This window comes from Pseudoalteromonas prydzensis (assembly GCF_001661495.1).
GTDB lineage: Bacteria > Pseudomonadota > Gammaproteobacteria > Enterobacterales > Alteromonadaceae > Pseudoalteromonas > Pseudoalteromonas prydzensis.
In genome coordinates this window covers 1-96,962 of the sequence record NZ_BDDT01000017.1, presented here as the reverse complement: position 1 = coordinate 96,962, position 96,962 = coordinate 1, and the positions used below count along the sequence as shown (strand labels likewise).

The 96,962-nt window shown below is 41.5% G+C and carries 86 protein-coding genes and 16 tRNA genes; 72 read left to right on the top strand and 30 right to left on the bottom strand.

The window, feature by feature from the left end; all coding sequences use genetic code 11:
* The first annotated feature begins 168 nt into the window (after nt 1-168).
* From A7968_RS20435 to ihfA, 6 genes are all read left to right on the top strand, one after another.
* Nucleotides 169-3,246, top strand: a complete 3,078-nt coding sequence (locus A7968_RS20435; protein WP_064668373.1) for a TonB-dependent receptor — start codon at nt 169-171, stop codon at nt 3,244-3,246.
* Between the two features lie 306 nt (nt 3,247-3,552).
* Nucleotides 3,553-4,608: a DUF2066 domain-containing protein gene (locus A7968_RS20430; protein ID WP_064668372.1), complete on the top strand. Its 1,056-nt coding sequence runs from the start codon at nt 3,553-3,555 to the stop codon at nt 4,606-4,608.
* A complete protein-coding gene (gene hda, locus A7968_RS20425; RefSeq protein ID WP_192541624.1) occupies nt 4,608-5,318 on the top strand; it encodes a DnaA regulatory inactivator Hda in 711 nt (236 codons plus the stop codon). Before A7968_RS20430 ends, hda begins: the two co-directional genes overlap by 1 nt.
* A gap of 154 nt (nt 5,319-5,472) precedes the next feature.
* Nucleotides 5,473-6,453, top strand: a complete 981-nt coding sequence (gene pheS, locus A7968_RS20420) for a phenylalanine--tRNA ligase subunit alpha (protein WP_064668371.1) — start codon at nt 5,473-5,475, stop codon at nt 6,451-6,453.
* 15 nt (nt 6,454-6,468) lie between these two features.
* Nucleotides 6,469-8,856 carry a phenylalanine--tRNA ligase subunit beta gene (gene pheT / locus A7968_RS20415; RefSeq protein WP_064668370.1) on the top strand — a complete coding sequence of 796 codons (2,388 nt, stop codon included), beginning with the start codon at nt 6,469-6,471 and terminating at the stop codon, nt 8,854-8,856.
* 2 nt (nt 8,857-8,858) lie between these two features.
* The gene (ihfA, locus tag A7968_RS20410) at nt 8,859-9,152 is read left to right on the top strand and encodes an integration host factor subunit alpha (protein WP_016707763.1); all 294 of its coding nucleotides are present in this window, start codon (nt 8,859-8,861) and stop codon (nt 9,150-9,152) included.
* Nucleotides 9,153-9,228: 76 nt separating this feature from the next.
* Here the strand turns inward: ihfA and A7968_RS20405 are convergent, their stop codons facing one another.
* Entirely contained in the window at nt 9,229-10,029 is an 801-nt protein-coding gene (locus A7968_RS20405; protein ID WP_064668369.1) for a DUF2989 domain-containing protein, read from the bottom strand.
* Nucleotides 10,030-10,205: 176 nt separating this feature from the next.
* Between A7968_RS20405 and A7968_RS20400 the strand changes: the two genes are divergently transcribed.
* From A7968_RS20400 to radD, 10 genes are all read left to right on the top strand, one after another.
* On the top strand, nt 10,206-11,648 hold the full coding sequence (locus tag A7968_RS20400) for a glyceraldehyde-3-phosphate dehydrogenase (RefSeq protein WP_064668368.1): 1,443 nt from the start codon (nt 10,206-10,208) through the stop codon (nt 11,646-11,648).
* Nucleotides 11,649-11,843: 195 nt separating this feature from the next.
* Nucleotides 11,844-12,974, top strand: coding sequence for a M14 family metallopeptidase (locus tag A7968_RS20395; RefSeq protein ID WP_064668367.1), 1,131 nt, complete (start codon nt 11,844-11,846; stop codon nt 12,972-12,974).
* A 326-nt stretch (nt 12,975-13,300) separates the two neighbouring features.
* Complete coding sequence (locus A7968_RS20390) at nt 13,301-14,812, top strand: alanine/glycine:cation symporter family protein (protein WP_064668366.1); 1,512 nt, start codon at nt 13,301-13,303, stop codon at nt 14,810-14,812.
* Between the two features lie 143 nt (nt 14,813-14,955).
* Nucleotides 14,956-15,282 (top strand): hypothetical protein, encoded by a 327-nt coding sequence (locus A7968_RS20385; protein ID WP_064668365.1) that lies wholly within the window; start codon nt 14,956-14,958, stop codon nt 15,280-15,282.
* 1 nt (nt 15,283) lies between these two features.
* Nucleotides 15,284-15,565 carry a YeaC family protein gene (locus A7968_RS20380; protein WP_016707757.1) on the top strand — a complete coding sequence of 94 codons (282 nt, stop codon included), beginning with the start codon at nt 15,284-15,286 and terminating at the stop codon, nt 15,563-15,565.
* Complete coding sequence (locus A7968_RS20375) at nt 15,555-18,239, top strand: DUF349 domain-containing protein (protein WP_064668364.1); 2,685 nt, start codon at nt 15,555-15,557, stop codon at nt 18,237-18,239. The genes A7968_RS20380 and A7968_RS20375 overlap by 11 nt, the downstream gene beginning before the upstream one ends.
* Before the next feature lie 101 nt (nt 18,240-18,340).
* Nucleotides 18,341-18,895: a YceB family lipoprotein gene (locus A7968_RS20370; protein ID WP_064668363.1), complete on the top strand. Its 555-nt coding sequence runs from the start codon at nt 18,341-18,343 to the stop codon at nt 18,893-18,895.
* Nucleotides 18,896-19,124: 229 nt separating this feature from the next.
* Nucleotides 19,125-19,895: a hypothetical protein gene (locus A7968_RS20365; protein WP_208855852.1), complete on the top strand. Its 771-nt coding sequence runs from the start codon at nt 19,125-19,127 to the stop codon at nt 19,893-19,895.
* A gap of 244 nt (nt 19,896-20,139) precedes the next feature.
* Nucleotides 20,140-20,442, top strand: a complete 303-nt coding sequence (locus A7968_RS20360; RefSeq protein ID WP_064668361.1) for an H-NS family nucleoid-associated regulatory protein — start codon at nt 20,140-20,142, stop codon at nt 20,440-20,442.
* 71 nt (nt 20,443-20,513) lie between these two features.
* The gene (radD, locus tag A7968_RS20355) at nt 20,514-22,271 is read left to right on the top strand and encodes a DNA repair helicase RadD (RefSeq protein WP_064668360.1); all 1,758 of its coding nucleotides are present in this window, start codon (nt 20,514-20,516) and stop codon (nt 22,269-22,271) included.
* Between the two features lie 30 nt (nt 22,272-22,301).
* Here radD and A7968_RS20350 read toward each other — a convergent pair whose 3' ends face one another.
* Nucleotides 22,302-22,637, bottom strand: a complete 336-nt coding sequence (locus tag A7968_RS20350; RefSeq protein WP_064668359.1) for a ribonuclease E inhibitor RraB — start codon at nt 22,635-22,637, stop codon at nt 22,302-22,304.
* A gap of 163 nt (nt 22,638-22,800) precedes the next feature.
* On the opposite strand from A7968_RS20350, the gene A7968_RS20345 reads away from it, so the two are divergent.
* The 4 genes from A7968_RS20345 to A7968_RS20330 all read left to right on the top strand — a co-directional run bounded on the left by A7968_RS20345 (nt 22,801) and on the right by A7968_RS20330 (nt 29,960).
* Nucleotides 22,801-24,528 carry an autotransporter assembly complex protein TamA gene (locus tag A7968_RS20345; RefSeq protein ID WP_064668358.1) on the top strand — a complete coding sequence of 576 codons (1,728 nt, stop codon included), beginning with the start codon at nt 22,801-22,803 and terminating at the stop codon, nt 24,526-24,528.
* Complete coding sequence (gene tamB / locus A7968_RS20340) at nt 24,528-28,214, top strand: autotransporter assembly complex protein TamB (protein ID WP_064668357.1); 3,687 nt, start codon at nt 24,528-24,530, stop codon at nt 28,212-28,214. The genes A7968_RS20345 and tamB overlap by 1 nt, the downstream gene beginning before the upstream one ends.
* Nucleotides 28,215-28,227: 13 nt before the next feature.
* Nucleotides 28,228-29,055, top strand: a complete 828-nt coding sequence (locus A7968_RS20335) for a transporter substrate-binding domain-containing protein (protein WP_064668356.1) — start codon at nt 28,228-28,230, stop codon at nt 29,053-29,055.
* A gap of 80 nt (nt 29,056-29,135) precedes the next feature.
* Nucleotides 29,136-29,960: a peptidylprolyl isomerase gene (locus A7968_RS20330; RefSeq protein WP_227008910.1), complete on the top strand. Its 825-nt coding sequence runs from the start codon at nt 29,136-29,138 to the stop codon at nt 29,958-29,960.
* A 43-nt stretch (nt 29,961-30,003) separates the two neighbouring features.
* On the opposite strand, the gene queF is transcribed toward A7968_RS20330, so the two are convergent.
* Entirely contained in the window at nt 30,004-30,849 is an 846-nt protein-coding gene (gene queF, locus A7968_RS20325; protein ID WP_064668355.1) for an NADPH-dependent 7-cyano-7-deazaguanine reductase QueF, read from the bottom strand.
* A 59-nt stretch (nt 30,850-30,908) separates the two neighbouring features.
* Between queF and syd the strand changes: the two genes are divergently transcribed.
* Nucleotides 30,909-31,448, top strand: a complete 540-nt coding sequence (syd, locus tag A7968_RS20320) for a SecY-interacting protein (protein WP_064668354.1) — start codon at nt 30,909-30,911, stop codon at nt 31,446-31,448.
* A 55-nt stretch (nt 31,449-31,503) separates the two neighbouring features.
* Here syd and A7968_RS20315 read toward each other — a convergent pair whose 3' ends face one another.
* The 3 genes from A7968_RS20315 to A7968_RS20305 form a co-directional block, all read right to left on the bottom strand.
* Nucleotides 31,504-32,277: a Zn-ribbon-containing protein gene (locus tag A7968_RS20315; protein WP_064668353.1), complete on the bottom strand. Its 774-nt coding sequence runs from the start codon at nt 32,275-32,277 to the stop codon at nt 31,504-31,506.
* A gap of 9 nt (nt 32,278-32,286) precedes the next feature.
* Nucleotides 32,287-32,556 (bottom strand): hypothetical protein, encoded by a 270-nt coding sequence (locus A7968_RS20310; RefSeq protein WP_064668352.1) that lies wholly within the window; start codon nt 32,554-32,556, stop codon nt 32,287-32,289.
* An 89-nt stretch (nt 32,557-32,645) separates the two neighbouring features.
* Nucleotides 32,646-32,879 carry a DUF2789 domain-containing protein gene (locus A7968_RS20305; protein WP_064668351.1) on the bottom strand — a complete coding sequence of 78 codons (234 nt, stop codon included), beginning with the start codon at nt 32,877-32,879 and terminating at the stop codon, nt 32,646-32,648.
* Between the two features lie 153 nt (nt 32,880-33,032).
* Here A7968_RS20305 and A7968_RS20300 point away from each other — a divergent pair, with 153 nt between their 5' ends.
* The gene (locus A7968_RS20300) at nt 33,033-33,674 is read left to right on the top strand and encodes a GNAT family N-acetyltransferase (RefSeq protein WP_064668350.1); all 642 of its coding nucleotides are present in this window, start codon (nt 33,033-33,035) and stop codon (nt 33,672-33,674) included.
* Between the two features lie 662 nt (nt 33,675-34,336).
* Here the strand turns inward: A7968_RS20300 and A7968_RS20295 are convergent.
* Entirely contained in the window at nt 34,337-34,636 is a 300-nt protein-coding gene (locus A7968_RS20295) for a DUF3301 domain-containing protein (protein ID WP_064668349.1), read from the bottom strand.
* A complete protein-coding gene (locus A7968_RS20290) occupies nt 34,637-35,665 on the bottom strand; it encodes a DUF3549 family protein (protein WP_064668348.1) in 1,029 nt (342 codons plus the stop codon).
* A 103-nt stretch (nt 35,666-35,768) separates the two neighbouring features.
* Between A7968_RS20290 and A7968_RS20285 the strand changes: the two genes are divergently transcribed.
* From A7968_RS20285 to A7968_RS20275, 3 genes are read left to right on the top strand one after another with little or no spacing between them, the layout of a single operon-like run.
* Nucleotides 35,769-36,089, top strand: a complete 321-nt coding sequence (locus A7968_RS20285; protein WP_064668347.1) for a YqcC family protein — start codon at nt 35,769-35,771, stop codon at nt 36,087-36,089.
* Nucleotides 36,082-36,846, top strand: a complete 765-nt coding sequence (truC, locus tag A7968_RS20280; RefSeq protein WP_064668346.1) for a tRNA pseudouridine(65) synthase TruC — start codon at nt 36,082-36,084, stop codon at nt 36,844-36,846. Before A7968_RS20285 ends, truC begins: the two co-directional genes overlap by 8 nt.
* The gene (locus A7968_RS20275; RefSeq protein WP_064668345.1) at nt 36,846-37,295 is read left to right on the top strand and encodes a flavodoxin; all 450 of its coding nucleotides are present in this window, start codon (nt 36,846-36,848) and stop codon (nt 37,293-37,295) included. The genes truC and A7968_RS20275 overlap by 1 nt, the downstream gene beginning before the upstream one ends.
* Before the next feature lie 51 nt (nt 37,296-37,346).
* On the opposite strand, the gene A7968_RS20270 is transcribed toward A7968_RS20275, so the two are convergent.
* A complete protein-coding gene (locus A7968_RS20270) occupies nt 37,347-38,933 on the bottom strand; it encodes a LysM peptidoglycan-binding domain-containing protein (protein ID WP_064668344.1) in 1,587 nt (528 codons plus the stop codon).
* A gap of 137 nt (nt 38,934-39,070) precedes the next feature.
* Nucleotides 39,071-39,856 carry a hydroxyacylglutathione hydrolase gene (gene gloB / locus A7968_RS20265; protein ID WP_064668343.1) on the bottom strand — a complete coding sequence of 262 codons (786 nt, stop codon included), beginning with the start codon at nt 39,854-39,856 and terminating at the stop codon, nt 39,071-39,073.
* Between the two features lie 52 nt (nt 39,857-39,908).
* On the opposite strand from gloB, the gene A7968_RS20260 reads away from it, so the two are divergent.
* On the top strand, nt 39,909-40,667 hold the full coding sequence (locus tag A7968_RS20260; protein ID WP_064668342.1) for a class I SAM-dependent methyltransferase: 759 nt from the start codon (nt 39,909-39,911) through the stop codon (nt 40,665-40,667).
* Here A7968_RS20260 and A7968_RS20255 read toward each other — a convergent pair.
* Nucleotides 40,638-41,501: an MBL fold metallo-hydrolase gene (locus A7968_RS20255; protein ID WP_064668341.1), complete on the bottom strand. Its 864-nt coding sequence runs from the start codon at nt 41,499-41,501 to the stop codon at nt 40,638-40,640. The genes A7968_RS20260 and A7968_RS20255 overlap by 30 nt on opposite strands.
* A gap of 86 nt (nt 41,502-41,587) precedes the next feature.
* The gene (gene rnhA / locus A7968_RS20250; RefSeq protein WP_064668340.1) at nt 41,588-42,055 is read right to left on the bottom strand and encodes a ribonuclease HI; all 468 of its coding nucleotides are present in this window, start codon (nt 42,053-42,055) and stop codon (nt 41,588-41,590) included.
* Between the two features lie 68 nt (nt 42,056-42,123).
* On the opposite strand from rnhA, the gene dnaQ reads away from it, so the two are divergent.
* From dnaQ to A7968_RS20200, 10 genes are all read left to right on the top strand, one after another.
* Nucleotides 42,124-42,828, top strand: a complete 705-nt coding sequence (gene dnaQ / locus A7968_RS20245; protein WP_064668339.1) for a DNA polymerase III subunit epsilon — start codon at nt 42,124-42,126, stop codon at nt 42,826-42,828.
* 8 nt (nt 42,829-42,836) lie between these two features.
* The gene (locus A7968_RS20240; RefSeq protein ID WP_064668338.1) at nt 42,837-44,213 is read left to right on the top strand and encodes a TIGR03503 family protein; all 1,377 of its coding nucleotides are present in this window, start codon (nt 42,837-42,839) and stop codon (nt 44,211-44,213) included.
* Between the two features lie 98 nt (nt 44,214-44,311).
* Nucleotides 44,312-44,388: transfer RNA gene (locus A7968_RS20235), tRNA-Asp, on the top strand.
* A 27-nt stretch (nt 44,389-44,415) separates the two neighbouring features.
* Nucleotides 44,416-44,492 (top strand) — tRNA-Asp (locus A7968_RS20230).
* A 41-nt stretch (nt 44,493-44,533) separates the two neighbouring features.
* Nucleotides 44,534-44,610, top strand: a tRNA-Asp gene (locus A7968_RS20225).
* Between the two features lie 31 nt (nt 44,611-44,641).
* Nucleotides 44,642-44,718, top strand: a tRNA-Asp gene (locus tag A7968_RS20220).
* Between the two features lie 38 nt (nt 44,719-44,756).
* A tRNA-Asp gene (locus A7968_RS20215) sits at nt 44,757-44,833 on the top strand.
* A gap of 38 nt (nt 44,834-44,871) precedes the next feature.
* Nucleotides 44,872-44,948: transfer RNA gene (locus A7968_RS20210), tRNA-Asp, on the top strand.
* Between the two features lie 37 nt (nt 44,949-44,985).
* Nucleotides 44,986-45,062 (top strand) — tRNA-Asp (locus A7968_RS20205).
* Between the two features lie 54 nt (nt 45,063-45,116).
* A tRNA-Asp gene (locus tag A7968_RS20200) sits at nt 45,117-45,193 on the top strand.
* A 164-nt stretch (nt 45,194-45,357) separates the two neighbouring features.
* Here the strand turns inward: A7968_RS20200 and A7968_RS20195 are convergent.
* A complete protein-coding gene (locus A7968_RS20195) occupies nt 45,358-47,313 on the bottom strand; it encodes a S9 family peptidase (RefSeq protein WP_064668337.1) in 1,956 nt (651 codons plus the stop codon).
* 293 nt (nt 47,314-47,606) lie between these two features.
* The gene (gene fadE, locus A7968_RS20190) at nt 47,607-50,063 is read right to left on the bottom strand and encodes an acyl-CoA dehydrogenase FadE (RefSeq protein WP_064668336.1); all 2,457 of its coding nucleotides are present in this window, start codon (nt 50,061-50,063) and stop codon (nt 47,607-47,609) included.
* A 230-nt stretch (nt 50,064-50,293) separates the two neighbouring features.
* Here fadE and A7968_RS20185 point away from each other — a divergent pair, with 230 nt between their 5' ends.
* The gene (locus A7968_RS20185; RefSeq protein ID WP_064668335.1) at nt 50,294-51,058 is read left to right on the top strand and encodes a class II glutamine amidotransferase; all 765 of its coding nucleotides are present in this window, start codon (nt 50,294-50,296) and stop codon (nt 51,056-51,058) included.
* A gap of 99 nt (nt 51,059-51,157) precedes the next feature.
* Here A7968_RS20185 and A7968_RS20180 read toward each other — a convergent pair whose 3' ends face one another.
* The 5 genes from A7968_RS20180 to cmoA form a co-directional block, all read right to left on the bottom strand.
* On the bottom strand, nt 51,158-51,853 hold the full coding sequence (locus A7968_RS20180) for a DUF3108 domain-containing protein (protein ID WP_064668376.1): 696 nt from the start codon (nt 51,851-51,853) through the stop codon (nt 51,158-51,160).
* 55 nt (nt 51,854-51,908) lie between these two features.
* Complete coding sequence (purN, locus tag A7968_RS20175) at nt 51,909-52,556, bottom strand: phosphoribosylglycinamide formyltransferase (protein WP_064668334.1); 648 nt, start codon at nt 52,554-52,556, stop codon at nt 51,909-51,911.
* Nucleotides 52,556-53,608, bottom strand: a complete 1,053-nt coding sequence (gene purM, locus A7968_RS20170; protein ID WP_064668333.1) for a phosphoribosylformylglycinamidine cyclo-ligase — start codon at nt 53,606-53,608, stop codon at nt 52,556-52,558. The genes purN and purM overlap by 1 nt, the downstream gene beginning before the upstream one ends.
* A gap of 228 nt (nt 53,609-53,836) precedes the next feature.
* A complete protein-coding gene (cmoB, locus tag A7968_RS20165; RefSeq protein WP_064668332.1) occupies nt 53,837-54,805 on the bottom strand; it encodes a tRNA 5-methoxyuridine(34)/uridine 5-oxyacetic acid(34) synthase CmoB in 969 nt (322 codons plus the stop codon).
* 15 nt (nt 54,806-54,820) lie between these two features.
* Nucleotides 54,821-55,546, bottom strand: a complete 726-nt coding sequence (gene cmoA, locus A7968_RS20160) for a carboxy-S-adenosyl-L-methionine synthase CmoA (RefSeq protein WP_064668331.1) — start codon at nt 55,544-55,546, stop codon at nt 54,821-54,823.
* A gap of 117 nt (nt 55,547-55,663) precedes the next feature.
* Between cmoA and A7968_RS20155 the strand changes: the two genes are divergently transcribed.
* Nucleotides 55,664-56,350 carry a DUF3334 family protein gene (locus A7968_RS20155; protein ID WP_064668330.1) on the top strand — a complete coding sequence of 229 codons (687 nt, stop codon included), beginning with the start codon at nt 55,664-55,666 and terminating at the stop codon, nt 56,348-56,350.
* Between the two features lie 197 nt (nt 56,351-56,547).
* Here A7968_RS20155 and A7968_RS20150 read toward each other — a convergent pair whose 3' ends face one another.
* Complete coding sequence (locus A7968_RS20150; RefSeq protein WP_064668329.1) at nt 56,548-57,804, bottom strand: adenylosuccinate synthase; 1,257 nt, start codon at nt 57,802-57,804, stop codon at nt 56,548-56,550.
* Between the two features lie 122 nt (nt 57,805-57,926).
* On the opposite strand from A7968_RS20150, the gene A7968_RS20145 reads away from it, so the two are divergent.
* Nucleotides 57,927-58,817, top strand: coding sequence for a LysR family transcriptional regulator (locus A7968_RS20145; protein WP_064668328.1), 891 nt, complete (start codon nt 57,927-57,929; stop codon nt 58,815-58,817).
* Nucleotides 58,818-58,943: 126 nt separating this feature from the next.
* The gene (locus A7968_RS20140; protein ID WP_064668327.1) at nt 58,944-59,957 is read left to right on the top strand and encodes a DUF5924 family protein; all 1,014 of its coding nucleotides are present in this window, start codon (nt 58,944-58,946) and stop codon (nt 59,955-59,957) included.
* 58 nt (nt 59,958-60,015) lie between these two features.
* On the opposite strand, the gene A7968_RS20135 is transcribed toward A7968_RS20140, so the two are convergent.
* The gene (locus A7968_RS20135) at nt 60,016-60,516 is read right to left on the bottom strand and encodes a M48 metallopeptidase family protein (RefSeq protein ID WP_064668326.1); all 501 of its coding nucleotides are present in this window, start codon (nt 60,514-60,516) and stop codon (nt 60,016-60,018) included.
* A gap of 38 nt (nt 60,517-60,554) precedes the next feature.
* Entirely contained in the window at nt 60,555-61,403 is an 849-nt protein-coding gene (locus tag A7968_RS20130; protein ID WP_064668375.1) for a DUF72 domain-containing protein, read from the bottom strand.
* A 214-nt stretch (nt 61,404-61,617) separates the two neighbouring features.
* Between A7968_RS20130 and aspS the strand changes: the two genes are divergently transcribed.
* Nucleotides 61,618-63,387 (top strand): aspartate--tRNA ligase, encoded by a 1,770-nt coding sequence (aspS, locus tag A7968_RS20125; RefSeq protein ID WP_064668325.1) that lies wholly within the window; start codon nt 61,618-61,620, stop codon nt 63,385-63,387.
* Between the two features lie 91 nt (nt 63,388-63,478).
* The gene (locus A7968_RS20120) at nt 63,479-64,084 is read left to right on the top strand and encodes a pentapeptide repeat-containing protein (RefSeq protein ID WP_064668324.1); all 606 of its coding nucleotides are present in this window, start codon (nt 63,479-63,481) and stop codon (nt 64,082-64,084) included.
* A 40-nt stretch (nt 64,085-64,124) separates the two neighbouring features.
* On the opposite strand, the gene A7968_RS20115 is transcribed toward A7968_RS20120, so the two are convergent.
* Nucleotides 64,125-64,448 carry a hypothetical protein gene (locus tag A7968_RS20115; RefSeq protein WP_064668323.1) on the bottom strand — a complete coding sequence of 108 codons (324 nt, stop codon included), beginning with the start codon at nt 64,446-64,448 and terminating at the stop codon, nt 64,125-64,127.
* Nucleotides 64,449-64,625: 177 nt separating this feature from the next.
* Here A7968_RS20115 and A7968_RS20110 point away from each other — a divergent pair, with 177 nt between their 5' ends.
* Nucleotides 64,626-65,351 carry an alpha/beta fold hydrolase gene (locus A7968_RS20110; RefSeq protein WP_227008907.1) on the top strand — a complete coding sequence of 242 codons (726 nt, stop codon included), beginning with the start codon at nt 64,626-64,628 and terminating at the stop codon, nt 65,349-65,351.
* A gap of 55 nt (nt 65,352-65,406) precedes the next feature.
* Here the strand turns inward: A7968_RS20110 and A7968_RS20105 are convergent, their stop codons facing one another.
* The gene (locus A7968_RS20105) at nt 65,407-66,609 is read right to left on the bottom strand and encodes a bifunctional alpha/beta hydrolase/OsmC family protein (protein ID WP_064668321.1); all 1,203 of its coding nucleotides are present in this window, start codon (nt 66,607-66,609) and stop codon (nt 65,407-65,409) included.
* 242 nt (nt 66,610-66,851) lie between these two features.
* On the opposite strand from A7968_RS20105, the gene A7968_RS20100 reads away from it, so the two are divergent.
* Together A7968_RS20100 and A7968_RS20095 are read left to right on the top strand one after the other, a co-directional pair.
* Nucleotides 66,852-67,691, top strand: a complete 840-nt coding sequence (locus A7968_RS20100; RefSeq protein WP_064668320.1) for an isopenicillin N synthase family dioxygenase — start codon at nt 66,852-66,854, stop codon at nt 67,689-67,691.
* 198 nt (nt 67,692-67,889) lie between these two features.
* Complete coding sequence (locus tag A7968_RS20095; protein WP_064668319.1) at nt 67,890-69,296, top strand: DEAD/DEAH box helicase; 1,407 nt, start codon at nt 67,890-67,892, stop codon at nt 69,294-69,296.
* Nucleotides 69,297-69,357: 61 nt separating this feature from the next.
* Here the strand turns inward: A7968_RS20095 and A7968_RS20090 are convergent, their stop codons facing one another.
* On the bottom strand, nt 69,358-70,104 hold the full coding sequence (locus tag A7968_RS20090; RefSeq protein ID WP_064668318.1) for a DUF3307 domain-containing protein: 747 nt from the start codon (nt 70,102-70,104) through the stop codon (nt 69,358-69,360).
* Nucleotides 70,101-70,730, bottom strand: coding sequence for a hypothetical protein (locus tag A7968_RS20085; RefSeq protein WP_064668317.1), 630 nt, complete (start codon nt 70,728-70,730; stop codon nt 70,101-70,103). The genes A7968_RS20090 and A7968_RS20085 overlap by 4 nt, the downstream gene beginning before the upstream one ends.
* A 146-nt stretch (nt 70,731-70,876) precedes the next feature.
* Between A7968_RS20085 and A7968_RS20080 the strand changes: the two genes are divergently transcribed.
* The 13 genes from A7968_RS20080 to A7968_RS20020 all read left to right on the top strand — a co-directional run bounded on the left by A7968_RS20080 (nt 70,877) and on the right by A7968_RS20020 (nt 82,285).
* Nucleotides 70,877-71,383 (top strand): LabA-like NYN domain-containing protein, encoded by a 507-nt coding sequence (locus tag A7968_RS20080; RefSeq protein ID WP_064668316.1) that lies wholly within the window; start codon nt 70,877-70,879, stop codon nt 71,381-71,383.
* A gap of 125 nt (nt 71,384-71,508) precedes the next feature.
* Entirely contained in the window at nt 71,509-71,937 is a 429-nt protein-coding gene (locus A7968_RS20075) for a hypothetical protein (RefSeq protein WP_157586800.1), read from the top strand.
* A 1-nt stretch (nt 71,938) separates the two neighbouring features.
* Nucleotides 71,939-72,151: a helix-turn-helix transcriptional regulator gene (locus A7968_RS20070; protein WP_064668314.1), complete on the top strand. Its 213-nt coding sequence runs from the start codon at nt 71,939-71,941 to the stop codon at nt 72,149-72,151.
* 377 nt (nt 72,152-72,528) lie between these two features.
* Nucleotides 72,529-73,443: an N-acetylglucosamine kinase gene (gene nagK / locus A7968_RS20065; protein ID WP_064668313.1), complete on the top strand. Its 915-nt coding sequence runs from the start codon at nt 72,529-72,531 to the stop codon at nt 73,441-73,443.
* Entirely contained in the window at nt 73,443-74,561 is a 1,119-nt protein-coding gene (gene nagA, locus A7968_RS20060; RefSeq protein ID WP_064668312.1) for an N-acetylglucosamine-6-phosphate deacetylase, read from the top strand. Before nagK ends, nagA begins: the two co-directional genes overlap by 1 nt.
* Nucleotides 74,562-74,624: 63 nt before the next feature.
* The gene (gene nagX, locus A7968_RS20055) at nt 74,625-75,767 is read left to right on the top strand and encodes a transmembrane glucosamine N-acetyltransferase NagX (protein WP_064668311.1); all 1,143 of its coding nucleotides are present in this window, start codon (nt 74,625-74,627) and stop codon (nt 75,765-75,767) included.
* Between the two features lie 216 nt (nt 75,768-75,983).
* The gene (gene nagB / locus A7968_RS20050) at nt 75,984-76,778 is read left to right on the top strand and encodes a glucosamine-6-phosphate deaminase (protein ID WP_064668374.1); all 795 of its coding nucleotides are present in this window, start codon (nt 75,984-75,986) and stop codon (nt 76,776-76,778) included.
* Nucleotides 76,779-76,912: 134 nt separating this feature from the next.
* Nucleotides 76,913-77,836 (top strand): NAD(+) diphosphatase, encoded by a 924-nt coding sequence (gene nudC / locus A7968_RS20045; RefSeq protein WP_064668310.1) that lies wholly within the window; start codon nt 76,913-76,915, stop codon nt 77,834-77,836.
* Between the two features lie 40 nt (nt 77,837-77,876).
* The gene (locus A7968_RS20040; protein ID WP_064668309.1) at nt 77,877-79,055 is read left to right on the top strand and encodes a cystathionine beta-lyase; all 1,179 of its coding nucleotides are present in this window, start codon (nt 77,877-77,879) and stop codon (nt 79,053-79,055) included.
* Nucleotides 79,056-79,178: 123 nt separating this feature from the next.
* Complete coding sequence (locus A7968_RS20035) at nt 79,179-79,997, top strand: DUF2705 family protein (RefSeq protein WP_084448249.1); 819 nt, start codon at nt 79,179-79,181, stop codon at nt 79,995-79,997.
* A complete protein-coding gene (locus tag A7968_RS20030) occupies nt 79,994-80,908 on the top strand; it encodes an ABC transporter ATP-binding protein (protein ID WP_064668307.1) in 915 nt (304 codons plus the stop codon). Before A7968_RS20035 ends, A7968_RS20030 begins: the two co-directional genes overlap by 4 nt.
* On the top strand, nt 80,908-81,282 hold the full coding sequence (locus tag A7968_RS20025; protein WP_064668306.1) for a PH domain-containing protein: 375 nt from the start codon (nt 80,908-80,910) through the stop codon (nt 81,280-81,282). Before A7968_RS20030 ends, A7968_RS20025 begins: the two co-directional genes overlap by 1 nt.
* Nucleotides 81,283-81,490: 208 nt before the next feature.
* Nucleotides 81,491-82,285 carry a putative porin gene (locus tag A7968_RS20020; protein WP_064668305.1) on the top strand — a complete coding sequence of 265 codons (795 nt, stop codon included), beginning with the start codon at nt 81,491-81,493 and terminating at the stop codon, nt 82,283-82,285.
* A gap of 85 nt (nt 82,286-82,370) precedes the next feature.
* On the opposite strand, the gene A7968_RS20015 is transcribed toward A7968_RS20020, so the two are convergent.
* Nucleotides 82,371-84,215 carry a M2 family metallopeptidase gene (locus tag A7968_RS20015; protein WP_064668304.1) on the bottom strand — a complete coding sequence of 615 codons (1,845 nt, stop codon included), beginning with the start codon at nt 84,213-84,215 and terminating at the stop codon, nt 82,371-82,373.
* A gap of 180 nt (nt 84,216-84,395) precedes the next feature.
* Here A7968_RS20015 and A7968_RS20010 point away from each other — a divergent pair, with 180 nt between their 5' ends.
* Nucleotides 84,396-86,672 (top strand): acyl-CoA dehydrogenase, encoded by a 2,277-nt coding sequence (locus A7968_RS20010; protein ID WP_064668303.1) that lies wholly within the window; start codon nt 84,396-84,398, stop codon nt 86,670-86,672.
* Nucleotides 86,673-86,774: 102 nt separating this feature from the next.
* Here A7968_RS20010 and A7968_RS20005 read toward each other — a convergent pair whose 3' ends face one another.
* Nucleotides 86,775-87,215 (bottom strand): hypothetical protein, encoded by a 441-nt coding sequence (locus tag A7968_RS20005; RefSeq protein WP_064668302.1) that lies wholly within the window; start codon nt 87,213-87,215, stop codon nt 86,775-86,777.
* Nucleotides 87,216-87,355: 140 nt separating this feature from the next.
* Entirely contained in the window at nt 87,356-88,324 is a 969-nt protein-coding gene (gene cysK / locus A7968_RS20000) for a cysteine synthase A (RefSeq protein WP_064668301.1), read from the bottom strand.
* Between the two features lie 344 nt (nt 88,325-88,668).
* On the opposite strand from cysK, the gene A7968_RS19995 reads away from it, so the two are divergent.
* From A7968_RS19995 to A7968_RS19935, 13 genes are all read left to right on the top strand, one after another.
* On the top strand, nt 88,669-89,820 hold the full coding sequence (locus tag A7968_RS19995; protein WP_064668300.1) for a dicarboxylate/amino acid:cation symporter: 1,152 nt from the start codon (nt 88,669-88,671) through the stop codon (nt 89,818-89,820).
* A 109-nt stretch (nt 89,821-89,929) separates the two neighbouring features.
* Nucleotides 89,930-90,580 (top strand): UvrY/SirA/GacA family response regulator transcription factor, encoded by a 651-nt coding sequence (uvrY, locus tag A7968_RS19990; protein WP_016707677.1) that lies wholly within the window; start codon nt 89,930-89,932, stop codon nt 90,578-90,580.
* 9 nt (nt 90,581-90,589) lie between these two features.
* Complete coding sequence (uvrC, locus tag A7968_RS19985) at nt 90,590-92,413, top strand: excinuclease ABC subunit UvrC (RefSeq protein WP_064668299.1); 1,824 nt, start codon at nt 90,590-90,592, stop codon at nt 92,411-92,413.
* A 42-nt stretch (nt 92,414-92,455) separates the two neighbouring features.
* Nucleotides 92,456-93,001, top strand: coding sequence for a CDP-diacylglycerol--glycerol-3-phosphate 3-phosphatidyltransferase (gene pgsA, locus A7968_RS19980; protein WP_064668298.1), 546 nt, complete (start codon nt 92,456-92,458; stop codon nt 92,999-93,001).
* Nucleotides 93,002-93,218: 217 nt separating this feature from the next.
* A tRNA-Gly gene (locus A7968_RS19975) sits at nt 93,219-93,294 on the top strand.
* 30 nt (nt 93,295-93,324) lie between these two features.
* Nucleotides 93,325-93,398, top strand: a tRNA-Cys gene (locus A7968_RS19970).
* Between the two features lie 37 nt (nt 93,399-93,435).
* Nucleotides 93,436-93,522: transfer RNA gene (locus A7968_RS19965), tRNA-Leu, on the top strand.
* Between the two features lie 90 nt (nt 93,523-93,612).
* Nucleotides 93,613-93,688, top strand: a tRNA-Gly gene (locus A7968_RS19960).
* A gap of 39 nt (nt 93,689-93,727) precedes the next feature.
* Nucleotides 93,728-93,814: transfer RNA gene (locus A7968_RS19955), tRNA-Leu, on the top strand.
* Between the two features lie 129 nt (nt 93,815-93,943).
* Nucleotides 93,944-94,019: transfer RNA gene (locus A7968_RS19950), tRNA-Gly, on the top strand.
* A gap of 18 nt (nt 94,020-94,037) precedes the next feature.
* A tRNA-Cys gene (locus A7968_RS19945) sits at nt 94,038-94,111 on the top strand.
* Nucleotides 94,112-94,148: 37 nt separating this feature from the next.
* Nucleotides 94,149-94,235 (top strand) — tRNA-Leu (locus A7968_RS19940).
* Between the two features lie 134 nt (nt 94,236-94,369).
* Nucleotides 94,370-94,819: a hypothetical protein gene (locus A7968_RS19935; protein ID WP_064668297.1), complete on the top strand. Its 450-nt coding sequence runs from the start codon at nt 94,370-94,372 to the stop codon at nt 94,817-94,819.
* 60 nt (nt 94,820-94,879) lie between these two features.
* Here the strand turns inward: A7968_RS19935 and A7968_RS19930 are convergent, their stop codons facing one another.
* Nucleotides 94,880-96,301 carry an alanine/glycine:cation symporter family protein gene (locus A7968_RS19930; RefSeq protein ID WP_064668296.1) on the bottom strand — a complete coding sequence of 474 codons (1,422 nt, stop codon included), beginning with the start codon at nt 96,299-96,301 and terminating at the stop codon, nt 94,880-94,882.
* Nucleotides 96,302-96,962 lie beyond the last annotated feature (661 nt).

Here is a 96,962-nt window from a genome sequence, read left to right as displayed (position 1 = left end):
TGTGTTGTGGATAAGTGACTGTTCTTTGTCTGTTAATCTTTTATTCATTGTTTCATTATTTGTTGATTTTTGGTGTTTTTTTATTCACCGCTTGCGCTGATTGATTTATTAAAAGAAGCATTCAAATGTTCCTCAGTCTTGATAGATAAATTATGTTTTGGAGTTTTGATGAAACAAAAAACGGTTAAAAAAACTACAATAGCGACGCAGGTGGCTTTATTATTGGGGTCTTCTTTTTCTTTTACTGCCTTTGCGAATGAGCTTGAACAAGTTACAAGAAAACCAGCAGCCGAACAGGCTAAGCAAAGTAAAATTGATGATGTCGAAGTGATCCAAGTGACAGGTATCCGTGGCTCACTGCGTGATAACTTAAACAATAAGCGCTTTTCTGATGCGATTGTTGACTCAATAAACACTGAAGATATTGCCAAAAACCCAGACCGTAATATGGCCGAGGCTCTTCAGCGTGTGCCTGGGGTGCAAATTACTAATGAGTTTGGCGAAGGTTCACAAGTGTCAATCCGTGGTACAGCGCCGCAGTTTACCAATACTTTACTAAACGGCCAATCGCTTGAATCTGCAGCTTCATTACCGCTCAGAGAAGAAACTTCTTCGTTTGATTTCTCATCGATGTCCGCAGATCAAATCTCTAAAATTGAAGTATTTAAATCTCCACAAGCAAACTTGCCTGCAGGTGGTATTGGCGGAACGGTTATTTTACACACCAAAAAACCGTTAGAGCGTGAAAATCATTCTGGTTATCTTAAAGCTGAAGCAAATTATAACGATGCCTATGATAAAACCTCGCCACAATTGAGTGGTTTGTATAATTGGATAAATGAAGAAGGCTCATTTGGTACATCGCTAAACTTAAGCTATCAAGAAGTAAATACACAACGAGATGGCAATGAAGCAATAGGTGGTTGGTACGGTTACTATCGCAATGATAAACCAAATCAAATTAGCAATTCCCTCGATAACAATAACGTGTATAACACCAGCAGTGACAGTTACGAAAAGCCGGGAGCCTATTGGGGAATTCCTAATTCAGCCCGATTCTTCCGCGAAAAGAAACGCTTAAACGGTACAATTGCTTTTCAGTATCAGCCAACAGATGAGTTAAACTTTAATTTAGATTATACCTATAACTATAACGACAATGACAATGAATCGCATGCGATGCTAATGCGTAATTATTATTTAGCGCGCTGGGCTTATTCGACGGGTGAGGCGAATTCTGCACCTGGATACGATGTTGATCGTATTCAAGACCTGTTATTGCGTGCCGAAGCTAATGTGAATGATATTACCGCTGTTAATTCACAAGGGGTTCGTTATGGCGGTCCAATTAATAATTTACTTGCGATGGAGTTTCAGGACCGTGATGGCAGCGATGCCAGCAATGATCAATTAAATTTTACTGTCGATTATCAGTTTGATGACGTGTTTGTGAAGTTTCAAGTTGGCCGCTCTACCTCTGAATCTTACGTATCAGACTTTGGTACTGAGTTTAATTTAAACTTCCAAGAAGGTGTAGATACCGGTCTTGCTGATGTGGGGGTATATTACGACTATGATGCGGATGCAAATACGCCGGGCTGGGGTGTAACCGGTGGTGCTGAAAATTGGCTAGCAAACCCAACCTCTGAAATGTACCTCAATGGCTTTTTTAAACGTGAGCAATTTAGAGAAAATAATGAAAATTATTTTCAAGGTGATGTCACTTGGTCTTTAGATAACGATTTCTATATTACGTCTATTGAATCAGGATTTAAAATTCGTAAAAAATCATCAAAAAATTCACGCTATCTTGCAAACTCAAAACGTGCCGAAGGGCAGCGAATTATTGCCGGTGAGCTTGCCAGCGGCACTATTTCTGGGGTGCGTGATGGTGTAGGTACCTTCCCACAAGCATTTTTTGATGTGGATAAAAACCTGCGTGATGACATTTGGCAAAATGATCACCTCGTTGTTGATAATCTAGATAATTGTGCGAGTGCATTAGCTGCCGATGGCACGGGTTATCGAGGCTGTCGCACTGGCTTTCAACAGGAGCAGGCACAATTTTACGATCAAGGCAGTGATATCAATGAAGCCTATATTATGGCGAACATTGGTGGCGGTAAATGGCGCGGTAACATTGGTGTGCGTTTTGTTGATACTGAACGCTCATCACTTAACTATCAAAGTGTGGGAGTTGATGAGCTTGGTAATACTATTTGGCAGCCAGTATCTACGCAATCAGATACGCAAGACGTGTTACCAAGTATAAACTTAAGCTACAACTTAACAGGCGAATTAGTTATCCGAACTGCGGCCTCTAAAGTTATTGATCACCCAAGCTTGGCACAGTTGCGTGATGGTTATGATATTAGTGGTACCTATGATGATCAAGGTGCCGTTCAAGAAGAAGATTCGCAACGAGTAGGTGTTGTAGGTAATCCAGATTTAGCATCATACCAAGCAAATCAATTTGAACTTGGTTTAGAATGGTATTTTACTGATTCGTCATTAGTTGGCATTACTGCTTTTTATAAAGACTTAAAAAATATCATCCGCAGCCAAACTTCAATTCGTGATTTAACAGGAGCTGGTTTATATACTAACGACGGTCAGTTAGCTGAAGGTGAATACGCAATTACCTCTAACTATAATGTTGGTGAGCAGCAAATTAATGGCTACGAAGTGCAGCTACAACATGATTTTGGTAATGGTTTTGGTGTGCAAGGAAACTACACCTTCATCAATGTACCAGATGAAGAGTTTACTTCGCAGGATTTCACACCAATCACAGAAACCGATGAGAATGGCGATGTCATTGTAACTGGTTTTGAAACTGATACACCTTACACTGAAAACGTTCGTTCAGAGGGGAATTCGAAACACACAGGCAATGCGCAAGTGTATTTTGAAAATGAGTCATTCTCAGCACGACTTTCTTATAATTATCGTTCGCAGTATTTTGTGGGGCCTAATTCGCAATCAGATCTTGTGGTTGATGATAGGCAGTCAATTGATATGAAAATGACCTATCAAATCACAGAAAATATTATGTCGACCTTCTCAATTACCAATTTACTGGATGAAGCACAAGAATATTACTTCATCCGTAAACAAATTGAAGTGCCAGAAGGTGGTATTCCACAAGGACAAGAAGCTTATTACACGCAGCGCAAAGAAAAGGTTGCAGGTAATAACTACACCACCGGGCGTAACTTTTATGTTGGCTTGAACTGGAATTTTTAATTTTCACTCATTTCAGCATGTAAAAACCACTTATTCGTAAGTGGTTTTTACAAGGGTCTGGTTATCTTTCGAGGTTAATTTTTCAGTAGCGTATTTGTGTTGAGCCTAGGTAAAGCCTCTGTTGTGTGGTTGTTCCTCATAAATAGGCGCTACTCTAGCAGCAATGCGAACACGCGCTGCCTGTTGGGTTCTGCCTAGCTTGAACAACTTTTAATCCTGAAAAGTTAATAGACCCTAATATATTTTTGCTTTGTTGAGTGCTTTGAATTAGGATCAAATCAGTTTAAAACCAAGAACTAATGTCCTGTGCCTAGATTACTTATTGTTATTGCTTCCATTTTCCTAACTTTTACTGCAGCAGCAGTTGAAGTGACTGATCTATATCAAGATGTCTTAAAAGTATCTGACAAATCCCGCGATGCGAGACTAAATGCCAGCCGCGAGGCGTTGCTCAATGTACTGGTTAAGGTCAGTGGTGATCCGAATGCGGATCAGAACCCAATTGCTCAACAACGCAGTAAAGATATTTCAGAATACATGCTTAAATTTGAATACGACGAAAAAGCCGATGGTCAGCTTAATCTCGTGGTTAAATTTGAAGCCAACAAAATTAATGCACTTGTAAAAGAACTTAACTTGCCGTTGTGGGGGACGCGTCGTCCACTCGTGGCGATTTGGCTCGCCATCGAAGATAACTGGCGTCGTGAACTGGTAACCCAAGAAAGTTACCCGCAGTTAGAGCAACTTATTTACAGCACCGCAGCTCGTCGAGGTTTACCCGTCGTGGTGCCATTGCTTGACTTAGAAGACCGTGCACTGGTGGGTATACCTGAAGTATGGGGTAACTTTTCTTCGCCGGTAGAGCAGGCATCGAGCCGTTACAGCGCTGAGCGCAGTATTACCGCACGATTATATAAACAGCCAGACAGTGAGATATGGTTACTTGATTGGCGTTTTACTAACGACGACCTGTTTGAAGCAAACAGAGTGACAGGTGATAAACAACAAGCAATTGCTTTAATGATTGACAGCTTAGCGGCTGGCTTGGCCAATGAATATGCCGTTGACCCAAATTCTACTACACAGCTTGCCCATGCAGTGTTTAAATTAAAAGGGACTGATAATTTTGTTGATATTGAATTAGCAAAGCGTCAGTTACAAAGTTTAAGTGTGGTGACCCAAGTAACCATCGTTTCGCGTACACCTGAGGTGGTCAGTTTTGCTTTAAATCACACCGGTAGTATGCATGACTTACAAAAAGCGTTAGAGCTGGACCGTGCGTTTAAGCCATTTGTTGACCCTCGTGCTTTTTATCCTGTGGCAGCTCAAAACGACTTAGAGTATCAGTGGGTTGGTTTGTAATGCAGGTAATGGAACCGGTGCAAATGGCATTGCCGGTAACATTACCAGATGATGAAACCTTCGCCTCTTATTTTGGCGGTGAAAACTCTCTGGAAGTGAGCCATTTAAAAAGTGCGTTTGACAGTTTAGCGACCACATTTCAGTATACTTATTTGTGTGGTTTAGGGGATTCTGGTAAATCACATTTACTGTATGCAACCTGTATTCATGCCCAAGAACGTGGTTTATCGACTATGTTACTATCCATGCGTGAAGTGATTGATTTTGGTCCTATGGTACTCGATGGCTTAGATGCGCTTGATGTATTATGTATTGATGATGTCCACTTAGTGGCTGGTAATGACGCTTGGGAAAAAGCCTTATTTAATTTTTTTAATCGTTTTAATGAACCAGGAAAGTGCCTCGTGGTTACCGCGGATCTACTCCCTGATATGCTCAATATTAGCCTGCCTGATCTCGAATCAAGGTTAAAATGGGGCACGACATTTCAAATTCGCTCTATGAGTGATGATGATAAAGCCGAAGCATTAGTAAAACGTGCCAATATGCGCGGATTAGAGCTCAGTGATGAATGCGCACGATTTTTATTAACCCGCTTAAGTCGCGATATGCGCGCACTGCTTGATGTGCTTGATAAGCTCGATCATGCATCGATGGCTGCACAACGAAAATTAACCATTCCCTTTATAAAATCCACTCTACAGCTCTAATTCTTCCAAAAAGTAGCTCAAGTTCCCATTTTGCTGAACCAGAATGGGAAAGAATTCAATAAGATTGGTATAAGGTCTAGAATCTAGCCTGTGCTTTCAGTTATCATTAGCTATTACTTAAATGCAATCACCTCTGTGAAAGATCAGGTATCGAATGAACTTAGAAAATATATTAGCGCAAGCACTTGAGGCGGTCGCCAGTGCCAGTGAAATCGCGCAGCTTGAAGATATCAGGGTTAACTACCTTGGTAAAAAAGGCGAAATCACTAACCTATTAAAAACCCTTGGTAAAATTGCACCTGAAGAACGCAAAGAAGCAGGCCAAGTTATTAACCAAGCGAAGCAAGATGTGCAAGCTGCAATTAATGAAAAGCGCGAGTTACTGGCAAGCAAAGCCCTTGAAGAAAAACTCGCGGCTGAGACCATTGATGTAACCTTGCCTGGCCGTGTTATGCCAACGGGTGGCTTGCATCCGGTAACACGCACAATCGAACGCATTGAAAGCTTTTTTGGTGAATTAGGTTTTGCTGTTAAATCTGGCCCTGAAGTAGAAGATGACTTTCATAACTTCGACGCGCTAAATATTCCTGAGCATCACCCAGCTCGCGCTGATCACGATACCTTTTATTTTAATCCAAAACTGGTTTTACGTACGCAAACCAGTGGTGTGCAAATTCGCACTATGGAAACTGAGCAGCCGCCACTGCGCATTATTTCGCCTGGGCGTGTATACCGTAATGATTACGACCAAACGCATACGCCAATGTTTCATCAGGTGGAAGGCTTAATGGTTGATACTGATGTAAGCTTCACAGAGCTTAAAGGTATTTTGCATGATTTTTTACGTAACTTTTTTGAAGAAGACATGGAAGTTCGTTTCCGTCCTTCATTCTTCCCATTCACAGAGCCTTCAGCGGAAGTAGACGTAATGGGCAAAGATGGCAAATGGTTAGAAGTACTAGGTTGCGGAATGGTGCACCCGAATGTACTTAAATCAGTAGGCATCGACCCTGAAAAGTACACCGGTTTTGCCTTTGGTATGGGCGTAGAGCGTTTAACCATGCTGCGTTATGGTGTAAATGACTTACGTGCGTTTTTCGAAAACGATTTAAAATTCCTTAATCAGTTCCGTTAAGAGTGAAGAAATAACATGAAATTTAGTGAAAAGTGGTTAAGAGAGTGGGTTAATCCTGCAATTGACACGCAGGCTCTTTCGGAACAGTTATCAATGGCTGGCCTTGAAGTCGATGATGTAGAGCCTGCGGCTGCCCAGTTTAATGGCGTTGTTGTAGGTGAAGTGGTTGAATGTGGCCAACACCCAGATGCAGATAAACTGCGGGTAACAAAAATTAATGTTGGTGGCGATGAGCTACTTGATATTGTTTGTGGTGCACCAAACTGCCGTCAAGGCATTAAAGTGGCTGTAGCCACTGTTGGCGCTGTATTACCTGGCGATTTTAAGATTAAAAAAGCCAAATTACGCGGTCAGCCGTCTCACGGTATGCTATGTGCGTTCGTGGAGCTGGGTATCAGCGAAGAAGGCGATGGCATCATGGAGTTACCACTAGATGCACCAGTTGGCACTGACTTACGTGAATACTTAAGCCTTGATGACAACATTATTGATGTAGATCTAACCCCTAACCGTGGCGATTGCCTTGGCATTAAAGGTATTGCTCGTGAAGTAGGTGTACTGAACAGTATTGATGTGAAAGCATTAGAAATTCCTGCGGTTACGCCAACTATAGATGACAAAGTATCGATTGAATTGGTCAATGAAGATGCGTGTCCGCGTTATTTAGGTCGTGTGATCAAAGGCATTAACCTAGACGCAGAAACGCCGTTGTGGATGGTTGAAAAGCTTCGTCGTAGTGGCGTGCGCGCCATTGACCCTGTAGTTGATGTAACTAACTACGTATTACTTGAACTTGGCCACCCAATGCATGCATTTGATTTAAGTGCCATTGAAGGCGGCATTAAAGTACGTAGTGCTAATGCTGGTGAAGAGTTGGTATTGCTAGATGGCAACACTGCAAAGTTAAATGAATCAACGTTAGTTATTGCCGATCACAACAAAGCATTGGCGATTGCCGGTATTTTTGGTGGTGAGCAATCAGGTGTTACTGAACAAACCACTGATATCTTATTAGAAAGTGCGTTTTTCAACCCAGTGGCGATTGCAGGTCAAGCCCGTAGTTACGGTTTACACACTGATGCATCGCATCGTTATGAGCGCGGTGTTGATTTTGCATTGCAACATGATGCAATGGAACGTGCAACAGCCTTATTGCTTGACATCGTAGGCGGTCAAGCCGGTCCTGTGGTTGAAGCAGTTGCCGCAGATAAGCTACCTAAGGTTACTGAAGTACGCCTTCGTCGTGCCCGTTTAGACCGTGTTATCGGTCATCATATCGATGATGCGAAAGTAACCGATATACTGACTCGTTTAGGCCTTGATGTTAAAATCGTTGATGGTGTGTGGAGCGCAGATGTACCAAGCTACCGTTTTGATATTCGCATCGAAGAAGATTTAATCGAAGAAGTTGCACGTGTATATGGTTACAACAGTATTCCAAACGTTGCACCAACAGCTAAATTAAAAATGACTACTCACAATGAAGCGAATATCGCACTAAGCAAATTCCGCAATACATTAGTGGCACGTGGTTATCAAGAAGCGATCACTTACAGTTTTGTTGACCCTAAAGCGCAAGCTATTTTGCACCCTGACAGTGATGCGCTGGTTTTACCGCACCCAATTTCAATTGAAATGTCGGCAATGCGCGTCAGCTTAATGCCGGGTTTACTTGCATCAGTAATGTATAACCAAAACCGCCAACAACCACGTATTCGCTTATTTGAGCATGGTCTTAAATTTTTACGTGATGAAAACGCAGAAAATGGCGTGAATCAAGTTGCGGTTATCGGTGGTGCTATTACAGGCCTTGCCCATGGCGAACATTGGGTTGAAGAAAAGCGTGCTGTTGATTTTTATGACTTAAAAGGTGATGTTGAAGCATTACTTTCATTAACCAATGATATAACTCGTTTTGAGATCAAAGCAGAACAATCGGATGGTTTACACCCAGGTCAATCTGCAGTGATTTATGTTGCTGGTAAAAAGGTCGGATTCTTTGGTGCTATTCATCCTCAAGTACAAAAATCGTTAGATATCAATAATGCGACTTATGTATTTGAAATTGAAATGTCAGCCATTGAAAAAAGAAATTTACCAGAGGCAGTAGGGGTTTCGAAGTTCCCTTCAAACCGCCGCGACATCGCTATTTTAGTGGAAAATCAGGTGAAATCTGGCGACATTTTATCAGTGATAGAAAAAGTTGGCGGAAATCAATTGGTTGACCTAAACTTATTCGATGTGTATAAGGGCAAAGGTATTGAGCCAAATTATAAGAGTTTGGCGATTGCTCTAACACTGCAAGCGGTTGATAGAACGCTCGAAGAGAAAGATATCAATCTAGTAGTTGATAACGTGGTGGCCGCACTGGCCGAACAGTTTAATGCATCGTTGAGGGACTAGATATGGCGCTTACTAAAGCCGACATAGCTGAACACCTATTTGAAAAATTGGGGATCAATAAAAAGGATGCCAAAGATTTAGTTGAAGCGTTTTTTGAAGAAATCCGCTCAGCGCTTGAAAAAGGCGAGCAGGTCAAGCTCTCTGGATTTGGTAACTTTGATCTTCGTGACAAGAAAGAAAGGCCTGGCCGTAACCCGAAAACAGGAGAAGATATTCCTATTTCGGCGCGACGTGTTGTGACCTTTCGACCGGGTCAAAAGCTCAAAACTCGTGTTGAAGTTGGCACGAGCAAATAAATTAAAAAAGGCAGCGTAAGCTGCCTTTTTCTTTTCTACTGCGTAAATTTGAATTTATCAGGATTAATTGTTGAGCCTAAAACTCTCGTGGTGAGACAAACTGCCCTGCATTAATACTGTCATAGGTTTGCTGCGCCAAGGTATCTAAACTGTCGAGACTTTTCCCTGATGCAGTTAATTGTTGTTCAATAGGAAAAATTTCAACATTGGTTATACCAGAAAGCTGTGCAACCTTGGCAAAAGTATAAGCGTGTTTATATTTCTCATGCTTGTAGAATAAACTTACCAAGGTGGTGTAAATTTCAGGATTTGGGATTTGATCTGCTTTGTTTAACTCTAAGGTTTTATAGAGTAAATCAATGGTTTTCTCTTCATCAAACTTAATAAAGTAGCTTGCTAAGAAAAATTGGATTTCCGCATCTTGCGTTACACTCGGGTCGTTTTCAAGCGCGAGTAATTTAGTCAGTGCCGATTGGTTATTATTGCGCGACCATTGATAATACAATAGGCCTGGATGATTGGTATTTTTGGTATCTTGATAAAGGCGCGTCATTTCCTTAATACTGGTTAAATGAGCTTCCACGCGAGAGGTGGTTTTTTCTTTTAATTTTATATGCTCAATTTTTGCTGCCAGCGAAACACATTGATCGTACTTTTCAAAACCTTTTAATAGCAAGTATTTATTGTCATCAGTAGGGTGTTTGTATTCATGGTAACGCGCCATGATCACCTCAGCACGCTGTGCCTTACAGTGACTGTCTTTATTTAAGTCATTACATAACCCAGGTGTCTCTTCACATATTTTCGTTAGTGTTAAAGGCTCTTCACACCCAGTTAACGCCAATAAACTCAGTACAACACTTGCTCTTAGCAACATCCCTTAACCCTAGCTTAATTATTTCTTTACTATTCTAGCCTAATGAATTGCTCTCTAACAGTGGAGAATAAAGTTAGTTTAAATTAGAATAGCGCTGCCCACTGAGGCGTATTGCTCTCAAAACACAATATGTCTTAAGGCTATCCGTTCAAAAATTGTTTAATTAGGTAAATATAATGACCTCATCTCACGAGTTAGAATACACAAATAGTTGGCAAGAACGCCAAGATTACGCTGAAAGCATGCAACCTATCATTGGTAAGCTATATCGTAATCGCGGTATTGAAATCGCTGTATATGGCCGTCCTCTCGTTAATGCCAGTACAATTGATATCATCAAGTCTCACAAAACAGTTGCCCAATTTGAAGGCACTAAATTACGTTTACGTGAAAGCTTCCCATTTTTAGAAGCTATCAGCAAAATGGATTTAAACTCTGCACGTATTGATATCGGTAAACTTGCTTATGGTTATTTATTTAACGATGCTGCAAACGGTCGTTCTATCGAAGAATATTTAAACGACGAGCTAGCTGAAATTGTTAACTCGCAAGCGAAAGAGCCACGTGATGTGGTGTTATACGGTTTTGGCCGTATTGGTCGTTTATTAGCGCGTTTGCTAATTGAAAAATCAGGCCCTTATGCTGACTTACGCTTACGTGCCATTGTTGTTCGTGGTGGTAAAGATGGCGATCTTGAAAAGCGTGCGAGTTTATTACGTCGTGATTCGATTCACGGTCCATTCAATGGCTCAATCACCATTGATAAAGAACGCAATGCAATTAAAGCAAACGGTAGCTACATCCAAGTTATTTATGCTAATTCACCAGATGAAATCGATTACACATCGTATGGTATTGACAATGCACTGATCGTTGATAACACCGGGATCTGGAAAGACGAAGCTGGCCTTGGTCTACATTTAAAATCAAGAGGTGCTGCTAAAGTACTATTAACAGCTCCTGCTAAAGGGAATATCAAAAACATCGTATATGGTGTAAATAACCAAGATATTCTGCCTGAAGATAAAATTGTGTGTGCAGCAAGCTGTACTACCAATGCAATCACGCCGACATTAAAAGCACTAAATGATAAATTTGGCATTAACAATGGTCACGTAGAAACAGTACACTCGTACACTAATGACCAAAACTTAATTGATAACTATCATAAAGCGGAGCGTCGTGGTCGTGCTGCAGCACTTAATATGGTGATCACTGAAACTGGTGCAGCGAAAGCCGTTTCAAAAGCATTACCAGAGCTTGAAGGCAAATTAACGGGTAACGCAATCCGTGTTCCTACCCCTAATGTGTCTTTGGCTATTTTGAACCTGAATCTTGCAACCAGTACTACGGTTGAAGAGTTAAACTCGTTCTTACGCCATGCAGCACTGCATTCAGATTTACGGGATCAGATTGATTACACTGCATCGACTGAAATTGTATCTACAGATTTAGTCGGCAGTCGTTATGCGGGTGTGGTTGATTCAACTGCAACAATCGTTGATGACAACCGTATCGTACTATACGTTTGGTACGATAATGAATTTGGTTACAGCTGCCAAGTTGTGCGTTGCATGCGCGATATGGCTGAAGTTTCATTCCCAAGCTTGCCGCGTTAATAGGCAATAGCTTAAAAATATTTATAAAAAGCCAGCATTCGCTGGCTTTTTTAGTCGTGAATGTTTTTTCAAAACTAAAGCCATGTGGTAGGCTACATTTTAATAACAATGCGTCCTTTAAATTGGGGCGTTGTTTGATTTCTCACTAACAAGCGAAAGGTGAGCGATTAACTTTTCATATATAGGTTTAATAAAATGAAAATCACCAGTAATTTTGACAGTGGCAATATCAAGGTCATTGCCGCGACCGATCCACTAAATATTCAACTTGAGATCAATAAAGATCATTTATCTGATTTTTTTCAGTGGTTTCATTTTCGTCTAGAAACCACCCCTTTTCAAAGTCACAAACTACATATTAATAATCTTGAAAATTCTGCTTACCCAGATGGTTGGGATGGCTATCAGGCGGTTGCCTCGTATGATCGCCAAACATGGTTTCGCGTTCCTTCAAACTATAATGATGGCACGTTATCATTTGAGATTGAGCCAGAGTGCGGCACCGTTTATTTTGCTTACTTTGCTCCATACAGTTATGAGCGCCACTTAGATTTGATCACTTGGGCACAAAGCCAAGAGGCTTGTCAGCTTGAAACACTCGGTGAAACCCTTGATGGCCGTGATATGAGCGTATTGCGCATTGGTGGCGAAAGCGATGAAAACAAGAAAACTATTTGGATCACAGCCCGTCAGCACCCAGGCGAGACAATGGCTGAATGGTTTGTTGAAGGCGTATTGCATAAGTTATTAGATGATGAAGACCCGCATGCAGCGGCATTACTGTCAAAAGCAGTTTTCTACATAGTACCAAATATGAACCCTGATGGCAGTGTACGCGGTCATTTACGTACTAACGCCAAAGGCGTGAATTTAAACCGTGAATGGCAAACCCCGAGCATGGAAAATAGTCCTGAAGTGTATTTAGTACTAAACAAAATGCGTGAGACGGGTGTTGATATGCACTTAGATATTCACGGTGATGAAGCTATTCCCTATAACTTTGTTGCAGGCAGTGAAGGTATTCCAAGCTATGATGCGCGCCTAAAAGACTTAGAAGACAGTTTTAAAGCCGCTTTACATGTCGTTACGCCTGAGTTCCAAGATGTGCATGGCTACCCGAAAGACGAGCCAGGTCAAGCAAATCTAACCGTTGGTTCATCTGCTGTTGCAGAAGAGTTTAAGGCACTGGCTTATACCGTTGAAATGCCATTTAAAGATAACGATGGCTTACCTGATCCAGATTATGGCTGGTCAGATCGCCGCTCGTATCAATTTGGTCAAGATACACTGGCCGCCATCGTCAACGTTGTTGACAAGCTACGCTAATAGAAAAGGGCATCATTTAATGATGCCCTTTTCTTTTTTTAGTATGTAATGGTGAATATCTTTCGAACACAGTAGTAACGATTATCGATAGATATTCACCTAATTGCTTACATCTGAGTTAGTGCAGCATAATTCGCTATTTTGATAATTAACTGTTAACAAGGTTGGGTTGTTTAAGTTAATATTCAATAAATTAAAAAGAGAAGTAGGCGCTGGTGTCTTTTGCCAATGACATATTACTTCTTAGCAATCAGTCGCGCATTCTGAGTTGCTCAAGCACAGTATCGTAACTATATAAATAATAAATATAACTATAGAGGATATCCATGGAAGCTTTTGTAAGCACCGTTAATGACATTGTTTGGAGTAATGCACTCATTTATTTATGTCTAGGCGCAGGTCTTTTTTATTCCGTATTAACCCGTTTTGCTCAAATTAGACATTTCAAGGAAATGTGTAAACTCCTATTTAGTCCAAATACTTCAGATACCGGTATTTCGTCTTTTCAGGCGTTAGCGGTTTCATTATCTGGACGAGTAGGTGTAGGTAATATTGCGGGTGTGGCAGCTGCCATTGGCTTTGGTGGCCCAGGGGCTATTTTTTGGATGTGGGTCGTGGCTTTTTTAGGTTCAAGTACCGCGTATGCAGAATCAACCTTAGGGCAAATTTATAAAACCGAAGAAGACGGCCAATATCGTGGTGGCCCAGCTTATTATTTTGACCGTTGTTTAGAACAAAAATGGTTAGCTGTTTTATTTGCCATCGCTGCAATTATTGCATGTGGGGTGTTCTTACCGGGCGTACAAGCGAATGCCGTTGGTAACGCTTTTACGCAAGTTTTTGGTGATGGCACTATGGTAACGACCAGTTTTGGTGATGTAGGCAGTTTTAAACTGGTTGCATTGGCAATCATCCTGATTGTGTTAGCGTTTATTATATTTGGCGGTATTAAACGTATTGCCAACTTTACCCAAATCGTCGTGCCATTTATGGCGTTAGGTTACATTGTACTTGCTTTAATCGTGGTATTTTTAAATATCGATAAAGTACCGGGAATTTTCTCGTTGATTATCAGCGATGCATTTACCGCTCAGGCTGGCTTTGGTGCGGCTATTGGTTGGGGTGTAAAACGCGGTATTTATTCTAACGAAGCAGGTCAAGGTACTGGGCCGCACGCAGCGGCTGCAGCAGAGGTTGATCATCCAGCTCAACAGGGCTTAGTGCAGGCATTTTCTGTGTATGTTGATACAATTTTTGTTTGTACAGCGACCGCGCTAATGATTTTAATTACCCAACAATACAATGTGGTTGGTGAATTACCAGCCGGGCAATTTATTGTACAAAACGTTGATGCTGCAACGGAGGTTGGCTCAGCCGCCTTTACGCAAATGGCTTTATTTAGCGTGTTCGGTGGTTTTGGCGAAGCGTTTGTTGGAATTGCATTATTTTTCTTCGCGTTCACTACAATCCTTGCTTATTACTATATTGCAGAAACCAATGTTGCCTATTTAAATCGTTACTTTAAAGGCAGTATCCCACTGGTAATTGTGAAGTTAGTGATTATGTTTATGGTCTCATACGGCATGGTTAACAGCTCTGGCTATATCTGGAATATTGGTGATATTGGCGTAGGGTTGATGGCGTGGATCAATATTGTCGGGATCTTAGCGATATTTTTTGTCGCAAGACCAGCACTACTCTGTTTGCGTGACTATGAAGACCAAAAGAAAAGTGGCGGTCCAATTACATTTGATCCGGTTAAGTTAGGTATCAAAAATGCGACTTTCTGGGAAAAGCGTCTAGCAAAACACGCTAAAGATGCCGAGTCTAAAGATTAATCAACGTAATTAAAGTTGTTTTTTGATCCACACCGATTGGGTGTAATTGAAAAAAGACAACGACAAATAAAACACGTACAATAAAGGGCGCCGCAGGGCGCCTTTTTTATGCGTAGATTTTTATGCAAAGTATGGAGAGAGAGATGGCGATTGTTAGTTGTCCTAGTTGTAATAAGTCAATATCCGATAAACATAAACAGTGCCCACACTGTGATAGTAATGTAGCGCAGCTTGATGACGAGCAACGTCAACAGCTAGCACGCGAAAAACGTATTCAAAAACAACAAATGTTTATGAATCATTCTTTTTTTGCGCTAATCATATTTTTAGCTGGCTTCTTTAGCTTGTACTTTTTGCACCCAGAACCTGAAACGCCAACGTGGTACGCATGCGCTGCAGCCATCGCTATTGGCTGTATTTGGTATTTAATAAATCGCGTTATTTTAGTGATGCTGAAAAAGAAAAAATGACATGAATATCGATAATCTTGTAAAAACAATTACCCCAGAATTATTTGAACGCTTACAGTATGGTGCGGCAACAGGAAAATGGCCTGATGGCACTGTGTTAAGTGATGAGCAAAAACAGCAGACAGTGCAATTAGTGATGCTTTACCAAGCTAAAGTTGCGCAAACAAATGAGCAATTTACCATTGGTTCTAATGGTGAAATGGTGCAAAAAACTAAAGCACAATTGCAAAAAGAATTCACCGCAGATAACGAAATAGCAAGGTTTAGTGAACATGATCTTTAAACACCTTTTTACCCCGAAGTGGAAGCACCCAAAGCAACAAGTACGTTTAGAGGCCATTGAGAATCTCGATGTAGAGCGTGATGCGACTATTTTAAATACATTAGCACTTGAAGATAGTTCTGCAGAAATTCGTAAAAAAGCACTGACTAAAATAAACGATTTAGTGCTGTGGTGGCAGGCGTATAAACAAGATCAAAGCTTAAAAGAACTGGCAGAGCAACATATATCTAGCGCAGTGTTAAGTGATGAAAGTAAATTGTCTAGCCAAATTAAAAACGAATATATAGAGCGTTTTGCACCAGTTAAAACCCTTGAGAAGTTAGCATTTGCAGAAAAAGAACTGCAAGTAAGAGCAAAACTTTTAAAACGTTTAGCTAACCCAAAACTAGTTGAAAAAGCGTTTAAAGAAGGCTCAACTGAACTACAAATGTATCTTGTAGAGCAAGTGATCACGCATCAATTAGTCAAAAACTTAGTAAAGCATGCACAAGGGGATGCAAAAGTCGCCCTTGAAACGCATATTGAAAATGAACGCTTAGCAATTGAAATGCCATTACAAGTGCAAAATGACACCCGTGTTATTTTGGCAAAACTCAATGCATTACGTGAAAAGCAAGATTTTGCCGTGGTGACTCAACAATACGGTGAGTTAACGAATCAATGGCAAGCGCTAGAACTGACTTGGTTAAGTCCTGAACAACGTGACACAGTTGCAGCCAAATACACTGTGTTGACCGACAAGCTAAATGAGTTAGTGCATCAACTACAGGCTGAACATGAACAGCAGCAGCAACGTTTGGCGTTACAACAACGTCAGCTTTTAGCACTGGCAAATTTAGAAGCACTCAGCGATGAAATTGAAAATGCATTGCAACTGGGCTTAGAAACACCAGAACAAATACAACAAGATTGGTTAGAAGCTAAAGTGGCGCAAGCGCAAGACAGCTTGGCGCAAAGTGAATTAGCAGATAATGCCCAGAAGCTACACATTACCACGCGATTAACGAGTTTGTTTAAACAAGTCGCTAAATTACCAGAACTTAGTGAAGCGATCAGTGCATTTAAAGCCGCATTAACAGAACTGACTAACATCAGTACCGATGATATTGAGCAAACAAATTACGATGACGCTGAACGTGATTTTAATCAAGCGTATAAAGCTGCTAAAGCACCGTTGGCACAGTTACCAAAGACTTTGCAAGGGCCTTTTAAAGCGCAACTTGCACAGCAGCAACAGCGCTGGAAAATAGCCGTTGCGCCTATTAGTGATAAGTTAACTAAAAACCAACAGCTTGCTGCTCGTAAAGGACGCGATGTAAAGCGCTTAATTGAACAAGGGCGTTTTAATATTGCGTTTGGTGTTTTTAAAGGCTTTATTGAGTTATATGAGAGTCTTACACCGAATAGCCAACAAAGCCTTGAGAAACTGAAAGTAGATCTTGAACAGCAACTAGATAATGCCCGTGATTGGCAAAAATATGCATCTGCACCGAAACGCGAAGAATTACTGAGTGAGATCACGGTATTACTTGAACAACCGTGTACGGATGCGAAATCGCGCGCAAGTGAAGTGAAAACATTACGCCGTCGTTGGAATGAGCTGGGTCGTTTAGATACTGAGCAAGAGCAGGCACAAGGCAAAGAATTTGATGACAAGATAGAACAATTATTTGCTCCTTGTCGAGACTATTTTGCTGAGCTTGAACAGCAACGCGAAGCAACCAAGCTTGAGCGTGAAGCTATTATTCAGCAAATGACGTTATTGCATGAAAGTGACACCACAATCGATGCTTTTGATTGGAAAGAGTTCGAAAGCCAATACAATCGTATCAATAAAGCGTGGCGTAATGCAGGCAATGTAGAACCTAAAGTATACCGTGCATTACAAACACAATATAAGGCGCAGCAGCAACACGTATTTAATACTCTAAATACTTTTCACAAAGGCAATGCGGCGGCAAAGAATGCACTTGTAGAGCAAGCGCAACAGTTAGCGCAAAGTGATGATTTAGCGAACGCATGTCAGCAGCTAAAAGAGTTACAACAGCAGTGGCAGAACATCGGTTTTGCGGGGGTCAAAGCTGAAAATGCGTTATGGCAAAAATTCCGCCAATTTAACGATGTCACCTTTGCGAAACGCAGTGAGGAGTTTGCCCAATACAAAGAGCAACAAGCTGCCGACAATGCGGTAATAACCAGTCAGTTAATTGAACTTGAAGACGCGTTAGCAGCGGTTAATCAAAAAGCCCAATTACTGGATTTACGCACTAAGGTAGTGGCACTTGAAAGTAGCAAAGAATTAAATAATCGTATTCAAAAGTTATTGGCTAATATTGACGATAAACTCACTGTTGTTACTGAGCAAGCAGCGCTAGCTGATTTCGCAGCCTTGTTTACTGCACTACAAAATCAACAGGCTATTCCTGCACAGTGGCAAAGCAATGCCGATACGAAGTTAAGCGTTGCACAACTCTTAGTGAGAATGGAAATTCTTGCTAATGTTAGCAGCCCTGAAGGTGTATCACGCATGGCTGAGCAAGTTGCAATGCTTGATGATAAACATCGTGGTGAACAAGCAGATTTACAGTATTACTTAAAACAACTATTGGCACTCAGCCAAGGTTCAGTTGATGCTGACACACTGGCTCGTTTAAAAGTAATTTTTAACGCTTAACGGGTGTTGGCTCAAGTAAATTGAATGATAAAGCCGCCATTGTGCGGCTTTATTTTTATTAAGTTTAAACGTTAATATTTGAATACAGTAAAGGAAAAATAATGAAGTATATTTTATTGGTAGGCTGTTTATTACTTTCAGCATGTAATACTACAAATGGTGTATCTGTTTACTCGTTCACAAGCAGTGAAATAGAAACAGTGCTTAACCAACAATTACCTAAGTTCAGTGAAAAAGTGAGCTTGATGGGATTACCAGTGCAATTTGATGTGAATGATTTAAGTGTTAATGTTGGCCCTGATAATCGAGATGTTGTGGTACTTGGTGCCGATTCAAGTGCTGTTGTAAATGCCTTCGCACTTAAATACCCAGTGCGTTTAAAGTTGCAAATAGAAGGTGCGCCTTTTTATGATAGTGAAAAGAAAGCGGTATTTTTACGCAATGTAAAACTGCTTGATTCAACAATAGACGCTGGTGGCTTTAAAGGCAATTTAGCGGTACTTGATGATGAAGCAATGAAAGTAATTAACGGGTTTTTAGCTGTGAATCCGGTTTACAAATTAAATATGAATGATCCTAAAGTTGCGTTATTAAGTAAGCTGCCTTTAAATATGAAAGTAGAGCAGGGCGCAATTAAATTAGTACCTAGTATTTAAACTATATTATTTAGATGCAGAAAAGCCCTATACGTATAGGGCTTTTTTGTACCTGTAAGGTATTTTATAACGGAGACACATACTTTAAAGGCTGCTGTTTATAACTGAGCATCATGATGTAAAGTAAAAATAAATTTATCATTATCGGTACAAGCTGGGTGTTTAATCGACTATACTGGTTGTTAGTTAATCACCCTTAATTGCCTACTTTATGGATAAAGAGCCTATTATGAAAAAATGTAACGTGATCTTCAGTGCAACTATGACAGCTGCATTCTCAGTTGTAGCTTTTGCTAATGAACCCGATTTAAATTCTAATCCATTTCTTGCAGAGCAATCAACGCAACAGCAGGGCGCTCAGGTGTTCTCTTTTAAAGAAACACCAATTGTCCTGCACGAACATGATAAAGTTAATGCAGCTCAAGATACAGACTATGTACGGCTTGCTTTAGAGACGAAAACGAATGGTTTTGCGTTAGTAGACTCTTCTCAGATCAAAGATATTGATAAAGTAATTGCAGAGCACAAATATGGCCACGAACTATTTCTGCACAGCTTAAAACCTGAAATTATGGCTGCGCAATCAACCGCAGACCAAACTAATTTGTCGCAGCAATTTGCAGGCGACACAGTTGCTTTAGATAATACATTGTTGCAACAAGAATTTACTGTTATGAGTAAAACAGTTGGCGGAAATTTTATTGCTGGTAGCGGTTGGGATCAGTTAACTCAGGTTGTCAGAAATGATACGTTTGGTATTGTGATTATAGAAATATTTAGTTTTAGCCAAAACAGTGCCGTATATATTGATTCGGACGCGGTGAATTATCATGTGAATAGCAATCCTGGCATCCTTTACGTACTTAAAGACAATAGCGATAATGTGTACACGAGTTTATCTTGGGCTGACGAAAAACAATCCTATTTTATTGGTCTTGAAAAAAATATTAATGATATTGGTTTAGTTGGGAAATTTAAAACGCTAATAACGTCGATGTAGTTGTATTATAAAACGCTCACACCTCTTTATGTAAAGTACGCGTGTTAAATATATTTCTCAGCACTGATAAAGTGAATAATAAACTATTTAACTTTAATAAATGACTATAGTAATCTGATTATTAATCTTAGTTTAAATAAAATCCTTAAAAACTGATTAATCGACTTGGCCTATTTTAAAAAATAGGCTTATAATTTACTTGAATCAAATCTAATTTATAACTTTACAATGTAGTGAGTCGAAAATGAAAGAAATTAAAGCGTTTATAAAATCAGCAAGTCTTGCAGACTTAGAAAAAGCACAAGCATTATTAGCTGACGCTATCGAAAAGTATACGCAGCAGCAGCAAGCAAAACAGGAAGTATTAGAGCTATTAAAAGAAAAAGGCTTAACTCTTGAAGATCTTCAAGAGGGTGCAAATGATAAGCGCACTAAAGTAATGCCAAAATACCGTATTGAATTTGAAGGTAAAATTGTTGAATGGACAGGCCGTGGGAAGCGCCCTAAAGCATTCCAAGGCGTTGAACTTACCAAACACCTGGCTTAATTATTGAGGGGCTTAAGCCCCTTAATTTGCAGAAAATTCTCCTCTTTGTTATTGCTCCTTAAGTTGCCACCATGACGTATGTATTACGCCCTTATCAACAAGAAGCGGTTGATCGCACCGTTGCTTATTTCCGTAAAACCTCAGAGCCTGCCTTAATCGTATTGCCTACCGGTGCAGGGAAAAGCGTAGTGATTGCTGAGTTGGCGCGCATTGCCAGACAAAAAATCTTAGTACTTGCCCACGTTAAAGAATTGGTTGAACAAAACGCCGAAAAATATAAAAGTTTTGGTCTTGAAGCGAGTATTTTTTCTGCGGGTTTAAAACAGAAGTCGTTAGCGCATCAGGTTACGTTTGCTAGCATCCAATCGTTGTCACGAAATATCGATCAGCTGAATCAACACTATTCGCTAGTGATCATTGATGAGTGTCATCGTGTCAGTGGTGATAAAGATAGCCAATATGAGAAAGTGATTTTGGCACTAAAGGCCTATAGCCCCAAGTTAAAAGTGCTGGGGTTAACCGCTACACCGTATCGTATGGGAATAGGTTGGGTGTATCATCGTCATTACCATGGCTTTGTTCGCGGTGATAAACTCAGTCCATTTCAAGAGTGCATTTTTGAGCTACCACTGCGCTACATGATCAAACATCACTACCTGACACCGCCACGAGAAGTCGATGCCGCTATCAGTCACTATGATTTTTCGTCTTTACAAAGTGATTCATTTGGGCGCTATAGCAGCGATGATATGAACCAATTACTCGCAAAAAATAGCCGCGCGACCAAAGCTATTATGCAGCAAGTAATTGAATATAGTGAGCACCGGAAAGGGATCATGATTTTTGCTGCGACGGTGTTACATGCAGAAGAAGTGTTTGGCTATTTGCCCACTCAGCAAGCGGCTTTGATCACCGGCGACACACCGAATGCTGAACGCGACCAAATCATTTTGGCGTTTAAACAGCAGCGGATAAAATACCTTGTTAATGTCTCGGTACTGACGACTGGTTTTGACGCACCGCATGTTGATTTTATTGCGATTTTAAGGCCGACTGAATCCGTTAGCTTATATCAACAAATCGTTGGCCGAGGTTTACGTTTAAGCGAAGGGAAAACAGAATGTTTAGTCATTGATTATGCGGGTAATGGCTTTGACTTATTTTACCCTGAAGTAGGCAGCAAAAAAGGCGACAGTGATAATGAGCCAGTCCAAGTACCATGCCCAGGCTGCGGTTTTGCTAATATTTTTTGGGGAAAAACGGATAACCAAGGTAAGGTTGTTGAACATTTTGGGCGTCGTTGTAAAGGCTTGCTTGAAGATGAGGACGGCTTACAAGAGCAATGTGACTACCGATTTCGCTTTAAAGAGTGTGAAGCGTGTGGCGCAGAAAATGATATTGCTGCCCGTCAGTGCCAAGCGTGCCATGAGGTAATGGCTGATCCGGATGATAAGTTACGGGCGGCACTTAACTTAAAAGATGCGTTAGTTCTGCGTTGCAGCGGTTTAACTGTTGCAAGCCTTGCCAGCAATGAGCAGATAATAAAGATCACTTATTATGACGAAGATGGCGCTAGTTGTGATGAAGTGTATGACTTTGCAAAATCCGCGGCACGTTATGCGTTCAATAAGCAATTTGCCAAGCGCACTGCACAAGGACAAGCGCCAACAGCGTTTAAATCAGCACAGCAAGTGATTGCAGCGCAATTACAGCTGGTCGCGCCGGATTTTGTGATTGCCAGAAAAAGCAAAAAGTACGGTTGGAAGGTTGCGGATAAGCTGTTTGACTATCAAGGGAATTTCAGAAAGGCGAATCAGTTAAGTGGCTAATACAACTTAACTGATTTTATAAGTGTTGGACTAGTGTTGTTCGTCTTCCATTAATCCCCAGCCGTCACCATAACCATTGTAGCCATTAGCGATACTTTCTAAATATTGCTCAGTTTGCCCTAACAAGGTGTGATCAGGCACCATTTGCACCTGAGTAACGACTTCCCAAATACCGGTATCTTTGCATTGCACTAACTCTGTTGTAGGTGCAAGTTCATCTTCTATTATTACAGTGGCAAATTTTTCAGCTTCCACTTTTTGCTCAAATAAAATATAGAAATCAATTGTGTGCATCTGGGCTAAATCTATGCCTGCAGCAGCGATTTCAGCTAAAAGTTGGCCATTGTCATCATCAGGAAAGTGCATTAAAAAAACTCAATAAAATTATTTCAAATTAGTAATGGTTATTGTAACCAAAATTCAGCACATAAGCGTACTAATTTTCACATTTGAGTTACTGCGTGAAGCGGTGTCATTATGGTACTATTTCTTTCATTATCGATAAATCGTTTTTAAGTAAGGAAATTACTTGCCTAGCTGGATATTTATTCGCACTGCAGTTGGTTTATTTTTGTTGTTTTCATTCAATGTATTTGCGGCTGCGCAAGTTGTAAATAGCTATGAAATAAATGGTATTAAGGGCGATCTTGAAAAAAATGTGGCACTGTATTTAAAGCAATTAGAAGGTGAAAAAGCCACCAGTACGTTGTTAAGCCATGCAAAAAAACAAGTTGCCAGTAGTTTAAAAGCACTTGGTTATTATAAACCTGTTATTAAACTTAACTATGAAAATGAAACACAAGCGCTAATTGCAACAATCGACCGTGGGCCAGTGACACGTATTGCTGACATACGTATAACGGTAAATGGTGCAGGGAAAGATGACTTATTACTTAAGCAAACCATAAACAGCATTGCATTAAAGCAGGGTGATATTTTAAATCACAGCTATTACGATGGCGCACGTAAAAAAATTGAAGGGCAACTGCTTGAGTTAGGCTACTTTGATGTGAAGTGGCAAGCACGCCAGCTGGCTATTTCATTAAAAAATAACAGTGCAGAGGTTATTTTTACCCTTGATACTGGCGAACGTTATCAATTTGGTGATCTGGTATTAGGCGAGCAAACTAAAGCTGAAAAATATATTCGCTCTTTAGCCAAATTTAAACAAGGTGAAGCGTATAAAGCAACTTTAGTATCAGAGTATAATTTAGCGCTCTCTACTACACCGTATTTTGCTAGTGTCCGTGTCTATGCTGATATATCTAATCGCGCGGATCAACAAGTACCGATTAAAGTTGACGTGCTACACAAGCCCGCCAATAGTTATGAAGTGGGTGGTGGTTATAGTACTGATCTAGGACCTAAGGTTCGCTTTAAGTGGACTAAACCATGGATCACCGAAAACGGTCACTATCTTGAAAGTAATTTAAATGTTTCCCAGCGCCAGCAAGATATTTCCCTTGGTTACACTATCCCTGTTGACGATCCTAATGATGATTTATGGCGATTTTCAGGTGGTTACAAGCTCGAAGATGAATTAACTAACGATGTGTACAGTAAGATTTTAACAGGACAAATACAGCGACAATGGTTGACGGATGATGACTGGGTTCGTACTGCATTTTTGCGTCGCGATCGAGAGACTTACCGCATTGGTGATGAAGAACAAAGCTCGAAAATGTTAATGCCAGGGATCAGCTATGCAAAAAAAGAAACCGAAGGTGGCACAACACCGACATCGGGTTATCAGTGGTTGTTATCGGCAGAATTTGGTTTAAAGGATATGTTTTCCACGACTAACATTGTCAGAGTTCAGATCCAAAATGCCTGGCTGCAAACTTACCTTGATCGTCATTTATTGTTTTTAAAAGCTAATGCAGGTGCCATGTTAGTTGATGATATTAACAATGTGCCATTTTCACTGCGTTTTTATGCCGGTGGTGACCAAAGTGTGCGTGGTTTTGCTTATCAGTCTATTTCTCCTGAGGATGAAAAAGGGCGTTTGATCGGTGGTAAATATTTAATGACAGGTACGATTGAATATAATTACCAATTTGCAGAAAGTTGGCGAGCCGCTTTATTTGTTGACAGTGGGACCGCGACCAATGACTTTACAGATCGCGTTGAAGTGGGCGCCGGCTTTGGTATTCGCTATTTGACACCGGTAGGTCCTGTGCGAATTGATCATGCCTGGGGACTGACTAAAGAGAGTAAGAGTACGCGACTAAGTATTACAATAGGGCCTGAAATTTAATGTCAAACATGAAAAAAATTACCGCGGCGCTGACAGTTTTTTTTGCATCAATCTTGGTGTTAGTGTTTTGCGTGCTATTTACCGCACCAGGGAACCAGTTTATAGCTTATACGGCAAATAAACTGGTTGACGGTTTGCAGGTAACGATTAAAAACGGCCGGTTCTTATATAACGATTCATTTGATGTTGAGTTTCAAAAAAATGGCCTTGATTTAAAAGCAAAAAATCTAAAAGTTGATTTGTTTTGGTGGGGGTGTAATGGTATTTGCATCGAAAATATCAGTGCGCAAAGCATTGCGCTGGTATTGCCAGAGTCAACACAAGCAGTGACAGAAGTTGAGCCGGAATCAGCAGAGCCTGTTGATACGGACGCGATTGAAGAAATTAGCTTGCCGCTGGCAATTTCAATTAAACGAATTGCAATCGCGTCGTTTGAACTTACCCATGCCAGTGCTGACGTTGCAGTGAAAAAGTTTGTTTTGTCAGCGTCTGCTGAACACTCACTGGTTACTTTAAGCTCATTAACCATTGCGCAGGTTGATGTGTTACTCAAAGAAACCCAAGCAGCTCCTGTTGAGCCGTTAACTGTGCTTGCAGCTTTGCCTGACATTCATTTTAGCTCGCCGCTTGCGGCAAAACTTGAACAACTATTGATCTCCAAAGTCACACTTGTACAAGCAGAGCAAAGCCACGAAATTACTGATATTAAAGGCTCGTTTGCGATAGAAAAAAGCGAACTTATGCTACCGGAATTTAGCGCTGATTATTTGCAATGGCATTTAGATACTCAGTTAAAAGCTAGTTTAGTGGGTGATACACCTATTAGTGCAACAATTGCTGTTAATAATCCTGAGCATCAACTAACCCTAAATGCAGCTGGTGACTTGTCTGATTTGCAATTAGATGTGGTAACCGAAGGGCAGTATCCACTGACGGCAAAAATAAATGCTGATTTAAAAACCACCAATTTCCCTTTCTCACTTAATGCCAATATTACCCAGTGGCAACTAGAGGTGGATAGTAATAATCTAAAAATTAGTGATGTGCGGTTAACTGGTGAGGGCAACGCCGATGATTATAAGCTGCAATTAGCAGCGCAAAGCCAATTAGCAGCTTATCCAAAAGTACAGTTACACTCTTCTTTCATCGGAGGGTTAACCAGTATCAATGTGGAAAAATTGTCGTTATTAGCAAACGAAAGTAAAGCCACGGTGACAGCCTCAGCGAGCTGGGTTGATGGTATCGAGAGTCAATTTTCAGGGCAACTAACTAATCTTAAAGCACAGTACTTAACTGACACTGTAACCAGTGATTTATCTGGTCAATTTAACGGGGTATTTAAAGCTCAACAGCAGCAGTGGCAATTGAAAATGACGGATACTCAACTTGGCGGTATGGTTGATGATATCCCATTTACCTTTGTTAGTGATTTTGATTTAAATAATTCATTGCATGCCAGTATTGATAAGTTTGAGCTTGTCAGTGGTGAAAATAAGCTTGCTTTGTCGGGTAATATTTCCGAGCAATGGAATATAAAAGGCTTGCTCCAATTAAATAAACCTGAGCAAAAAAAGCTGCCATTTACCGGGGTTGGTGACGGTAAGCTTGCTATATCAGGAGCGCGCTTAGAGCCTGTTGTTAATTTAGATGTTGATTTACGAGATTTAAGTTTTGCTGATATCACTATTGAAGATTTGACGTTAAAAACTGATTTTAATTATGCTGCTGATTGGCAAACTAACGTGAGTTTAAAAGTAACCGATGCAAGTGTCGCTGGGCAGCAGATCAACAGTTTTACTGTTACCGCAGCTGGAGATAAAACTGATCATCAACTACAACTTGATTTAGATGCGGTAGAAGGAAAAGCTCAGCTTGAGGTTGCAGGTAAATTTACTAACAAGGTGTGGCAAGGTAGCTTAAGCAATGTGCTGCTCAGCGATAACGTAATCGATTTCACGACAGACCCTGCTGTGGCAATTAAGTTTAATATTGATAATGGTGATTTCTCCGTACAGCAACATTGTTGGCAAAGTCAAAACAGTAAACTGTGTATCGACTTACTAAACCAAACCGCACAGCTTGGGCAGTTGAATGCTAAGTTAGATAATTTTGATTTAGCCGAAATTAAACATTTATTGCCAGATAACATTATTACCGAAGGTGGTTTTGCAGGACAGATCAAGGCAAATTGGCAAGCCAGTCAATTACAAAGTTTATCTGCAACACTCAACTCTCATGACTTGGCCGCAACACTTATTAATGAAGAAAAGCGTTATCGTTTACCGATAGAGACGTTTACTCTCAATGCCATCGCGGATCCGAAAGATGCTAACTTACAAGCTCGATTGAGCTCCACAGTGCTTGGTGATATCAATGCGGATGTCAACGCTGAAGATTTAACGGGTCAACAGTTACTCAGCGGTGAGTTGGTAATTGATAAAATTTTATTAACGGATTTGCAGCCTTTTATTGGTGCGCTTGAGCAATTAAAGGGCAGTCTTAGTGGTCAAATTGCTTTAGCAGGCACACTGAGTGCGCCTTTGCTTAATGGTGAGCTGGAAGTTATTGATGTGAACTTACGAGGCGAGCAGCTACCCGTTGCGATTGTCGATTCAAATATCAGTATTACATTTGATAAAACTAAAGCCACCCTTGATGGTAAGTTAAACGATGCACAAGGGGGTAAGTTAGCATTAGTAGGTGATGTGGACTGGCAAGGTGCACAGCCCGCGGTGAATTTAGCTGTGCTTGGTGAGCAATTTTATGTTCGTGCCCAGCAAGGTGTGACATTTAAAATATCACCGGATTTAAAAATTAGCTTGGTCGATAATGCCTTTAAACTAGCTGGGCAAGTTGTGGTGCCGTATGGCAGAATTGTAATTGAAGAGCTGCCGGAGGGGGCAGTGCAAGTGAGTGACGATGAAATTATTATCGACAAACAAGCAAAGCAAACTCAAGCGGTACCGTTCGATTACGATATTAACCTTAAACTGATTGTTGAAAATGATGTGCGCATTGATTCCTTTGGTCTGGAATCGAAAATTGAGGGTGATTTAGCCATCAAAATGGATCAGCAAACGCCGATGATCACAACCGGTGAGTTAAACTTACGTGAAGGAACATATCGTGCTTTTGGACAAGATTTACTTATCCGCACTGGGCAGATTGGTTTCAGCGGCCCAATCGATAAACCATTTCTAAATATTAAAGCGATACGTAACCCAGATAATACTGCGAATGATGTGATTGCAGGGATCACCTTAACAGGAAACATTGAGCAACCGGTGTTGAAAGTGTTTTCGGAGCCAGCGATGGATCAAGCGCAATCATTAGCGTATTTATTAAATGGTCAGCCTTTAGATGAAGGTGACAGTTCAACAGATGCCATGCTAACGCAGTTATTACTCGCACAAGGGGTGAGTCGCAGTGAAGGAGTGGTGTCAAAAGTGGGCGAAACCTTTGGTTTATCGGATGTCAGTTTGAGTTCAAAAGGCAGCGGGGATGAAACCAAGGTAGAAATCTCTGGTTATGTAGCACCTGGTATTCAAGTTAAATACAGCGTGGGTATTTTTGATTCGTTGAGTGAAGTAGCTGTGCGTTACCAATTACTGTCACAGCTTTATATTGAAATTACCAGTGGCTTATATCAGAACGTTGATATACTTTATAAGTTTGATATAGATTAAGGGCTGATATACGTTGAAAAAACTGCTACTCGCCTGCTTGCTGATCTCTTTTAATGGTTTGGCGAGTACACCATTAACGGTTCGCTACTCTGCTGGTGGCCATGCTTATCCAGCTGAGTTACTCACGCTGATACTTAGTAAATCTGCTATTACTATGGTGCCCAGTGAAGTACCCGATATTCCTTCGCAAAGCAGGGCTATAAGGTTACTAGGTGAGAAAAATGGCATCGATGTGTTTTGGGGAGCCACGAGTTCTGAATGGGAAAACCAGGCTAAAGCAGTTTTGATCCCCATAGATAGAGGTTTATTGGGTTATCGCATCCCTGTGGTGCATATTAGCCACAAAGACATGTTTGCAGAAGTCACTCATGCAAGACAACTTATTCCCTTTGTATTTGGTTTACGGGAAGATTGGCCGGACACGGCTATTTTTAAACGTAATGAGTTAGATACGCTAATGTATGGCACGGGTGCTGAACCCATCGAAATGCTTCGCTCTGGACGCATTGACGCGCTGCCATACGATATCTTTGATTTACCCAAAAACCATGGTGATGATATTATTCACGAGCCGCATATTGCTATTCGCTATCCATCAGCAGTCTATTTTTTTGTGGCGAATGATAATCAAGCATTACACAAACTACTCAATGATGGTCTATTAGCAGCGATTGCTGATGGCTCTTTTGACACGTTATTCTTCAAATATTTTGCTGCCGTTATTGCACAAGCTGATTTAAAAAATCGCCGTATTATTGAACTGACGAATCCCTTACTACCACGCAGTGCGCCAATTCATCAACCGCAGTTTTGGCTTGATAAAAACAGCTTAACCAAATAATCTAGCGCCATAACAATAATTATAGGTGCAACATGTTTAAAAAATTATGCTTTATTGGTGGTACGTTATTAGCGAGCCAAATGAGTATGGCACAAGCTGATACTCAGCCCACGGCGGCGCAAATTATTAATCAAGCAACGCAGCAGCAATGGCGCTTAGTGGATGCTGACAATATTATCAAAATTACCCTGCCAACCGGTGCCGCTTATATTGAACTTAACCCGCTGCTTGCACCAAAACACACGCAAAATATCAAACAGCTCGCCCGTGAAGGCTTTTATAAAAATTTAAATGTGTATCGCTTTGTGGAAGGTTTTGTAGCGCAAGGTGGCGATGAAAGTGGTAAAAAACCAGTCAAAAGTGCTGTTAAAGCGATACCGGCCGAGTTTTATTTAACAACTTCAAGCCCTGTTAATATTACCGAACTTGATCATAATGATGGCTATGCGCCAATTACCGGATTTTTGAATGGCTTTGCTGTGGCGCAAAACGATGCGCAAACACAAACGTGGCAAGTGCATTGTAATGGGATATTTGCAATGGCACGGGATAACGATATTAACAGTGGTGGCACTGAGTTTTATGTCACAATAGGGCAAGGCCCGCGTTATTTGGATCGTAATATTACCGTGTTTGGCCGTGTGCTGGAGGGGATGGAGCATTTTAATCGTTTATCTCGTACGAGCACTAAAAACACTGTTTTTAATCCTATTACAGATCTACAAGTGTTAGCTGATATTAGTCAGCAAGATAACAGCCAGTTTAAAGTTATGCGTACTGATTCCAACGCATTTTTAGCCTTGATCAAAGCACGACAAAATCGCTCAGAAGCATGGTTTGTCGAAACGCCTAATTATATTGATGTGTGCGGTATGCCTATACCGACGAAAAGAGTTGAACGTTAACGAGCTAACAATACACCCCCGAGCTGGCTCGGGGATTTGGAAATTACTGGCGGTTTATTTTCACCTTGAATGGTGTTTTATCCTGATCCGTTGAACGGTACGGGTTGATGTCGAGTCCGCCACGGCGGGTGTAACGGGCGTACACTTCCAGCTTTTGTAAATTCAATTGCGTCATTAAGTCACAATAAATACGCTCTACGCATTGCTCATGAAATTCATTATGAGTACGAAATGAAATTAAATAACGCAGCAATGATTCGTGACATATTTGCTCACCAGTATAACGAATAATAATGCTTGCCCAATCAGGCTGCGAGGTGATCAAGCAGTTGGATTTTAATAAATGACTGTGCAGCGTTTCGGTGATCACTTCGCTGCCTGATGCTTTTAAACTATGAGCGCCAAGTTGGTAGTCAGTTACTTCAATGTCTAACTCATCAATGCACACACCTGGCAAAGGAGTACAAGGCAAGCAGTTATAATCTGTCGGGCTGTATAAAGTGACGGTAATAGGCATTGCTACTGCGCTTGATAAGTCAGCGGTTAAAATGGCGGCAACATCATCAACGGAATCAAAACGAGTCTGATTAAAGCTATTTAAGTACAGTTTGAACGACTTAGATTCAATAATATGGCTGCTCTGACAAGGAAATTCAAAACTTGCTACAGCAACTACGGGCTTACCTTTTGCGTTTAACCACGAAAGCTCGTAACCAGTCCAAATATCTTGGCCTTTAAAAGGCAGGGCGTTTTCATCAATGCTTAAATCGTCGCGGTTAAGTTTTCGGGCGATTGGAAACAGTAGGCTAGGTGTATACGTATCAACATACTCAGTTGATTGACCAAGCACACTGCCTTTTAATTCTGGTGCGTTGCTGTAATCTGTCATGTTAGGTCTTTTGTAGTTACAATAGCGCTATTATACCTAAAGCTTATGAGTTTCACAGCATGACTATTGTTACCCAGTTAGAACAACTCCATCAACGCTTTGCTAGTAAGCAACAAGCGCAAACAGGCACATTACCTCAGATTGCACATGACAGTGATTGGCCAAGTCCGTGTGAGGTTGGCAACCCAGATGAGCATGGAATGATCCAATGGCAGGCCGTTACTCGCACTCCAGCTGGCTCGTTAACTGATTTAGCAAAGGCGTTAGAGGTTGAGTTTCCAAAGGCGCTGCAACAGTACTATGGCGCGTTTTTTGGCGGTTGCATCACAGCCAACATTGATGGTCATAATGTGGAGCTACTACAGGCGTGGAGCGATGATGATTTTGATTTGCTGCAGCAAAATATAACGGGTCATGTATTAATGAAGCGCAAATTAAAACAACCAGCCACCGTATTTATTGGTCTGACTGAGCAAGAAGATTTATTGGTTTCGGTGTTATTAGAAACAGGGGAAGTGTGTTTAGAGTATGTAGGTAAAAAACCTCATCATGTGCTTAGCGCTGATCTTAGCTCTTTTATAACAGCACTGACAGTGTAAGTGTTGTTACTGCGCAGTAGCAAACGCTGCGCAGTGCTTTATTAGAAGCGATTTGTTACTGAAAATCCCACGATATATTCGACACTAAGCCACATGGCTCACAGCGAAAATCAAATAACCCAAACCATGATTCAGGTAACTTCCAGTCACCATTACAGCTTGGACACTTTCGTTCGCGTTCTGAGTTTTTGTCTTTGCCGCCCACCCGATACAAATAATAATACACAGGCTTTTTAGTCAAAAAGCTCACTCGTTTGGCAATATCTTTACCACGGCGTGAAAGATCGCTATCAAGGTTTGATATTTCATCTAAAGCGGGAAATTCACATCGTGTAGCGCCATTAATTTGAATTTGATCACACGCTTGCCAATCTTCTTGCCACTTTATTAGGGTTTTATAATCACCATTGGCAATCGCAGGAATGCGAAATAACGGCACCGGTAAAAAGTCATCACCACAATACAATGGACTACATGTATGAACATACGTGGTATATAAAATATAACTCGATGGTTCATGGCACTGATCAGCGCCATTAGAGTGGATATCTTGACCAATCACTTTGATTTTAGGGGCCAGCAACCCGGCATCGTGAAGTTTATCAATACTGTGTTTAACAAACGGGCTGTTGTTAAGTGGGTGCATTGCATCATCGGTCGGGCACATAACGCGGGTAACGAAGTAGCCATCTTTTAGCACAGTTGGAAATTCTTCACCCATTATTTGGCCGTTAAAGCGCAATGCATTCACTAAGCGATTTATTGCTTGCTCGGCATTTTCAAGGGTTGTATCTTGGTAACAATCAAACGTTAAATCAACAACAAACATGTAAAGTCTCTAGTTTTTATTTTCGAGTAGGGCGAGTAAGCGATCAAGCTTTTGCTCAATACGATCAAGTTGACTTACATCACTGACAGCCTCAACTGCAACATTGGCTGATTTTGCCAAGTTATGAATAGAATCTGGGTTATTTTTATATTGGCTTACGGCTGCAATAATAACAGGTAACGGGATCGGTTGTGTTAGTTTACTTTTAGTTAAAGCGACAGTAGGGGTTTTGCCTTCGTCAAGAAGGGCTTTGATTGCATCAAAAACAACGGCATTCATTCTATTTTTAAACTCTTTAAAGTAAGGCGCAACACGCAGATGTGCTGCGCCGGGTATAATAACAGGTGGTTGGCTGTAGCCAAGTACTTTTACTGCTGACGTAAACGTACATCCAGTTCATCAATCACTTCACTCCAATCGCCGTCTTCTGCTAATGACTCTGCAATAAAGTGGCGTTGTGCTTGATCCCAAAATGGCGCATCTTGCAACAAGGTGGTGTCAGGTAGTGAATGAGCAGCAATAAAAGTATCAATTTCACTCTCTGAACTTGCTAAGCCCAGCTGTTTGAAGAGTGTATTGATATCGTGTTTAGTGGTATCCATGTCGTGCTCCTTGATGATAACTGAAAAACAGTAATAGAACTTTATGATGGGTTGTTAGAGTTTAACACCCGCTGAATTTGCCTTTTAATGCAGATAGGAATATACCTATAGCTGTTGCTACAGAAAAAATCAAAATAAAAATAAGGATAAGTCATGACCGTAGAGACTGAGAATGAAACATTACGTGTGCAGTATATAGCCGCAGAAGACATCAGTATCGCAGCGAGTTTAATTTACCAAGCCTATCATGATGATCCGCTCTTACAGCCTTTGCTAAACTACAGTGAATCAAATAAAGCCAGCTATGAAAAAAAACTACGTGCTTTGATCCGCGAAGAGCTCAACACATTTTGGCAAGAAAAACAGCCGTTAATTGGTTTATATAAACAAGATAGGTTAAAAGCAGTCGCGTGTGTGTTTGAATCCGATAGTCAGTTACAAGCCCAGCGTTATTGGCATTGGCGTTTAAAGTTAATGCTCAGCGCAGGTTATTTACAAACCAATCAATTGATTGAAAAAGAACAAACGATCCGCAATGCGCTCAGCAGCCAAGGTAATTATTACTTTTTAGCATTTATTGCCGTTGATCCGCATTTTCATGGCCAAGGTATTGGTCGCTACTTATTACGCGGCTTAAATGATTTAGTGCAAAGTAATGAGAGTGCCTCAGGCATGGCGGTTTTTGTTACCCAAGAGCAGCACACCGCATTTTTTGCCAGTGAAGGGTTTACGTCTTTACAGCACCTTACGTTTAATAATGTACAAGGTGAACTGCTGTTTAAATCAGCTGAATGACATTGATAAGGTATAAACGCCATTATGGAAATATCACTGTGAGAGATATCTTACATTATCGTGCGCTTTAGCCGTTTATTCCTCTATGATTAGTGCTGTTAAGTAGTTAAGTTATTGTTTTATATTAACTCTATTGTTTTTGCAAAATTGTGACATGAAAATTATTGTTATTTGTAACTATCGCTAACTCCACTTTGCTTTAAACTTTACTTTGTCAAGACGACACAGACTCAATGAATGAGCTGCTGCCAAGGAAATGGATTATGGCAATTAAGCATGAAGCTTAGCAGGAAGCAAACGGACAAGTTAACACGGATGCAAGGACGAACAAGGACACCGCCAGGATGCGGCACATTAGCGGAGCTAATGATAAGGACAACTCAAAGGATTATATTACAGGAAGTAATAGGAGCGGTTGGAACCGCAGGACGGCCAGGCTGGCAAGAGGATAACACTAGGACGTGTAGGATATTGCATAGATGCAATGTGAGGGTGTATTTGGATATATACCCGTTCAGGGGATAGATAAAAATGGTAGCTTCGGCGTAGGTATGGATGCCTTGTTATGGACGAAGTCAGATTGGGGCGTAACTATATGTTACGCCTTAGTTTTTTAAGTTGACATATAACAGCCACCCACAAAACCATTTCTAACTTTCTAACTAGATCTTATGCGGTGGTACTACCACACTTTTTAGCATTTCATTTTCCATCAACAACACGCCTTGGTAAACACTTTCACCATCACTGGAAAACTCAAAAATAAACTCGCTCTTAATACCTGGTTTGCCGCTTTTTAATAAGCCAAAGCGGCGTTTAATACAGGCGACACTCATTAACTGTACTTGCAGTTGATCGCTTTGCCGTTTGGCATGCGCATTGGCAGCCTCAGCCACTTTACGATTAAGCCAAAACAGATAAATAACCGCACCAATGATAATGAATGTCCACAAACTTGCCATTTACGAGAATAACCTTCCAATTGCGCGGGCGAGGGTTTCGCTGCGATTTTCTTTACGTAACAAACCTAATAAGTGCGGGCGAATACTGGGTATTGCAACTAAATCCGCGAAAATACTTGGGAATAATTCTTCAATCTGTTGCTGGTGGGCGCAGTTATCCATAAAAATATGCAACCGTTCAGGGTCGCTTAGTAAATTAAAGCAGCGACCTGCTATGGTTTGCAGAACATCTGACTCACAGGCAATATCTGACTGTAAAATGGTATCCACTAATTGTGCTGTTAGTGTCTGCGCTTGTGCTTTAGACATTGCTCGCAAGGCGCAGCACAGTGCTAATGTATCTTTTTGTGTAATGGCTTGTTGAGCATAGCTTAACAGTTGCTCGCTTAATGATGGGGGGATTTCAACATGTTCAAGCATGGCACTGAGTGGCTGTAATACCTCTGCTGGCAGCTGCTGCCAAGCATTTTGTAACGCGGCTAAGTTTTTATCATCATCTAAGCGTAGCGCAAAATCAGCAATGCCTTGCACCGCAACACTTTGCCAATTATCAAACCCGAGTTTGCCACTAAAATACAATTGGCTGTATTCGTAATATTGTGACGCAGGTTGTTTTAACAGTACTTTTAATTGTGCGTTAAAGGCGGCTAATTTATTGGCATTGGGGGTAAAAACGTAAGGGTTGTTATCAAGTTTACCGTCGGCTTGGCTGCCGGTTAAGTCATTACCAATTGCTTCAATCACCATATTGGCAAAATGGTCGCGGCTTGCACAAACCAACTTACTTTGCTCGTCAACTGGAAACTTTAAAAACCATACATAGGGTTCACTACTGGCTTTGCTATCCCAAAATTGAATGGCTAACCAAGCATGGCCAGCTAAAGGAAAAGGGTAGGGGATTTGCGCCTGCTCAATGGCCAGAAACTGCTTCTTATCTAGCTTGGTTATATGTCTGCCAATATCAAAAACGCGCCATGTGGTGCCTGCGCCATCAAGTAATTGCCCTAAAGTTGCGATTTGCTCGGTCATAATGATCCACTGATTTTTACTGCAAAATTCTGCAAATTATACGTCATAGCAGGCCATGTGGGAACAGGGTATAATCACGCAATGATAATCAAAGAGGGCGGTTATGTACCAACAGACCCAAGCGTATTTAACGCAACTAATAGCCTTATTAAAGCAGCACCAATTGTGGCAAGATGAGCCGATAGACCCAAGCGCGTTAAATTCAACAGTGCCTTTTTGCCACGATACTATGGCGTTTGAGCAATGGCTGCAATTTGTATTTATTGAAAAAATGCAGTTATTGATCAGTGAAGTTCACCCGTTACCCAGTAATTTTGCTATCGCGCCAATGGCTGAACTGATGCTCGCGCAAAAACCGGGTGGTATAGCAATTACGCAACTGCTGGCCCAGCTTGATCAATTATTAGGAAGTAATAATGAATGAACGCCTAGCCCCCGTTGAGTTTGGTGAGCTTGAAATTTTGTATCGTGATGAAAACTATATTGCCATTAATAAACCGTCTGGTTTGTTAGTGCATCGCTCATTTTTAGACAAACACGAAACGCAATTTGCGATGCAGATGCTACGCGATCAAATTGGCCAACATGTGTTTCCTGTTCATCGTTTAGACAGGCCTACTTCGGGCGTCTTGCTGTTTGCATTAAGCTCTGATGCTGCACGCGATATCAATCAGTTATTTATTGATAATCAAATTACTAAACGTTATTTAGCGTTAGTGCGTGGCTTTGCCCCAGAGTCGGTATATTTAGACAAGCCATTAAAAGAAGAGCTGGATAAAATAGCAGATAAATTTGCAGCACAAGATAAAGCCGCGCAAGAAGCGCAAACTCAATTTAATTGTTTGCATCAGGCAACCTTGCCAATACCAATTGGTAAATACCCGACAGTACGGTATTCCTTGGTTGAGTGTTTTCCTAAAACGGGGCGCAAGCATCAAATCCGCCGTCATTTAAAACACTTATCTTTACCGATCATTGGTGATGTAAATCATGGTGACAACCAACATAATCAGTTTTTTAGGGATCATTTTGCACTGCGTCGATTAATGTTATTTGCAACTGAGCTTAACTTTGTGCACCCTTATACTCAGCAACTAATAAAAATTAAAGCGCCACTGGGCGAGGCAATGCTGAACATTTGTACTCAACTAGGCTGGCCCAATCAAGAAAAGGATTATTAATGGCAACTATAAGTGTCTTTGTCGGCAGTGTGTACGGTGGCGCCGAGCGCCTAAGTGATGAGGTTATTGAGGCGATTGAGCAAGCAGGCCATCAGGTTAAGCTGATAAGCTCTCCAACCATTGACGATATAAAATCGGCCAGTCACATTTTAGTGATCACCTCTACCACTGGTCAGGGTGACATTCCTGATAATTTAGCGCCGTTTTACGCCCAGCTTAATAGTCAATTTCCTATGCTAACAGGTAAGCCTTACGGAATTATTGCGATGGGTGACAGAAGCTACGGTGATACCTTTTGTGGTGCAGGGCGCAGTTTTGATGAATTGTTTCGTGACTTACAAGCCAAACCCGTTGGTCATCGCTTAGAAATTGATGCGTGCGAAGATTTTGAACCTTGGCCTGTTACTGAGCCATGGTTAAAGCAGTGGCTTGCTAAAATTCCAGAGTAAAGGCAATAAAAAAGAGCGTGTTCGCTCTTTTTTATTGTCTGCACGATTTGTTTAGGTGCTTTTTACATCCACTTTAAGTTTTAACTTTTGCCCCGGCTGTAGATATTTTTGCCCAGCAAGGTTATTCCACTTAATAATGTCGTTAACGCTTAAGTTAAACTTATCGGCGATACGTGCCAACGAGTCACCGCGGCGCACTTTATAGGTAATAGTACGATTGCTGCTGATCAAAGCGGTTTGCGTATTACTTGATGTTTTATAAACAGTTAACTTTTGACCTAAACGTAATACGCTGTTCTTTTTAAGCTTGTTCCATTTTGCCAGTTCATTAATGGTAACATCATACTCTCGACTAATATCCCAAAGGGTATCACCACTTTTAACCGTGTGAGAGAGCTTCTTTTGGCTGTTTTTATTGGCTGCTAAGCGCACTTGTTCAGGTAAATGTGCGCTATTAATTGCTCCATCACTCAATGGCACCAATAATTGCTGACCTACCCGAATGGTATTTGATTTGAGCTTGTTTAGTGATTTGATAGCACTGGTACTGGTTGCAAACTTTTTCGCAATCACAGAGAGGCTATCACCGTTGGCGACAATATATTGTTGCCAACGTAAGCGATCTTTAAGTGCCGTTTTTGCTAATAACTGCTGAAACTGTTCAACTTTATCAGTGGGTAATAATAAAAAGTGTGGACCATTTGGATCCGTTGCCCAGCGATTAAACCCAGGGTTTAAGCGATACAGTTCTGTTAAGCTGATATCGGCCATTTGAGCCGCTAACGCCAGATCAATTTGAGAGCCAATATCAACTGCTTCGACAACTTGTGCATTGATGATTGGGTTCCAGTTTAGGCCAAATTCATCAGCGCGTTTTAATAAGTCAGACAGTGCAAGTAGTTTTGGTACATAAGCGGTGGTTTCGCTTGGTAAATCAAGCGACCAAAAATCGGTCGGTAAATGTTTTTTGCGATTCTTTTTTATCGCGCGTAACAAACGACCTTCACCTGAATTATACGCGGCAATCGCATTCAGCCAGTCACCATCTAAGGTTTTGTGCAAATAAGATAGGTAATCAAGCGCGGCTCGAGTTGATTGCACAATGTCACGACGACCGTCGTACCACCAGTTTTGTTTTAAATCAAAACGCTCACCGGTTTGCGGCATAAATTGCCAAATACCCGATGCACTGCGGTTTGAATAACCGAATGGGTCAAAGGCACTTTCTACAATCGGCAGTAATGCAATCTCGATCGGCATGTTGCGCTTTTCAACTTCTTCTACAATAAAATGCAGGTAAGGCTCAGCACGTTTTGAAATACGATCAAGGTAAGCTTGGTGCTTTGCATAATAATTACGCTCGGTAACCACAGGGCGGTTTTGCGGCACTTCTATTGATAATTGGTAACGAATGCGCTCCCAGACATCATCAAAAACCGGTGGCGCTGCATCTACATCATTCAATTGATGGTATTGCGCATTGATCATTAATGCTTCGCTAATATCGTTCGGGCTTGCGCCTTCAAATTGCGGTTGCGTTGCTTGATTGGCAATTGCGTCATCAGACGATGTTGATGTCAATGTTTGACAACCACTTAGCACTAACGCCAAGGCTAAAACGAGGGGGGATTTATTCATAAATACCAATACATCAGGTAAAAAACTCGGCGAATATTACCCGTAATGAGCTAACATTGCCACTTTTTGACCATTTAAAAACTGCAACAACTGACTGATTAGCCTGATAATAGGTTGATTATTATCAGGTAATATTTTTAAAAGTGGTCTTTCCAGGTTCTAAGACCTGCAAAGTTTTGCCAAGGTTCATTATTTTGTAATATGTTTTTTGTAAACGGATTATATTGCTTAGGTAAGTTGTCTGTTATGCCTGCAATATCACTGCGCATAAACGGGTTAATTTTTAGTTCTAACGCGAGCGTGCTTGGTAAGGTAATTTGCTTATTGTTGCGTTTTGTATCCACCCATTGCGCGTACTCAATTAAATCGCGGTTGCTAGGTTCAACTGCCAACGCAAAGGCTAAATTGGCTTGTGTATATTCATGGGTACAATAAATTTTGCACGTTGAGGGTAATTTTTTTAATTTATCAAAAGAGTACTGCATTTGCTCCGCAGTCCCTTCAAATAAACGCCCGCAGCCACCGCTAAATAAAGTATCGCCAGTGAAAGCAAGCGCAGGATTGGTATAACAAATATGATCTAGGGTGTGCCCTGGCGTGGTAATAATCGTAAACTCAGTATTCAGTACCGTGATTTTATCACCGTCATTTAGTGCTTTGGTGATCCCTTTAAATGGGCTATTAGCTGGGCCGTAGACGTCAATACCGGCAAACTCTTCTCGCAAGGTATTTACGCCATCCGTATGGTCATAATGATGGTGGGTAATTAAAATCCCCGCAAGGGTTAAGCCTGCCTCAGCTAAATAGTTGAGTACAGGCTCTGCTTGGCCAGGGTCGACTACCCAAGCCGCAGTGCTTCCAGGCTCGTTGAGGCACCAAATATAATTATCTGAAAAGGCTTTAATTGCTTTGACTTGCACCATGTGACTTTGCTCTATAAAGTGACGATATTACACAGTATAACGAGCTCAGCGAATGAAACCAGCCCTTAGTTTTCAAGAAGGACCCAAACCACTGTCGTGGCAAGAGTTTCCTCATGGTGACTATTTACGCAGCGATATAGAACGTAAAATGGATAAGTGGTTACCGCGTATGTTTGGTTATCACATGTTAAAACTGGGAAATTTGAGTGGTGAACTCAATACCAGTAAAAGCACGATAAAACATCAAGTGTGTGTGGCGGAATCTGGGCCATTCACTGGCGTGGTAGCAGATATTGATGAATTACCCTTTTACGAGCATAGTATCGATGCGTGTATTTTAAGCCATTGTTTAGAATATCATTCTGATCCGCATCATATATTACGTGAAGCACATCGCACTTTGATCCCCGGTGGTTACATGGTGATCACCGGCTTTAACCCATTTAGCTTGTGTGGTTTGGCGCAATTACTGCCTTTTAGTGGCCAAAAGTTACCTTGGACAGGGCGCTTTTTTACCCCCGCACGTGTCAAAGACTGGCTTAACTTACTTGGTTTTGAAATTGTCAGTGATGAGCGGTTTATTTATTCATCGTTGGCGCGCGGTAATCGCTTATCGCGGTTTGCGTCATGGCGACGTTTTACTAAGCAATACTTAAAACCGATGGGCAGTGTATATATGTTAGTAGCACGCAAGCGAGTAGCACCATTGACACCAATAAAACCTAAGTGGCATGCACGCCCTCAATTTGCGCCAGTTAAAGGTGCAGGGTTGCGACAAACCTCAAAGCAGCACCGTGAGCGGGATAGTTAAATAGCGTTGCTCATTCTGTTTTGCTTGTGGTAATTGTCCTGCGCGAATGTTCATTTGTATTGCTGGGTGAAGTAAAGCAGGGACATTGAGAGTGGCATCGCGTGTTTGCCGAGTCTGAATATAATCCTGCTCATTAGCTTGTAGATGAATATTACTTTTCCGCTGCTGTGCAACTGTGCTTTTATTGGCTAACTCGCGGCCATTTGGTTGATAGTCATGGCACATCCATAATATGGTTTGATCTGGTAATGACAGTATTCGTTGTAGCGACTGATACAACTGCTTGGCACTGCCGCCTGGAAAGTCACAGCGAGCGGTGCCGCTATCGGGCATAAAGAAGGTGTCACCGACAAATAAATTCCCTTCAACTAAATAGCACACACTATCTGGGGTATGCCCAGGTGTTGCGATCACAGTAACGTTAGACTCGCCAAGCATAAAGTTGTCATTATCGTTAAACAGTTGTTCAAAAGGGCTGCCGTCACAGGGCATATCGATATCATATAAGCGGCTAAAGTGTTGCTGCACTTGTGTTATTTTACTGCCAGTTGCGAGCTTACAAGGGTGAGTTGTGCCTAATTGCTGCTTAATATAACTGGCTGCGGTAATGTGGTCGGCATGGGCATGAGTTTCTAAAACCCACTCAAGCAGCAGCTTGTTTTCATCGATATGGCGAATAATGTCATTGGCGGTATTAAAGCTTAGTATGCCGCTGGCTGCGTTAAAGTCTGCAGGGCTATCAATCAACATGGCTGCCTTAGTGACACTGCAAGACACTAAATAGCTAAAGGTCGCACTTTGTTGATGAAAAAAAGACTCGACTAAAATAGACATTAAACAACTCCGTTATATGATATAGCTAAATCTTATATCATATAACTAAGTTGTTAAATGCTTTGCGGTGAATTTTTTAAATTAGGCTATTCTGGTTTATAGCCTGTATCTTCAAGTAAGTTTTTACTGCCAGCGGCATCACGGGCTAAATCATCAACTATTTCGTTATATTTATTGCCGCTGTGACCTTTTACCCATTTCCAGGTAATGTTGTGACGGGCGCAGGCTTCGTCGAGGCGTTTCCATAAATCGACATTTTTAACTGGTTTTTTTGCGGCGGTCTTCCAGCCGCGTTTTTTCCAGTTGGCAAGCCAGGATTCAATCCCTTGTTTTACATATTGGCTGTCGGTGGTGAGGTTAATCTCACAAGGACGGTTCAAACTTTCTAGTGCAACAATTGCTGCGAGCATTTCCATGCGGTTATTAGTGGTGAGGGTGTAACCTTGGCTTAATTTTTTTTCGTGGTCATTATAAAACATAAAAATACCATAACCGCCGGGGCCCGGATTACCTAAACATGAGCCATCGGTGTAAATCTCTACGGTTTTTTGCACTGTTTTCCCTTGATCTTATGTACAATAAAGTGATTATAGAAAGATACCAGAGTCAGGCTAAATTCGATATGGCACGTAGACAAATAGTTTTAGATACAGAAACCACCGGCATCGACCCCAAACAGGGGCATCGTATTATTGAAATCGGCTGTGTGGAATTAGTTAATCGCCGTTTAACTGGCAATAACTTTCACGTTTATATTAATCCGCAGCGTAAAAGTGAAGAAGAAGCCATTGATGTTCACGGTATCACTAACGAGTTTTTACGTGATAAACCGCTATTTCATCAAATCGCCCAAGAATTTCTCGACTATATTAAAGGGGCGGAGCTAGTAATTCATAATGCGCCGTTCGATGTCGGCCATATGGATAATGAATTTGCGCTACTTAATCAAGGTTATCAAAAAACTCACGATTACTGCCAAGTTCTCGACACCCTCAAAATGGCGCGTGACTTGCATCCAGGTCAGAAGAACAATCTTGATGCATTATGTCGTCGTTATGATGTCGATAACACGAAACGTACCTTACACGGCGCGTTACTGGATTCGGAGATCTTAGCTGACGTTTATTTAGCGATGACTGGTGGGCAAGTAAAGCTCAACCTGAATCAAAATAAAAATCAAGGCAGTGAACAGCAGCAAAAAGAATTGCGTCGTTTAGATCCCAACCGAGCGCCGTTGGTAGTCCTGCATGCCAGTAGTGACGAGCAACTGGCTCATGAAGAACGGTTAAATATAGTCGGTAGCCAATGTTTATGGCGTGCCGAATAAGGCAAAGCATGAGAAGCATACTATTAGCTGTGTGTTTGGTAATGATGTTACCAAGTACCAGCAATGCAACCAGTGAAGATAAAATAACCTTACTGCAACGTGATGGGCAGCAAAATGAAATTCCATTATTGGAAAATCGTTTTCGCATCGATTATAAAGTTGACGAAATTACCTTATTGTTTTTTCGTAAGCCCGGTGCGCCTGCGGTCGTTTTAGTTAAACCTGATGGCAGTAAATACTATGCAACGTCAGCAAGAAAGGATGACAATCTGCAATGGTTTGATGAACTCAGCTATGACTTGATCACCATAAAAAACCCTATGCCAGGCCCTTGGCAAGTGGTTGGCAGTATTTTACCGAAAAGCAGAATTGTAGTACTTGGTGAAGTAGAGCTACAAGTTGAGCCATTACCAGCGCTTTTATTTCGTGGCGAGACGGTAAAAATGACTGGGCGGATTTTAAATGATGGTCAGCCAATAAATACCGGCTTATTTCGTGATGTAGTTAGCTTACATGTTGACTTTATTAGTACCAACAACAGTGACTTTGCTAACTTTGGTGCGGGTACTCACAATGTTGCAGAGTTTAAAGATGACGGCCGTGGTTTTGATGAGCGCCCCAAAGACGGCGTTTTTACCGGAGAATTTAAATTAGTTTTCCCAGCCGGACAATGGCAACCGGAACTTTACATTGAAACCCCACTATTAAAGCGCACAGTCGTTCAAGATATTTTAGAAGTTAAAGAGCCTCCTTTTAGTTATAGCATCGCACTAGCCGAGGATGACCTACAAGAACATCAATTAACCATCACCCTCGATAAGCAAATTGTGCAGCCTGAAACCGTATTGATCCAAGGCAAAATTTATTACCCCAATAATGAAGAGCAGATGTTTACCTTGGACGCTAATAATGGTTTAACCCGCGAATTGGCAATTAAAAATTATGATTGGGGTAGATACAGTGTTGAACTGTCTGTTTTTGGCACTAATGTGAATGGCCGTGAATTTATGGCAACGCTCCCCACTTATAAGTTTGAGATAGAGCGACCAATAGAAGTAGTACCTGAATTACCAGCACCCGTTATTAGTGAAGCAGAGCAACAAGAGATAGAAAGAGTTGCTAAAGAAGCAGAATCAATGGCAACAATGACATTAATAAGTTTAATTGTTGGTGGAAATCTGCTCATCTTATTCCTTGGTTGGTTAGCAATTCGTGTCTTTGTTCAGAAAAAATCGCTGCTACCAAAAATTAAGCTACCATTTTTGCAGAAAAAAACAGCAGTTGAAAATGAGCAGCAAAGTGAAGAAAAAAAACAACTTGATAAAAATGGTTCAAAAAGTGATAGAACCGGTGAAATTTTAAACCTTTCGATGTCAGATGACTAAAAAACCTATAAAAAAACAAAAAAGCCCTTGACGAAGTAGGGGTTGGTTCGTATTATTCACGCCGCTGTCAGGGGAGACTCAGACAGCAACGAAAATGCGGAGTGGTAGTTCAGTTGGTTAGAATACCGGCCTGTCACGCCGGGGGTCGCGGGTTCGAGTCCCGTCCACTCCGCCAATTTTCGACAATTTGTAAGTACGTGCTGGAGTGGTAGTTCAGTTGGTTAGAATACCGGCCTGTCACGCCGGGGGTCGCGGGTTCGAGTCCCGTCCACTCCGCCAACGCTTACACAACATATGGTTGTAAAACATATTCTTATTATGGAGTGGTAGTTCAGTTGGTTAGAATACCGGCCTGTCACGCCGGGGGTCGCGGGTTCGAGTCCCGTCCACTCCGCCAATAAGGAAAAATAACAGTTTAAATATGTGCTGGAGTGGTAGTTCAGTTGGTTAGAATACCGGCCTGTCACGCCGGGGGTCGCGGGTTCGAGTCCCGTCCACTCCGCCAACTATTTAAACAACGTTATATTACAAAATTTGTATGCTGGAGTGGTAGTTCAGTTGGTTAGAATACCGGCCTGTCACGCCGGGGGTCGCGGGTTCGAGTCCCGTCCACTCCGCCAACTATTTAAACAACGTTATATTACAAAATTTGTATGCTGGAGTGGTAGTTCAGTTGGTTAGAATACCGGCCTGTCACGCCGGGGGTCGCGGGTTCGAGTCCCGTCCACTCCGCCAACAAATTAAGTAATAACAAGTAATATGATATCTCTGCGGAGTGGTAGTTCAGTTGGTTAGAATACCGGCCTGTCACGCCGGGGGTCGCGGGTTCGAGTCCCGTCCACTCCGCCACTTGATATCAGTAATAAAATTAGTAAGTGCATTACCCCATGCACATACCACTGCGGAGTGGTAGTTCAGTTGGTTAGAATACCGGCCTGTCACGCCGGGGGTCGCGGGTTCGAGTCCCGTCCACTCCGCCACTTGTTATTTCCTCAATAACAAGTTTATAAAATCCTTATATAAATCTTTGCATAAAACATACTTTGGCTATCAGCTATCTGACCTTGACAAAGTACATAAAAAAACCTGCAATCTTTATCAGAATTACAGGCTTATTATTAAACTTCTAGTCAGCTTTAATATATTAGCCTTGTGGGCCAACGCGTTCTTTTAAGTAGGTATCTAAAAAGTTTAGATACGCGTTGGAGGCAGTAATACGGTTTTCCTTTTTGCTAAAACCATGCCCTTCATCATCAAATAAAACATACTCTACGGGTACGCCATTGGCTTTTACTGCGGCAACTAACTCATCACTTTCCACTTGTAGCACGCGGGGATCGTTAGCACCTTGAATAACCATTAAAGGTTTGGTGATGTTCTTGGCGTGGAATAATGGTGAGATTGCACGATGACGTTCGCCATCGGTTGCAGGGTCGCCCATTTCATCATACAGCGCTTTTTTAAAGCTTTCCCACCAAGGTGGAATTGAGTTAAGTGTTCTTACCCAGTTGGTGACGCCAAAAATATTAATGCCCACTTTGAATTCTTCAGGTTCAAACGCCAGCGCTGCTGCAGTCATAAAGCCACCGTAGCTGCCACCCATAATGCCGATTTTATCGGCATCAACCCAGTCTAAACTTTGTAAGTGCTTTTTGCCGTAAACAATGTCTTGTAAATCATCGGTGCCGTGCTTTTTATCATCGAGATGGAAAAAGGTTTTTCCATAGCCGGAGCTGCCACGGTTATTAACCGCAAAAATAGCATAACCATGATTGACTAAATGTTGCTGCATCGCGCTGTAACCGGTGCGACTTTGCCCACCTGGGCCGCCATGCACCCAAATAAGTGCAGGCACTTTATTGTTACTATTGGCTTGTTTGGGTTTATAAAGTACGCCGGGTATTTCTAAACCGTCAAAACTTTTAAAGCGTACGATAGTGCTTTCAACTAAATCATTTTGGTCAATTTCTTTACTTAATGTATTCGTTAATCGCTGTGCTTTATTACTGCCTACTTGCCATACAAAGAGGTTACTTGGGGATGTGTCTGAGTTTAGGTAAAACGCCATGCTTTTTTCATCTGCAGAAAAGTTAACCCCGCGTAAGTTACCTGCGGGTAACTGAGGCATTGCAATCTCTTTACCTGTTTGTGTGTCTATTACTGTTACTTTGGTGCTGGCATCGGCATTGACGCCACTGACTTGATAACGGCCCGATTTAGAAAAATAAATAAAACTGACATCCCAGTCATCTTTGAGTGCTGGGCTGTGTTCCCCTGAGGCTAAGTCATAGCGCCAAACTTGAGAAAACTCACCTTTAGCGTCTGTAGAGTAATATAAAGATTTACTATCGGCTGAGAAGGTTTCAGGGCCATATTGAGCGGGTGTATCGTGTTTGGAAATTAATTGTGGCTTGAGGGTCTTTTTATAAGTATCAAGAATAAAGGTATCGCTGTCTTTATTGGTGTTATTTTTAGATAGCGCAATATAACGACCATCAGGGCTGATCGCACCGACATCTAAACCTAGGGTGTTCTGATAAACAGGGGTCATTTTATAGGTTTTACTATCAACGCGATATAAGTCCATAAATTTAGCATCGCGCTGGTTACTTGTAATAAAAAACTGGCTGCCATCTTGTGTAAATCCTGCAAAGCTTGCGCGAGTTTCATCGCCAGGGGTTAAGTCTTTGGTTGTGCCGTCAAGCTCTCGCACATAGACGTGAAAGCGCTCATTACCCCCTGAATCTTTGGTAAAGAGTACCCGTTCATCATTTGGAAAATAACGTACAGGGTAGGTACTATCCTGAAAATTTGTTAAGCGGGTTTTATCCCCTGTTTTTGCATCTACTTCATACAAGCTGTAAATACCACTTTCATCAGAGCTTACCAGTACTTTATCGCCACTGGGTGAAAAGCTACTGCCCATAATTGCGGTGGTATCAAAGAAGGTTTTTGCATTATAGGTTTTTACTTGTTGTGTTTGTTGTGTTTGTTGTGACTGTGCGGCAGTGGTGGCAGTCGTTGAGGTTGATTGACTACAACCGCTCAAGGCAAGACTAATTGCACAGGCAAGTGCGGCAAATTTTAATTTGTTATTCATCGGACATTCCTTGGTTTATTGTTATCTAATCATATTTTTACCGATTTTAGTGTTGCCCGAACATTATTTAAACGCAAGTTTTTAGCTTATTTTATCTGCAACAAAGCGTGTATCGTTAAAAGTACAGCCCACGTTATAATGCCCACTTATATACGAAGGGATTTTCATTTAAAGGAAAGTGATGATTGAAGTTAGTGGTTTACAATTATATATAGCGCAAAAAAAACCAGCGCATTATGCGCTGGTTTGGATGATCACAACAGGCGGACTGTTGGCTGCGTTAACCTAATAAGTTAAGCAGCATTCGCCTTGCTGTTTTTACTTTTTTGGGCGGCTTTGCCTGCTACTAGATCTGCAGGGTCAAAGTCGTCAACGTTAATTACAGCTAAACGGGCTTTTTCAACTTCAGCCAGTTTGTCTGCTTCGGCTTGCGTTAAAATACCTGCTTCAAGGCCCATTTGCGCGACTTTATCAAGCTGGAAGAAAGGCAGTTTCACGCCTTTTTCACGACATACCTTATCAAACAATGGCTCAACGGCTAGCACGTCTTTAAGCGTTTGCTCTTGGCGACCCACTAAGTTAAGCGGCTCATTTTTCAAGTATACATAGCTTGCTAAACGATTACGGGTTTCACTCGGTACTTGTAAAATTTGCGCTAGTTTATGTTCAAGTTTGTCAGTCGGTTTACGCACCGGACGGCCAAATGGGAACAACATGAGCTTAAGTGCAGCACGAAGTGGCGCTGATGGCATATTGTTAATTAAATCAGCCAGTGCGCGTTGGCAATGGTAAAGATGATCTTGGCAGCTCCATTGTACTAGCGCTAAGTCTTCTTTTTTACGGCCTTCGTCGTTATAGCGTTTTAGTGTTGCAGACACTAAATAAAGGTAGCTAAGTAAATCACCTAAACGTGCTGAAATACGTTCTTTACGTTTTAATGAACCACCAAATACCGCCATGCTGATGTCAGACATCAATGCAAGTGATGCACTAAAGCGAGCAGCGGTGCGGTAAAACTCAGCTGTTTCATCTTTAAATGGCGTACTTGCAAAGCGAGCACCGGTAAAGCTCATCCACTTAGTGCGCACTAAGTTTGAGATAGTAAAGCCGATGTGACCCATTAAGGCTTTATCAAATACTGCCAGCGCTTCTTCACGGTCTTCAATATCGCAGGCACCTAATTCAGTGAGTACGAATGGGTGACAGCGAATAGCACCTTGACCATAAATAATCATATTACGGGTCAAGATGTTGGCGCCTTCAACGGTAATGGCAATAGGCGCACCTTGATAGCCACGACCTAAGTAGTTATTTGGCCCAAGCATGATGCCTTTGCCACCGTGAATATCCATCGCATGGATAGTCGAATCACGCATTTGTTCAGTTAAGTGGTATTTAATAATAGCCGATACCACTGACGGTTTTTCACCTAAATCAACCGCACCGGTTGACATGCTTACGGCTGCATCTGAGCTGTAAGCGTAACCTGCAAGTTTTGCAAGAGACTCTTCGATCCCTTCCATTTGACCAATTGGTAAACGGAACTGACGACGAATACGGCTATATGAACCACTGGCAAGGGCGATGGTTTTAATGCCACCTACTGAGTTTGACGGTAGCGTGATTGCACGGCCAACTGATAAACACTCAACCAGCATGCGCCAGCCTTGGCCTGCCATTTCAGGGCCACCAATAATGTAATCAAGTGGCACGAAAATATCTTTACCACGAGTCGGGCCATTTTGGAACGGCACATTCAACGGGAAGTGACGACGACCAATCTCAATCCCTGGCATATCCGTTGGGATCAACGCACAGGTAATGCCAAGCTCTTTGGTGTCTCCTAGTAAGCCGTCAGGATCTTGCATTTTAAACGCCAGACCCAGTACAGTTGCCACAGGAGCAAGTGTGATGTAACGCTTATTCCACGTTAGGCTTAGACCAATTACTTCTTCACCTTCCCACATACCTTTACAAACAACCCCGTAATCAGGAATGGCACTGGCATCAGAGCCGGCTTCTGGTGAGGTTAACGCAAAACATGGGATCTCTTGACCACTAGCAAGGCGTGGTAGGTAATGATCTTTTTGTTCTTTAGTCCCATAGTGTTGTAGTAATTCACCTGGGCCTAATGAGTTAGGAACGCCGACAATTGATGAAAGCAGCGTTGATTTACTGGTTAGCTTTTGCAGTACACATGATTGTGCAAATGCTGAAAATTGCAGCCCGCCATATTCTTTTTTGATGATCATGGCAAAGAATTTATTATCTTTTAGGTATTGCCAAACATCTTGCGGTAAATCAGTTAGCTCATGGGTGGCTTCCCAATCATCTAACATGCTGCATACCACTTCAACCGGGCCATCGATAAAGGCTTGCTCTTCGATAGTCAGTTTTGGCATAGGGTATTGGTGTAGCTTTTTCCAATCAGGGCGACCACAGAATAAATCAGCTTCCCACCACGTAGTACCGGCATCAATCGCTGATTTTTCAGTGTCTGACATGGTTGGCGTTACTTTTTTAAACGCAGCAAAAATAGGCTTAATAATATATTGCTGGCGAATGCCAGTAACAGACAGTGGCACAGCGATGATCAAGAAGATTAACCAACTGATTGCGCCAAAAGCACCTGCAAAGGTACCAATAACAAGTGTTGCGATGGAAACGCCTAAGGCAGTATTCCAGCTCGCTCTGTGGTAACTCGCGATGCTAAGCAACACGATTAAACCAAGTACAAATATGAGTGTCATGTATTCAATCCTTAATAGAGGTCAGACCACCTTTGGTTAGAGTAGCGCTAGAGAGAATAATTATCAAGTAGCTTAATAAGATTATCTGTGAGTTTAGTCACATGTTTGTAAAGAGTATAGGATAAGGAACTAACATAAGCTTGCCTTGATCTTGCTTATGTTTAACAATGCTAGCCAATATCTCAGTTCTTCTTTTGTATAAACATTGTGTTTAAAGGTTAATTTATTTTATGTGTGAGTTGCTTGGCATGTCGGCGAATGTGCCTACGGATATTTGTTTTAGTTTTTCAGGGCTGTTAGAGCGCGGTGGTAACACTGGGCCGCATAAAGATGGCTGGGGCATTACTTTTTATGAAGGTAAGGGCTGTCGTACCTTTAAAGATCCTGAGCCGAGCTGCCAATCTGAGATAGCCAAGTTAGTAAAGGCATATCCGATTAAAAGTGTATCGGTGATAAGCCATATCCGCCAAGGCAATCGAGGCCGAGTGTGCCTTGAAAATACTCATCCATTTACCCGTGAGTTGTGGGGGCGCGAAATCACGTATGCGCATAATGGCCAATTATCTAATTACCATGATTTAAAACCTGAATACTATCGTCCTGTGGGTAACACTGACAGTGAGTTGGCGTTTTGTTGGTTACTCGATAAAATTCGTGAAAAATACCCAAAGCGCCCAGCTAATATGGCGTCGGTATTTCGCTATGCAGCCAAACTTTCCCATACGCTGCGAGAAAAAGGCGTGTTTAATATGCTACTGACTGATGGCGTGTATGTATTGGCGTATTGTACAAATAACTTACATTGGATCACCCGTCGAGCGCCGTTTGGTAAAGCTACCTTGATTGATGCGGATATGGTGGTGGATTTTCAACAAGAAACCACGCCAAATGATGTGGTCACTGTGATAGCAACTCGGCCGCTGACCAATGATGAGCGCTGGCAAAAAATGGAGCCTGGTGAATTTGCGCTGTTTAAAATGGGTGAGTTAATTTAGCCGTCAGATGTCAGTTTGAATTAGTTATAAGTCATAAAGTGAAAAGCTCAAGTTATGATTGCCATACTTGAGCCTTTCGTCTTGAATCTTGGAACTAATTTACTCTGGGGCTATTTCGCTTTTTACAGCTTCTGGAACAGCAACAGGGCTGGTTACTGTGAATGATTTAAGTTGCACTTCAAACTGCTCCATGCCTTTTTCGCCTTTCCACATTCTCACTAACATGTAGTCCATTTCAGGGGCGAACCACGCAAGCGCTTGACGCTTGTCGTTATCGTAAAGACGTTTTACTTTGATTGCCTCAATATTGCCGATAGGCAGTGAAATTACCTCTGTACCTACCACTTCAAAATTGTAGTCACGGCAGTTACCTTTCTTATCAACAAGTGGATAGGAAAAGCTGGTTTTACCCATCTTTAGCTCTTCACGTACTTGTACTTGGTATGAAATTGAATCTTGAAATTGATCACTCCACTGACATTCAAGCGGGTATTTACTCTCGCTACTACTAATTTGCTTTTTAGTGCCATCAAATTGCAGTGTATATTCTTTATCAGGGCCAGTGCCTGTGCGGATCATACTGTAGCTGACAGGCGTTACTTTTTCGTCAGTGTAGGTAAAGTTTGATGTTTCTTTGCGTGAGTCTGAGAAGATCATCCACTCAATATCACTGTGATAGCTAACTTGATAGCTGTTATCAGCTAGTTTTTTTAATGTGCGTACACCTTGACCATGATTTTCGCCTTTGCGCAAAATATCATAGTTGGCTTCAAATTGAGTGAGTTCACCAGCCATTAAACCAGTAGGAAGTAATAAAGTGCCTGCACAAAATAGCAAGGCACTTTGTTTTTTATTCTGGGTAGTGCGCACCGTGTGCAGGAAGTTGTTTTTTGTCAAGAACTGCATAATCTGCTTCCATAGTAAGTCGTTGTTCACTGAACCACTTGACCACCAAAGGATAGATTATATGCTCTTGCGCGTGCACGCGTTGTGCAAGTGTATCGGCAGTATCATCTGCCAGCACAGGAACTTTGGCTTGAAGAATTACCGGACCACCGTCTAATTCTTCAGTAACAAAGTGCACACTTACGCCATGAACGTCGTCTTTTGCATCAATTGCTCTTTGGTGGGTATTCAGCCCCTGGTACTTAGGCAACAAAGAAGGATGAATGTTCAACATTTTTCCTTTAAATTTTTGCACTAAGCTAGGAGTAAGAATACGCATAAACCCAGCTAATACAACTAGATTTGGTGCAAAAGAATCAATAACGTTCATTAACTCTGCATCGTAGGCTTCGCGCGAGTCAAAATCTTTATGGCTAAGCACTGCTGTGGCAATGCCTGCTTGTTTTGCTCGCTCTAGGCCATAAGCGTCTGCTTTATTGCTGATCACAGCCGCTATGTTTGCGTTTATCTCGCCATTATTACAGGCATCAATAATGGCTTGTAAATTTGAGCCACTACCTGAAATTAAGACTACTAGACGAGAAGGGGCCATTAATCACGGCCGCCTAGGATCTCTACTTGCTCTTCGCCAGCTTTAGCATCATGAATTTCACCAAGGTGCCATGCGTTTTCGCCAAGCTCTTTTAAAATGCTTAAGCTTTGCTCAAGTTTGTCAGCTGGAACGACTAGTACCATACCTACGCCACAGTTGAATGTACGATACATTTCGTGGGTGGTGATGTTACCGTTTTCTTGTAACCAGTTGAAAATACCAGGCCATTGCCAGCTATCACCTTTTACAACTGCTTTTGCAGATTCAGGTAATACGCGTGGGATATTTTCCCAGAAACCACCGCCGGTGATATGCGAAAGGGCATGTACGTCCACTTGCTTGAATAACTCAAGTAATGGCTTAACGTAAATACGTGTTGGCTCAAGTAGGGTATCGCCTAATGTTTTGCCTTCAAATTCAGCGCTTGTATCAGCATTTGATACTTCAAGTACTTTACGAATTAAAGAGAAACCATTTGAATGAGGGCCACTAGATGCAAGCGCAATTAATTGGTCGCCAGCAGCTACTTTAGTGCCGTCGATGATATTTGCTTTTTCAACTACGCCAGTACAAAAACCAGCCATGTCGTAATCTTCACCTTCATACATACCCGGCATTTCAGCAGTTTCACCACCAATTAACGCACAACCTGATATCTCACAACCTTTACCGATACCTGTCACTACATCTGCAGCAGTATCAACGTCAAGTTTACCGGTTGCATAGTAATCTAAGAAAAATAATGGCTCAGCACCTTGAACGATAAGGTCATTCACACACATAGCAACTAAATCGATACCCACTGTATCGTGCTTTTTAAGGTCGATAGCTAAACGCAATTTAGTACCAACACCGTCAGTGCCTGCAACTAATACTGGTTGCTTGTAACCAGCAGGGATTTCGCAAAGTGCGCCAAAGCCACCAATTCCGCCCATAACTTCAGGACGACGGGTTTTTTTAACTACGCCTTTAATACGCTCAACTAGTGCGTTACCGGCATCGATATCTACGCCCGCGTCTTTATAACTTAGAGACTGTTTTTGTTCGCTCACAGGATTTCCTCAAAAAAGTTGCATGGTTTTGCATGTGTATGCTTAGAAACGCGCGTATTTTACAACAATTGCAAGGTCGCGGCTAGTTCAAATATAACTTTAACGGTATTGACAAGGACACTTGTCCGTATAATGAGATAAAGGCGCTAGGGAATAGGTTATAGGTGACTGTTTTAGCGTCGATGATTACCTCGACGCTAAAGTGCAGTGGTTTAAAATTTATAGAGCCTAAGCCTTTGCCGTTAATATAGCGCGAAGTGGTGCAGGGTATCCTTCAATCGTTTTACTGGTATCGTCTGGATCTAAAAAGTCGCTCAGGGACTCGTTTTCCATCCAGTCTGATTTTCGCTGCTCTTCAAGTGTGGTGATTGCACAGTCCTTTACTTGTACATCTTTAAAGCCCACGCGTTCCATCCAAAGCTTAAGTGCGGCTGTGCTTGGAATAAACCATACGTTACGCATTTTGGCATAACGATCCGTGGGCACGAGTACGGTGTTTTCGTCGCCTTCAATGACTAAGGTTTCAAGCACTAACTCACCCCCTGGGCGAAGTTGCGCTTTTAATTGCGCCAAAAAGTCGATAGGGGAGCGACGGTGATAAAGTACCCCCATAGAAAACACTGTATCAAATGCTTTTAGCTCTGGCAGGGCTTCAACGCCTAGCGGTAACAAGTGTACGTTTTCGTCTGGGTTAAAATGTTTAATGGCCTGAAATTGACATAAAAATAAATCAGACGGATCAATACCAACCACAAACTCAGCGCCTTCACCGCGCATCCGCCATAAGTGATAACCAGAGCCACAACCAATATCTAACACTGTGCGGCCTTTTAACGGTTCAATATGTGGTAACAGGCGATCCCATTTCCAATCGCTGCGCCACTCGGTATCAATTTCAATACCGTGCACACTAAATGGGCCTTTACGCCATGGCATCATGCGCTTTAATAGATGGATGGTTTGCTTTTGCTCCCCTTTAGTCATTTCGCCAGGGGCGCCAATTTCAACTTTGTCGATAATATTGACGTGTTTGGTCGCCACTTCAGGCAAGTTTTTTAGCACTTTCTGCCATTTCGGTAAATCGCCGTGGCTGGCCTCATTTTGCCAGTGTTTTAATTGGCTAGGCAGTGTTTCCAGCCAGTGGCTCAGTGGGCTTTGTGCGATAGCGGCGTAAAATTGGTTAAACCATAAAGACATTGCATATTTCCTAAATTACTTAATTGCTACCAACGAGCAAAAGTTAAAACACTGATACCACACTTGGGTTTGACTAAAGCCAATATCAGTAAGGCGAGTAAGGTGAGTGTTTAACGTATCTGGGCGCATAACGTTTTCAATGGCGGTGCGTTTTTGGCTAATTTCTAATTCTGAATAGCCATTGTGGCGTTTAAAATCATGGTGTAAATCAATCAGCAAATTGTCGCATTGCTCGTTTTCACCTTTGATTTTTTCACTTAATAGCAGTACACCGCCAGGTTTTAAATTGGCGTATATTTTTTCAAGTACCGCGAGACGCTGTGCAGGAGGTATAAACTGTAATGTAAAGTTCATCGCTACCACTGAGGCATTTTCAATATTAAGCTCGTTAATATCCCCAAGGGTCACAGTAACAGGTACTTCTGAGCGAAAACCTTGTAAATGTAATTTACAGCGCTCAACCATGGCTTCGGAGTTATCAACCGCGATAATATGACAATTATCAGTGCGAATATTACGACGCATACTTAATGTTACTGCACCAAGCGAGCAGCCTAAATCATAGAGGTTAGAGTTACTTTGCGCGTATTCACCCGCTAATTTACCCATGGTACTTACGATGGTGGCGTAACCCGGCACTGAGCGCTGGATCATATCGGGGAAAACTTCTACTACGTGTTGGTCAAAGCTAAAGTCTTTAACCGCTTGCTCTGTGGCATATATGCTGTCTTTTACCGTCACACAAACAGTCTCTTTAAAAAATAATAGGGCTATTTTAGCATTTTATGCTGGATAGTCAGTGATAATTTCAGTAGCTTGGCTAGAATAATGAATAACAAGTATAAAAAGAGACGTTTAATGACTAAAAGTAAAGTAATTAGTACTGATGATATATTGGCAACCCTGTGTCATTCTGTAACGGGGGTTTTGTCGTCGGCTAGTGGTAATGATATTAGCTATTCAGCCATGGTACAAAAGATCACCCGTACCTGCATGCGACCAGATATTGGCTGCTTTGTTTTGTTTGATGGTGGTTTTACTGGATTAGTAATTACTAACTTTACTTCGCAAGCTGCCATGGAAATTTATCACGATTATATGCGCAGCATGGGTATGCCTGAAGAAGAGCTTGCGCATAGTCACATGTCGGACGACGTGTCAAATGTACTGGGTGAATTGATGAATCAAATCGTCGGTGATTTCACCTCAAAAGTACGCGAGCAGCTACACACCTCAATTACTCAAAATCAGCCAAAAATGATGGCGATTAATAAGCAAGTGCAAATATCGGTTGATACCACGATGGATAGACCACAAGCACGCCGCGTGACTTTTACCACCAGTAAACAAAACATCTTTTATTTAGAATTAGCGATGGATAAAACTGAGTTCATCAAGCTGCACGACTTTGATATTGTTGAAGCGGTAGACCCTGATGACATTATTGAAAACGAAGCGAAGCATAAAGCGGAAAAACAAAAAGCTGCGGACGATGCAAAAGCCAGTGATGCAGATGATGATTTTATGGCCGAGCTTGGTTTGTAAAGTCACGAGCTTTAAAGCTGTAAGTTTTAAGGAAAACAAAAAAGCGCGAGTGTATCTTGCGCTTTTTTTGTGTATCGGATTATTACGGTTTAGCAAAATATTTAAACTACCGCTGATAAATCTAAGATCTGAGCAATGTTAGCGATAATGAATGTTATCCAAGCCGTTTATTTAACCACTTGGATTAAGCTGAGTGATTAGCGGATGATCATTTGCTCACGCTCAGGGCCTACAGATACCATACTCACAGGTATGCCCATCAGTGCTTCGATGCGTTCAACATAGTGCTGAGCAGCCGCAGGTAGACTGTCAAAGGTACGACAACCGGTAATATCTTCATCCCACGCTGGCATACTTTCATATATTGGCGTTAAAGCGGCTGTTTGTGGCCAAATAGGGTTTTCGCTGTGATCGCCTGCATAGCCAACACAGATTTTTAAATCTTTCATGCCAGATAAGCAATCAATTTTGGTTAATGCAATTTCAGTGGCTGCTTGTAATTCAACGCCATTACGGGTGGCAACCGCATCAAAATACCCCATATCACGAGGGCGACCTGTCACAGCACCGTACTCGTTGGCGCTTTCGCGAAAATTATCTTGCTCTGCCATTGCGGTAACCAGTGTGCCAGTGCCAACAGATGAACTAAACGATTTTGCCACCGCGATAACACGCTCAGGGCGCAAAGCTGGTAATCCGCTGCCAATCCCTGCATAAGCGGCGGTTACGTTTGAAGAGGTAGTATAAGGGTATTCGCCATACACTAAATCGCGGCCTGCGCCTAGTTGCGCTTCAAATAATAAGTTGGCATCTTGCTGTTGCAGCGCTTTTAAAGGCTCTGTGACATTACAGATAAATGCACGCCACGGAGCAGTGACCTCTAATAGCCACTCAGTTATTTGTTCTGCTGTTTGTGAATAATCACAGCTAGGGTAAAGGGCTTTTAGCTGTGGCATTTTCCAATCAAGCATAAATTGAATGCGCTCTAATAAAACCTCAGGTTGATTTAACCAACCAACTAAAATGCCTTTTTTCATTACGCGATCGCCGTATGCTGGGGCAATTCCTTGGCGGGTAGAGCCGTAAGCGGCGTCACCTAAACGTACTTCTTCAAGTGTGTCTTCAAGTGCGTGTAACGGCAAGCACAGGGTTGCACGATCAGAAATACATAATTTTACCTTAACGCCAGCTGCTTTAACTTCAGCGATTTCTTCGCTTAATGCGCCAGGACTTATCACCATACCGGGGCCAAGTACGGCAATACAATCTGGATTAAAAATACCGCTTGGTAATTGGTGTAGTTTAAACGTACCAAACTCATTTACAACGGTATGTCCGGCGTTGTTACCACCTTGAAAGCGAATGCTCGCAGATGCGTTCTCAGCTAGAAAATCGACGATGCGGCCTTTGCCTTCATCACCCCAGTTTGCACCTACAACAACAATTGACGGCATAATTTACTCTCCAAATTGATTGAATGAATATGGTATGCCCTCTATCTAAATAAGAGAAATTAATTATAATTATTATCCTGATAAGAATTTCATATCGATTTTAGATAATTAAGGTCATCAAGGTGTTAGATATTCAGTGGTTAAAAACCTTCGTCACATTAGCTGAATTAAAGCACTTTGGTAAAACAGCTAATGTGCTGCATATGACACAGCCCAATGTTAGTTTGCATATTAAACAGTTAGAAAAAATGACGCGGGTAAAATTGATTGAACGTAATCCGTTTAGCCTCACTCAGGCTGGGTTACGGCTATTGGAGTCAGGCCAAAAAACCTTATGGGAATTACAGGTCTGCCAATCTGACTTAAATGCGATTAATGACCTTCGCCAAGGCACACTGACAATTGCCGCCAGTGATATTATTTCTCGTTTATTGTTGATTGAACCGTTTCAGCTATTTAAGCGCCAGTTTCCAGGCATTGATTTTACTTTGCTCAATACAACGTCTTCACAAGCATCGGCGTTGGTTAAAAGTGCGGAGGCGGATCTTGGCTTTGTGATTGCTCAAAAAGAAAGTGAACCACTGCATTTTACGCAATTACAGCAAATAAAATGGTGTGCGCTGGGTAATCATTTACAGCTATGGCAGCAAGCTAAAAATAACAACACTATAACGCTGACTGAGCCACCAACCTTAATTTTGCTCGGCCATGATACGCGTACGCGCGAGTTACTCGATAGTGCATTGCCGTCTTTAAATTTACCAAATTATCGGGTAATGGAAGTGGGCAGTGTGGATGCACAAATTGATTGGGCCGAAGCGGGCTTTGGCGTTGCCATCGTGCCGGAGTTTTCCCTGCGCAGTAAAGCAAATTTAACCACCACAGTGACCGCTTTACCACAATTTCCGACTACCAGCTTAGGGTATATTGTGCGGCAAAATCAGGTGCTTTCAAAAGCAATAAAACAATTGCTGCATTGGGTGAGTGAAGAGATCTCGCGTAGTTATCGCTAACTAGCGGTATTTGTTTATTAGTTAATTTTCACAACAAAAAGTGTAAAGCTTTCATGCATATATTAAGATACAGGGCTGGTGGCTTTAACACTGCAATTATACAGACTTATGCGGATCTTCTACTGAATGAGCTATTTTAAGAATTTAATCACAAAATTTATAATTATGATGCAGCAGCGGCCAGGTTTATTGGCGGTTTTTGCGTTTTGTAGCGGTGTAGCAAGTTATGTGTTGGTTGAGCGTAAAGAATCATTTTCACAAATTATTGCCATACTGCTGTTAGTTAGTTGGCTATGGTTGATTGTTGATAACTGGTTGCGCGATAAAGTAGAGCAGCGCTTTGGTGTGACTGTTTCTCCCAATTTTATGCGTTTTGCCCTGCAAATGGTGCAACAAGAAAGCCTATTTTTTGCATTGCCATTTTTTCTCGCGGTGACTTCTTGGAATCATCCGCAAGCTATTTTTACATCCTTAATTATTCTCTGTGCGTTTATATCGGTTGTTGATCCGCTGTATTATAAAAAATTAGCTAAACACAGTATTCTCTTTACCGTATTTCATAACTTTGCATTGTTTGTGGTTATTTTAGTCACTTTGCCAATTTTACTTAACCTCACGACTAGCCAAAGCTTAGAGATAGCCTTGATCACCGCCATTATTTTTACCATTCCTAGCTTAGGTAACTTAATGCCTAACGCCAAATGGTGGCGTTTCCCTCTATTGGTTTTATTGCTGGGTGTTTTAAGTGCCGGTTTATGGCAGCTACGTAGTTGGGTGCCACCTGCAGCACTGCGTTTAACCGACATTACTTTATCGCATCAGGTTGATGTAGAGCAGCGTAAGCCTGTTGGCAGTATTAAGCATGTAGATGCTAATTCATTGCATCAGCAAGGTTTGTATACTTGGACTGCGGTTAAAGCGCCAAGAGGGTTAAATGAAAAAGTATTTCATGTTTGGCTACTTAACAATAAAGAGGTTGATCGTATTGCATTAAATATTAGTGGTGGGCGAGAGCAAGGCTACAGAGCATGGACACATAAAGTAAACTTCCCAGCCAACTCTGTTGGTAAATGGCAAGTACACGTTGTTACCGAATCTGGCCAGCTGATTGGTTTAACTAAGTTTACAGTGACTGAATAGGATTACTCATTAGTCTCTATCAAAGCAGCTGTCATTTTCTGTTGTCAGGTAATTACAGTTACTTTAAATATGGGTTTTTCCCTTGCGTGACTAACACACAAAATATCCGTAAATCTAATTCGAGCTGATGATACTGCGGCTCCATGTGGCAACATAACTGATAAAAACTTTTGTTATGGTCTTTTTCTTTAAAGTGGGCGAGTTCGTGAACCACGAGTGCTTTTAATAATTCCTCGGGGGCGCACAGCAAATCACTGTTAATAGCTAGGTCATGTTTGCGGGTTTTGCCTTGCATACGGTAGGTGTGCGTGCCGAGTGCATTAGTGACCATGTCACTTTGCTTTTTAAACGCGGCGCGGCCAAACGGCGGGGCATTTTTTAAATAGCGTTTTTTAAGCTCAGTGGCGTATGAGTATAACGACTTGTCACTGCTGATAGTGTGGGCATGTGGGTATTTTTTAATTAAATATGCGCCGTGTTTATCATTATCAATAAGCTGTATTACTTGGCTTATAATTTGCTCTGGGTAGCCAGTAAAATAGCGTTTAAAATCACTCATTCAATTACTTCTTGTTGTTAATTATATTTTAGCGGAATTCAAAATAAACTTGCTTGGCTGGCTTCTTTCTCACCAGTAAAAGGGTTAAGTACTGGATGATCGTAACCTAAATCTTCACAAAATGCCCGCGCTAACAAAGGGGCTTGGCGGTTATCTGCGGTATGAAAAAATACATACGGGTGCTTACCTTCATCAAGCCATTGTTTTACTTTTTTAAGCCAAGGTTGGTAATAACTTTTATAATCGTGCTCTAAATCGGCAATTACAAAGCGAGCCATAGGTTGACCGCCTGTTGCAATTGCATGTACGGGTAGGTGAGGCTTTTTCTGCTGTGCATCGATAAGTGCCGCAGTGTTAGGTTTTACTGCAAACAGAGCGCGGGTATCCATGGCTATTCGGTTGATGTTGTTTGCAATTAGTAGCTGGTTTAACGCAATTTCCGCCGCGCCTTTTTTGAAAAACTCAGGATGGCGCACTTCAACGCCATAATTTAAACCTGTAGGCAGTTTTGCAATAAATTGCGCCAGCAAAGGTAATTGCTGTGGGCTAAAGCTGCTAGGCAGCTGCAACATAATTTGCCCAACGCTTGGCAGTATTGGTTCAAACAAGTTAAACCACGCTGTTAACTCATCATCAATATTAGTTAGTTGTAATTCATGGCTAAAACGGCGATTAAATTTAAAGGTAAATTTAAAGTCATCGGCTACAGCATCACGCCAGCGATTTAATGATTCAACACTAGGGTCGGCGTAAAAGCTGGTATTGCCTTCAACGGAGTTAAACACCTGTGCGTATTCGTGCAGCATATCGGCATTTTTGCAGTGACTTGATAATAAATTGCCTTTCCACGCGGTACTTGACCACTGCGGACACCCTAAATACAACATAAAATGACTAACTAATTGTGTGTTTTGGCAAGTGTAACAAATATCTAGAACGACTGAAAATTGAATGCCCACAGGGCGCTGCGGTGCTCGCATTTTCAAGTAACTTGGGTATAATGCTCCCCCTAAAATGATTTATAAATAGTGGCTTTATCTCCCCAAAAACGTCAAATTCTTAGGGAAAGCGGCTATTAGTCTTTACACTGACAGGAATACTATGCGCTCTATATACTGCGGACAGCTAAATAAAACTCACGTAGATCAAGAAGTTGAATTATGTGGTTGGATCAATAAACGACGTGACCTTGGTGGACTAATTTTTGTCGATTTACGCGATAGAGAAGGTTTAGTACAAGTTGTATTCGATCCTGAAGTTGAAGGCTTAATGGATACTGCTAATAAATTACGCCAAGAGTTCTGTGTACAGCTTAAAGGTGTTGTACGTGCTCGCCCAGATAGCCAAGTAAATAAAGACATGGCCACCGGTGAAGTTGAGATTTTAGGCACTAGCTTAACTATTATCAACCGTTCAGAGCCATTACCGCTTGATTTTAACCAAGTAAACTCTGAAGAGCGTCGTTTAAAATACCGTTACCTAGACCTTCGCCGTTTAGAAATGAGTGACCGTATTAAATTACGTGCAAAAGCGAGCAGCTTTGTTCGTCGCTTTTTAGATGAAAATGGTTTCTTAGATATCGAAACGCCAGTACTCACTAAAGCAACACCTGAAGGGGCACGTGATTACTTAGTACCGAGTCGTGTACATAAAGGTAGCTTTTACGCGTTACCACAGTCTCCACAGTTGTTTAAACAATTGTTGATGATGTCGGGTTTTGACCGTTATTACCAAATCGTTAAATGTTTCCGTGATGAAGATTTACGTGCTGACCGTCAACCAGAATTTACCCAAATCGATTTAGAGACCTCATTCATGAGCTCTGATCAAGTACGTGGTATCACTGAAAAGATGATCACGGATATGTGGAAATCATTACTCAATGTTGATTTAGGTGATTTCCCAATCATGCCATACGCAGAGGCGATGAGTCGTTTTGGTTCAGACAAGCCTGATTTACGTAACCCTATGGAACTGATTGACGTTGCTGATTTAGTTAAAGACGTAGAGTTTAAAGTATTCTCAGGTCCTGCAAATGACGAAAAAGGCCGTGTTGCGGTATTAACTGTACCAGGTGGCGCATCACTTTCTCGTAAGCAGCTAGATGACTACACTAAATTCATCGGCATTTACGGCGCGAAAGGGCTGGCATGGATGAAAGTAAATGACCGTGCAGCTGGTGTTGAAGGTGTACAATCACCCATCGCTAAATTCTTAAATGAAGAAGTGATCAATGAGCTACTAGCGCGAACTAACGCACAAACTGGTGACATCATTTTATTCGGTGCAGATAAGTGCAACACAGTAAATGAAGCGATGGGCGCACTTCGCCTTAAGATTGGTGTTGATTTAGAGATCACTAACCTTAATAGCTGGGCACCACTTTGGGTTGTTGATTTCCCAATGTTCGAAGAAGATGACGAAGGCACATTACACGCTGTGCATCACCCATTCACTGCACCAAAAGATATTGATGCTCAGGCGCTTGAAGCTAACCCTGCAGCGGCTATTTCAGATGCCTACGACATGGTATTAAACGGCTACGAAGTTGGCGGTGGTTCGGTCCGTATTCATAATGCTGATATGCAAGAAGCGGCCTTTAGAATATTAGGTATTGATGCGCAAGAGCAACAAGATAAGTTTGGTTTCTTACTTGATGCACTTAAGTACGGCACACCACCACATGCAGGACTCGCATTTGGTTTAGACCGCTTAGTAATGTTACTTTGTGGCACAGATAACATCCGTGACGTTATTGCCTTCCCTAAAACAACGCAAGCGTCATGTTTATTAACCAACGCGCCAAGTAAAGCGAATGTAGACTCATTGTCAGAGCTTGCTATTAGCGTTGTTGAAAAAGCAGCCGAATAAGCAATTCGATAAGTGATTTATTGAAAACCCTTAGGCTCATACCTAGGGGTTTTTTCATTTAGGTGAGCGGATAATTTGATTAGAGGATTTTATGACTGTGAAGTATCAGTTTTCACAAACTGACTATTACGACCAGCAATTTTCAAAATGTGTTGCTAGCACGCAGCATTTTAGTGATATTGAATTTGAACAGTGCCAGTTTATAGAATGTGATTTTAGCCACAGTCAATTTAGTAATTGTCGTTTTATTGAGTGCGAATTTATTAACTGTAATTTAAGCGATTTAGATTGGGGCTATAGTTCGTTAGAAGAAGTCAGCTTTGTTGATTGTAAGCTCACCAGTATCCAATGGGCGCAGGTAAATTGGCCGCAACTGGCGTTAACTGCGCCGCTGAGTTTTAAAGATTGTCAACTCAGTCATAGCTCGTTTTATGAATTGCCATTAAAAGCATTGAGCATGACAGACTGTTTTGCCAAGGATGTTGATTTTAGACACGCTAATTTAGCCGCGAGTGACTTTAGCGGTACTGATTTTAGGGATAGTTTGTTTCATCAGACTAACTTGAGTCGCGCTAATTTTGTAGGGGCTACTCAGTTTAATATTGATATAAAAAATAACGATGTGACTCGTGCCAAGTTTGAGCGATTTGAAGCGCTAAACTTATTGACCGGGCTTGATATAGAGCTGGTGGATTAGCCGAAAATAAAGACGGCTAATCACTTATAATAATAAACGACTAGCAGGCAGGGCCGTTTTTATTACGTGCGCTGGCAAGTGCGCGGGCAATTTCAAGCAGCGCAGGAGAAATATCACTCGCGCCATCTTTAATTAGTTTTGATACATCACCCGATGAATAGAGGCTATCGCGTGGTGATTTAATGCCTAATTCACGCACAAAATCTTTAGTTTTGCCGGTGCTGCCTGTTTCAATAAATTTAAAAATAATACGCTCGTTATTATTTTTAGGCTCTGTTTCTAGCGTTTCGATTTCATCTTGGTACGCTGCAATTCTGCTTTGTAAAATATCGATACGTTCTTCGATGCTGTTGTATGATTTCATGGATAGTTACTTTTCTAAATAGAGTGAAGATAATACTGTCATTATCGCACAGATTTAAAATAATTATTTCGTTCTTTAAACCTCATTCGCTTTTTAGTATCGGTTAGATTGTAATTAATATCGTTAGCTTTAAAATGACTGCAATTAAAATAAAAATAAGTTTTGTAAGTTATGCTGGTGCGTTCTAAGTATTTGGTGATCCTCTTTTCCTTTTTGGTTTGCGTAAATAGCTATGCAAGCGGTGATGTTATTTTTGATGAGGCTCGCGGCCGTAGCATCCCAACCCATATTACACTCCCTGCACAAAGCACTCACTGCAGCCAACAAACAAAATGCCCGGTGGCGTTTGTTAATGCTGGATATGGGATTGCGCATACTGACTATCAGTTTGCGGTAGATGTATTTACAGCTAAGGGTTATTTAAGCATTGCTGTAGCCCATGAACTAAAAAACGATCCTGCGCTTAATTCTAATCCGCCCTATATGGCAACACGAATAGAAAATTGGCATCGTGGGGTCGTGACCCTCAAATTCTTAGTTGAGCAATTATCCGCTAAATATCCGGCATACGATTTTAGCCAACTTACTTTATTTGGTCATTCAAATGGTGGTGATATATCTGCACTCTACGCGGCGATTTACCCGAAGCAAGTGAGCCAAATTATCACGCTTGATCATCGTCGTATGCTACTACCACGTAATGACACCATTCGCGTGCTAACACTGCGTGGCAGTGATTATCCTGCTGATCATCAGGTGCTACTCAATGAAGATGAACTAGCGCAGTATCCGGTTACGCAGATTTCGATAGAGAACTCACGCCATAATGATATGTATGACGGCGGGCCTAAGTGGCTGGTGGATAGAATGAGTAAAGAAATTAAGGCGTTTGTTGCAAATTGAAAAATGAAACCAAGCGCGTAAATAGAATAAGTTACCAGTTTTACGCGCTTACTGGCTATTTTACCAGTTCACTGATGATTAATGGCTCATTGTGCAGTGTTTTGTGCACGGGGCATTTGTCAGCGATTTCAAGTAAGCGCTGGCGTTGCTCATCGGTTAAATCGCCTATCAAGGTAATTTTACGAGTGATGGCTTCAAGTTTGTCGCTTTGCTCGCAGTTATCGCAATCGTTATGATAGTCGCGGGTGTGATCTAGCTCTACCTTTACGTGTTCAAGTGGTAAGTTTTTACGACTGGCATACATGCGCAGCGTCATCGCGGTACATGCTCCAAGTCCGGCGAGTAAATGATGATACGGATCGGGGCCTAAATTATTGCCGCCCACTGCTGCGGGCTCATCGGCAAGCCAAGTATGATCTTTGGTGCTGACATGCTGAGTAAATACATGGTCTTTTTCTTCCACTAATACGTTGCCGTTGGTCAGTTTGGCACTGTAGTGGTTTTCATCAAAAGCCACATAACGTTTTGCCCATGACGCTATAACGTCTGCTGCGTAATCGGCATCGTCTTTGTTAGTGAGTAGATGGTCGGCGTTATCTAAACTAATAAAGCTTTTTGGATGTTTAGCGCTTGCGTAAATCTTTTCAGCTTCGTTAATACTTACCGTGGTATCAATAGGAGAGTGCATTACTAACAAAGCACGCTTTAATTTACTGATATGGCTGCGGTTATATTGGGCTATGTCATCGACAAACTGTTTTTTTATTGTGAACACACGCCCAGCTAAATTGACTTTTGCTTCGCCCTTGCTATTAATTTCATCTAGATGCGCGGCAAAGTTATGGGTTACATGTTGTGCGTCAGAGGGCGCGCCAATAGTAGTAATGGCTTGCACTTCAGCAATGTGTTCGGCAGCTGCTAATACCGCTGCGCCCCCTAAACTATGGCCGATTAATAATTGTGGCGCTGTAAAGTGTTCACGCAAGTGATCTGCAGCGGCAATTAAATCTTGGATATTTGATGAGAAATTACTGTTGGCAAAATCCCCATCGCTATTCCCAAGGCCAGTGAAATCAAAGCGCAATACTGCAATACCTTGTTGAGTGAGTGCTCGGCTAATTCGACTTGCTGCAGCAATATCTTTACCACAGGTAAAACAATGGGCAAACAAGGCATAAAATTTAATATCACTGGCGGGTGTTTCTAATTGCCCGGCAAGGCTTAGTTCACCACTTTTAAATGTTACTTTTTGTCGCATGTAAATTGCCTTAGTTGTTGTGAATAGGGATGCATTAAAGGGTAGACCACATTTCGCTGTTTTTACTTTCATTGTTATTAATTAGCTGTTGATCTGTGTCAAAGTCAATGCTGTTACTATTTTAGTGCGGACATAAGTCCTTATGTTTTTTTGCCCGTTTTATTATGCTCGCGAAGCGCTACAATGGAGCAACTGCTATGATTAGCAAAGGCTTTTAACAACTTAATTCATTGGATACGAACATGCAATTACCTACCGTTGATTATAAAGCGAGCGATGCGGCCGCTCAATTTGTTGAGTCTCTTAGAAATACGGGCTTTGGTGTATTAAAAAACCACCCAATACCGCAGTCTTTAGTTGAATCAATTTATAAAAATTGGCAGGACTTTTTTAATTCTGAGCAAAAGCATGCGTTTTTATTCTCTAAAGACACCCAAGACGGCTACTTTCCGCCATCGGTATCGGAAGTTGCAAAAGGCTTTACAGTCAAAGATATTAAAGAATATTTTCATGTTTATCCTAATGGCCGTGTACCTGCAGAGCTTGAAGCCGATATTCGTGAATATTACCGCTTAGCCAATGAGTTTGCTGCAACGCTTTTGAGCTGGGTACAAGCAGAAGCGCCAGCTGAAGTACGAGCTAAATTTTCAATCGATTTAAAAGACATGATTGCTAACTCTGAGCAAACATTACTGCGTATTTTACATTACCCACCAATGACAGGTGATGAGGAGCCAGGGGCAATTCGCGCTGCTGCGCATGGCGACATTAACTTGCTGACGGTATTACCTGCTTCAAATGAGCCAGGCTTGCAAGTGCAAAAAACTGACGGTGGTTGGTTAGATGTGCCATGTGATTTTGGTAGCTTAATTATTAATATTGGTGACATGCTGCAAGAAGCATCCGGTGGTTATTTTCCATCAACCATTCACCGTGTTATTAACCCTACTGGCAAAGCGTCTACTAAATCACGTATTTCGCTGCCATTATTTTTGCACCCGCGTCCTGATGTTGTGCTTTCTGAGCGTTATACCGCAGATAGCTATTTACAAGAGCGTTTACGCGAATTAGGTGTGAAGTAATTAAAATAGTGGATAACAACTCCTATTTTATAAAAACGGCCATTGTGCCGTTTTTTGTTTTCAGGCATACCTTAGCAATCATTTTTTAAGTTTAAGCGCACAGCAAGGGCGCAAAAGTTAATATTCAATGCATTATTGGTCACGATCGGTATAATGCGCGCAACTGGCCACTTTGGCCTTATTTAAAAGAGAGTTTATATGAGTTTTGATGGGTTAGGTTTATCACAGTCTTTAGTTAATGCAGTTTTAGAAAAGGGCTATGAAACGCCAACACCAATTCAGGCTCAAGCTATACCCGCGATCATTGAAGGTCGTGATGTGATGGCTGCAGCGCAAACAGGTACGGGTAAAACAGCTGGTTTTACATTACCGCTGATTGAATCTTTATCTAAAGGGCAAAAAGCCAAGAGTAATCAAGTACGGGCGTTAATTTTAACGCCAACACGTGAGCTTGCATTACAAGTGAGCGAAAATGTTGAAGAGTACGCTAAGCACTCTAATATCAGTTCTTTTGTTGTTTACGGCGGCGTTAAAATTAATCCGCAAATGCAGCGCCTTCGTAAGGGGGTGGATATTTTAGTGGCCACGCCTGGGCGTTTGATTGATTTACACAATCAAAATGCATTGAAGTTCGATAACCTTGAAGTGTTGGTGCTTGATGAAGCCGACCGTATGCTTGATATGGGCTTTATTCACGATATTAAACGTATTATCAGTAAATTACCGGTTAAACGTCAAAACTTGATGTTCTCAGCGACGTTCTCTGACGATATTAGAGCGCTTGCAAAAGGACTTATTAACGATCCGGTAGAAATTTCAGTTGCGGCTAAAAACACCACCGCTAAAAGCGTTACCCAATGTGTTTATGCTGTTGATAAAGCGCGTAAAACGGCTTTATTAAGTCACTTAATTCGCAGTAATGATTGGCAACAAGTATTAGTATTTAGCCGTACAAAACATGGCGCAAACCGCTTAGTTAAGCAACTTGAGCGCGATGATATTGTTGGTGCTGCTATTCATGGTAATAAATCACAAGGTGCGCGTGTTAAAGCGCTTGATGGCTTTAAAAGCGGCGAAGTACGTGTACTTGTGGCAACCGATATCGTTGCCCGTGGTCTGGATATTGTAGAGCTGCCGCATGTAGTTAACTATGATTTACCGAATGTGTATGAAGATTATGTGCACCGTATTGGTCGTACCGGCCGTGCCGGTGCTTCGGGTGATGCTATTTCGTTTGTAACGATTGATGATGCGGATGACTTATATGGTATTGAACGCTTTATTGGTGAATTGATCCCACGCGCTCAAGAGCCTGGCTTTGAACCAAGTAATCCAGTGCCAGAAAGAGAGCTTGATGCACGACCAACAAAACCGAAAAAGCCGAAAAAAGCCAAACAGCCGTTTTCTAAGCCTAAGTCGGATAGCAAAAAGCCAAATAGTAATGGCAGTGGTACAGGCCCACGCCGTGGTGGTTCAGGTAAAAAGCCAGATGCTAATAAAGCGGGTGGTGAGCAAACACAAAACCCATGGGCTAAGCGTCAATCTGTCGGTGGCAATTCTCAGCGACGTCGCCGTCCAAATAATGATGGCTCAAGCAACGCATAATTGATCTGTTGATTGATAAAAAACGCGCCTACCTTGGCGCGTTTTTTATGGGCTTGTAAAGTTACAGTGCTTTGAGATAATTAACCGCCAAGCCAATAAATAAAGTCACGCTGACACTGAGTAAGGTACCGAGCATCACGTATTCAGTCAGTTTTTTATCTTTACTGGCACTTAAATCACCAAATCGAAACACTGATTTTGCTGCGAGCAAAAAGCCGACTCCGGCAAATTGGTCTAGCAAAATAAATGTTAGCATTAATACTCGCTCAAGCATGCCGATGCTTTGTCCTGCGGCGGGTAAACTTCCGGTAGTACTAAAGCCGCTAGTGAGCCGCTCTAACATCATGCGAATGAACACCGCACTTGGCGTTAATACCAATAAATACCCACACACTACCCATAATATTGGCGGTTGTATTAGCCATTGCCAAGCGTGTGCAAAAAACTCGCTGCTGTCAGTTACCCAGATGGCTAATAACAGCAAAACGACTAAATGAGCGAGTTGATCGACAACAAAAGGGATCACGCCTTTACTGGAATACGATTTGGCTAAGTCAATAAAGTAATGGGTTACAACCACAACGCTGGTGGCGATACAGATAGGGGCGATGGTTTGCCAACCAAACGTAAACTCCCACCAAGTGACAATAGTAGCCGTGGTCACGCCATGTACTAGCACGTGCAAATACAGTTTTTTAGCGCGAAAATGGCGAGTGTTACGGTTATTGACCCAGCTCATTGGCTGCCAGTAAAAATCAGCTAAAATATGGCCGATAATTAACACGACTAATAACAACATAAAACTCATTCTATAGCTCCTGATAGGGTGTCTGCGATGGTTTTTTCTGCGTAGTGTAAAAACCGTTCGACTAATTGATAATGACCCAAATTGAGTAATTTAGTGACATTTTCTCGGCTTGTTTGCAATTGTTTGGCAAGCTCACTGTGCTGGTTATTCTTACTGGTTAAATAGACATACAGCGCGTTTGCTTGTTTTTGGGTCATTTTAGTCAGCAGTACATCAATAAAAGCCAGACTTAGGGTTAACCCTTCATTTGTTGGCTCGATAACACTGCTAAATATAAAGCGTTGATTGTGTATTTCATCAAGGCTGCGACCTGACAGGGTAAATGCTGAGCCCGTGGCTGTTTTTATATCCGCTCTGGCATTATCTATTTCACCAATTGCTAGACTTTGGCGAACCTCATAACCGCTTGCTTTTAAATGTAAATACAATAACACCGCGACATTGCAGACCTGCGCAGGTTGATTTATTTGCAGTTGAAATGCATCGCCTCGGTAAATAATACCTTGATTATGTTTATCTTCAGTAATCGCTCGTATACTTTGGTCAAGTTGATAGAGCATTGCATCGTAGTCGTGCTTTGGAATATGTTGTGATTTGATCACATCGCCGCTGATCACTGCAATCATAAATGTCCTAACTTAGTTACATATTAAAATGTAACCAATATTGGTTACATAAATCCATGTAACTAATTTAGGTTACTTATGAGATAAATGCAAGAGCCTGAAATGGCAGCGGGTATGTTACAGTAGGGTGATAAAAAGGATATCGCATGAATCAAGAAACACACAGCACAACAAGTACGAAACCTAAGGTTGGAATTTTTGTTGATGTACAAAATATTTATTACACCTGTCGAGAGAGTTACCGAAAAAACTTTGACTACAATGCTTTTTGGGCAAAAATCAGTCAAGACTATGATATTGAATGTGCAATAGCGTACGCTATTTATCGTGGTGACGAAAAGCAATCTCAGTTTCAAAATATTCTCCGTGCGATTGGTTTTGAGGTGAAACTGAAGCCATTTATTCAGCGCAAAGATGGCAGTGCGAAAGGTGATTGGGATGTTGGTATCACCATTGATATGCTCGAGCAAGGTAAGCACCTTGATAAAGTTATATTACTCTCTGGTGATGGTGACTTTGCGCTCTTGTTGGGTCATCTACAGCATCAGTATAATGTACCATGTGATGTTTATGGCGCTGATAAACTAACAGCGGAAGCACTGAAACAAAGTGCTGAACATTTTTATTGCATTGACGACGCCTTGCTACTGTAACGTGAGTATAAAATACTTAACCTGGTGTTAATTGTTTTTGACATTGTGGTGGTGTAGAACTATAGTTTTTAATGTTAATTATTTTTAACATTGAGTTAGTTGTACTTTACATTGCCGGAGGGGATATGAGTTACACACAAAAATCACGATTACTTGAGGTGGTTATAACATTAGTCGTGTTGTTTAATTATCTGCAAGCTGTGTTGTCTATGACACCTGAAGCACAAATGGATCCAACACTTGCCAGTGGGTTGCTGATCAAACTTGTAATACAAACCGTTGTGATGGTTGTTGTGTTACATAGTATCTTAGCTGCGTTTAATAGTAAGTATGTCAATCAGCCGAAAGATGAGCGAGAGCAAGCTATTGCGTTAAAGGCCAAAAGCGTGAGCTTATTCATTTTGCAATTAGGCGTAGTCAATGCGGTATTTGCATTGTTAATTAACACAGTATACCCAATACCAATGAGTCCTGTGCATCAGTTGGTGATCGCCGCATTACTGAGTGAAGTCATCGGTGGGGTCGTGGAAATATGGCTATTGCAAAGAGGTTAAAATGGCGAAGTTAGCAATTAGCAATTCAATCCGTACATTACGATTTCAACATGATGAAATGACGCAGCAACAATTAGCGGATGCTGTAGGGGTAACACGTCAAACAATTGCAGCTATTGAAGCCGCCAGATATTCACCGTCGTTGGAAGTTGCTTTTAAAATAGCGATTGTTTTTAATCAACCACTAGAAAAAATATTCCAATATAAGCGGTGATTCTTTACTAAATTATTTATTTAGGTAAACTGGTCTAACGTTACTACAATTAATTTACCTTAGTGGCCATAATGCATTGATAAAATAGCATGTAAAATCACTATTTTAGGTGTTTTTTTAGGTAATAATGTTATTTTTAAGCCTGATTGTGACGTTGAATAATAGTCGACACTAATTTAATTAATATTAATTATTTATTTAATTCAATTAATTAGAGATAAATATGGAATATGTGTGAATTTTTATGAAAAATATAATGACAACGCTGTCATTTGTTGTGTAACATTAATTCAACATGGGTTGAGGGTGAATCGCATTAAGATAATAAAAAAACATGCGATTAATACAAATATTAAACGAAGGTTAGAGGTCGTTAAATGATGGCTAAGAGTGCGAATGAGGACCAATTGTTTATTGGTATCGATGGTGGCGGAACTAAGTGCCGTGCAACTATATACTCTACACAACATGGAGTATTAGGAACTGGTCTAGGTGGCCCCGCGAATCCATTACATGGGTTAGAGCGCACATTAGAGTCAATAATGGTGTCTACACAGCTGGCTATGCGTGATGCGGGTTTGCAGCTAGAAACTATTCACCAAGTTTATGCTGGCTTAGGGTTGGCGGGCGTTAATCTACCAAGCTTGTATGAAAAAATAATTGAATGGGAACATCCATTTAAACAGATGTTCCTTACTACAGACTTACACACGGCATGTATTGGCGCTCATGAGGGCGGCGATGGCGCGGTGATTATTACAGGCACAGGTTCATGTGGTTTTTCACATGTAAAAGGGCAATCAGTGAACTTCGGTGGCCATGGTTTTGCACTCGGTGATAAAGGCAGCGGCGCATGGATGGGGCTTGAGGCTATCAAAGCTGTGTTAGTTGAGCTTGATGGCTTAGGCCCTCATACGGCATTAACCCACGTAATAAAAAGTCATTTTAATGCAACAAATGCAATGGGTATAGCCGAGCAAATGGCTGGACAACCGTCAAGCAGCTATGCCAAGCTTGCCCGCTATGTTTTTGATGCAGCGAATCAAGGTGACGTTATTGCGTTGGCTATCGTTAAAGACGGCGCAGCCTATGTAAGTCAGTTAGCACATCGTTTATTAGAAAATAATCCACCGCGTTTATCTATGATTGGTGGCCTTGCTGAGCCATTAAATAAATGGCTTGACCCAGAAATTGCAAAACGTGTTGAAATACCAAAACAACCACCAGAAATGGGCGCTATTTACTTCGCTCAACAATCGGTACTAGAACAAGATCAAAAGGTAGCCTTGTAATGAAAACCTTCTATCGCGCTGCGCGCTTATTTACCGCCGAAACCTTTATTGATAACGCATTATTTAGTGTTGAAAATGGTGTATTTAAGCTTGAAGACTCAACCACAGAATCAGTTATAGAGTTAGACGGTCTCGTTGCACCTGGTTTTATTGACGTTCAAGTTAATGGTGGGGGTGGTGCATTTTTTAATGCTGAGCAAAGCACAGAGTGTTTAGACCGTATTGCAAAAGCACATGGTCAATTCGGCACTACTGCACTCATGCCAACACTCATTACTGATAAAGTTGCAGTAATGCAAGCTGCGGCTGATACAACGGCAAAAGCTATAAGCGAAGGCGTACCGGGTGTATTAGGTATCCATTTTGAAGGCCCACATTTATCTTTTCCAAAAAAAGGCACTCACAGTGAGCAGTTTATTCGCCCGATCAGCGAGCAAGAGTTTGCCATTTATGCTCGTCAAGATTTAGGGATCAAGATGGTAACCTTAGCGCCTGAAAATGTCAGCATTGCGGATGTTGAGCGCTTAGTTGCTTGTGGTGTGAAAGTATCCATTGGCCATACCAATGCAGATTATCAAACAACCATGGCGGCACTGAATGCGGGGGCCGATGGTTTTACCCATTTATACAATGCGATGTCACCATTTACATCCCGTGAACCGGGTGTGGTTGGTGCTGCACTTTGGCATGACACTAGCTGGTGTGGATTAATAGTCGATGGTCACCATGTTCATCCACTGTCTGCAAAATTAGCTATTCGTAGTAAGCAACGTGGCAAAATTATGTTGGTCACTGATGCAATGCCACCAGTGGGTACCGATGATATGGAATTTGACTTCTTCGATGGTCGCAAGGTTATTCGCACTGGCGATAGACTAAATTCAAGCACTGGCGAGCTAGCTGGCAGTGTTTTGGATATGGCAAGTGCTGTGCGCAACACCGTTAATACTCTAGATGTTAGCCTAAGTGAAAGCTTACGAATGGCTGCATTATACCCGGCGCAATATTTAAACCTCAAGAACAAGGGACGTTTACTTGATGGCTTTGACGCTGACTTTGTGGTGCTCGATGAGCAGCAGTATGTCAAAGCAACTTATATTGCAGGCATTGCAATCTAACGTTTCCCTGGAAAAATCCCCGCCGTTGTACCGCGGGGCTTTTTTGTTTTATGAGTAAAGAATATGACAACAACAAGCACAGTTGAAAAACCGAATAAAAAACGGCTTGCATCACTTGATGCATTACGTGGTATGGATATGTTTTGGATTTTGGGTGGACAATCTATCTTTACCGCTCTATTTGTATTAACCGGCTGGACTGGCTGGAAAGTCTTCGAAGCACATACCGTACATAGTACTTGGCATGGTTTTACTTTTTACGATTTAATTTTCCCGTTATTTATCTTTCTATCTGGCGTGGCAATGGGGCTGGCTCCGAAGCGTATTGATCACCTCAGTTGGATTGAGCGAAAAGTTTATTACCGTAAAGCGGTAAAGCGTTTGCTGTTATTATCTGCATTAGGGGTAATGTATAACCATGGCTGGGGCACCGGTATTCCTTTAGCGTTTGATGAAATTCGTTACGCTAGTGTACTGGGTCGTATTGCAATTGCGTGGTTTTTTTGTGCAATGTTGGTTTGGCATACTAGTATTCGCACGCAAGTATTTACTGCCATAGGTTTATTGCTAGGTTATTGGTTATTAATGTGCTTTATCCCTGTGCCAGGCGGCGTTGCTGGCGATTTAAGCGCTGCTGGTAGTTGGAATGCATGGTTTGATACACATTTTTTACCGGGTATTAGTTATCAAAATCGTCCTGTTGATCCTGAAGGGATCTTATCAAGTTTTCCAGCGGTTATTAATGCCATGATTGGCGTTTTTGCAGGGCAACTCATTAGTAGAGCACAGCAAATTGGTGAGTGGAAAACAGCAAGTCTACTATTTATAGCCGGTGTGATCAGTGTCTGCCTCGGTTGGTTATGGGATTTACAGTTCCCAGTTAATAAGGAGCTATGGACAAGTTCTTTTGTACTTGTCACGGTAGGGTGGAGCGCGATATTACTGGCGGCGTTCTATGTATTGGTTGATATTTTGAATGGTCAAAAACTAGCCTACCCATTTGTCATTATTGGTGCCAACTCAATTATTATTTATTTAGCGTCAAGTTTAGTGGATTGGACATATATAAGCCGTAGTGTATTTGGTGGATTTATTAATGCCGCTCCTGAACTTTGGCAGCCACTATTTGGCGTTATCGCTTTGTTATTAGTACAAATCCTTGTTTTACATTGGATGTACAAGCGTAAAATATTTGTCAGTGTATAAAACGTGCAACTAGAAAACAGTAAAAAAACAACTTTTTTATTCACTTTTACTTTACAAACGAAAGTGGAATGGTAATAATGACAGCGTTGTCATAATGGTATTAACCAAACAGTGTATCCCTGTATGGTTTGATCTAAGGCCCAATTCGATTGCACGTGGAATTGGGACTTAGATCCCATTTTTTCATCAACTAATTTAATGACTGAGCAAACAAATATGCAAATAGTAATTTTAAATGATGCAGCAGCCGTAGCTGCCTATGGCGCAAATATTTTCGCAGCCCAATTACAAAAAAAACCAACATCAGTGCTCGGTTTAGCAACGGGCTCTACGCCGGTTGCGTTATATCAACAATTAATCGCTAAAAATAAAGCCGGTGATATCTCATTTTCTCAAGCGACAACATTTAATTTAGATGAATACTTAGGTTTAACGGGTGATCATCCACAAAGTTATCGTTACTTTATGAACGAGCAACTATTCAGTCATGTTGATATCAATAAAGAAAATACTTTTGTGCCGCCCGGTGATGCCGTAAATCCAATTACTGCATGTAAAGAATATGAAGACAAAATAGCTAAAGCAGGTGGCGTTGATGTGCAGTTATTAGGCATTGGCCGAAATGGCCATATCGGGTTTAACGAGCCTTCATCGGGTCTATGTTCACGTACTCGCGTAAAAACCCTGACTAAAGCAACCGTTGATGATAATGCCCGCTTTTTTGCTGAGGATGAATATCAACCTCATCTATCTATTACCATGGGCATTGGGACTATTTTAGAAGCAAAAAAGGTTGTGTTACTTGCTACCGGTGAAAATAAGGCCGATGCAGTACACGCCATGATTGAAGGCCCGTTAATGGCTAAATGTCCAGCCTCTGCACTTCAGTTACATAAAGATGCTGTAATTGTTATTGATAAAGCAGCCGCAAGCAAACTTGAAGATTTAGAGTTTTATCAGCATATCGAAGCTGAAAATCAAAAATTACAGGCACATTTAGCTACATTGTAATTATTAAAAGAATTTATTGTGTGTTTAAAAAAGTCCGTAAGGGCTTTTTTTTTGCCTGTTTATCAGTGAGTAATAATTGGGTTTAGGTGAGTGTTATGGTAGTTTTAGCCATCTAAACAATTAAAAGGACGAGCATGCTTAATTACACTGCTATGTCGTTAAATCGGGCATCAAATTTACGTAAAGAGCCAAGCTGGTTTGCAGCTCAAGTCAATGAGCACAGTCGTTGGTTATTAGTGAATAATAATCAGACCTTATTTGACAGTAATAGCTATTCAGTGACGTTTTTGAGCTTCGCAACAGTGTGTAATTTAGATTTAACTGAGGCGATATTCTTAGGCTTAGATGAGCAACAAACCAGCCATTTTGCACTTGATGTAAGCCAATTAGATGAAGTGCTATTAGCAAAACTGATTGGTGATGCTGAGTTTGTTGATATTCGTCGTTATGGCGTTAACGTTGCGCTTGAACAAGGCTCCATGGCGGCACTTGCGCGTGGTTTGTGTTACTGGCATGCAACACATCGCTATTGCGGACGTTGTGGGAGCGAAAATACCCTTGTTGAGGCAGGCCATTCGCGCTTATGCACCAATGAGCAGTGTAAGCATCAAACATTTCCACGCACAGATCCCGCAGTGATCATGGTGGTAACGCGTACCTTTGCCGATGGCATTGAGCGTTGTTTATTGGGTCGCCAAGCGATATGGGCGCCCGGTATGTACTCGTCTTTAGCTGGTTTTGTTGACCCTGGAGAGAGCCTTGAACAAGCTGTAGCACGGGAAGTGATGGAAGAAGCTGGTATTGTTGTTGGCAATGTTCGTTATATTGCCTCACAACCATGGCCGTTTCCGTCATCAATTATGTTGGGTTTTATAGCTGAAGCTGTTACCGAAGACATTCACGTAGATAAAGATGAACTAGATGATGCGCAGTGGTTTAGCCGAGAAGAGCTTAAACGTTTTGGTAATTGGCATGAAGAAGGTGAGCATTTTAAATTACCTCGGACAGACTCAATATCACGCTATTTAATTGATCACTGGTGTAATTTAAACGATTAAGCATTGTGTAATGCATGTATAAAATTTTAAGGATTAAGAAATGACGACAAGTAATAAAAATACGCTGTTAGTCAGTGCTGGACGTAAAAAAGCCTATACTCAAGGCGTTGTTAACCCTGTAGTGCAACGAGCGTCAACAGTTGTTTTTGATTCCGTGGCCGAACTCAAAGAAGCGGCAAAAAAACGCGGCGATAAAACGCTATTTTATGGCCGTCGCGGTACCACCACACATTTTGCACTGCAAGAAGCAATCACTGAACTGGAAGGCGGAGAAGGTTGCGCGCTGTATCCATGCGGCGCGGCGGCTATTAGTAGTGCGTTATTGGCTTTTGTGAAAGCTGGCGATCATATCTTAATGGTTGATAATGCTTATGAACCAACCCGTGATTTTTGCGATAAAATTTTAGCAGGGTTTGGTGTTGAAACTACCTATTATCCGCCAACAATTGGTGCGGGTATCAAAGCACTTATCAAAGAAAACACTAAAGTGTTATTTTTAGAGTCGCCGGGCTCTATTACGATGGAAGTGCAAGATGTACCGGCAATGGTTGCTGTTGCCAATGAACAAGGCGTAATAACCATGCTGGATAACACTTATGGCAATGGCTTGCATTATCGCCCATTAGAACACGGTGTTGATATTAGCATTCAAGCTGCGACTAAATATATTGTTGGTCACTCTGACGTGATGATGGGCGTTGCTGTAGCGAATAAAAAATACTGGCCAACTCTACGTGAGCAATCTTATTTGCTTGGTCAATGTACCTCAGCTGACGATGCTTATTTAGCGCTTAGGGGGTTGCGTACTATGGCGGTACGTTTAAACCAGCATGAAAAAGCCGCTATTGAAGTGGCAAACTGGCTAGAGCAACATCCACTGGTTGATCATATTCGTCACCCTGCATTTGAGAGTTGCCCTGGGCATGAGTTTTTCAAACGTGATTTTGATGGCAGTAATGGTTTATTCTCATTTGTAATGAAAGAAGGTAATCAAGGGGCGATAGATGCCTTTTTAGATAGCCTTGAGCACTTCAAAATGGGCTTTTCGTGGGGCGGCTTTGAGAGTTTAGTGACCGCAAATTTAACAATGAAAGGCCTGCGTTCAGCGACGGGGTGGCAGCTGGGTCCGGTGATCCGCTTACATATTGGCCTTGAAGATGTAGACGATTTAATTACGGATTTAACACAGGCATTGGACGTGTATAAGCAACATTTATAAATGTTTGCTTGTTACATTTAAATCTATTGTTACAAAGCTCACCATTTGGTGAGCTTTTTTTTGCTAGTAATTCAACACGTTTGCCCTTAGTGTAAGCTGTATATCGATTAAATAGGAATATCTGTGACACAATTACACCCACAGCGATTATTGAAAATTGCCCAGTTTGAACTAGTAAGGTTATTTTTGACTAAGCGAGGTTTACTGGCGGTTGCGGCTTTTGCAATATGCTGGTTACTCATTCTACGCTACCCAATTGGGCAAGCGGTAAGCTTGATTAGCTCTCCTGAGATAGCTGAATTAGCACAGCAAGTGTTTGGTGCTATAGGGTTAAGTAAATTGCTCGATTGGCCTGAGGCTGAGCTTGCCATGTATTGGTTAATTGCATTATACAGTTTCCCCAGCTTTTGCTTATTTTTATGCAGTGACCAACTCGTTGGTGATAAGCAGCGAGGCACGCTTAGATTTTTATCTCTAAGAGCGACCCGTAACGAAATGCTATTTGGTCGGTTTTTAGGGCAAGTGTTTATTCTGGCCGCGCTGTTAATTGTGACCTTAGTGGCTGCTGTCGCAGTGATGGCATTTCGTGAGCCTGCATTATTAATGACGGGTTTAAGTCGCAGTTTCATGTTGTTCTGTTACCTTTTGATAGCCGTTTTACCCTTTATAGCACTGATGACTTTATTAAATACATTTGCGCGTTCGGCACGTTTAACCGTGGTGCTGGCCGTGTTATTTTTTGCTGGCGGAAATATTGTCGTTGGTCTATTGAGTTGGCAAATTCCTGCGATGGCAATGCTTAACTATATTTTCCCTGGAGTACAGTTAGATCAAATGGCAGGGCAAAATGCTGGATTGTTTAACAGTATAGCTATTCCAGTTATTCAAACAGTGGTTATGTTAGCCCTAGCCCAGCGTATTTTTGCAAGGAGTTCATTATGAGCACATTAATACAAGCAACAGGTTTAACTAAGCAGTACGGTAGTAAATTAGCACTTGATAATGTGAGTTTTGAAATTCAAAAAGGTGCGCCTGTTGCCTTAGTCGGACCTAATGGGGCAGGTAAAACTACGCTGTTTAGTCTGTTATGCGGTTATATATTACCGACAAAGGGCACGCTCAGCATTTTAGGCCATAACCCAGGCAGCAGTGAGTTATTTGGCAAACTCAGTGCGCTGCCGCAAGATGCGCAACTTGATCCCCGTTTTAGTATTTCTCATCAACTCGCGTTTTATGGCCAGTTGCAAGGGCTTTCATCTAAACAAAGTCAAGCAGAAGCAATCCGTGTCCTTGAATTGGTAGGGCTGGCAGAAGCTGCCAAACAACGCGCCGATGATTTATCGCATGGTATGCGCAAGCGGGTCACAATAGGGCAGGCACTGATCGGTAAACCGCAAATTGTGATGCTCGATGAAGCCACCGCAGGGCTTGATCCCATTCATGCCCGTGAAATACGTCAATTAGTTTCCGAATTGAGCTCAGAGGCGACCTTTATTTTAAGCTCACACGATCTGACCGAGCTAGAACGTTTATGTTCACATGTATTGCATCTTGATAAGGGCAAGCTTACTGAGCATCCCAAGCAAAACAATAGTAATGAACAGCAAATTGGCTTTATCACCTTGTTATTAAATGAGCAATACGTTGATGTTGAGGCAAAAATTCAAGCTCTGCCAGATGTATCCAAGGTATATATGAGCCAAGCGAAAGAGTATGTTATTGAGTATCAGAAAACAGCGACAGCATTTGATATCACGCTATTACAATTTTGTTATCAGCAAGGGTGGCGTTACCGCCAATTAGTAAATGGTCATACATTAGAGAATCAAATTTTTAAACAGGAGACAGTATAATGGGTTTATTAAGTGGATTAATGGGCAATGCTAGCGAAGTTGATGACGCTGATTTAGAAAAAGTATTAGCGAATACCTTGATTGAGGGTGAGCAAGTAGAAAAAGCTTATAAGGTTGTACGCGATATGTTTATATTTACTAACAAACGTTTAATTTTACTCGACAAGCAAGGTGTGACTGGCTCAAAAATGGAAATGATCAGTATTGCTTATTCAAAAATTACTAAGTTTAGTAAAGAAAGTGCTGGGCACTTTGATCTAGATGCGGAATTAAAAATTTGGGTGGGCTCTGATCCAACTCCAATTAGTAAAGACTTCAAATCCGGTGATAACATCAATGATGTTTATCGCATCATCAGTCAGTATGCCCTGTAAAGATAAGAAAAATGTAGTGATTGTTCCAGTAATCGCTACATTATTTTTACAATAGCTTACATAACTTTACATTTCCCCAATTAATACAATGGCTTAGTTGGTTTTTCATTAAGTTCCCATTCAGTTAACTCGAGTTAGCATGTCCCCCGTCTTAGCCAGTCGGTTAAAACATGTAGCAATCAACAATGTAAAATAGGGAAATCTTTTTATGAAAAAATTAGCAGTTATTATTTCGAGTATTCTTCTTTCAAGCGCCGCGACTGCTGCGGACAATTATCAGTCAATCAGCCATTTAGGATATATGGACACTGATGGCAACGACACTGTAAGCGTTGATTCAACGTATTACTTCTCTCCAAAAGCGACTTTAGGTCCTTACGACCAATTCGAGTACATTAATAAGCAAACTAATGTTTATGGTGCATACACAGATAATGATTTTAGCGATGTCGCTACCATTGGTGGTGAATATTTCTTACAAGATTTTGTTCTAGGTGCTGAGTACAGCAATAATGACTCTGACGCTGGTTCAAGCACTGATGTAATTAAACTGTCTGCAGGTTACTTCTTTAATCCTAATCTTCTTTTAAAAGCAACATTTGAAGATGTTGAAGATGGCGAAAATCGTGTTGTATTTGATTTAGCATACAACCACCAGTTAAACAGCACAGATTACATCGGTTTCACTGTAACATCTGATGACGAGTTTGATTACCGCGCCGTGAACGCTAAATACTTCATGGATCTTAAGCAAGGTAACTACCTAACTGTTGAAGGTACTGTTTCAGATACTGATAATGGTAGCAGCTCTTGGGAACTTGGTTCAAACTACTACTTCACTAAAGCAACATCAGCGTTTGTTACATTTAACAAAAACGATGATTACACGTTTGGTGCTCAACATTTCTTCAACAAAAATGTTGGTTTAAAAGCAGGTTACGGTAATAACTGGGATGATTCTGGTTATGACGCTTACTTTGCAAATGTAAGCTTACAGTTCTAATCAAACTGTAAATTTAGTACTGCAATACTAAAAAAGCCCGCTCAATTGAGCGGGCTTTTGCATTTTTGCTATTTAACTAGTTTACTTACCAATCACATTGACGGCCTTTGTTTTGTTCATCAAGGTAGGCTTGCAACGGTGCAAAGTAATCAAGTAGGGCTGTTGCATCCATTTCAGGTTTACCCGTTATAGTGGCTAATGCTTCTTGCCAAGGGCGGCTTGAACCCATTTCTAGCATCGCATTGAGTTTTTCACCGGCTTCTTTAGAGTTATATACTGAGCAGCGATGAATGGCTTCTTTGTTACCAGCAATTTCACATAAACTACGGTGGAAATCAAACTGTAAAATATGCGCTAAGAAGTAACGGGTATACGGTGTGTTACCTGGCACATGATATTTTGCACCTGGATCAAAGTCAGCTTCGCTTCGTGCGATAGGTGCTTTTACACCTTGGTATTTTTCACGTAATTCCCACCATGCCTTATTGTAGTTTTCAGGCGTTACTGCACCTGAAAATACTTGCCAACGCCATTGATCCACAAGTAAACCAAATGGAATAAAGGCAACTTTATCCAGCGCCATTTTCATTAGTAAGCCAATGTCTTTTGATTCATCAGGCACTTGCTCTAATAAACCAATTTCTTTTAAGTAACCAGGTGTTACCGAAAGCGCAATGGTATCGCCAATGGCTTCATGGAAACCGTCATTAGCACTTTCTTGATAATAAAGCGGTTGACTATTGTAAGCGCGTTGATAAAAGTTGTGACCTAACTCGTGGTGAATAACTGAGAACTCTTCACCAGTACGCTGAATACACATTTTAATGCGTAAATCGTCTTTACTATCTATATTCCACGCTGAGGCATGGCACTGCACATCACGATCAGCAGGCTTGGTGAATAACGAGCGTTCATAAAAAGTGTCAGGTAAAGACGCAAAGCCCATTGAAGTGAAGAATTTTTCAGCGCCTTGCACCATTTTTAGTTCATCGTAGTTATGCTCGGCGAGTAACGCGGTGACGTCATAGCCAGGATCGGCATTTTCAGGCGCAACAACATCGTAAATGTTACCCCATGTTTGTGCCCACATATTACCTAACAAATGTGCGGGAATAGGTTGATCTTGTGGAACTTTATCTTCGCCATACTTTTCACCCAACTTGGCACGAACATGACAATGTAGTGAGTCATACAGTGGTTTTACTTGGCCCCAGATACGATCAAGCTCTGTTGCAAAGTCATCTGCTGGCATATCGTATTTACTACGCCACATTGCGCCAGTGTCTGCATAACCAAGTTCTTTTGCACCTTCATTGGTTAATACAACTTGCTGCTCATACAGTGGTCGCATCGGCTTTGAAACCTGGCGCCAGCCCTGCCATAAATCAAGTAGCTCGTTGTAATCACGACTGGTGGCCATTGTTGCTGTCATATCACCTAGGCTTAAGCAGCTACCGTCATCTTTACAGTATTTTCCTTTACCGTACATACCACCAAGCTCTGCCACAAGCTGTGATAATTTTGCTGTTTTTTCTGCATCTTGTGGGGCAGGTAAAGTGAGGGCTAATTTTAATTTATCCAGTTTACGACGGGCGTCGTAGTCAAGTTCAAGTGCATCGAACTGCGCGGCTTCGTTTGCCAGGCGAACGACTGCCGCAGTCATTTTACGGTTTACTTCTGCAGAGAGTGCAGATGTGTCATGCGTAATAAAATTTGCGTAAATCCATTCTGCACGGCTTGATTCTAAGTATAGCGCGTTAAGCTCTTGCTCGGTTGCATCTAAAAATGCTTGCGCATCCTTTGCAGAGACCGCTGCAGGGCTGGCAGTTTGCGCTGTGGTGTTACTCGCTTCTTGATTACAGCCAGTTAATGCTAATGTGCTGGCAACCATTATGGCGCTCAAACTGAGCTTAAAATGTGGAGTAGTCATGTTGACCCTTATATTTGTTATTTATCGCATTGGATAATAGCAGTGTCTCTTTGTTAGGCAAAGTTTCTCAGTATTTGCGTTGCTATCACGGGTAAAGCTCGTTAACAGTGACATTGTATTTATCAAAGGATCGGTCATAATTAAGCCAATGCATTTCAATAATTAATAAGGATAGTTTTCATGTCAGTATTTATCTTGTTACTGGTGGTAGTAATCGTTATTTTTGCGGTTAAAGATATCCGCTTAAACTTAGTTAGCCGCCCGACATTTAAAATGTTTAAAAGAGTGCTTCCGCCGCTTTCACAAACAGAGCGAGAAGCGATGGAGGCGGGCGACGTGTGGTGGGATGGAGAACTGTTTAGCGGTAATCCAGATTGGCAGGTATTGCACAGCTACCCAAAGCCAGAGCTTAGTGAGAAAGAGCGGGCATTTTTAGATAATGAAGTCGAAACATTACTGGCAATGCTTGACGATTATCAAATTGTACAAAAAGATAAAGACTTACCGGCAGAGGTTTGGGATTACCTAAAAACCCAAGGTTTTTTTGCGATGATCATCCCAGAAAAATTTGGTGGTCGGCAGTTTTCTGCAATCGCAAATTCAACCATAGTCGCTAAAATTGCCACTAAAAGCTTAACCGCAGCAGTCACTGTGATGGTGCCCAATAGTTTAGGCCCCGGTGAATTGTTATTACATTATGGTACTAAAGAGCAACAGGAGCGTTGGTTACCGAGTTTAGCTAATGGTAAAGATGTACCTTGCTTTGCACTAACGGGCCCTGAAGCTGGCTCCGATGCGGGCAGCATTCCTGATTCAGGGGTCGTATGTAAAGGTGAGTTTGAAGGTAAAGAAGTATTGGGTCTGCGTTTAAATTGGTCAAAGCGTTATATTACACTGGCACCTGTAGCGACAGTGCTAGGGCTTGCTTTTAAAATGTATGATCCGGACGGATTACTTGGTAAACACAAAGAGCTTGGTATTACCTGTGCGCTGATCCCCACAGATCATCCGGGAGTTGAAACCGGAGAACGTCATTTGCCACTAAATATGGCGTTTATGAATGGTACAACGTACGGTAAAGATGTGTTCATTCCGCTTGATTGGATCATCGGTGGTCAACAAGGGGCTGGGCGAGGCTGGCGCATGTTGGTTGAATGTTTAAGTGCAGGACGGGGGATTTCATTACCGGCCCTTAGTAGTGCAACAGGGCACTTATGTTCACGAATGACGTCAGCGTATGCCACAGTTCGGCAACAGTTCGGTGTTTCTATAGGTCAGTTTGAAGGTGTGCAAGAAGCGCTTGGTCGCATTGGTGGTTTAACCTATAGCCTTGAAGCATGTCGATTAATGACCGCAGGCGCCATTGATTTAAAACTAAGTCCGTCAGTGGTGACTGCCATCGCTAAATACCATATGACAGAAATGGGTCGTACGGTGATGAATGATGCAATGGATATTCACTCAGGCAAAGGAATACAAGTTGGTCCAAATAACTATTTAGCCCACGGTTATATGGGGATCCCGGTCTCAATTACTGTTGAAGGTGCTAATATTTTAACCCGTAACTTGATGATCTTTGGTCAAGGCGCAACCCGTTGTCATCCATTTGTGCTCAAAGAAATGGAAGCTGCGGCGATGGAAGATGATGATTTAGCACTCAAAGAATTCGATTCACTATTACTGCAACACATCATATTTGCTGCCACCAATGCTGGGATGGCATTCGTGCATGGTTTAACGCGCAGCTACTTTGCTAAATCGCCCGTGTGTGGTGCCACTGCAACCTATTATAAGCAACTCGGACGAATGAGCCGTGGACTTGCTTTTAGTACTGATGTGGCCATGTTAGTGCTTGGCGGTGAGCTTAAACGCAAAGAGATGATTTCAGCGCGCTTAGGAGATGTGTTAAGCCATTTGTATTTGGCATCTTGTGTATTAAAACGCTTTGAAGATGAAGGACGACAACAGGCTGATTTACCCTTTGTTAAATACGCTGTGGAGTTATCACTGTTCGAAATTGGCCAAGCATTTGACGGCTTCTTTAAAAACTTTTCGAACCCGGTTGTTAACTTTATCCTTAAACGTATCGTATTTCCGCTTGGTAACCATTACCAGCGGCCAAGTGATGAAATTGCGCAAGAAATTTGTGAGCATATGACGCAACCAGGGGTATTTAGAAATCGTTTAACCCATTTATGCCATGTTGATGAAAATGCAGGCACAGGGGTGATGGAAAATGCATTCATGGCCATGCATGACACTAGCGCTGCATTTAAACGGTTGAAAAAGTGGCAACGTGAGGGCACCCTTAATCGTAATCATGATATCGAGACGGCGATTAACAGTGCGCGTGAAAAACAGTTGATCACCGATGAACAAGCAGAAAAACTGCACGGAGCTAATAATTTACGTAAGCAAGCCATTGCTGTCGATAATTATAAAGCGGGTGAATTATAACTTTAGGGTAATTGATTTACGCTGAAATAAAGAAAGCCTTGCAGACGCAAGGCTTTTTGTTAATTAACCAGCGCTAAGCTAGTTTTGGTAATTATCTACTTTTTAACGTGCAAATGGATCGGCATTGATTTTATCAACATACCAATTGCCTTTTTTACGAACCATTTTTACACTGCGCATATCGTCAACTTTATTACCATTGAATTGGCCAGTAAAAATTAAGTTGATATTTGCGGTATCTCCGTATTGCTCCCTTAAGCTCATATTTGTCATATCGACTTCAATGACGACATTATCGTATTGCATGTTGACTAAATTACGAGCAAACTGCTTTGAGGTGCCATACGATTTCATGATCCGCGCCATTCTTGGCGTTGCCATGGTACTGGCTTTATTAAGATCTTGTTCGTTGTAAAGCGTATCAAAGAACAGTGCTGCGCTATTTCCAGGGGTATTTTTCTCACCTTTTGGTGCATTGTCACCACCGCAGCCGTTCAGTAGTAATAAAAATGTAGCAGTAAACAGAGTTATAAATAATTTCATTAGATAAATAGACTTATTAGTGATGATTTAGTGTGTGACGAAATGCGGCAGATGTAAAGTTTACGGTATGAATTAGTGATGTTAGTGCAATAAATAATAAAAAAGGATGCATTTAGCATCCTTTTTAAAGGTAAATACAATTATTGCACAAGCTCTTGTTCAGAAAACTCTTCAGCAAAAAGCGGGCTTGATAAATAACGCTCTGTTGCACTTGGTAAAATAACCACTACGTTCTTACCTGCATTTTCAGGCAGTTCTGCAATACGCTTTGCAGCAACAACCGCAGCGCCCGATGAAATACCGACTAAGATACCTTCGTCTTTCATCAGTTTGTGAGCCATTTCAATGGCTTCTTCATTTGAAACAAGTTCAGCGCCATCAATCACACTAAGGTCTAAGTTGCCAGGAATGAAACCTGCGCCAATACCTTGAATTTTATGAGGGCCAGGTTTAATTTCTTCACCCGCTAACGTTTGACTGATCACTGGAGAGTTTGTTGGCTCTACAGCGATTGATTTAACATCAAGGCCTTTTTCAAGTTTTAAATAGCGACTAACACCCGTAATGGTACCACCCGTGCCAACACCTGCGACGAAGAAATCAACGTTACCGTCAGTTGCTGCAAAAATTTCAGGGCCGGTTGTTTCAAAGTGAATTTTTGGGTTCGCTGGATTTTCAAACTGTTGCAATAGGATGAACTTTTCAGGATCGCTGGCTTGAATTTCTTTTGCTTTTTCAATTGCTCCATTCATCCCTTTAGCGCCATCGGTTAATACTAAATTAGCACCTAATGCTTTTAGTAATTTACGACGTTCAAGGCTCATGGTGTTTGGCATAGTAAGTGTTAACTTGTAACCACGTGAAGCAGCTACAAATGCAAGCGCAATACCTGTATTACCTGATGTTGGCTCAATTAATTCTTTATCTTTTGTCAGCTCACCTGATTTTTCAGCTTCCCAGATCATTGATGCACCGATACGGCATTTTACACTAAAACTAGGGTTACGGGATTCAACTTTAGCAAAAATATTACCAGTAGTGACACGGTTTAGTTTTACTAATGGTGTATTACCAATACTGAGTGAGTTATCTTCAAAAATTGTAGACATAATGTTCCCTTAGGTGCAATTTATTCAATCGGGACCGATTTTATGCAATCGATCTGTAATAATGACACTTTACTGTTGAATTAAAAAAACTAAAGTAAAGTTTGGCTATAAGATATACCCAAACGACTTATAGTTGAATGAAATAAAAACAGCTTAACGTTCACATGCACTAGATCATACTGAACAAGGTATAGCATATTATAATGGCTAAGAAATTAGGCTGGGTGTTTAATGATAAAAATGATGGTATTTTGTGCAAACAGGCTGCTATTAATCGGTTTTATGATACAAGTAATTAAAAACATGTTAAAACCACATCCACCAAAATTTATAAAGTGATCACAATGACATTAATCTTAAAATTAATTGCCGGCATATTGGGCGGTATTTTAGTGGGCTTGTATGTTCCACTGACTGGAGTTGAGCTCCTCTACACAGTAAAAGAAATAATTGGCCAGTTGATCACTTTTACGATTCCGTTAATTATTTTGTTCTTTATTGCCTCTGGTATTGCTGGTTTACCGAAAGGGTCAGGCCATTTATTGGGTAAAACAGTCGGCTTTGCATATGGCTCAACAATTATAGCTGGTACTTTAGCTGTGTTGGCTGTCAGCGCTATTATTCCATTATTTGATGGCGGTTTAACCTTTGAAGCCGAAGTTGCGACTGAGGTAGCCAGTTTTATCGATTTAGAAATTCCACCACTTATGGGTGTGATGACTGCACTTGCAACGGCATTTGTATTCGGTATTGGTATGAGCCAATTGCAACTAGAAACACTGAGAAAAGTATCAGATCAAGGTCGTGACGTAATTGATGGTTTATTAGCGAAAGTCATTATTCCAGCATTACCTTTTTATATCGCAGGTGTATTTGCTGAAATGACAGTGGCAGGTACTGTTGTCGATACCTTACAAACATTTGGTGTGGTACTCATTGCAGCACTTATTATGCATTGGCTTTGGTTAAGCATTTTATATATTGGTACTGGGGTATTATTAAAGCGCAACCCGATTGAGTTAATTAAAAATATGCTCCCAGCCTATTTTACCGCATTAGGGACTATGTCTAGTGCGGCAACAATTCCTGTATCGCTGCGTTCGAGCAAAGCAAATAATGTAAAAGAAGATGTAGCTAACTTTACTGTACCACTGTGCGCCACTATACACTTATCAGGTTCAACAATTACTATCGTTACATGTGCGATGGCGGTAATGTTTTTATCACCTAATATGGATGTTCCTTCATTATTCGGTATGTTGCCATTTATCATGATGCTAGGTGTGGTGATGATTGCAGCACCTGGTGCACCGGGTGGCGCTGTAATGTCGGCATTAGGTTTGTTAACCAGCATGCTAGGATTTAATGAAGGTGCCGTGGCGTTAATGATCGCGCTTTACCTTGCCCAAGACAGCTTTGGCACTGCTTGTAATGTGACCGGTGATGGTGTAATTGCATTGTGGGTAGACCGCTTTAGTGAAAAAGCGTCTTCTTAAATTTAGTTATCCGAAGCGATATTTGAGTTATCGTTTCGGGCTTTCTGTGTTAGTGTGCTGTATTAAATTGTCACAATGACATGCTGTTAGGTTATATGAGGGTGTCCCATTGATTAATGTACTTTTAGTTGATGACCATGAGCTCGTACGAACGGGTATCAAACGTATTTTAGATGATGTTCGTGGGTTTAAAGTAATTGGTGAAGCTAAAACAGGTGAAGAGGCCGTGCAATTTTGCCGTCAACATTCTCCTGATATTGTGCTAATGGACATGAATATGCCAGGTATTGGCGGACTAGAAGCGACTAAAAAGATTTGCCGCTATTGCCCAGACGTGAAAATCATCGTGCTAACTGTGCATTGTGAAGATCCATTCCCAAGCAAAGTGATGCAAATTGGTGCCCATGGTTATTTAACCAAAGGCGCAGGCTCTGACGAAATGGTTAATGCTATTCGCGCAGTAAATGCGGGGCAACGTTATATTGCACCAGAAATAGCGCAGCAAATTGCTTTAGCACAAGTAACTGGTCGTACAGATGAAAGCCCATTTCAGAGTTTATCTGAGCGCGAATTACAGATCATGCTAATGATCACCAAAGGTGAGAAGGTGCAAGATATTGCTGAGCGCCTTAATTTAAGCTCTAAAACAGTGAACAGCTATCGTTATAGAATGTTTGAAAAGCTCAATGTTGGTGGTGATGTTGAACTTACCCATTTAGCGATTCGCCATAAGATGATTGACATCGACAGCGCCCATTAGCCTTGCCCCATGGCAGAATTTGATCACGCCCATTTCTTAAAAACACTATCAAGCGATCCAGGCGTTTACCGGATGCTTGATAGTGACGACAACGTTATTTACGTTGGTAAAGCGAAAAACCTTAAAAAACGTGTTAGCAGCTATTTTCGCAGTAACGTCACCGACGGTAAAACGCGTGCCCTGGTTAGTAATATTAGTGATATTGATATCACTTTAACCAATACTGAAACCGAAGCTTTACTGCTTGAAAATAATCTAATAAAAAAATACCAGCCTCGTTACAACATATTACTGCGTGATGATAAATCCTACCCTTATATTTTGTTAACAGCACATAAACACCCGAGACTTGCATTTCATCGTGGCAGTCGCAAAGTAAAAGGCGAGTACTTTGGGCCATTTCCAAGTGCTGGCGCTGTTTCTGAAAGCTTGCGGTTAATGCAAAAAATATTTCCAGTTCGTCAATGCGAAGATGCGTATTATCGTGCTCGTAGCCGGCCATGTTTACAATTTCAATTAAAACGTTGTTCCGCACCATGTACTGGCGAAGTTAGCGATGATGAATATAGCCAGCAAGTGGATTTTGTGAGGAAGTTTTTAGCGGGTAAATCCCATGAAGTTATTGCTGCACTCATTACTAAAATGGAAGCAGCTAGCCAAGCACTGCAGTTTGAACTAGCGGCGAAAGTACGCGACCAAATAATGCTGCTGCGGAAAATGCAAGAGCAACAGTCTATCTCAGGTAATTATGCTGAAATGGATGTGGTCGGCTTTGCTCATCTCAATGGTCTTAATGGTATTCACTTATTGATGATCCGCGATCATAAAGTGCTTGGTAGTAAAACTTACTTTCCTAAAGTACCCAAAGACTCACAGCAACAAGAAATACTATCATCATTTCTTGGTCAATATTATTTAGCGCCAGGTGCGACAGGGCGCATAGCAAAAGAAGTGATTTTACCCTTTGCGATTGATGAAGCTGATGTACTGGGTGAGGCGTTAAGCCAAGTAAGCGAGAGAAAAGTCACTTTAAAAACAGTAACACGCGGTGAGCGCGCGAAATACTTGCAGCTCGCTAATAAGAATGCGCTTAATAGCATTACCGTAAAGCAAAGCACTCAAGATTCAATTAATAAACGTTACGCGCAGCTTAAAGCAACGCTCGGTCTTGATGATATTAGCCGCATGGAATGTTTTGATATTAGCCATACCATGGGTGAAAACACGGTAGCAAGTTGTGTGGTATTTGACTCCCAAGGGCCTAACAATAAAGAATATCGACGCTTTAATGTGACAGGGATCACCGGTGGCGATGATTACGCTGCAATGGAGTTTGCATTAAACAAACGTTACAACAAGTTAGTAGATGAAGATAAAATTCCAGATGTAATTTTTATCGATGGCGGTAAAGGCCAGTTATCACGCGCTGAGCAGTACTTCTCAACTTGGCCGCATGCAAAAATGCCGTTACTAGTCGGTGTAGCAAAAGGCACCAGCCGTAAACCTGGGCTTGAAACGCTGTTAATCGATGGGGGTCGTAAAACCATTCCAATGGACTCAGACGCCCCAGCACTGCATCTCATTCAGCATATCCGCGACGAATCACATCGATTCGCGATTGCTGGGCATCGTAATAAGCGTCAAAAACAACGTACACAATCACTATTAGAAGAGATAAGTGGAGTAGGCTCAACACGCCGCCAAACATTATTAAAATTTTTAGGGGGCATGCAGGGAGTAAAAGCTGCTAATATAGACCAATTAAAGCAAGTACCCGGGATCAGCTCTGACATGGCTGAGAAGATATTTAACCATTTGCATGACAAGGGCTAGCCCTTCATGCGAATATAGAAAAAAAGACATCCTCAAGTAGTTATGTGGAATATTCCAAACACACTCACAACATTTAGACTTTTTCTTATCCCCATTTTCTTGGTGGTATTTTACTTGCCTTACTCATGGGCTTTCTTTGCTGCTGCCTTTATTTTTTGGCTAGCCTCAATCACTGACATTCTCGATGGCTATTTAGCGCGCAAGCTTGAGCAGTCTACGCCTTTTGGTGCATTCTTAGACCCTGTTGCTGATAAAGTCATGGTGTGTACGGCATTGGTTGCGCTGGCGAGTTATTATCAATCAATGTATATGACTATCCCGGCTTTAATTATAATAAGCAGAGAAATTGTGATATCAGCATTGCGTGAATGGATGGCTGAGCAAGGCAAACGTGGCAATGTAGCTGTATCCAATATGGGCAAGTTTAAAACGGCTGCACAAATGTTAGCCATCATTGGGCTTATTTGGCAGTACGATAGCTGGATGATGTATTTAAGTTATGCCTTATTGTACATTGCGACCTTCTTAACGGTGACTTCTATGCTGCAATACTTGATAGCAGCGTGGTCTGAATTGACTAAAAATTGAGTCTAAACGTATAATAACGCACCGTTTTAGATAAAAAATAATCAAACAGTTCAAAACTAGCATTTTTTGTATTGACGCGTTTAATAATCTCTGTAGAATGCGTCCGTGTTGAGAGGGCATAGCCCCTTAGATAAACCAAGTAACACAAGTTGAGTTGCTAGAATGTCATACCGCGATATAGTCGCGCGCCGACATATTAACAACTTACAAGTATTAAGCGGCACTAGCTCAGTTGGTAGAGCGCGACCTTGCCAAGGTCGAGGTCACGAGTTCGAGCCTCGTGTGCCGCTCCAGTTTATCTTAAAGGCTAACCCAGATGTTGGGGCGGAATGGCAGAGTGGCCATGCACCGGATTGCAAATCCGTCTACCTCGGTTCGACTCCGGGTTCCGCCTCCATTTCAACACTCCACATGCTTTAAATAGCAAACTCGATGCCCGAGTGGTGGAATTGGTAGACACAAGGGATTTAAAATCCCTCGACTAACAAGTCGTGCCGGTTCAAGTCCGGCCTCGGGCACCACTTTGTGGTTTAGTTACACCGCCAAATGTAACTTATAAAAACTATATTACATAAATTCGTTTATGTGATTTTATTTAGAATTAATATGATGCGGCACTAGCTCAGTTGGTAGAGCGCGACCTTGCCAAGGTCGAGGTCACGAGTTCGAGCCTCGTGTGCCGCTCCATATTAGTTTTATCCACTTGCTTTAAATAGCAAACTCGATGCCCGAGTGGTGGAATTGGTAGACACAAGGGATTTAAAATCCCTCGACTAACAAGTCGTGCCGGTTCAAGTCCGGCCTCGGGCACCACTTTTAATTATTTACCAAAATAATTAAAAGCTGATAAAATAAATTTTATTTTCGGCACTCGTCCAGTTGCCAGAATGTTTTACTGCGCTATCGTCGCACATTAACATGCAAATTACTGACAAAGTTTATGCGGCACTAGCTCAGTTGGTAGAGCGCGACCTTGCCAAGGTCGAGGTCACGAGTTCGAGCCTCGTGTGCCGCTCCAAATTATTTGATATATTTAGGCGGAATGGCAGAGTGGCCATGCACCGGATTGCAAATCCGTTTACCCCGGTTCGACTCCGGGTTCCGCCTCCAAATAATTACTCCACACGCTTTAATTAGCAAACTCGATGCCCGAGTGGTGGAATTGGTAGACACAAGGGATTTAAAATCCCTCGACTAACAAGTCGTGCCGGTTCAAGTCCGGCCTCGGGCACCACTTTATCTTTCCTATTTTTAATTTTCTTATCCAAAACCATAATCTACGTAATTAATCTAATTCAAATAAATCATCTAGCTAGCTATTTTTGATATACACTTAACCTTCATTCATGTTTGAAAGGATTAACGGGTATGGATAATTTTAAACAGGGTCTCAATCAATTTTGGGTTGGTGCTGTTTTTGGTGTTTGCTTAGCCTTGTCGCTGATATTAATTCCTCTAGCAATCGTTATGTCTACGGTTAATGATGTCCTCAAAATTCAAGAAGTCAGTACACTTGTAACGCAAGTGAGTCAGATGGTCGAAAACACTCAAGATAAATTAGCTGCTACAAAGCAAAAGCTTGTTTCATTTTCTTTTATAGATGTTGATAAAACAACATTGCTGAAAGTGATCAGTACAGTTCAAGACTATCAATTACAAGCTCACACATCACTCTCGCAGACACAAAAACAGGCATTGCGCGAGCAATTGCAAGAAAAGCTGCAACAAGAGCTTTCGCAAACACTGAGCTCAGAGCAGCGTGCATTAGCAGTAAAGTTGTTTAACCGTTTTGTGGCAACTGAAACTGAAGAGAATTAATCATATAGCTAAGATCAAAAAAGGGAGCACCTAGGCTCCCTATTGATTCATATAAGTGCTTTAGCGTTTATGCCAAATACCTTTTGGTATCGTTTTATCAAGCTGCTGATGCTGAGTTGGGTCGAAAGTAGGCAACTTACCTGCTTTACGTTGTGCGGTATAATCATTAGCAAGCCAGATCACTACGCCAGATAACATAAACAGTGCAATCACATTCACTATTGCCATTAAACCCATTGAAATATCGGCTAATGTCCAAATTAATCCTAACTCACTCACAGAGCCAAACATCACCATAGCAAGAACAATCAGACGGAATATAAGCATACCGTGTTCGTGATTGTGCTCTAAAAACAGTAGGTTGGTTTCAGCGTATGAATAGTTGGCTACAATCGAAGTAAAAGCAAAGAACAATATCGCAATCGCTACAAACACCGCGCCCCAACTGCCAACGTGTTCTTCAAGTGCGGCTTGTGTTAAGGCAATACCCGTGACACCAGAATCAGCTACTAATTGATCAGATAATAAGATCAGTGCAGCGGTTGCACTACATATAACAACAGTATCAATAAATACCCCAAGCATTTGCACATAACCTTGTGATGCTGGATGTGGTGGGTTTGGTGTGGCTGTAGCCGCCGCATTAGCTGCGCTACCCATACCCGCTTCGTTTGAGAATAAGCCCCGTTTGATACCTTGGATCATCGCTTGCATAACACCATAACCAATAGCACCGGCACCGGCTTGCTCTATTCCAAATGCACTATTGATAATACGCATAAACACAGTCGGTAATTCTGATGCATTCATTGCACACACATATAATGCAACAAGTAAGTACGCTAAGGCCATAAATGGTACAACCATTTCAGCAAAACGTGAAATCGTTTTTAAGCCACCAAAAATAATGATCCCAGAGCCTGCGACAAGCACTAAACCAACAACATAGTTTGGAATGTCAAAAGCGACTTTAAATGCAGCAGCGATAGAGTTTGATTGCACAGCATTGAATACCAAGCCAAATGCTAAAATCAAACAGAGCGAGAAAACCACACCCATCCAACGTTTGCCTACACCGTACTGCATATAATAAGCAGGACCGCCACGGAAGTTACCGTGTTCATCGCGTGTTTTATAGGCTTGTGCCAAGGTGCTTTCTGCAAAACTGGTTGCCATACCTATTAATGCAATTAACCACATCCAAAAAATAGCACCTGCACCACCTAAATAAAGTGCTACGGCAACACCGGCCATATTACCTGTACCAACACGGGCTGCGAGAGAAGTACAAAATGCCTGAAAAGAGGAAATGCCATCTTTATCACATTGGCGAGAGTTAAACATGACTTTAATCATGTGAGGGAATTGCAAAAATTGAATGAACTTGAGTTTAATGGTGAAGAACAGACCTGCTGCTATTAATAAGTAGACAAGAATATGACCCCAGAGCAGCCCACTAATACTATTTATTATATCTATCATGTTATATGCCTAATGAACGAGTTTATAAAACAGCGAGCAACTTACCATAAGCGAAGCGGATAGTTTAGTGGAACAATGAAAAAAGCCAAGTTATCCACAGGGTTTTGTGGGTAACTTGTAACTATCTTTTGTGTAACGTGAGGGCAAAAATTAAATACAAAAAATGTCATAAAAACGCTTGCGTAAAATCCGCGGCGCCCTATAATGCGACCCCACTGAGACGGCAGAGCAGGCAACGCTTAGCGGGGCACGAGCTACTTAGTAAGTCGAGTAAAACTTGAGTTTAGATTTTTTAGAAAGTTTAAAATTAAGTATTGACAAAAAAATAGGAAAGCGTAATATGCGCAGCCCTAGCGAGATAAAGTTTAACTTTAACCGCAACGTTCTTTAACAATATAAAGCAATCATCTGTGTGGGCACTCGTACAGATTGAGTTCTAACAGCCGAGCTTAGTTCGCTAAGCAAGGCAAAAAATTTAGAGTCTCAATTGAAACTGAGTGACCAACAGAAGTAACTTATTTATAAGTTGCTTCGGCACAGTCAATTCAATATCGAAAGATATTAAATAAATTCAGAATTCATTGAGCTGTCGAAAGACAAAAAACTTTTAATTGAAGAGTTTGATCATGGCTCAGATTGAACGCTGGCGGCAGGCCTAACA

Coding starts and splice junctions, on each gene's coding strand:
- A7968_RS20080 (WP_064668316.1), top strand. CDS start 70,877: ATGAATCAAGAAACACACAGCACAACAAGTACGAAACCTAAGGTTGGA.
- purN (WP_064668334.1), bottom strand. CDS start 52,556: ATGGCCCCTTCTCGTCTAGTAGTCTTAATTTCAGGTAGTGGCTCAAAT.
- A7968_RS20135 (WP_064668326.1), bottom strand. CDS start 60,516: ATGAGTGATTTTAAACGCTATTTTACTGGCTACCCAGAGCAAATTATA.
- pheT (WP_064668370.1), top strand. CDS start 6,469: ATGAAATTTAGTGAAAAGTGGTTAAGAGAGTGGGTTAATCCTGCAATT.
- A7968_RS20375 (WP_064668364.1), top strand. CDS start 15,555: ATGATCTTTAAACACCTTTTTACCCCGAAGTGGAAGCACCCAAAGCAA.
- A7968_RS20390 (WP_064668366.1), top strand. CDS start 13,301: ATGGAAGCTTTTGTAAGCACCGTTAATGACATTGTTTGGAGTAATGCA.
- A7968_RS20020 (WP_064668305.1), top strand. CDS start 81,491: ATGAAAAAATTAGCAGTTATTATTTCGAGTATTCTTCTTTCAAGCGCC.
- aspS (WP_064668325.1), top strand. CDS start 61,618: ATGCGCTCTATATACTGCGGACAGCTAAATAAAACTCACGTAGATCAA.
- A7968_RS20185 (WP_064668335.1), top strand. CDS start 50,294: ATGTGTGAGTTGCTTGGCATGTCGGCGAATGTGCCTACGGATATTTGT.
- A7968_RS20270 (WP_064668344.1), bottom strand. CDS start 38,933: ATGAATAAATCCCCCCTCGTTTTAGCCTTGGCGTTAGTGCTAAGTGGT.
- A7968_RS20120 (WP_064668324.1), top strand. CDS start 63,479: ATGACTGTGAAGTATCAGTTTTCACAAACTGACTATTACGACCAGCAA.
- A7968_RS20255 (WP_064668341.1), bottom strand. CDS start 41,501: ATGTCTATTTTAGTCGAGTCTTTTTTTCATCAACAAAGTGCGACCTTT.
- A7968_RS20260 (WP_064668342.1), top strand. CDS start 39,909: ATGAAACCAGCCCTTAGTTTTCAAGAAGGACCCAAACCACTGTCGTGG.
- A7968_RS20240 (WP_064668338.1), top strand. CDS start 42,837: ATGAGAAGCATACTATTAGCTGTGTGTTTGGTAATGATGTTACCAAGT.
- A7968_RS20310 (WP_064668352.1), bottom strand. CDS start 32,556: ATGAATGCCGTTGTTTTTGATGCAATCAAAGCCCTTCTTGACGAAGGC.
- fadE (WP_064668336.1), bottom strand. CDS start 50,063: ATGACACTCATATTTGTACTTGGTTTAATCGTGTTGCTTAGCATCGCG.
- gloB (WP_064668343.1), bottom strand. CDS start 39,856: ATGGTGCAAGTCAAAGCAATTAAAGCCTTTTCAGATAATTATATTTGG.
- dnaQ (WP_064668339.1), top strand. CDS start 42,124: ATGGCACGTAGACAAATAGTTTTAGATACAGAAACCACCGGCATCGAC.
- A7968_RS20105 (WP_064668321.1), bottom strand. CDS start 66,609: ATGCGACAAAAAGTAACATTTAAAAGTGGTGAACTAAGCCTTGCCGGG.
- A7968_RS20180 (WP_064668376.1), bottom strand. CDS start 51,853: ATGGCTGGTGAACTCACTCAATTTGAAGCCAACTATGATATTTTGCGC.
- pheS (WP_064668371.1), top strand. CDS start 5,473: ATGAACTTAGAAAATATATTAGCGCAAGCACTTGAGGCGGTCGCCAGT.
- A7968_RS20155 (WP_064668330.1), top strand. CDS start 55,664: ATGACTAAAAGTAAAGTAATTAGTACTGATGATATATTGGCAACCCTG.
- A7968_RS20400 (WP_064668368.1), top strand. CDS start 10,206: ATGACCTCATCTCACGAGTTAGAATACACAAATAGTTGGCAAGAACGC.
- A7968_RS20150 (WP_064668329.1), bottom strand. CDS start 57,804: ATGCCGTCAATTGTTGTTGTAGGTGCAAACTGGGGTGATGAAGGCAAA.
- truC (WP_064668346.1), top strand. CDS start 36,082: ATGAATGAACGCCTAGCCCCCGTTGAGTTTGGTGAGCTTGAAATTTTG.
- A7968_RS20095 (WP_064668319.1), top strand. CDS start 67,890: ATGAGTTTTGATGGGTTAGGTTTATCACAGTCTTTAGTTAATGCAGTT.
- A7968_RS20090 (WP_064668318.1), bottom strand. CDS start 70,104: ATGAGTTTTATGTTGTTATTAGTCGTGTTAATTATCGGCCATATTTTA.
- cysK (WP_064668301.1), bottom strand. CDS start 88,324: ATGTCTACAATTTTTGAAGATAACTCACTCAGTATTGGTAATACACCA.
- A7968_RS20075 (WP_157586800.1), top strand. CDS start 71,509: ATGAGTTACACACAAAAATCACGATTACTTGAGGTGGTTATAACATTA.
- nudC (WP_064668310.1), top strand. CDS start 76,913: ATGCTTAATTACACTGCTATGTCGTTAAATCGGGCATCAAATTTACGT.
- nagX (WP_064668311.1), top strand. CDS start 74,625: ATGACAACAACAAGCACAGTTGAAAAACCGAATAAAAAACGGCTTGCA.
- A7968_RS20370 (WP_064668363.1), top strand. CDS start 18,341: ATGAAGTATATTTTATTGGTAGGCTGTTTATTACTTTCAGCATGTAAT.
- A7968_RS20300 (WP_064668350.1), top strand. CDS start 33,033: ATGACCGTAGAGACTGAGAATGAAACATTACGTGTGCAGTATATAGCC.
- A7968_RS20140 (WP_064668327.1), top strand. CDS start 58,944: ATGAGCTATTTTAAGAATTTAATCACAAAATTTATAATTATGATGCAG.
- A7968_RS20330 (WP_227008910.1), top strand. CDS start 29,136: ATGAGTATGGCACAAGCTGATACTCAGCCCACGGCGGCGCAAATTATT.
- A7968_RS20350 (WP_064668359.1), bottom strand. CDS start 22,637: ATGCACTTTCCTGATGATGACAATGGCCAACTTTTAGCTGAAATCGCT.
- A7968_RS20380 (WP_016707757.1), top strand. CDS start 15,284: ATGAATATCGATAATCTTGTAAAAACAATTACCCCAGAATTATTTGAA.
- A7968_RS20040 (WP_064668309.1), top strand. CDS start 77,877: ATGACGACAAGTAATAAAAATACGCTGTTAGTCAGTGCTGGACGTAAA.
- hda (WP_192541624.1), top strand. CDS start 4,608: ATGCAGGTAATGGAACCGGTGCAAATGGCATTGCCGGTAACATTACCA.
- A7968_RS20305 (WP_064668351.1), bottom strand. CDS start 32,879: ATGGATACCACTAAACACGATATCAATACACTCTTCAAACAGCTGGGC.
- nagB (WP_064668374.1), top strand. CDS start 75,984: ATGCAAATAGTAATTTTAAATGATGCAGCAGCCGTAGCTGCCTATGGC.
- A7968_RS20015 (WP_064668304.1), bottom strand. CDS start 84,215: ATGACTACTCCACATTTTAAGCTCAGTTTGAGCGCCATAATGGTTGCC.
- A7968_RS20365 (WP_208855852.1), top strand. CDS start 19,125: ATGAAAAAATGTAACGTGATCTTCAGTGCAACTATGACAGCTGCATTC.
- radD (WP_064668360.1), top strand. CDS start 20,514: ATGACGTATGTATTACGCCCTTATCAACAAGAAGCGGTTGATCGCACC.
- A7968_RS19930 (WP_064668296.1), bottom strand. CDS start 96,301: ATGATAGATATAATAAATAGTATTAGTGGGCTGCTCTGGGGTCATATT.
- A7968_RS20010 (WP_064668303.1), top strand. CDS start 84,396: ATGTCAGTATTTATCTTGTTACTGGTGGTAGTAATCGTTATTTTTGCG.
- A7968_RS19935 (WP_064668297.1), top strand. CDS start 94,370: ATGGATAATTTTAAACAGGGTCTCAATCAATTTTGGGTTGGTGCTGTT.
- syd (WP_064668354.1), top strand. CDS start 30,909: ATGACTATTGTTACCCAGTTAGAACAACTCCATCAACGCTTTGCTAGT.
- A7968_RS20025 (WP_064668306.1), top strand. CDS start 80,908: ATGGGTTTATTAAGTGGATTAATGGGCAATGCTAGCGAAGTTGATGAC.
- nagK (WP_064668313.1), top strand. CDS start 72,529: ATGATGGCTAAGAGTGCGAATGAGGACCAATTGTTTATTGGTATCGAT.
- A7968_RS20275 (WP_064668345.1), top strand. CDS start 36,846: ATGGCAACTATAAGTGTCTTTGTCGGCAGTGTGTACGGTGGCGCCGAG.
- uvrC (WP_064668299.1), top strand. CDS start 90,590: ATGGCAGAATTTGATCACGCCCATTTCTTAAAAACACTATCAAGCGAT.
- A7968_RS20385 (WP_064668365.1), top strand. CDS start 14,956: ATGGCGATTGTTAGTTGTCCTAGTTGTAATAAGTCAATATCCGATAAA.
- A7968_RS20030 (WP_064668307.1), top strand. CDS start 79,994: ATGAGCACATTAATACAAGCAACAGGTTTAACTAAGCAGTACGGTAGT.
- A7968_RS20405 (WP_064668369.1), bottom strand. CDS start 10,029: ATGTTGCTAAGAGCAAGTGTTGTACTGAGTTTATTGGCGTTAACTGGG.
- A7968_RS20115 (WP_064668323.1), bottom strand. CDS start 64,448: ATGAAATCATACAACAGCATCGAAGAACGTATCGATATTTTACAAAGC.
- A7968_RS20085 (WP_064668317.1), bottom strand. CDS start 70,730: ATGATTGCAGTGATCAGCGGCGATGTGATCAAATCACAACATATTCCA.
- nagA (WP_064668312.1), top strand. CDS start 73,443: ATGAAAACCTTCTATCGCGCTGCGCGCTTATTTACCGCCGAAACCTTT.
- A7968_RS20285 (WP_064668347.1), top strand. CDS start 35,769: ATGTACCAACAGACCCAAGCGTATTTAACGCAACTAATAGCCTTATTA.
- A7968_RS20295 (WP_064668349.1), bottom strand. CDS start 34,636: ATGGCAAGTTTGTGGACATTCATTATCATTGGTGCGGTTATTTATCTG.
- A7968_RS19995 (WP_064668300.1), top strand. CDS start 88,669: ATGACATTAATCTTAAAATTAATTGCCGGCATATTGGGCGGTATTTTA.
- A7968_RS20435 (WP_064668373.1), top strand. CDS start 169: ATGAAACAAAAAACGGTTAAAAAAACTACAATAGCGACGCAGGTGGCT.
- A7968_RS20315 (WP_064668353.1), bottom strand. CDS start 32,277: ATGTTTGTTGTTGATTTAACGTTTGATTGTTACCAAGATACAACCCTT.
- queF (WP_064668355.1), bottom strand. CDS start 30,849: ATGACAGATTACAGCAACGCACCAGAATTAAAAGGCAGTGTGCTTGGT.
- cmoB (WP_064668332.1), bottom strand. CDS start 54,805: ATGTCTTTATGGTTTAACCAATTTTACGCCGCTATCGCACAAAGCCCA.
- A7968_RS20005 (WP_064668302.1), bottom strand. CDS start 87,215: ATGAAATTATTTATAACTCTGTTTACTGCTACATTTTTATTACTACTG.
- A7968_RS20130 (WP_064668375.1), bottom strand. CDS start 61,403: ATGTTGTATTTAGGGTGTCCGCAGTGGTCAAGTACCGCGTGGAAAGGC.
- ihfA (WP_016707763.1), top strand. CDS start 8,859: ATGGCGCTTACTAAAGCCGACATAGCTGAACACCTATTTGAAAAATTG.
- A7968_RS20195 (WP_064668337.1), bottom strand. CDS start 47,313: ATGAATAACAAATTAAAATTTGCCGCACTTGCCTGTGCAATTAGTCTT.
- A7968_RS20395 (WP_064668367.1), top strand. CDS start 11,844: ATGAAAATCACCAGTAATTTTGACAGTGGCAATATCAAGGTCATTGCC.
- A7968_RS20360 (WP_064668361.1), top strand. CDS start 20,140: ATGAAAGAAATTAAAGCGTTTATAAAATCAGCAAGTCTTGCAGACTTA.
- A7968_RS20070 (WP_064668314.1), top strand. CDS start 71,939: ATGGCGAAGTTAGCAATTAGCAATTCAATCCGTACATTACGATTTCAA.
- A7968_RS20100 (WP_064668320.1), top strand. CDS start 66,852: ATGCAATTACCTACCGTTGATTATAAAGCGAGCGATGCGGCCGCTCAA.
- pgsA (WP_064668298.1), top strand. CDS start 92,456: ATGTGGAATATTCCAAACACACTCACAACATTTAGACTTTTTCTTATC.
- tamB (WP_064668357.1), top strand. CDS start 24,528: ATGTCAAACATGAAAAAAATTACCGCGGCGCTGACAGTTTTTTTTGCA.
- A7968_RS20290 (WP_064668348.1), bottom strand. CDS start 35,665: ATGACCGAGCAAATCGCAACTTTAGGGCAATTACTTGATGGCGCAGGC.